The sequence below is a fragment of the Altererythrobacter litoralis genome (assembly GCF_036324225.1).
Lineage (GTDB): Bacteria > Pseudomonadota > Alphaproteobacteria > Sphingomonadales > Sphingomonadaceae > Erythrobacter > Erythrobacter litoralis_A.
Genome location: NZ_JAZDQV010000001.1, coordinates 168,699 through 284,041, shown reverse-complemented (window position 1 = coordinate 284,041; position 115,343 = coordinate 168,699). Strand labels below are relative to the sequence as shown.

The following is a 115,343-nucleotide window of genomic DNA, read 5'->3' as shown; positions in this document are numbered from 1 at the left end:
GGCGAAGGTCGAATTGAAGTTCATCGCCGCCAAATTCGACACATCATAGTCCATGCCGGTCTGGCGCGCTTCGATCAGGTTCGATCCGCAGGCCTTGAGCAGCGCCTTCGCCGCGAACATGGTCTCGCAATCGAGCATGTCGCCGGCAACAGCCGCGATCGAAGACTTCTTGCCTTTCAATTGCTTGGCGATCGCAGTGAAGGCTTCGTCCCAGCTTGCAGGTTTCAACCCGCCGCGCTTGCGCATGAACACCTTGTCGAGCCGGCGCTTGGTCAGGCCATCGACCTGGTAACGCGCCTTGTCGCTGATCCACTCTTCATTGACGTCGTCATTGATGCGCGGAAGCGCACGCATCACTTGGCGGCCTCGGCTGTCGAGCCGGATATTGGCGCCGACCGCATCGGAAACGTCGATGCTGAGCGTCTTCTTGAGTTCCCACGGACGGGCCTCAAAGGCGTAAGGGCGGCTGGTCAGCGCCCCCACCGGGCACAGGTCGATCACATTGGCCGAAAGCTCATGCTTCGCCGCCTGCTCGAGGTAGGTGGTGATCTGCATGTCCTCGCCGCGATAGAGCGCGCCGATCTCATCCACGCCCGCCACTTCCTCACTGAAGCGAACGCAGCGGGTGCAATGGATGCAGCGGGTCATGATCGTCTTGATCAGCGGGCCCATGTACTTCTCTGTGACCGCGCGCTTGTTCTCGTGATAGCGCGAACCGCCACGGCCATAGGCCACGGCCTGGTCCTGCAAATCGCATTCGCCGCCCTGGTCGCAGATCGGGCAATCGAGCGGGTGGTTGATCAGGAGAAACTCCATCACCCCTTCGCGCGCCTTCTTGACCATTTCGGTGTCGGTGCGGATTTCCTGGCCCTCGGCGGTCGGCAGCGCGCAGCTTGCTTGCGGCTTGGGCGGCCCCGGCTTCACTTCGACAAGGCACATGCGGCAATTGCCCGCGATGCTAAGCCGCTCGTGATAGCAGAAGCGCGGGATTTCCTTCCCCGCGAGTTCGCAGGCCTGGAGGACGGTGGCGCCCTCCGGAACCTCGATTTCCTGTCCGTCTACAATGACCTTGGGCATTACTCGGCTGCCTCGGCAAACTTCGCGTTGTGTTCGTTGATCCGGCGCTCAAGCTCGGGGCGGAAGTGGCGGATCAGGCCCTGGATCGGCCAAGCTGCCGCATCGCCGAGGGCACAGATCGTGTGGCCTTCGACCTGCTTGGTCACCTGCTGCAGCATGTCGATTTCCTCGATTGCCGCGTCGCCGGTGCGCAGTCGCTCCATCACGCGCCACATCCAGCCCGTGCCTTCACGGCAAGGAGTGCACTGGCCGCAGCTTTCGTGCTTGTAGAAATAGCTGAGGCGCGAAATCGCGCGGACGATGTCGGTCGACTTGTCCATCACGATCACTGCAGCAGTGCCAAGGCCCGAGCCGACATCGCGCAGCCCGTCGAAATCCATCGGGGCATCCATGATCTGCTCTGCTGGCACGAGCGGAACCGAGGAACCGCCCGGGATTACCGCGAGGAGGTTGTCCCAACCGCCGGTGATGCCGCCGCAATGCTTTTCGATCAGCTCGCGGAAGGGGATGCTCATGGCTTCCTCGACCACGCAGGGCTTTTCGACATGCCCGCTGATCTGGAACAGCTTGGTGCCCTTGTTGTTGTCGCGGCCGAAGCTGCTGAACCAGGTCGCGCCGCGCCGCAGGATCGTGGGGACGACCGCGATGCTTTCGACATTGTTCACCGTGGTCGGGCAGCCATAGAGCCCCGCACCCGCCGGGAACGGCGGCTTGAGGCGGGGCTGGCCCTTCTTGCCTTCGAGGCTTTCGATCATCGCGGTCTCTTCACCGCAGATGTAGGCGCCTGCACCGCGATGCATGAACACGTCGAAATCGTAGCCCGATCCGCTGGCGTTCTTGCCTATCAACCCGGCTTCATAAGCCTGGTCGATGGCTGCCTGCAGTGTCTCGGCCTCGCGGATATATTCGCCGCGGATGTAGATATAGGCTGCTCGCGCCCGCATCGCATAACCGGCAACCAGCGCGCCTTCGATCAGCTTGTGCGGATCGTGGCGGATGATCTCGCGGTCCTTGCACGAGCCCGGTTCGGATTCGTCGGCATTGATGACGAGGAAGCTGGGCCGCCCGTCGCGCGATTCCTTGGGCATGAACGACCATTTCAGGCCGGTGGGGAAGCCTGCCCCGCCCCGCCCGCGCAGGCCCGATGCCTTGATCTCGTCAATGATCGCATCCTGCCCGCGTTCGAGCAGCTTCTTCGTATGGTCCCAATCGCCGCGCACCTGCGCCGCCTTCAGCCCCCAGTCCTGGAAGCCGTAGAGATTGGTGAAGATGCGGTCCTTATCCTGGAGTGACATCACCAGTCCCCCCGATAATCATGGTTTTCGCTGACCATCTCTTTCAGAGTGGTCGGGCCGCCGCTGGGCTCGCTGGTATGGCGACCCGGCTCCTGCGTGCCCGCCTTGGGGGTCTCGCCCTTGGCCAGCGCGTCGAGCACCGCGTCGAGGCGCTCAGGCGTCAGGTCTTCGTAATTGTCGTCATTAATCTGGACCATCGGCGCGGTCGCGCAATTGCCCATACATTCGACTTCGGTGAGCGTCCAGAGGCCGTCTTCCGAAACATGACCCTTGCTCATCCCGCGCTTCTTGCAGGTTTCGAACAGAGCGTCCGAACCGCGCAACATGCACGGCGTCGTGCCGCATACCTGCACGTGGTACTTACCCACCGGCTGCATGTTATACATGAAATAGAAGGTCGCGACTTCGAGCACCCGGATCACCGGCATGTCGAGATAGTCGGCGACATATTCGATCACCGGCAGCGGCAACCAGCCCTGCGTATCGGTCTCGGCGCCAACTTGGCGCTGGGCAAGGTCTAGCAACGCCATCACCGCAGAGCGCTGGCGCCCCTCAGGGTATTTGGCGATATGCCATTCCGCCTTCTTGCGGTTCTCGTCCGTCCATTCGAACGAGCCCCAGCGCGCGCGGAGTTCGGGCGTATCGGGTGCGGGAGTACGGTCAGCCATTACCGGTCGCACTCCCCGAACACCACGTCGATCGCGCCAAGGATGGCGGTCGCGTCGGGCAGCATGTGTCCCTTGCTCATCATATCCATTGCCTGAAGGTGGCTGAATGCAGTCGGGCGGATCTTGCAGCGATACGGCTTGTTGGTGCCGTCGCTCACCAGATAGACGCCGAATTCGCCCTTGGGGCTTTCCGTCGCCACGTAAACTTCACCCGCCGGAACGTGGAAGCCCTCGGTATAGAGCTTGAAGTGGTGGATCAGCGCTTCCATCGACTGCTTCATTTCACCGCGCTTGGGCGGTGAAACCTTGCCATCTGTGCTGGCAACCGGCCCTTCGGGCATTTCCGCCAGGCACTGCTTGATGATTTTGGCGCTTTCGTAAACTTCCTTCACGCGCACCATGAAGCGGTCATAGCAGTCCGAATTGGTGCCGACGGGAATGTCGAATTCCATCCGGTCATACACATCGTAGGGCTGGCTCTTGCGCAGGTCCCACGGGATACCGGCAGCGCGGATCATCGGCCCGCTGAAGCCCCAGGCCAGCGCGTCTTCGCGGCTGACCACGGCAATATCGACATTGCGTTGCTTGAAGATGCGGTTGTCGAGCACAAGGCTCATCGCATCGCCGAACAGTTCGGGCAGGCGCGTATCGACCCACTCGCTGATGTCGACCAGCAGCTTCTCTGGTACGTCCTGGTGCACGCCGCCCGGGCGGAACCATGCCGAGTGCATGCGGGCGCCCGAAGCGCACTCGAAGAAATTGAGGCAGTCTTCGCGCAGCTCGAACACCCACAGGTTGGGCGTCATCGCGCCCACGTCCATCACATGCGCGCCGATGTTGAGCATGTGGTTGCAGATGCGGGTCAGCTCGGCGAACAGCACGCGCAAATATTGCGCACGTTCGGGCACTTCGAGATTGAGCAGCTTCTCGATCGCCAGGACATAGCTGTGCTCCATGCACAGCGGGCTGCAGTAGTCGAGCCGGTCGAAATAGGGCAGCGCCTGCAAATAGGTCTTGTGTTCGATCAGCTTCTCGGTGCCGCGATGGAGCAGGCCGACGTGCGGGTCGATCCGCTCGATCACTTCGCCGTCGAGCTCCATGATCATGCGCAGCACGCCGTGCGCAGCGGGATGCTGTGGACCGAAATTGATCGTGTAATTGGTGATGACTTCGTCACCGGTGGTGGGCGACTGCTCGAGCTGCATGCTCATGCCTTGTCTCCTTCCGCCTTCTCGTCACCGGGAAGCACATATTCGGCGCCTTCCCACGGGCTGAGGAAATCGAACTGACGCAGGTCCTGTGCAAGCTCGACCGGCTCGTAAACGACCCGCTTCTCTTCTTCCGAATAGCGCAGCTCGGTATAGCCGGTCAGCGGGAAGTCCTTGCGGAACGGGTGCCCCTCGAAGCCGTAATCGGTGAGAATGCGCCGCAAGTCTTCGTTGCCGGCAAAGGTCACGCCGTAAAGGTCGAACACTTCGCGTTCGAGCCAACCGGCATTGGGCCACAGCGTGGTGACGGTTTGAACGGGCGTAGCTTCGTCAGTCGACACCTTCACCATCACGCGGTGGTTCTTCGTGACGCTGAGCAGCATATAGACCACTTCGAAGCGTTCGGCCCGCTCGGGATAGTCGACCCCGGCGATCTCCATCAGCTGCTGGTACTGGTGCTCATCGCGCAGCAGCTTGAGTGCATCGGCGATTGCATCGCGCTTTACCGTGATGAGGATTTCGCCGTGCTCTTCATGCGAAGACACGACCATCTTGCCAAGCGCCTTGGTCAGCGCATCGCAAACACCTTCGTTGCTGGCGAATTTCGGGGCGGAATGAACAACAGCCATATCAGCGCTCGATCGTCCCTTCGCGGCGGATCTTCCGCTGCAACTGCATCACACCGTAAAGCAGCGCTTCAGCGGTCGGCGGGCAACCCGGCACATAGATGTCGACCGGAACGATCCGGTCGCAGCCACGAACCACGCTGTAGCTATAGTGGTAATAACCGCCGCCATTCGCGCAGCTGCCCATGCTGATCACATATTTCGGATCAGACATCTGGTCGTAAACGCGGCGCAGCGCGGGGGCCATCTTGTTGCACAGCGTGCCGGCGACGATCATCACGTCGCTCTGGCGCGGGCTGGCGCGCGGAACCACGCCGAAACGCTCCATGTCATAGCGCGGCATGTTGACGTGGATCATCTCGACCGCGCAGCACGCGAGCCCGAAGGTCATCCACCACAGGCTGCCGGTGCGCGCCCACTGGAACAGTTCTTCGGTCGAGGTAACGAGGAAGCCCTTGTCATTCACTTCGCTTTGCAGCGAGCGGAAAAAGTCAGCATCGGGCTGGCGAAGCTCGCCCGGCCGTGCAGCGGCCGGAAGGCCGGCGGGGGGAGTAACGATCGTGCTCATTCCCAATCCAATGCCCCCTTCTTCCATTCATAGGCCAGGCCAATCGCGAGAATGCCTAGGAACACCATCATCCCGGTCCAGCCCACCCAACCGGTTTCGCCAAGGCTCACCGCCCAGGGGAACAGGAAGGCCGCCTCAAGGTCGAAAATGATGAAGCTGATCGCAACAAGGTAGAAGCGCACGTCGAACTGGCTGCGCGCATCCTCGAACGCGGGGAAGCCGCATTCATACTCGGTGAGCTTTTCGGCGGTTGGGTTGTGTGCGCCCGTCAGGCGCGAAACGCCCATCGGCAGGAACACGAACAGCGCCGAAAGGCCCAGCGCGATGAACAGGAAGATCAGTATTGGAAGATACTGGCTAAGGTCGAGCACAAATGAATCCCGCGATATTCAACCGCGCTCGCCTCTAGGGCGCTCCCCCGCAAGGTGCAAGGGCGCGAATCGTGTATTTCATAGCATGAGTGTTGCACTACGCGGGATATGGCGGGCGAGCAGCCTGCTCCCCGCCCTGTCCGCAACGGGAATCACTTCATCATTGTGGCAATGGCTTTCTCGGTCGCCTTGCCGAATGGCGGCTTGAAACCGCCCAGCTTGGCAATGTCGATCTTCGGCTGGTGATAAACCGCGCGCGCATGGCTGAACTCGCGGAAGCCCTCGATTGCGTGATACGAGCCCATGCCGGATGGACCGACCCCACCGAACGGCAGGTCCTCCATCGAAACGTGGAAGATCACGTCATTGGTCGTGACACCACCGGAGATGGTCTTGGTGAGCACATGCTCCTGCTCGCCCTTGTCCTCACCGAAATAATAGAACCCCAGCGGCCGATCGTGCTCGTTCACGTAGTCGATCGCTTCGTCGATCTGCTTGTAGGTTTTGACCGGCAGCACCGGCCCGAAGATCTCTTCCTGCATCACCTTCATGTCGTCGGTGACATTGCGCACGATGTTAAGCGGCATCTTGCGGATGTTCGCGTTGGAGAAATCCTCGTCACCCGGGTTCACTTCGATCACTTCGGCACCCTTCTCGCGCGCATCTGCGACGAGACCCTGCAGCCGCTCGAAATGGCGGTCACTTACGATCGAGGCATAGTCGTCATTCTCAAGCAGCGTCGGATACATGTTCTTCACGCCCTGGGCGACGCCGGCAATCGCTTCGTCTTCCTTGTCCTGCGGCACGTACATATAGTCGGGGGCGAGGCAGATCTGCCCCGCATTCATCATCTTGCCCAGCGCGATGCGCTCGCCTGCCTTGGCGAAATCGGCGTTGCGTCCCATGAAAACAGGGCTCTTGCCACCCAGCTCAAGTGTCACGGGAACGAGGTTGGCGGCGGCGGCTTCCATCACGCGGCGGCCAGTCGCGGTCGAGCCCGTAAACACGAGGTGATCGAACGGAAGCGATGAGAAAGTGGCGGCAACTTCCGGCCCGCCGGTGATCACGACCAGCTCGTCAGGGGTGAAATACTCCTCGACCAGTTCCTTCATCAGCAAGGACGTGCGCTCGGTGAATTCGGAGGGCTTGATCATCGCGCGGTTGCCCGCGGCAAACACCTGCATCAGCGGGGCGAAGGCCAGGTTGACCGGGAAATTCCACGGCGAAAGTATGCCGATCACGCCCTTGGGTTCATAGCGCACCTCTGCCTTTGCGCCGAGCAAGCCAAGCGGAAACTGCACCTTGCGCTTCTCGGCCTTTGCCCATTGGTCCATGTGCTTGAGCGAGTGCTTGCCCGCACCGACCGTGGCAGCAATATCGGTCAGCATCGACTGGTGCATGCTGCGGTTGCCGAAGTCTGCGCTCATCGCCTTGCACAGGTTCTCGCCGTGATCCTTGACCAGCGCCATCGCGCGCTTGATCCGGTCCCTGCGCATGCTCATCGGCTCGGGGCGCGACTCGTTGAAAGCGGCGCGCTGCAATCTCAGGATTCGCTCAAGCTCTTCGCGGCGATCGTCGGCCATCGTACTCTCCTAGCTATTTGGTCGCATTTGGGTTGCGATTTGCTATCGTTTGTTGCCCAAGCAGCGACGCATGACAAGCTAATACGTATGCCAGGCACTTGGACGTTTGCCTTTGCCGCATTGCAGCATTAGACCGCGTGCCGATTCCAGTTCATCTGTCTCGAGGAGCCAGACATGCCCCAGTTCTCTGCCGCCGATCCTGTCGTCATCCTTTCCTACGCGCGCACGCCGATGGGCGCGATGCAGGGCTCACTGTCGGATGTTTCCGCGACCGATCTTGGTGCGACGGCAGTGAAGGCTGCGGTCGAACGGTCAGGCGTTCCGGGCGACAAGTTCGACCGGGCCTATATGGGCTGCGTACTTCCCGCCGGCCTTGGCCAGGCACCCGCGCGGCAGGCTACGCTGAAGGCTGGCCTGCCCAAGTCGGTGCAGGCGACCACCGTCAACAAGGTCTGCGGCAGCGGCATGCAAACTGTGATCATGGGTGCGGAAGCGCTCGCCAGCGGCACGGTCGATTATGTGATCGCAGGAGGGATGGAGAGCATGACCAACGCTCCCTACCTGCTCAAGAAGCACCGCTCGGGTGCGCGCATCGGCCATGACACCGCCTATGACCACATGTTCCTCGACGGCCTTGAGGACGCCTACGATGCAGGCCGCGCCATGGGCACTTTCGCGCAGGATACTGCCGACGCCTACCAGCTGACGCGCGAGGACATGGACAATTACTCGATCGAGTCGCTGCGGCGCGCGAACGAAGCGATCTCCAGCGGCGCATTTGCAGGTGAGGTTGTCCCGGTATCGGTCGCAACGCGCGCAGGCGAAGTGACGGTCGAGCATGACGAACAGCCCGGCAAGGGCAAGCCTGACAAGATTCCGACCCTGCGCCCGGCCTTCGCCAAGGATGGCACCATCACTGCTGCCACTTCCAGCTCGATTTCCGACGGTGCGGCGGCAGTCGTCCTAACTCGCGAGAGCCTGGCGCAAGCGAATGGCCAGCAGCCGGTCGCAAAGATCGTCGCCATGGCCGCGCATGCGCAGGAACCCAAGGATTTCACCGTAGCTCCGGTTGGCGCCATCCAGAAGGCTCTCGATCGCGCGGGCTGGACCGTCGACGACGTCGACCTGTGGGAAGTGAACGAGGCGTTTGCGTGCGTGGCCATGTTCGCAATGCGCGACATCGGCATCCCGCATGAAAAGATCAACGTCAACGGAGGCGCGACCGCACTGGGCCATCCGATCGGCGCCAGCGGCACCCGGATCGTCGTGACACTGCTCAATGCCCTCAAGCAACAGGGCAAGAAGCGGGGCGTTGCAAGCCTGTGCATCGGCGGCGGCGAAGCCACGGCGATCGCTGTCGAACTGGTCGACTAACGGATCGCTTCGTTCCTGCAAATTTGTGTGGTATCCCTCGCGGCCTTGGGGTCGCGTGTTGAGGGAGAAACACGTCATGAAGAAGCTTATTATTGCCGCCAGTGTGTTGGCACTGGCCGCTTGCTCGCAACCCGCCACTGAAGAAGAAGCCGCTCCTGCGGTTGAAGAAGTCACGGTCCAGACGAGCGGACCGGGAACCTACGAAGTAACCTATGCTGACGGCAGCGTCGGCACTATGGTCTCTTCTGAGGATGGCACCTTCTCGTTTACGCTTGGTGAGGAGACCGGTACCGGCACCTTCACGGAAACCGACGGCAAGATCTGCTTCGATCCGGATGCTGAGGATCAGGAATCGAACTGCTGGACTGCCGGCGAAGTGGGCGAAGATGGCTCTTGGACGTCGACCTCGGATACGGGTGAAGTCGTCACCGTCCGGCGCGTCGAGGCAGCAGCCGAAGCACCGGCCGCTTAATCGGCCAAGCGTCTGCAAAGGGAGATGTGTATGAAGAAGCTGATCGTTGCTGCGAGCTTTCTGGCTATCGCTGGATGTACACAGCCAAACGAGCAGACTGACGAAGCCGCCGCACCAGCGGAAGCTGAAATGGCAGCACCCACCGTCTCGAACGGATCGCCTCCGGGTACCTATGAGGCGACAGCAACCGACGGGTCCGTCATGACTACCGTGATCAATGCCGACGGCACCTATAGCGATACCGCTGCCGATGGCACCTTGGTTGCCGAAGGCACGTGGGCGGTTGTCGACGGGAAAACCTGCTTCACCCCGACCACAGAAGGCCGGGAGCCGATGTGCTTCACTGTCAGCGCTGCCGCCGATGACGGTTCCTTTATCGCCACCCCTGATGCAGGTGACCCGGTAACGGTTCGCCCGGCAGCAGCCGCGGCGGATTAAGTCCGCGCAATAAGACTACGGAAGGGGCGGCCAGTGGTCGCCCCTTTTTCTTGGTCACAGTCAGGGCTCGCCGACACCCCACAGCCGGTCTTCGCGGATCCAGCCTTTGTGGCCGGCCGCGTCGAATTCGCACCAGCCCGCATCGCATTTGCCCAGTTTGCCGACTACGCCTGGCTCAACGTTCCATTTGAGCTGCGAGCCTTCACCGGGCGCAATTCGAATTTGCGCCAGCCCCTCGCCCACGACCAAAGCGGCACGCTCTGGATCGAGCAGCCGCGCCACCACCCAGCCTTGCGTACCGTCAGGATCACTGATCAGCCGCCAGCCCTCTTGAAGCCGCAGCACCTTAACTGGCAGCCCCTGCCGCTTGTAGACCCATTCGATGGGATAATCCTGGCTCGGGCCGACGCGCATGTTGACCTCGCTGGCGCGGAGCGACGCCCAATAGGGCACCTCTCGATCTTGCGCCTTTCCCGATTGGGGGAACACAAGCAGCAATGAGGAAACGAGGGTAAGAATGATCAAGCGCATGTGTTTGCGCATAGCTCGCCACGTGCCATCGCTTCAAGCGCTTGTGGAACATAGCTTGACCGCCCTGCCCCTGAAGCCGTAGCGCGCGCATATGCCTATCGATCAAACGACACAGCGCAAACCGATCGACCATACTCCGCGGGTGATCGTTACCCGCCATCTGATGCCTGCCGTCGAACAGCGTATGAGCGAATTGTTCGACACGAAGCTCAATCCGCGCGACGTCCCTTTCACGCGCGAACAGTTGATCGCAGCGATGCGTGAGGCTGACGTGTTGGTTCCCACGGTCACCGACAGGATCGATGCAGATATGATCGCACAGGCGGGCGACCAGCTGAAGCTGATCGCGAATTTCGGCGCGGGGATCGAACACATCGACCTCGAAGCCGCCGCGAAGCGCAAGATCATCGTGACCAACACGCCCGGCGTCTTCACAGATGACACTGCCGACATCGCCATGTCCAGCATCATCGGCGTCCCTCGGCGTATCCGCGAAGGCGTGGGGCTGGTGCGCAGCGGACAATGGACCGGCTGGGCGCCGTCGGGGCTGCTTGGCCGAAAGCTTGGCGGCAAAGTGCTCGGCATCGTCGGCATGGGACGCATCGGGCAGGCAGTAGCGCACCGTGCGCGCGCTTTCGGGCTCGAAATCGGCTACACCAACCGCAAACGGCTTCCTGGAGCGATCGAGCGCATGCTCGGCGCGCGCTTTGTGCCGGACGTGGATACGCTGGCAGCCGAGGCCGACATACTGACTCTGCATTGTCCGCTTACCGACGAGACGCGCGGCATGATCGATGCGCGGCGGATTTCGCTGATGAAGCCGGGCTCTTCGATCATCAATACGGCGCGCGGCGAATTGATCGACCAGGAAGCGCTGATCGCCGCGCTTCAAAGCGGGCACCTCGCCGGCGCTGGGCTCGACGTCTATCCCGACGAGCCCAATGTCGACCAGCGGCTGCTCGACATTCCCAACGTCATGACGCTGCCGCACATCGGCAGTGCCACCGCCGAAGGACGCGAGGCTTCGGGGGAGAAAGTGATCGCGAATATCCGCTTCTGGATGGATGGCCATCGACCGCCCGATCAGGTGTTGATCGGCCTTTGAACGCCGGACATCGCTTCGTGCTTGCAGCCGCGCATTAGAGTTGTAAGGCGCCGATCCGATGGACGAATTTGCCGCACAGATCGAAGAGCTCGAGCACCAGTGGATGCGCCGCTGGATGGCGCGCGACCGCAAGGGCATGAAGGCGCTGGCCACTAACGAATTCGTGTTCCTGCTAGGTGGGCAGACCTCTGCCATGCTCGATCGGCCAAGCTGGCTGGAAGCGACAACCTCCCGCTTCCTGTGCACCGGCTATCGCTTCAGGGACATCTATGTGCGTCGCCACAAGAAGCTGGCCGTTTTTGCTGCGCGCATGTCGATCGAAGCGCGGCTTGGCCCCAAGAAGATCGAAGGTGACGTCTGGATCACCGACCTGTGGCAACAGGGCGGCATCCGGCGCAAATGGAGGCTGGTGGAGCGGACCATGTCACGCCCCGACACCACCCCCGAATTGCCGGAAATCATCCACGAAATGCAGCTCTGGCGCTGACGCCACGCGTCAGTCGCCGGTCAGGATGCGGTCCACCAGCTCCTTCACCGTGGGGGTGGAGTTGTTCGAATAGAACGGGTCCTGCTTGAAGCGATAGGCAGCGTGCCCCGCAAAGGCGAGATTGTTGTCCGGATCGCCGCCATGAGCGATATCCTGCAGCGTCTTCTGGATGCAGAAGCTACGCGGATCGGCGAGACGTCCGGTGGTGTGATCGTCATGATCCTTCCAGCTCGAGAACTGGCAGTGCGAAAGGCAGCCCATGCAGCCCTGCTGGTCGGCGCGGATTCGCTCCGCGCTTTCAGGCGTCACAAAGACCACGGTGTTGTCCGGCGTCTTGAGCGGTTCGGTGAATCCTTCGTGCATCCACGCCTGCGCCTTGCGCTGGTCGCCGGGGTGAACCCAGAAATACTTGGCCTTGCCGTGATCGCTCAGCGGAACCGTTCCCTCTTCCTCGTCGCGCTTGAAGATCGGGATCTGCCGCTCTGAACGGTGCATCAAATCATAGAGGAAAGGCGTCTTGACCGCACTCGAATAGAAGCCCGTAGGGCTGAACTGGTGCAGCAGGACGTCGCCGGGCTCGACCGTGCGCAGCATGTCTTTCCAGACCTGCGGGATCGGGCTTTCCTTGGTCAGCAACGGACGCGTGCCGAACTGGAAGATGATCTTGCCGAGCTCGGGATTGTCGATCCAGTCGTTCCATTCGCGCAGGAACCACACCCCACCAGCCATGACGATGCCGGTATCTTCCGACACACCCTCTGCGCGCATGGTTTCGCGCAGCGCCTTCACGCGCGGATAGGGATCTTCAGGTTTGCGCGGATCTTCGGCGTTGGACAGGCCGTTATGACCGCCTGCCAGCCACGGGTCTTCATAGACCACCGCTGCCATCAGCTCTGGCACCTTGGAGTAGCTGCGCTTCCACAGTGCGCGGAACGCGCGCGCCGAACTTACGATTGGCAGGTAATAGACATTGTAGCGCGCCGCGATCTCGGCGAGCTTGTAGGGCATGCCCGCGCCGCAAGTGACCCCGGTGATCAGGCCTTTGCAATTCTCCAGCACGCCTTCGAGGACCTGCTGCGCGCCGCCCATTTCCCACAGCACGTTGATGTTTATCGCGCCCTGGCCATTAGCGATTTCATAGGCGCGCTTCACCTGTTCGGTGGCGCCATCGATGCCGTAACGGACAAGTTGTTCGAAACGCTCCTTGCGCGTCGCCTGCGGGTAAATTTGAGGGATGACATTACCGTCCGCGTCGTAGCTGTCGGCATTCACCGCACTGACCGTGCCGATGCCGCCCGCAGCAGCCCATGCGCCAGAACTGGCATGATTTGTTGCCGAAACGCCCTTGCCGCCTTCAACCAGCGGCCAAACTTCGCGCCCGCCGTAGATGATCGGGCTTAGTCCCTTGAACAATGAAATGCTCCCCTTGCACCGCGTCTTTCTGCGCGCGGCGAGTTACCGAATGTGCTGCTAACCAATTCCGTTACGCTTGTTGAGGTGTTTCCGCCAGTGCGGTGTAGAACTTTCCTCGCACTGCTATTTGTTGAGCGCGCAGGGGCGGATTTCCCGTGGCTCCGGAAGGCGATCGGCTCGCTCGAAGCGAGCGAAATAGCCTCGAATGTCAGGCTTCTCGATGAATTCGACGAGCTGGAAGCCGACAGCCTTGAACTCGCAGATCAACAGAAGCGGCGGGATACCGTGCTGGTCCGTGGGCCTGTCGGTATCGACAACCACCACCTGCCCGTCTTCGGTCAGGGCGGGCCATAGCCTCCAGAGGAAAGCGTAGGGCTCGCTCACCTCATGGTACATGTGGACCAGGAAGATGCGGTCGAAACTGTCGGCGGGGAGCTGCGGATCGTCCTCGCGTCCGAACTTGATCGAGACATTGTCGAGCCGCTCGCGTTCGACGCGTCGGCCCAGTCGATCGAGCGCTTCACGGTCGATATCCTGCGCCAGCACGCGACCGTCTTCGCCCACGCGCGCTGCCAGGCGGACGGTATAATAGCCTTCACCCGCGCCAATATCGGCCACTGTCATCCCGCTGGTGACTTCTGCGAGATCCATCACCTTCTGCGCTTCGCCGCGTTCATCGCGAACATCTTCGCCTGACAGATAGCTCGAGGCTGTGTCCGAAACCGGCCGATCCGCCCGAGGGAACTCACGCGCGCTGTCCGGCCTGCTGGCATTGCTGCCCATCGGTCCGCAGGCGCTGAGGGCAATCAGCCCGGCGAGCACAAGGAAGGCTCCGCGCATCGTCACTCGACGTCGTCTATCTCGACCTTTTCGCCCGTGACGCGCTGCGCCAGTGCGGCGGAAATGAAGGGATCGATGGCGCCATCGAGCACGTCGCCCGGTGAAGTCGAAGTTACCCCCGTACGCAGGTCCTTCACCATCTGGTACGGCTGAAGCACGTAGGAACGGATCTGGTGTCCCCAGCCGATGTCGCTCTTGGAGGAATGCTCAGCGCTGGCAGCTTCCTCGCGCTTGCGCATCTCTTCCTCGTAAAGCCGCGCCTTCAGCATGTTCATCGCAATTTCGCGGTTCTTGTGCTGGCTGCGGTCGACCTGGCTTGCCACGACGATGCCGCTCGGCTGGTGCGTGATGCGCACGGCCGAGTCAGTCGTGTTGACGTGCTGGCCGCCCGCGCCGCTGGCGCGGTAGGTGTCGATCTTGAGGTCTGCCGGGTTGATCTCGATATCGATATTGTCATCGATTACGGGATAGACCCAAACCGAGCTGAACGAAGTGTGACGGCGCGCCGAACTGTCATACGGGCTGATACGCACAAGGCGGTGCACACCGCTCTCGGTCTTGGCATAGCCATAGGCGTTGTCGCCCTTGATAAGGAGCGTGGCCGACTTGATCCCGGCCTGCTCGCCTGCCTGGTATTCGACGGTTTCCACCTTGAAGCCGCGGCGTTCAGCCCAGCGGGCGTACATCCGTAGCAGCATTTCAGCCCAATCCTGGCTTTCAGTGCCGCCTGCGCCCGCATGGATTTCGAGATAGGTGTCGTTGCCGTCGGCTTCGCCCGAAAGCAGCGCCTGGACCTTGTCGGCATCTGCGCGCTCTGCCAGCCTTGCAAGGCTCTGCAAGCCTTCCGCGATAACACTGTCCTCGCCTTCGGCTTCACCCATTTCGACGAATTCGATGGCGTCACCCATCTCGGCAGTGATCTGCTTTACCGTGTTGATCGCGGTTTCAAGCTGCTTCTGCTCGCGCGTGATCGCCTGGGCCTGCTTGGGATCGTCCCACAGCTTCGGATCCTGGACCCGCGCATCCAGCTCGTCGAGCCGACGCAGCGCGCGCTCCCAGTCGAGCGACTGCCGCACGAGCGCCAGCGCTGCATTGATCCGATCGATATGGGCCTGCCCTTCGGCACGCATAGTTTATCCTTCGCAAAAATGAGCGCCCGCGCTTAGCGGACCATGGCCGATTGTAAAGCCGCGAGCGTGCCGCCCGCTCAGTGGCTGAGCTTGTGCACCGCCTCAAGCGTCAGCCGCACATGGTCGCGATAATCCATGTTGGAATGAACCATCACGATCCTGCCGTCTTGCGCGATGACATAGCTTGTGCGGCTAGTGATGCCGGTATCCTTGCCTCCGCGCACCAGAGCCACGTCATAGGCGTCGATCACTTGGCGCGATGCAACGCCGACGGGAAATGCGTCACGGCATTCCTCGCGGCTGAAGCGATTGAGTGTTTCGATGTCATCATTCGACATGCCAACCACGCTTGCGCCCAATGCCTTGAATTCGGGCATGGCCTCCGCGAAAGCATTGGCTTCAAGCGTGCAGCCTTGGGTGAATGCCTTGGGGTAGAAGTACAGGACCACCGGCCCCTTTGCGAGCGCTGCGCGCAAGTTGAAGCCGAATTCCTTGCCTGCCAGAGCGGCCTCTGTCGCAAAGATCGGTGCTTTGGTACCGACAGGAAGATTTGCCGCTGCCGGAACACCAAGCCCGAGTGCAAGAACTGCTGCCATTGCCAATTTACGCATCGCGATACACTCCATTCCAAACGTCAGGACAAAAAGCGCACGATGCGCCAATTCGGTTCCCCGCTTTAGTAAATCCCGCCCTGTTCCTCGACGAAGTCATTGGAGCGGCCTTCGCCCGAACCTGCCTGTTCGCCCTGCCCGCGACGGATCAGCGCCAGCAACTCATCGCGCAGCGACGCGACCCTGTCCTGTCGGGTTTCGCGCGGCGGCTCGGTATCGGGCTTGAAAGCTTCCCAGATCACTGGCGAAAGCGGGTCGGTAGTAGGCCATTGGTCAAACACGCGCTTGCCGCTCCGCCGGTCGATCCGGACCATGCGGATACCCGCCGGAGCAACTGCCGGCTGTTTGCTCCAATGATCCATCGTCGCCTGGACGAATTCCTTGAAGATCGGCGCAGCGGTATTGCCGCCCTGCACCCACCCGCCAAGATCGCGCGGCTGGTCGAACCCGACATAGACACCCGCCACGATGTCGGGCGTGCCGCCCACGAACCAGGCGTTGGTCGGGCCGTTGGTGGTGCCGGTCTTGCCGAAAAGCGGCAGGTCGATATCGCGCAGGCGCGTGGCGGTTCCCCGCTGCACCACGCCTTCGAGCATGTGGATCACCTGAAACGCGGTGCGCGGATCGAGCACCTGCTCGCCTTTAACGCCGAAACGCGGCATCGGCTGCCCGTCCCACTCCGGCATGTTGCAGCCTTCGCAGCGGCGCTTGTCGGCGCGCCAGATCACCTTGCCCCGTCGATCCTGAACGAAATCGATCACGGTCGGCTGGTTCAACCGACCATGGTTTGCAAGTGCGGCATAGGCGTTGACCATCCGCTCCACCGTGGTGTCGCCTGCTCCCAAAGCGAATGAGGGATAGGCACCATAAGAGCCGATCCCGACCCGCTTGAAGGTACTGACCACCTCGGGCATGCCAGCATCCATCGCGATATGGACCGTCATCAGGTTTCGCGACTGTTCGAGGCCCCAGCGCATGGTGTGGACGCCGCCAGACTCACCGCCGAAGTTGCGGAAGCATTTCTCGCCGAGATTTGCGCCCTGGTAGAAGCAGAAGGTTTGGTCTGGAACTTCGGTGGCCGGGGTCATGCCGTTGTCGAGCCCGGTGGCATAGACGAACGGCTTGATGGTCGAGCCCGGCTGGCGCTCCGCCTGCGTGGCGCGGTTGAAATCGCTCAGGCGGAAGTCGAACCCGCCCTGCATAGCGAGAATCCGGCCCGTCTGGACTGATTCCGCAAGGAACCCGCCCGAGACCTCGGGGATCACCGCTACACGATAGCCATTGCCGACCGGCTGCGCCGCGATCACATCGCCTGCCTTGAGCGCATCGGGGAAATTGATCAGCGGCGCTTCCTTGCCGTCCGCAAAACCGACGCGAGCGCTCTGACCGGCGCGGCTTGTGACGACGCCAATCCGCCAATTACTATATCGAATGCCGAGAAACGAGCTTTGCAGCTGCCCGGCCCAGTCGCCCTTGCTCACATCGATCGTGGCTATCGGGCCAGTCCAGCCACGATTGCCGTGATACCGCAGCAGCCCGGCGCGCAGTGCATCGCGCGCGGCCACTTGAAGTTCGGGATCGAGCGAAGTGCGCACCCAAAGGCCACCCGCATAGACGCTGTTCGGACCTTCCTCTGCAGTTTCGCCGAATTGATCGAGCAACTGGCGGCGCACTTCCTCAAGAAAATATCCGGCATCGACCGAACGTTCGCTGCGCTGCGCAACCAGACCCAGCGGCTTCGCCTGCGCCACGCGCATTTCTTCCGCGGTGATGAAGCCGTTCTCTTCCATCTGGCTCAACACGAAATTGCGCCGCTCGATTGCAAGCTCGGCATTGCGCGCACGGCCATAGCGTTCGGGCGCCTTGGGCAGGATCGCAAGGAACGCCATTTCATGCAGGTCGAGCTGGTCGACATCCTTGTCGAAATAGGCCTGCGCCGCGGCCTGCACGCCGAAGCTGCGGCGGCCGAGCGGAATCTCGTTGAGATAGAGCTCAAGTATTTCCTGCTTGCTCAGCACCCCTTCAATGCGGCGGGCAAGGATCATTTCCTTGAGCTTGCGGGTAACCGAATACTCGTCACCCAACAGCAAGTTCTTCGCGACTTGCTGTGTGATGGTTGAACCGCCGACAGCGCGTTCGCCCGATCCGAACTTCATGGCATAGTCGAAAACGGCGTTAAGCGTGCCGGTGATGTCTACCCCGCCATGGCTGAAGAAGGTCTTGTCCTCAGCTGACAGGTAGGATTCGATCAGCTTCTCCGGGAAATCGGCATATTGCAGCTGCACGCGCCGCTCACGGGCATAGGAATGGACGATCTCGCCATCGATCCCGCGTACAACTGTGGGCAGCGGCGTCTCGTACCCCACCAGGCTTTCCGCATCGGGCAGGTCGCGCGCTAGCAGCGCCCAGATCGCAATGAGAAGCACCACGCCGCCAGCAAACGCTCCGACGGCCCAGCGAAACCTGCGGTGTTCGCGCCAGTTCGCACGAAACCATTCCAATGCAGCCACGCTGTCACCGCGCAGGCGCTGGCGCACATAGGCAAGGTCTATTTTGGCAGATTCGGTCATGGTCGGATCATTCATTCGGCGGCGGCAATAGCATGCGGATTCACGGGAAGGCTAGGCGCTTCTCCATGAACCGCATTGCAACGCGTCAACCACCCCCTTGCCTGACGAAATAGATGCGTATCGCCCGTGCCATGGCATCGGCAAATCCGCTTTTCCATTCTGCCGACGTGAGCCGCGCAGCATCCTGCTCATTGGTGACGAAGCCTGCTTCGAACAGCACGGAGGGCATATCGGGCGAACGCAGCACCACGAGGTCTGCCGCGCGCAAGGGTTGCGGATGGAACGTCAGTTGCCCCTCCCCCTCGCGCGTCACAAGCGAAGCAAATTCAAGCGAATCGGTTTGCGAACGCCGCTGCGACAGCTCGACTAGGATCGCGCTGACCTGTTCGCTCTGGCCATCGATCGACAGGCCGTTAAGACGGTCGGCATCGTTTTCGCGGCGCGCGAAACGGGCAGCCGCAGCGCTCGATGCCCGGGCCGAGAGCGTATAGAGGCTCGCGCCGCTCACGCCGCTCTTCTCGCCTGCCGAATCGGCATGGATCGAAACGAACAGGTCGGCCCCCATTCGGCGCGCGATATCGGGCCGCTCGGCAAGCGCGAGCAAGCGATCGTCTTCGCGGGTCAGCGCAACGCGGACCCCGCCCTGGCGCACCAGCGCGTCACGCAAGGCAAGCGCGAGCCCAAGCGTCACGTCCTTTTCACGGATGCCAGCACCGACAGCGCCCGGATCGTGTCCGCCATGCCCCGCATCGATGACAACCAACGGACGATCGGGATCGGCGGGGCCATAGATGCCAGGCAGCGCCGCCGCTTCGGCCAATTCGGGCATGAACAGCCGCAGCACATAATCGCGCCCCCATTGCGGGACAGGCAGCTTGATCCCGGCGGAGACCAGGCCGCCAACCAGTAGCAGCGGGAGCATGACAATCAGGACAAGATGGGTGCGCAGGCTCATTGCCTCACAAGGTTACGGCGTTGCCGTGGCAAAGCGCAATATGGTTGCGAGTTGAAACCCACGGTGCTAGCAGCGCAAACAGTGGCAGGAACCGGCTGCATAGCTCCAAAATGGAGCTTGGCCGAGCTTCCAATCCGCTGCCGGGCGAAAACCTTTCGCATGGCTTCACAACAGGTTGACGCAGTGAAGAGACAGCCCTCCCCGCAATTCCGTTCGCCGCGCGGCACGCGCGCGATCGATTTTGTGGGCCGGGCAGCAGCAGCTTGCTGCAATCTTGCACTTGCAGACGCATATTCCGAATTCCTGCCCCACCGGCTTACGGGCCCGGGCAGAACCCATCACGTCGCCCGGCATCACGCCGCCAGCGGCGCATTCACACAACAACACAATTATGGGCGCGCGCGGGGCGGCATAGACGCTTCGCGAACACGCGCCTGGAGAATTCATAATGGCAACGCGCATGCTCATCGACGCGCGCCACCCGGAAGAAACGCGGGTGGCGGTGGTCAAAGGCAACCGGATCGAAGAATTTGATTTCGAGTCTGCTGAACACAAGCAAATCAAAGGCAATATCTACCTTGCCAAGGTAACAAGGGTAGAACCCTCGCTGCAGGCGGCATTCGTCGATTTCGGCGGCAACAGGCACGGCTTCCTCGCCTTCAGCGAAATCCATCCGGACTATTACCAGATCCCGCAGGCTGACCGCGAAGCGCTGCTCGCCGAAGAGGCTGAGGCTGCCGAGGAAGAAGCGCGCCTGCGCGCCGAAGAGGAAGAGGCGGGGAACCTGCCAGGCGACGAATACGATGCCGAGGATGAGGAATCTGCCGAGGCTCTCGTAGAGGAATTCGCCGAAGACGGCGTCGAGGAAATCGACACTTCGGAAAAGGACGAGGTCTCCACGATCGAAGGCGGGCATGTCGAGAACGGCGACGATTCCGATGAGGATGAAGCCGACGACGAGTCGGAATCGGACGAAGAGGAAGGCGATCGTCGCGGCCGCGGCCGTCGCGGACGCCGCCGCCAGGGTGGCAGCAAGAGCCGCGCCAAGGAAGTCGACGAAGTGCGCGCGCGCCGCCAGGCACTGCGCCGTCGCTACAAGATCCAGGACGTCATCCAGCGCCGCCAGGTACTGCTGGTACAGGTCGTAAAGGAAGAACGCGGCAACAAGGGCGCCGCGCTCACCACCTATCTCAGCCTTGCCGGCCGCTACACCGTGCTCATGCCGAACTCTTCGCATGGCGGCGGGATCAGCCGCAAGATCAGCTCCTCGGGTGACCGCAAGCGCCTGAAGCAAGTCGTTTCGGACCTCAAGCTGCCCAAGTCGATGGGCCTAATCGTGCGCACCGCGGGCCTTTCCCGAACCAAGCCCGAGATCAAACGCGACTTCGACTATCTCGCGCGCCTGTGGGACGAGATCCGCGAAAAGACGCTCGCTTCCACCGCACCTGCATTGATCCATTCGGACTCCGACCTGATCAAGCGCGCCATCCGCGACATCTACAACAAGGAAATCGAGGAAGTCGTGGTCGAAGGCGAGGAAGGCTACAAGTCGGCCCGCGCCTTCATGAAGTTGCTGATGCCCAGCCATGTGCGCCGGGTGAAAGCCTATTCTGACCCGGTTCCTCTCTTCCAGCGTTTTGGCGCTGAAGACCAGCTGCGGGCGATGTATGACCCGGTCGTCCAGCTCAAATCTGGCGGGTACCTCGTGATCAACCCGACCGAAGCGCTGGTTTCGATCGACATCAACTCTGGCCGCTCGACCAAGGAACACGGGATCGAAGCGACCGCACTCAGCACCAACCTCGAAGCGGCCAAGGAAATCGCCCGCCAGCTGCGCCTGCGTGACATGGCCGGGCTTGTGGTGATCGACTTCATCGACATGGAGTACAACTCCAACATCCGTAAGGTCGAGAAGGCGATGAAGGAAGCGCTCAAGAACGACCGGGCGCGGATCCAGGTCGGGCGCATTTCGGGCTTCGGTCTGATGGAAATGAGCCGCCAGCGCCTGCGCACCGGAGTGCTTGAAGCGACCACTCGCGCCTGCCCGCATTGCGACGGCACTGGCCTTGTCCGCACGGCCTCAAGCGCCGGCCTTTCGGCGCTCCGCCTGATCGAGGATGAGGCCGCCAAGGGCAAGGGAACGATTATCCGCCTCGGTGCCAGCACTGAAGCCGCGATCTACCTGCTCAATGCCAAGCGCTCCGATCTCCAGGAGATCGAGGACCGCTACGGCGTTTCGGTCGAAGTGGTGCCCGAAGGCGAGGAAGAAGGCGCGAAGATGAGCATCGCAAGCCTCGGGCCCCGCCCGACGCAGGCGCCGCGCTTCGAACCGATCGTGATCGAGGAAGATGACGAAGACGATATCCCGGAGGATATCGACGACGAAATCGACGAGGACAGCGACAGTGCTTCCGAGCGTGACGACGATGGTGACGATGCCCGCAAGAAGAAGCGTCGCCGCCGACGGGGTGGCCGCGGGCGCAACAAGAACCGTCGCGAAGACAGCGATGAAGCGCGCGACGACGAAGGCGACACAGAGGAAGGCGAGGCAGGCGAAGAACATCCCTCCTCCGACGAAGAAGGCGGCGAACGCCCCAAGAAGCGTCGTCGTCGCGGCGGTCGCGGACGCAACAGGAAGCGCCGCGAAGGCAATGGCGAAGAGTCGCTGAGCGAAGGCGAAACCGAGAGCTCGGAAGAGCCCGAAGCGCAGGTGTCCGAAGCGAAACCGGAGAGCGATGCGCCCGAAGGCGCAGCCGAAGTGGAAGCGGAGGAAAAGCCCAAGCGCAAGCGCGCGCCGCGCAAGAAGAAGGCCGAGCTCGAGGCCGAAGCGCCGGTCGAAGCGGAAGCACCTGCGGAAGCCGAGGAGGCTCCGAAGCCCAAAGCAAAGCGTGCTCCGCGCAAGAAGAAGGAAGAGGCTCCCACTCCGGAAGCCCCGGCTGACGAAGCTCCCGCTCCGGAAGAAGCCGCTGAAACAGCTCCTGCGCCGAAGAAGAAACGCGCTCCCCGCAAGACCAAGGCGAGCGAAGCCGCTGCAGAGACGGCCACGGCTGAAGCCACCGATGCGCCCGATGCCGGTGACGGCGGCGAGCCAAAGCGCGGCTGGTGGCAGAGCACCTTCGGCGAGTAAGTTGACCGGTGGGCGGCGCGGCTGAGGCTGCGCCGCCGCCTACCCATCAATTCGACGCAAACAGTCGGGGGTTAGACCCCGGCCTTGCGGGCAATGCCCCATTCGTTCCAGCCCGCCACGCGCGGGGCCTTGGGCAAATATCCCTGCCCCAGCGGTTCGACTTCGAAACCTGCACCGCGCAGTGCTGCCCCAATCGGGCGGGTGAGGTGGCAATTGCCTGCAATACGCTTCCACACCGGCTCGATCCGGTCCTGCCAGCGCGCAACATCGGGATCGGGCGCCCGACCATGCTCCAGGAACAGCAACCTGCCGCCGGGCCGCAAGATGCGCCGCATCTCGGACATCACCTGCGCCGGATTATCTACCGAGCACAGGGTGAAGGTGCACACTACGGTATCGAAACTGCGCTCTGGGAAGGGGATGTGCTCACCCACGCCTTCGCGGATGTCATTGTGCCATCCCCGCGCCCGCGCCCGTTCGCGCGCAGCCTCGAGCAAGCCGCCGTGGGGATCGATCCCTGAAAAGCTGGAAACGAGGCTGGTCTGGTAGAATTCCTGATTGAGTCCGCCACCGCAGCCCAGTTCGAACACGTCGCCGCTTGCCAGCGGCACAAGTTGCGAACGCCGCTTCATCACCTGCCCCTGCCCGCAGGCAAAGGTAACCAGGCGCGGCATTACGTGTGCATCATACCAACTCTGCAATCCCATCGGCGCCTCTCCACCCCCCGATATGCATCAGGCTATGTCGAGCGCGGACTGCTTGCAAGCGGTCTCTAACGCGCCTTTGCGAGAGCATCCGCGATGGTGCGCATGTCCGCATGCAGGCTGGCAGCGGCAGCCTCCGCCGATTGATCGCACAGTCGCACCACCTGCGGCATCGACATGCCGATACGCAGGGTGCCGCCCCACCCGCCATCGCGGCGCACACACTTGACCGGCTGGCCGAGCCGTAGGCCCGCCAGGGCGAGGTCGCGGTGGAGCCTTTGGGCATCGTCGAAACCTGACGTCGCATCGAGTGTGCTCACATCAAGTGTCGCCAACGTGCGCATCTCGATCGGATGTTCGCGCGGTTCCTCTTCCGCGCCAAAGGCATAGGGGCGCACGAGCCGCAGCCCGAGCCGTGCGACGACTTCGTCGACCAGCGCCGCCTCGAAGCGGTCGAGCAATGCCGCCACCGAGGCAATCGGCAGCCGCTGGAAACGCTCCAGTTCGAACACGCTGGCTTCATAGCGCAGCCCCAATCCCGGGTTCTCGCCTTCGGGCAGCTGATCGCGCCCTGCCCAGCCTTCAGGGAACTCGGCCCGCCGGAAGACACTGGCAAGGCCGGACGGAAGCGGCGCTGCACTCCGCATCATGGTGCGGGTAACCAGCGCGAAGCCGTTGAACGGCGGCCCGCCCATGAATTTCGATCCGGTCAGGAGCACCATGGCCCCCCGCGACAGATATTCATGCAGGGCCGGTATGGTGATGCGCGCCTGGCATGCGTCGACCACGAAATCGACCTTATCGCCAAATCGCTCGGCCAGCATTGCCAGCTCAGCAGGCTCTGGCAGGATCAGGCCTGTCTTGGAGCCATGCACGACATGGACCAGCGGGTGTAGTCCGGCTGAATGCGCCTGTTCTATCTCTTGCGCGATATCATCGGCGATCTGGCGGCTCGAATGTGCTCTGCCCTCGCTGTCGCGTACCGGCACGTCGGCCAGCTCGATAATGCCGAAGCCTTCGACTGGGGCACCCAGTTCGGTCGGCACGCCAAACGGGGTTTCTCCGGCGAAATAGCGGCCATGGGCGGAATGGATGCAGCCGCTGCCCACTTCGTCCGCGCCCAGCAGGATGTTGTGGATGCCGCCCGGCGCCTTGCCCAGCACTGCGGCGAGCGCGACATATTCGAGGTCTGTCCCCGATGCCGCGAACACGACCTCCACATCGCTCGAAAGATCGTAGGCCGCGCGGATTCGCGCCCGCAGCGATTCGAGCTGAGCTTCGTAGGTCGCAAGGCCTGCAGCCAATACGCCGCGCAGGTGGGTGAAGGCCTCTGGCGAGACATCATTGGCGGTCGAAGAGGCGTAGGCGAGCGTCCGCCGCGGATAGGGAGCGGAAAAATACTTGTTCAACCCGCTCTCTTGATCGAGCGAAATGCGCGCGTCACCACCCGATGAAAGCAGCGCGATCAGCTCGTTGGTTAGGTCATCCTGCTCGATAGTGGGAAGGATGTCAGGCGTGTTTGTGAAAATGCGGCCCATTGTGTCCCGATTCAGCTTGGCTGCGAAGCGAGACCGCCTTATGGGCCGCGGCGCAGAAAAGAAAGGTTTAGTCGCGTGTCCTTCCCCATTGCGCCGCTTACCATCGACGAAAAGACCAAGCGCGATACGCGCATCCTGTTCATCGCGAAGAACGCGTTATGGGATGGCACGGGCAGCGCCGAAGACGGCAACCATGCCACCTATCACGTGGAGATGCGCGAGGTCCTGAAGGGCCTCGGCCTGAACCTGCGCGTCGAAGACAGGTTCGAAGTGCTGTTCGACAAGCCGGACGTCGATTTCGTCTTCCCGCTGCTCAACCGCGCCGGCTTCTTCAATTCGGAAATGCTGTGCCCGCTGCTGTGTGAGCGCGCCGGCATTCCCTATCTCGGCGCCAGCCCGATCCTGCGCGGCCTGTCGGATGACAAGCACCTCGCCAAGCGTGCCGTGCGCGACGCGGGCGTGCCGACTGCACCCTGGGCGATCTATCGTCGCGGGGCACCGATCGACCCTGCGAAATGCCCAGAAGGCACCCGCTTCGTGGTCAAGCCGAACAATTCCTCAGCCAGCTGGGGCGTGATGGACGCGACCGACTGGCCCACCGTCGAGAAGGCGATCCATGGCGTGCACGAGCTTGGCCATGACGCGCTGGTCGAACCCTTCATCGACGGCAGCGACGTCGAAGTGCCGGTGGTCACGGTCAATGGCGAACCGGTGATCCTGCCGATGATGATCTTCCGCCAGGCCGATCCCTCGCACCTGCGCACCTATCAGGAAAAGCGCGACCTGGTCGATCGCAGCCAGAAATACTCGCTCGATCCCTTCGAGAACCCGGAAATGATCGCGAAGATCACCGATTACACGCAAAAGGCGATGCAGGAATATCGGCCGTTCGATTACGGCCGGTGGGAATTCCGCGTGAACGAGGAAACCGGCGACATCACTTTCCTCGAGCTGAACCTCAATTGCAATTTGTGGTCGCAGAAGGTGTTCGGGCGCGCGGCCAACCTCGCAGGGTGGACGCAGGAACAGCTGATCGAAACGATCCTAGCAGAAAGCCTTCGCCGCCACGGGCTGATGGCCTGACGAGCGCTGGATCGGCGGGTTGCCCTCTGGGCCGAAGCCGTTAGATAGGTGGCAAAGCGAAACAGGATACGGGATTCAATGGCGACCTTTACCCTTCCCAAGAACTCGAAGATCACCGGCAAGGGCACGACCCACAAGGCCGATGGCGGCAAGCGGGTTAAGACCTTCAAGATCTATCGCTACGATCCCGATAGCGGCGAAAACCCGCGCTATGACAAGTTCGAGATCGATCTCGACCAGTGCGGCCCGATGGTTCTCGACGCGCTGTTCAAGATCAAGAACGAAATCGACCCAACGCTGACCTTCCGCCGCTCGTGCCGCGAGGGGATTTGCGGTTCCTGCTCGATGAACCTCAACGGCAGGAACGGGCTCGCCTGCACCACCGCGATCGAAGACCTTTCGGGCGAAATCCGCATCACTCCGCTGCCGCATATGGAAGTGATCAAGGACCTCGTTCCCGATTTCACGCATTTCTATGCGCAATACGCCTCGATCCGTCCCTGGCTGCAAACCGTGAGCCCGACGCCGAGCGGCAAGGAACGGCTGCAATCGCCCGAACAGCGCGAAAAGCTGGACGGGCTTTACGAGTGCATCCTGTGCGCCTGCTGTTCGACTTCGTGCCCCAGCTATTGGTGGAATTCGGACAAGTTCCTTGGCCCGGCGATCCTGCTCCAGGCCTATCGCTGGTTGGCCGATAGTCGCGATGAAATGACCGGTGAGCGGCTCGACCAGCTCGAGGATCCGTTCCGGCTCTATCGCTGCCACACCATCATGAATTGCGCGAACGTCTGCCCCAAGGGCCTCAGCCCGGCCAAGGCGATCGCGGAAACCAAGAAGATGATGGCAGAACGCCAGATCTGATCCCGTGGCACTGAAAGACGACGTTTTCGAGCACGGGCCCGATCCCGAGAATCCGGGCTGGAATCACTGGAACCTGAAGGATCCGACGCTGTTCAACGGCGCGGTGATGGGCAAGCTCATTGCCAGAGCCGAAGGCGGCAAGTGCCGCCTGCGCATGTTCCCCGAGCGCAAGCATGAGAATTTGCAGGGCATCATCCATGGCGCAATCACGCTGTCACTGATCGACATCTCGCTCTTCACCACCATGCATGTGATCGGCACCGGCAATGCCGGCCCATCGGTTACGCTCGAACTCTCCACCCAATTCATCGGTGGCGGCGATCCCAAAAGGCCGCTCGATGCGGTGACAGAGATCATGCGCGAAACCGGCAATCTCGTTTTCGTTCGCGGCGAGGTGGTGCAGGACGAAGACCGTGTCGCCGCCTTCAGCGGTATCATCCGCAAGTTCCTGCCCCGGGCGCTCTGACCGTGAGCGGATTGCTCGCGCGCTATGACGAGCTGATTGCCGCAGGCGAACTGCACCCCGATTCGGACCAGCGCGCCGCTGCGGAGCGCCTTGCCCGATTGCAGTCGGACCTTGAAGCCGTGCCAAAACGCGGTTCGGTGCTTTGGCGCGCTCTCAATCGCAAGCCCGAAGCTACCAAGGGCATCTACATGTGGGGCGGCGTCGGGCGCGGCAAGTCGATGCTGATGGACCTGTTCGTGGAAACGCTCGCCATCAGTCGCAAGCGCCGAGTGCATTTTCACGCCTTCATGCAAGAAGTCCACACGCTGCTGCGGGAGGCACGAAAGGGCAAGACCGGCGACCCTATCCCGCCGGTGGCGAATGCCCTGGCGCAGGATGTGCGCTGCCTCGCCTTCGACGAGATGGTGGTGAACAATTCGGCCGACGCGATGATCATGAGTCGGTTATTCCGCGCGCTGATCGTGGATGAAGGCGTAACTGTAGTCACTACCAGCAACCGGGCCCCGCGCGACCTCTACAAGGACGGGCTCAACCGCGAGCACTTCCTGCCCTTCATCGACCTGATCCATGAGCGGCTCGATGTGCTGCCCCTCAACGGTCCAGTCGACTACCGGCTCGACCGGCTTGCCGGGATAGCCAGCTGGCACGCGCCGCTGGGCTCAGCCGCCACCGAGCAGGTCCGCGAAGTGTTCTTCCGCCTTACCGACTACAAGCCTGAGGATGCCGCGCACGTCCCCTCTGGCGAGCTCGAAATTGGCGGAGGGCGCGTGCTGCATGTGCCCAAGAGCCTGAAGGGCGTCGCCGTATTCAGCTTCAAGCGGCTTTGCGGCGAACCGCGCGGTGTGCCGGACTACCTAGCCATCGCGCGCGCCTATCACACGGTAATCATCGTCGGCATTCCGCAGATGGGCCCCGAATTGCGCAATGAGGCGGCGCGCTTCGTGACGCTGATCGATGCGCTTTACGAGAGCCGGGTGAAGCTGTTTGCAACGGCTGCTGCCGCGCCGGAAGATCTCTATGTTGCGGGCGACGGATCTTTCGAGTTCGAACGCACGGTCAGCCGTCTCATGGAGATGCAGAGCGCCGACTATATGGCGCTGGGGCACGGCGAAGACTAGCAGACCGCGCCCGCTCAGGCGGCCGCAATACGCTCGGCGAGGCGTGCCTGTGCAGCAACGAGCCGGTTCATGACCTTGAGGTCCTGCTCGCGCAGCTCGAGCGCCGTGTCGGCCCACATTTCGGTAATGCGATTGAGCTCGGCCAATTCGAGGTTCAACGCCCGCTTCATGGCGCGCCTCGAGCCGACCAGACCGGCATGGCGCCGATCGCTCTTCTTGATGAACTGACGGCAGGCATTGAGACCGTCACCGGGTTCGGCAAGTTCATGGACGATGCCGAGTTCGTACATCTGCTCGGCGGTATAGGTTTCGTTCGAAAGGATCAGCCGTTCAGCCGCGGCGCTGCCGATCTTGCGCGACAGCAGCGCATGTGCGCCCATGCCGGGGAACAGGCCAAACATGATTTCCGGAAGGCCAAAGGTCGCGGTCCGTTCAGCCACGATGAAATCGAACGAAAGCAGTGCTTCGAATCCGCCACCCAGCGCGGCACCCTGCACCAGCCCGATGGTCAGCATCGGCAGGCCAAGGCTGCGAATGTTGCGATCGAGGATTGCACAGCAGCGGTGCCCGTAATGGACAAGGCCTTCTCGGTCGCGTTTGCGGATCAGCTGCTCAAACAGCGCAAGGTCTCCGCCAAAACAGAAGACATCAGGGGCGCGGCTGCCAAGCACTAGGTAGCGCAGCGGCACCGCGCCATCGCCGAAACCTACCGGGATGAGCTCCTGCCAGCGCTCGAAATCATGCAGCATCGGTGGAGTAAAACTGGGCCGCCCATCGGGATTCATGAAGGTCCAGAGGGTTGCGTTGCTGTCATCATAGAGCACATCCAGCTCGCCGAGCTGGAAAAGCTCTTGCGGCAGGGCCGCATGTCTTGCGCTTTCCGCAAACAGCTCCTCATCATTGGACAAGGGAATAGCTTGCGTAATACCACCGTCCATAAATGCGCGCCCTTTTTGACCCCCGTGTGACGACAATACTGAGCAACAATTTAAATGTGCCCAGTAAAGCCCTCGGCCAGTTAGGAATCTATGCTAGGCGGGAGTCCCTTGGCAAACGCAAAATTTACCATGTGCGACGAGCGGAGTCCTCGGCCGGACTCTGAAGCCCAGGTGCGGCTTTCCCGAGGTGGCATCTATAGAATAGAAATCGTCAGTTTTCTGCGGCTTGCAGGAAAGACTGCGGCCAATAAGCCACAGTCGCCAGCAATTTTCAGAAAGAGTCCCCGAAGGACTCCTGATCGAATCTATCAGGCGGCTTCACGCTCCTGATCGTCACCTTGGCCAGGCTCTTCCTCAAGCCATTCGATCAGCATGTCGAGTACGCGCCGCACCGAATATTCCTGATCCTCGAGACGTTGCTCTAGATCGGCAATCTTCTCGTCTCGTTCAGCCAGCTGCCGCTCGATCGCAGCCAACGCGCCGTTGATCTTGGCCGCTTTGCCAGCAAGGGTCGGTTGATCTAGGTTTTCTTCGTTCATGGCCTCAGTGCTCCGTAATGAAGCAAGGTTAGGCCGCTTAGGTGAAGAATCGGTTAGGCGGCTGGCGCGAAACTCAATGAGCGATCAGATCAACAGTTCGGCCGCTGGGCCATGCCCAAGGAACTGCGCGGGCGATGCGCTTGCGCCATAGGCACCGGCGCAGAATACCGCGACCAGATCCCCGACTTCGGCGCGCGGCAGATGCGCCTGGTCTGCAAGACGATCGAGCGGAGTGCACAGGCATCCGACCACATTGGCTTCTTCCTCCGGATCGGCGTCGAAGCGGGTTGCAATCGCCAGCGGATAATTGCGCCGAACCACCGTTCCGAAATTGCCGGAGGCCGCAAGCTGGTGATGCAGCCCGCCGTCAGTGATCAGATAGGTGACGCCGTGGCTTTCCTTACGGTCGATAGCTTCTGCCAGATAGACGCCCGCTTCACCCACGAGATAGCGGCCCAGTTCAATGCAAAGCTCGGTCGCGGCGAGCGTTTCGGGCAACCCCTCGAACCTTTCCTCCAGCGCCGCACCGATTGCCGCTATGTCGAGCGGCAAGTCTCCGTGGAAATAGGGAATGCCGAAACCGCCACCCATGTTGAGCTTGGGCAAAGGCGTGCTGATTTCATGTGCCAAACGGTCTGCGCAGTCGAGCACATTGGCCTGCGCTTCGATGATCGCTTCCGCGCTGAGCGCCTGGCTGCCCGTAAAGATGTGGAGCCCGCGCCATTCGGCACCTGCCGCGATAATCTCGCGCGCCATGGCAGGCACGCGCTCGGCATCGAGTCCGAATGGTTTTGCTCCACCGCCCATCTTCATACCCGAGCCCTTGAGCTCGAAATCGGGATTGACCCTGATCGCGATACGCGGCGCGATTCCAAGCCGCTCGCCGATTGCCAGCGTGCGCCGCGCCTCGCCTTCGCTTTCGCAATTGAGCGTAACCCCGGCATGGATCGCGGCCTCAAGCTCCTTGTCGCGCTTGCCTGGCCCGGCGAAGCTCACCCGAAACGGATCGATCCCTGCCGCCATGACCGTCACCAGTTCGCCGGCTGACGCGATGTCGAAGCCATCAACCAGCCTCGCCATATACGTGACCACCGGCAGGAAGGGATTGGCCTTCACCGCATAATTGATGCCGAGACGCGCCGGCATCGCCGCGCGCAATTCCGCGACCCTGCGCTCGAGATGCGCCTTCGAATATATGAAACAGGGTGTTCCGCCCGCCAGTTCCACCAGCTCGCGCGCGGTCATGCCGCCAATTTCGAGCTGCCCGTCTCGGGAGGCATAGCCGGACGGAATCGGGCCGAGCGGTTTCACGCCTGCAACTCCAGCATCAGAGCCGTACGGTCGATCTTGCCGTTCGGATTGAGCGGCATGGCATCGCGCCAGTGGATCACCTGCGGTTGCATGAAGTTGGGCAGCTCCTTCGCCAGCACCTTGGGCAATGCGCCTTGCGGATCTTCCGCACCCGGCTCGGCACGAACCACCAGGTGCACCGCCTGCCCTAACCGCTCATCGGCAATTCCCAAAGCAACCGCTTCCGCTACCAGCCCGGTCGCCAGCGCCACCTCTTCGATTTCCTGCGGGCTGATCCGGTTGCCCAGGCTCTTGATCATCGAGTCTCGCCGACCGACGAAATAGAGCAGGCCGTCCTCCGCGCGCTTCACCCTGTCGCCCGACCATACCGCCACGCCCCCATAGCGGGACATTGCCGGTGCCGGCTTGAACCGCTCGGCGGTGCGCTCGGGATCTCGCCAATATCCTTGCGCCACCAGCGGCCCGCAATGCACCAGTTCGCCTTCCTCACCCGGCGCAGCCAGATCGCCTGTATCGTTGATCACGAGAATCTCGGCGAAAGGGATCGCCCGCCCCATCGAAGTTGGGTGGCTGTCGACCAGCGCAGGGTCGAGATAGGTCGAGCGGAACGCCTCGGTCAGGCCGTACATCGGGAAGAGCCGCGCCTGCGGGAATATCCGACGCAGGTTGCGCACGTGATCAACCGTCAGCGCACCGCCGCTGTTCGTCATCCGCCTCATGCTTGCGACCGCTTCGTCGCTCCATTCGAGCTCGGTCAGCTGGACCCACAGCGGGGGCACAGCGGCTAGCGTGGTGACACCATGCGCGGCGCAGGCCTTCACCACGTCGCGCGCGAAGAGATAGTCGAAAGGAACGACCGATCCGCCGGCGTACCAGGTGCTGAACAGCTGGTTCTGCCCATAGTCGAACGACAGCGGCAAGACCGAGAGCGTCACATCGTCAGGAGCCATTCCAAGGTAGTCCACCACACTGACCGCGCCGAGCCACATGTTGGCATGGCTGAGCATCACGCCCTTGGGCTTGCCGGTCGAACCGCTGGTGTAGAGGATCGCCGCCAGCGTATCGGGATCGGCTTTTGACGGCGGAAGGTAGGCCCCCAATGCTGCTGCCGCGTCGAGTGCGTCCTGCTCGGCAATCAGCCTGCAGCCTTGCGGCACATCGCCTTCGCCAAGCCCTTTGATCCGCGCCGGAGTGCCGATCAGCAGGCGAGCGCCACTGTCGGCCTGTATATGCGCAACCTGCGCGTGCTTGAGCAGCGGGTTGACCGGCACATGCACCAATCCGGCCCTCGCCGCCGCAAGCGGCATAAGGCAAGTGAGCTCACCCTTCGCGCCCCAGCTGGCCACCCTCGCCCCCGGCTCCGTCACTTCATTCGCCAGCCATGCGGCAAGCCGCCCTACCCGCTCGCGCAACTCGGCATGGCTGAGGGTGCGGTCGCGCAGGACCAGCGCGGGATCGCCATCGGCTCCGCGTTCCGCGATGTGGTCGATCGGATAGGCCGTAGGATCGGGCTCTGGCAGCATCGCGGGCACCAAACCCAAGCTGCGTGGCCGGGTCAATCGCTTATTCGTGCGCACCTTCGATAACTTGCACCCCGCGCGAGGCGTCGCTAAGGCGAGCGGCCTTTTCGCTATGGGGATTGCCGCGGATGAGTGGGCATAGTGCGCCTGACGAATGCAACCGGGATACCAGCCTTGCGGATATCGACCGCCGGCTGCGGGAAATCCTGATCGACGTGCTTGGCCTCGATGCAGAAGACGTGGCGGGTTTCGACGGCGACACCGGCCTGTTCGGCCATTTGCCCGAGCTAGATTCGATGGCTGTCGCCGGGCTTTTCACCGAGATCGAGGATCGCTTCGACATCCTGATCGAAGATGACGATGTCGATGCCGAGATGCTCGAAACCTACGGTGCGTTGCTCGCCTTTGCCGAAACGAAAGTGATCGAAGGCTAACGGGTGAAATAGCTAGCCAGTTCGACATGGGTGGACCAGCGAAACTGCCCGACCGGACGCAATTTCTCCAGCTTGAACCCCGCTTCCACAAGCCGCGCTACGTCACGCGACCAGCTCACCGGATTGCAGCTGATATAGACCACGCGGTTGACCTTGCTCTCCGCGATGCACGCCACTTGTTCCCTTGCCCCGGCACGCGGGGGATCGAGCAGAACCGCTTCAAAGCGTCCCAATTCATCGGGCTGGAGCGGATTGCGAAACAGGTCGCGGTGCATGGCGCCCACGGGCAGGCCCGCCCGCGCCGCCGCCGCCTTGCAGGCGAGGTGCGCGTCGCGCGCAGCCTCCGCCGCCAGCACTTTTGCCGGACCGGCCAAGGCGAAGGCAAAAGTGCCAAGCCCCGCAAAAAGATCGGCCACGCTGGCAGCATCGCCGATCCACTCGCGCGCATCCGCAACCAGGCGGTCCTCACCATCCTGCGTTGCCTGCAGGAAGCTGCCCGGCGGAAGGCCGACAGGCTTCCCTGATAGCGTGATGGTGACAGGCTCGGGCTCCCACATCGTTTCCGGACCATAGCCCTGGTCGAGCGTGAGCCGGGCAAACCCGTTCGCCTGCGCCAGTTCGAGTGCCGCTTCGGTCGCGGCAAGCCCCTCGAGCGTGAAATTGCGGAGGCTGCAATCGATCCCTTGATCGGCCAGCGTCAACTCGACATCCACCGCGCCCTTGCCGCCATGCTGCGCCTCGAAGCCGCGCAGCGCGGACAGCACCGCGGCCAGTTCGGGTGCAAGGATGTGACATTCGGCCAGGTCGACAATCTTGTGCGAGCCTCCCTCGCGGAAACCAAGCACCGCGCCCTTCGCGGTTCGCAGCGCATGCAGCGTTGCGCGCCGACGGCTTTTCGGCGGCGAAAGATGCGTGGGCAACAATTCGCCCACCGCGATGCCTTGCGAGGAAGCCGCAAAGGCCACGCGTTCGGTCACGAAGCGCCGCAGCGCTTCTTCGTCCGCATGCTGCAACTGGCACCCGCCGCAGCTGCCGTAATGGCGGCACGGCGGTGTGGTGTGGTGCGGGCCATGTTCGAGCGTGCCATCCTCGTGCAGCAGGTCGCCCGGCGCGGCAAAGGGCACATGGCGCCCGTCTGCAGTGACGCCGTCGCCTCGCGCGGCGATTCGAATGATTTCTGCTGCTTCGCTCACAATGCTGCGGCGATAGCGCCAGATACTGCCCGCGCAAGTTCCTCTGCGGTAAAGGCCGCGCCACATTGCCGTGCAGCCTCTCCGTGGAGCCACACCGCTTCGCAAGCCGCCTCGAACGGAGCAATGCCCGTTGCCATCCGGCTTGCCGCGATCCCCGCCAGCACATCGCCGGATCCCGCGATCGAAAGCCAGCTCGGAGCAGGCGGTGCGCTCGCGAGCCGCCCGTCGGGCGCCGCAACCAGCGTATCCGGCCCCTTGGCCAGCACGACCATGCCACTGGCCTTGGCCAATGCCTGCGCGCGCGCCTGCCTGCCCGAAGCGACCACTGCGAAACTGCGGCATAGCGCTTCGAGCTCGCCATCATGCGGCGTCGCGAGCAATGGCACGCCTTCACGCAGCATGTCCGGCCTGAGCAGGACCAGCGCATCGGCATCGATCACTGCAGGCTTGCCAGCGGCAAGTGCGGTTTGCAGGCGGTCGCTTGCCTCACGATCGCGTCCCAGCCCGGGGCCAACAAGGATTGCGGAAATGCGCTTGTCATCCAGCACCTCGCCAAGCGGGCGGGTTTCGACCACCAACCCTGCGGAAGCCGAGCCCGGCGGGTGATGGGCCAACAGTTTCACATAGCCTGCCCCGCCCCGCATCGCCGCTTCGCTGGCGAGCAACGTGGCCCCCGGCATGGCGCCGCCTGCCACGGCACACAGGCCGCGCGTGTATTTGTGCGCGTCGACAGCGGGAGCAAATAGTTCGGGCCGCCCGATAACTTGCGCGGCGCCTTCGACCGCGCCCACACCGATCGGCACCAGCTTGAGATCGCCCATCGATCCGCGCGCAGGCAGCAGGAAATGCGCGAACTTCCATGCGCCGAGCGCGATCGTCAGGCGATAGCTCGGCAGGCGTTCGTTGAGCAGGGCGCCGCTATCGCTCTCGACCCCGGAAGGCAGGTCGACCGCGATCCGCAACGGATGCCGCGCTGCAAGATCGCGCAGCAGCAGCGAATGTTCGGCACTGAGCGGGCGAGCGAGGCCCGATCCGAACAGGCAATCCACCAGCAGCTGGCCGCGCGCATCCTTGCCCGATCCCAGCACATCGCCCTTGTAGGCGCGGCGCGCATTCTGCGCGGCATCTGTCTTGGGCGCGACTGGCGCGACCACCTTCACCGGCAGGCCGCGTGCGCGCAGCGCCTCCGCGATGACATAGCCGTCCCCGCCATTGTTGCCCGGTCCGCACAGAACGGTCACCGCACGCCCGGCAGCAACGCGCCACACCCAATCGGCTGCGCCTCGACCCGCAATCTGCATCAGCGCGTCGACACTGGTCCCACCATCGATGAGCGCCCGTTCGGCGGCCTGCATCTGGGCGACGGTGAGGACCTGGCGCGCTGTATCCACTAACTTCGTCCGAGTTGGGTAATGTCGCGGATCGCGCCGCGCGCGGCGCTGGTCGTCATCGCGGCATAGGCCTTGAGCGCGGTTGAAACCTGGCGCGGGCGGTCGCTGACAGGATGCCAACCCTTGGCATCCTGCGCAGCTCGGCGACGCTCAAGTTCCGCATCGTCGACCTGCAAGGAAATCGTGCGGCCCGGAATATCGATCGTGATGATATCGCCATCCACGACCAGCCCGATTTCGCCGCCATCGGCGGCTTCCGGGCTGGCGTGCCCGATCGAAAGACCCGAAGTGCCACCAGAGAAGCGCCCGTCGGTCAACAGCGCGCAGGCCGCCCCCAACCCCTTCGATTTGAGGTAACTGGTGGGATAGAGCATTTCCTGCATGCCCGGCCCGCCCTTGGGCCCTTCATAGCGGATCACGACCACGTCGCCTGCCTGCACCTTGTCGCCAAGGATCGCTTCGACCGCCGCATCCTGGCTTTCATAGACCTTTGCAGGGCCCGAGAATTTCAGGATGCTCTCGTCCACGCCGGCGGTCTTCACGATGCAGCCGTCGCGCGCGATATTGCCGTAGAGCACGGCCAGCCCGCCATCCTTGCTGAAGGCATGCTCGGCGCTGCGGATCACGCCTTTTTCGCGGTCAAGGTCAAGCGATTCCCAGCGGCGCGACTGGCTGAAGGCGGTTTGCGTGGGTACGCCGCCCGGCGCTGCCGAATAGAACTCGTGCACCTTGTTGTTCTTGGTACGGCCGATGTCCCAATCGTCCAGCGCATCGCCCATGGTCGGGCTGTGCACGGTGGGTAGCGCAGTGTGGAGCAGGCCAGCCTTCTCAAGCTCCCCAAGGATCGACATGATCCCGCCGGCGCGGTGAACGTCTTCCATATGGACGTCGCTTTTCGCCGGGGCGACCTTGCTGAGGCACGGCACCCGGCGGCTCAACCGGTCGATATCCTCCATAGTGAAATCGACGCCCGCCTCATGCGCAGCTGCCAGCAGGTGCAGCACGGTGTTGGTCGAACCGCCCATCGCGATGTCGAGGCTCATCGCATTTTCGAAAGCTTCGAAACTGGCGATGGAGCGCGGCAGGACACTGGCGTCGCCTTCCTCGTAATAACGGCGGGCGAGCGTCACAACCAGGCGCCCGGCGCGGCGGAACAGCCCCTCGCGGTCGGCATGGGTGGCGAGGACCGAGCCATTGCCCGGCAACGACAGCCCAAGCGCTTCGGTGAGGCAGTTCATCGAATTGGCGGTGAACATCCCGCTGCACGAACCGCATGTGGGGCACGCACTGCGCTCGATCGCGGTCACTTCCTCGTCGGTGTAGCTATCGTCCGCCGCCGCCACCATGGCATCGACCAGGTCGAGCGCGCGTCCCTTGCCCTTCAGCACGACCTTGCCAGCTTCCATCGGGCCGCCGCTGACGAACACGACCGGGATGTTGATCCGCAGCGCAGCCATCAGCATGCCAGGGGTAATCTTGTCGCAATTGGAAATGCACACCATCGCATCGGCGCAATGGGCATTGACCATGTATTCGACGCTGTCGGCGATCAGGTCGCGGCTCGGCAGCGAATAGAGCATGCCGTCATGGCCCATGGCGATCCCATCATCCACCGCGATGGTGTTGAACTCCTTGGCGACGCCACCGGCGGCTTCGATCTCGCCCGCGACGAGCTGGCCCAGATCCTTCAAATGTACGTGGCCGGGCACGAACTGAGTGAAGCTGTTTACCACGGCGATGATCGGCTTGCCGAAATCCTCGTCCTTCATGCCCGTCGCGCGCCATAGTCCTCGTGCGCCGGCCATGTTGCGGCCATGGGTAGTCGTGCGGGAACGATAGGCAGGCATGTTTCACTCCGTCTGGCGCCAAGGGGCTCGGCAGCGCCTTGGCATCAAGAGTATCGCAGCGAAAGGCCGCTGCGAAACAGAATTTCTTGAAAAGGCACCAAATGCGCTTCGATCTGTCGCGCTGGCCTCAGCCCCTGCCCCTAGTCGAGCGCCAGCGCAACCCGCTTTGCCACATCTGTGAGGATGGTTGCCCAGCGCGCCTGCCCCTGTGCATCGGCGATCATATCCTGCCTCACTTCGATCCCGAAATAGGACCGGCCATGCGCCTCAGCATGGCGGTTCATGGTCGCGTTGAGCAGCTTGCCCGAATAGGGTTGCTGGTCCCCTACGACCAGCCCTGCGGCTTCAAGCAAAGGGATCGCGAGCCGTGCGCCGCGATCGTCCGAATTGTAAAGCACGCCGCATTCCCACGGACGCTTTTCCTCGGGGTGGCTCGCAAGGACCGGCGTGAAACTGTGCAGCGACAGGATCAGCGCTGGCGGGCTCGCATCAAGCAGTTCCGCCAAAGCGTCGTGATAGGGGCGGAAGAACCGCGCCAGCCTCTCTTCATGCCCGGCGTGGTCGATCGCATTGCCAGGGATCGCGTGCCCGTCGCTCGCGATCGGTATGGTCGCTGGCTGGTGCTCCTCGCGATTGAAATCGCACACAAGGCGGCTGACATTTCCGAGGAAGGCCGAAAACCCCGCTTCGCGCACCATGATCTCGGCAACCTGCGCCACTCCGATATCAACAGCGATATGCTCGCTCAGCAAGGCGGGATCGATGCCAAGCTCGATGTCCGAAGGAACGCGATTGCTGGCATGATCGGAAACGATCAGGATACCCCCCGCGCGGAGCATTCCCAACACTCGCCATGCTTCGTGCTTGGTCATCGCAATTTGCCCGACATTTGCCACCAGACAGGGTGCTCGCTCGCGATCTTTGCGGCAGCGGCATCGCGCGCTTCGATGCTATCATACAGCGCGAAGCAGGTCGCACCCGATCCTGACATGCGCGCAAGCCAGGGCTGCGTTGAGCGCAAAGCGCCGAGCACATCGGCGATGACCGGACAAAGCGAAATTGCGGGCGCCTCAAGGTCATTACGACCTTCGCGAGCGATCACGCTGGCGGAACCTTGCGGGATTGGCCCGCGATCCTCCCCGTCCCATGCCTTGAACACGGGGCCAGTGGCGAGCGGCACACGCGGATTGACGAGTAGCACGGGCGATCCGGTCAAATCGCTGTCGATGGGTTCGAGTTCGGTGCCAGTGCCGCGCCCGATGCATGTTTGGCTGAGGACACAGGCCGGCACATCTGCGCCGAGCTTCGCCGCGCGATCCCGCCAGTCCTCTGGCCAAACATGACTGCGCTCGACCAGTCGGAACACTGCCCCCGCATCTGCCGAACCGCCGCCCAGCCCCGCCGCAACTGGCAAGCGTTTCTCTAGTTCGATTGCAAGCCCTTCGGCACGGGGCAGCGCCGTCAGCGCCTTGGCCACGATATTGCCTAATGGATCGTCAAGCGCGGGCGCAAACTCACCGCAGACCGAAAGCCGGTCTTCGGCCGATGGCCGCGCAACCAGCCGGTCGCCATCGTCCACAAAGGCGAACAGCGTTTCGAGTTCGTGAAAGCCGTCCTCGCGCCGCTTGCGGACATGCAGCGCTAGGTTGATCTTGGCAAAGGCGGTTTCGGTGATCGCCAAGGGCGCCCCGATCACATATTCGGATAGTTCGGGCCGCCGCCGCCCTCAGGCGTGGTCCAGTTGATGTTCTGGTTCGGGTCCTTGATGTCGCAGGTCTTGCAGTGGACGCAGTTCTGCGAGTTGATCACGAAGCGCGGCTCCTTTCCTTCCTCGGTCACCCATTCATAGACCCCGGCGGGGCAATAGCGGGTCGAGGGCCCGGCGAAGATCTCGTATTCGCTGCGCTCCTGCAACTCGGGATCCTTGAGCTGCAAGTGGCACGGCTGGTCCTCGGCGTGGTTGGTGTAGCTGTAGGCCACATTGGTCAGCCGGTCGAAGCTGATCACGCCATCGGGCTTAGGATAGTCGATCGGCTGGTAGAGATCGGCGCGACCGGTATGCGTGTAATCCGGCGTGTGCTTCATCGCGATCGGCAAGCCGATCTTGAGCGTACGCATCCACATGTCCGCGCCCGCTATCACCGTTCCGATATCGCCGCCGAACTTGGCGACAGCCGGCTGGGCGTTCTGCACCAGCTTGAGCTCGTCCGCGATCCAGCTTGAACGCACCGCCGCGTCGTAATCCGCCAGCTCGGTATGCTCATTGCCGCCCGCGATCGCCGCGGCGATGCTTTCGGCGGCGATCATGCCGCTCTTCATCGCAGTGTGGCTGCCCTTGATGCGGGGCACGTTGACGAAGCCTGCCGCGCAGCCGACCAGCGCGCCGCCGGGGAACGCCAGCTTGGGCACGCTCTGCCACCCGCCTTCGTTGATCGCGCGCGCGCCATAGGCCACCCGCTTGCCACCTTCGAGATATTCGCGGATCGCCGGATGCTGCTTCCAGCGCTGGAATTCCTGATAGGGCGAGACATAGGGGTTGGCGTAATCGAGCGCGGTCACGAAGCCGAGCGCGACTTGGCCATTGGCCTGGTGGTAGAGAAAACCCCCGCCCCAACTGCCACTCTCTGTCAGCGGCCATCCCTGCGTATGGATCACGCGGCCCGGCACGTGCTTGTCCGGATCGATGTCCCACAGCTCCTTGATGCCAAGGCCATAGACCTGCGGCTGGCAATCCTTCTCAAGGTCGAACTTCGCCTTGAGCTGCTTGGTGAGGTTGCCACGCGCGCCCTCGGCGAAGAGCGTGTACTTGGCGTGGATTTCCATGCCCGGCTGGAAGTCGGGCTTGTGGCTACCGTCTGCGGCAACGCCCATGTCCTGCGTGATCACGCCGGTCACTGCACCAGCATCGTCGAACATCACTTCGGCGGCGGGGAAGCCCGGGAACACCATCACACCCAGCGCCTCGGCCTGTTCGGCCAGCCAGCGGCAAAGATTGCCGAGCGAGCCGGTATAGCAGCCGTGATTGCTCATCAGCGGCGGCATGAAGATATGCGGGAGCGAAGTCTTCCCCTTCTTCGAGAGCACCCAGTGCCAATTGTCGGTAACCGGTGTTTGTGCAATCGGGCAGCCCATCTCGCGCCATTCGGGGAACAGCTCCCCAAGCGCCTTGGGATCGACCACCGCGCCAGAGAGGATATGCGCGCCGATTTCGGAGCCTTTCTCCAGCACGACCACTTCGAGCGCGTCGTTGATCTGTTTGAGCCGGATGGCCGCCGCAAGGCCGGCCGGGCCGCCCCCCACAATCACCACGTCGCAGGGCATCGATTCGCGTTCAACAGCTTCGGCGCTCATGAAGTCCTTGTCCTTCGAAAATTCCGTGACCAAAATCAGTCAAAGCCTTGATTGCTGCGGTTTGCAAGGTCAAGACCTGCATTGGATAGTATGACCGTGGCAGAACGCATCCATCCCCGCGAAATCATCGCTGCCTTCGACTGGTGGCGCGATGCCGGCGTGGATTGCGACTTCGGAGATGACGTTACGGACTGGCTGGCGGAACCGCCGGTGCAAGTCGCAGCCGAGGCGCCCGCGCGCAAGGCCGCAGCACCGGCCATTTCCGAACCGGTTCCGTCCCCGAAAATCGACTTGATCGGCGCCAATCCACCCGGCGATCTGGCAGCCTTCCGCGAGTTCTGGCTCGCTGAGCCCGCTCTCGATGCCGTCGGCCCGCGTGGCCGGGTGCCGCCGCGCGGGGAAACGGGTGCCAGGTTGATGGTGCTGGTGATGGACCCCGAGGCGGGCGACAGCGATATGCTGCTGTCGCAGGCGCAGGGACGGCTGCTCTCGCGCATGCTCGCAGCGATGGAAGTGTCCGAGAGCGAGGTCTATTTCGCCTCGGTCCTGCCCCGCCACATGCCGATGGCCGATGGCGCAACGCTCGCAGCGCAGGGATTCCGCGAAGTATTACAGCGCCATATCGCGCTGGCCGCGCCGCGGGGAATCCTTGCCTTCGGAAGCAACATCCTGCCGCTTTTGGGGCACAATGCGGCGCAAGACCCTGCCGCTTTGGAATTTTTCAACCATGAAGGCTCCAGCGTTCCGTTGCTGGCTTCCGAGGGGCTCGACAGCCTGATGGCAATGCCCCGGCTGAAAGCACGCTTCTGGCGCAGGTGGCTCGAATGGACAGGCAAGCAGGCATGAACGGTGCCCATCGGTTGAAATCTCTGGGTTTTGCGCTGCTTGGCGGCGTGGCTGCGCTGTCCGCCGTGCCCGTCGCTGCGCACAACAGCGCCGCCGAATATTTCCGCGCCCGCGCCGAGAGCAAGAACGTGCCGCAGGTGCTGAGCGACCGGGATCGCGACTACTACCGCGAAGTCTTCGACGCCATCACGCGCGAGGATTGGGCAAAGGTAGATGACCTGCTCGACGACCGCGAGCCGGGCCTGCTCCACCAGGTCGCTTTGGCCGAATATTACACCCATGCGCGCAGTCCGCGCGTTTCCGCCGAACAGGTCACTGCATGGTTCGCCATGGGCACCGAACTTCCCCAGGCCGAACAGCTGGGCAAGCTCGGCCTCAAGCGCGGGCTCGAAGTCCTGCCCGAACTGCCGCAAGAACAGCCGCTATCGCGCCAGCCTTATGCCTCGAAGCGGATCCTGCCCCGCTCGGTCAATGACGGGACCATGCCTGAGGAAATCCGCAAGGAGATCCTCCAGCACATCGTCGATGACGATCCCGAGGGCGCTCGCATCCTGCTCGACGGGATCGATGCGCTGCTGAGCCCTGAAGCGCGCGCCGAATGGCGGCAGCGGGTCGCGTGGAGCCATTACATCGAGAATCGCGACAGCGTCGCACTGGCCATAGCGCAGACTGCGGCAGAAGGCGCAGGCCCCTGGGTTGCGGAAGGCGAATGGGTGGCGGGCCTTGCTGCATGGCGGCTGGGCGATTGCGCATCGTCCGCACGCGGCTTCGCCCGCGCCGCCGAGCTATCGACAAATGTCGAGCTGACCACCGCGGCACATTTCTGGTCCGGGCGCGCATACACCCGTTGTCGCCAGCCCGCCGAAGCGACCCAGCACCTGCAAGCCGCCTCGCGTTATGACGAAACGCTTTATGGCATGCTGGCGCTCGAACAGCTTGGGCAGACGATCCCGGAGGAGCATGCCGGGGCGGATTTCTCGCCGGAAGACTGGCAGCGCCTGCGCAATGACAACAACGTGCGCGTGGCGGTGGCGCTGATCGAAATCGGCCGTGGCGATCTCGCCGACGAAGTCCTGCGCCATCAGGCGCGGATCGGCGCAAGCTCCGAATATGCAGCGCTCTCGCGGCTTGCACGCGAACTAGGCCTGCCGCAAACCCAGCTCTGGATGGCGCACAATGCGCCGCGCGGTGCGCAACCGTTGCCCGCGCTGCGCTATCCAACGGCACGCTGGCGGCCGACCAGCGGCTGGCAGGTCGACCCTGCGCTCGCCTTTGCCCACGCGCTGCAGGAATCGAATTTCCAGACCAATGCGGTGAGCCCTGCAAACGCCCGCGGGCTGATGCAGATCACGCCCGTCACCGTGCGCCAGCATGCACCGCGGCTCGAAATGAATGCGAGCTACGTCAATCTCGACGATCCCGAGGTCAATCTCGCCTTCGGCCAGCGCAATCTCGAGATGCTGCGCGATTCGGCCGCCACGCAGGGCCTGTTGCCGAAGATCATGGCCGCCTACAATGCCGGGCTCAATCCGGTCGGCCGCTGGAACAGTGAAGTGCGCGACCAGGGCGATCCGCTGCTCTACATGGAAAGCATCCCCTATTGGGAAACGCGCGGTTATGTCGCGATCGTGATGCGCAATTACTGGATGTACGAACGGCAATCGGGCGCGCCTTCCTCAAGCCGCCAGGCACTGGCGCAAGGCATGTGGCCTGCCTTCCCCGAAAGTCGCGGGCCGAGCGCAGTGCGGCTGACGCGCACCAATTGAAGGGCGAGCGATGGCGATCGACCTCGAACGCAGCTTCAAGCCGATCAACATCGCCGTCCTTACCGTTTCGGACACCCGCACTGCTGAGAACGACACGTCGGGCGACATCCTCGCCGAACGGATCGAGGCCTCTGGGCACCGCCTAGCTGCGCGTGCAATCGAGCGCGACTATGCCGCTCTGCTTGTGAACCGCTTGATCGGCTGGATCGAAGACCCGGAAATCGATGCGATCGTTTCGACCGGAGGAACCGGCCTCACCGGTCGCGATGTCACGCCCGAGGCGCTCGACCGCGTGAAAGCTGCCACCGGCGGCAGGGAAATTCCCGGCTTCGGCGAGTTGTTCCGCTGGCTCAGCTTCAAATCGATCGGCACCAGCACCATCCAGAGCCGGGCCTGCGCCATCGTGGCGGGGGGAACCTATATCTTCGCCTTGCCTGGCTCCAACGGCGCAGTGAAGGACGGGTGGGACGGCATCCTCGCGGAACAGCTCGACAGCCGTAACCGGCCCTGCAATTTCGTGGAATTGATGCCGCGCCTCCAAGAGAAATAGCGACTGTTCCGACTCGTTTGTTCCGTGTATGTTCTCATTCATGGAGAGCGCAGGCAAACCAGCGATCAAATCGTCGATCCACGGCCGCGGCGCCCAATCGGGCGCAGCTTCGACCCGTTTCGGACTTTCCGAACGCGAAGCCGATGGCGATTGGCGCGACTATATGGCGCTGCTTGACGGTCCTCCGGTGAAACTTCGCACGCATGTTACCGAGGAGCACCCACGCAGCATAATCAGCTTCAACACATCGCCGGACCTGCCGTTCGACCGCTCGATCAACGCCTATCGCGGTTGCGAGCACGGCTGCGTCTATTGCTACGCCCGCCCTACCCATGCCTATCACGACCTTTCGCCGGGGCTCGATTTCGAAACCCAGCTTTACGCCAAGCCCAACGCGGCAGAAATCCTGCGCGCGACCCTGGCTAAGCCGCGATACCGCCCGGCGCCGATCGCCATGGGCACCAATACCGATCGCTACCAGCCGATAGAGCGACACTACCGCATTACGCGCGACGTGCTGAAACTGTGCCTTGAGGCGCGCCACCCGGTCACAATCACCACCAAGTCCGACCGTGTCCTGGACGATCTCGACCTGCTTGAAGAAATGGCGCGGCACGGGCTGGTGGCGGTCGCAATCTCCGTAACCAGCCTAGACCCGAAGCTGTCCAGCAAGCTCGAACCGCGCGCAGCTTCGCCCGCCAAGCGACTCGCAGCATTGGGAAAACTGGTTCAAGCGGGCGTCCCGACGCATTGCTCGGTTTCGCCAATCATCCCGGCCATAACCGACGAGTTCATGGAAGAGATCGTTGAGCGCGCAGGAGCCTTCGGAGTGCGCTCGGCGGGGTGGATCCCCCTGCGCCTGCCGCACGAGGTTTCGCCGCTGTTCCGCGAATGGCTGGATGTGCACTTCCCCGAACGTGCCAGCAAGGTGATGAGCATAGTGCGCTCTATCCGCGGCGGGCGCGACAACGATCCCGATTTCTTCAGTCGGATGAAGCCGCAGGGCGTATGGGCAGAGCTTTTCCGTGCGCGGTTCCGCCTCGCCCGCAAGCGAGCAGGGATGGAGAGAGGGCGGATCGAGCTCGATTGCTCAGGCTTCAGGCGCCCCGAGACGGGCGGGCAATTGCGCTTGCTTTAATCGCGCAGGCTGCGTTGCATGTAGACTGTGTCCAGCCTGCGACCGAACTTGAAGCCGACATCGCGCATCCGCCCGGCTTCGACAAACCCCAGACCGGAATGAAGCGCCACGCTGGCTGGCTCGCCGCCGCCAATCACTGCGATCATCTGTTCGAAGCCGCACGCCTGCGCCTGCTTCAGCAATTCCGCCAGCAGGAGCTTGCCAATCCCGCGGCCTCGCTCGCGGTCGGCGACGTAAATGCTGTCTTCGCAGGTCCGCGCATAGGCCGGGCGGTCGCGAAACTGGGTAGCATAGGCATATCCCAGCACGCGCCCGTCCTCGCGGCAGGTAATGAAGGGCCAGCCACGCGTGGTGATAAGGGCAATCTTGTCCTGCCAGAATGGAAGGTCTGGCGGGACGGTATCGAACGAGGCCGTGCCATTGAGCACATGGAAGGCATAGATCGAGCGGATGGCCTCCGCATCGGATGGCGAGGCTGGCCCGATCTCCAAGGTCAACCAAACCCTCCGCCAACTTCGCCCGGCTTGAAGCGGATCAGGCGGCTGTCGACCAGCGCGGCGGTGCGGTTGACCACGGCCAACTGGTAGTCAGGGTCCTTGATCATTTCAAAAAAGGCCGCGCTGTTCGGATATTGCGCCACGAAGCCGTCATGCCATTGGCGATCTTCCGGTCCCGTCACCATGCACTGGAATGCCCCGCGCCACATGATCTGCCCGCCCACACGGCGGAAAATCGGCCCGGATGTGTGGCCATATTCCTCATAGGCGCGCCGCCCGCTCCAGCCCTTGCCCGCATTCTCATGCCCCGCCGGATATTCGGCAAGAGCGCGATAGAGAAGCAGGTTGAGCATGTGGATCGGCTCGTCGCGCGGCAGCCCCTTGAACGCTTCGAAATTGGCCCGACTCGGATCGATGTAGACGCTCATCTTCGTTCCCCTCTCGCTAGCGGACTTGTATCTCACGCCATTCGCCCGGACCAAGCCCTTCGACGGTCCAGTCGCCGACCTGCCAGCGCACCAGCCGCAGGGTCGGGTGGCCCACCGCGGCGGTCATTCGCCGCACCTGGCGATTGCGCCCTTCGGTGATGGTCAGCGATATCCAGCTGTCGGGCACATTCTTGCGGAAGCGGATCGGGGGATCGCGTTCCCACAGCCTGGGCGCCACGATAGCTTCCACCTTGGCCGGGCGGGTCATCCCGTCATTGAGCATGACGCCTGTTCGCAAACGGGCAAGCGCCGACTCTTCGGGTATGCCCTCTACCTGCGCGAGATAGGTCTTGGGCATCTTGTGGCGTGGCTCGGCAATCCGCGCCTGTAGCTTCCCGTCATCGGTCAGCAGCAACAAGCCTTCGCTGTCCTTGTCGAGCCGCCCGGCCGGATAGACGCCGGGCAGGTCGATCAGGTGCGCAAGGGTGTCGCGCGCGCCACCGCCCTTCCCCCCGGTGAACTGCGACAAGACCCCAAAGGGCTTGTTTAGGAGGACCAGCCGGTTCACGCCTCCAGTCTGTAGTCCTTGAACCGGTCGCGCAGGTCCTTCTTGCTGATCTTGCCGGTGGCGGTGTGCGGGATATCGTCGACGAATTCGACCGCATCGGGCAGCCACCATTTCGCGATCAGCGGACGGAGATGCTCGATGATGTCATCGGCGGAGCAATCGGCCCCCTCCTTCTTCACCACGAACAGAACCGGGCGTTCGTCCCACTTGGGGTGGTAGATGCCGACGCAGGCCGCTTCCGCCACGGCGGGGTGGCCAACCGCGGCGTTCTCGAGCTCGACCGAGCTGATCCATTCGCCGCCGGACTTGATCACGTCCTTGGTACGGTCGGTCAGCTGCAACGTGCCATCCGGGTGGATGATGCCCACGTCACCCGTGTCGAACCAGCCTTCATTGTTGATCGCGTCCTGTTCGGCCTTGAAATAGCGCCGGATAATCCAGGGGCCGCGAATCTGCAGCGCGCCGCTGGATTTCCCGTCGCGCGGAAGCTCGGTGATCATGTCGTCCAAGCTGACGGTGCGCAGCTGCACGCCGAAAATCGGGCGCCCCTGCATCGCGGTGCGGTCAACCTTCTCCTCGAAGCTGAGCTGGTCCCAATCCCAGGTCGGCCCGCCGACGGTGCCGATCGGGCTGGTCTCGGTCATGCCCCAGGCATGCTGGACACGGGTGCCGTTCTTCATCAGCCGCTCGATCATAAAGCGCGGACAGGCCGAACCGCCGATTGTCGCAGCCTTGAGCGGCGGAAGGTCGATCCCTTCCTTGTCGCAATATTGGAAATGCGCGAGCCAAACCGTGGGCACCCCGGCGGAATCGGTCACCCCTTCGTCCATCATCAGTTTGTGCAGCACCGCCGGATCGTTGACCGCGCTGAACACGAACTTGATACCCGCCATCGCGCCAGAATAGGGCAGGCCCCAACTGGCGGCGTGGAACATGGGAACGACAGGCAGGATCACCGAAGAACTGCTGAAGTTGAAAGCGGCGGTCTGCAGGCCGGCCATCGCATGCAGCAAGGTCGAGCGATGCTCATACTGCACGCCCTTGGGATTGCCTGTTGTGCCCGAGGTGTAGCAGAGCATGCACGGATCGCGTTCGTCGCCCGTGACCCATTCGAAATCGCCGTCCTGCGCGTCGATCCAGTCTTCGAAGGCGATGGAATGCTCGCCCGAATCGTAGCAGACGTAATGCTCGACGGTGGTCCAGCGGTCCTTCATCCGGTCGACGATCGGCTGGAATGCCGCGTCATAGCACAGCACCTTATCCTCGGCGTGGTTGACGATATATTCGAGCTGGTCGTCGAACAGGCGGGGGTTCACGGTATGCAGCACCCCGCCCATCCCGGCGACGCCATACCAACTGACCAAATGGCGTGAGTGGTTCATCGCGAGGCTGGCAACGCGATCGCCCTTCTTGACTCCCATTGCCTGCAGCGCCTGCGCCATCTTCAGCGCATCGGTGCGGATCCCTGCCCAATTGGTGCGGGTCTGGCTGCCATCGGCCCAGCGGGTCACAATCTCGCGTTCACTCGCTTCGCGTGCGGCGTGATCGATTACCGCGGTTACCCGCATGGTCCAGTCCTGCATTGCCCCAAGCATCGACTTCCTCTCCTTGTATTCAGTATTCAATGACGTTTGGCCTCTCATGCCGAGGCGTGGCGCGATTGGCAATTGCCAGCAAGTGCTATGACCTCGCTGAGGTCATTGCGCAGCGATCAGGCTACCAGTCGCAAATTGGGCTTTACACGTACCGGCTGGAGCTGGACGTTCTCGATCCCTTCGATCGCAGCCAGCCGTTCGGCCAGTTCGCCATCGAGCATGAAATCGCGACCCAATCGCACTTGGGCAAACTCGCCCGGCCCCACCAGCACGCGCGCGACCACTTCGCCCTGCCCTTCGTCGCCGGGCGCAAGCTCCAACTGCAAATCGGCGAGCGCCTCGCGGCTGAGCAGGTCGAGCGACATCCACATTCGGATCGAACCCTTTACCTCGGCCAGGGGACGTGCGCCGCGCACGGTTATGCGCGGGGGCTCGCTGGGATTGGGTGAATCGAGTTCCACCTGCAGCAAGATGCAGGTGCCTTCCGCGGCCCAGCGTTCGAATTGCGGCACCAGGCTTTCCTCGAAACAAGCCGCCGAAAACTGGCCCGAAGCATCGGAGAAGTCGCCGCGGATGAATTCCGCGCCGCGCTTGGTGCGCCCTTTGCTGAAGCCTTCGACCATGGCGGCCATCACGGCAGGTGCGCGACCGCCCGAAGGCGCACCTGCAGCCATGATACTCTGGTAGGAGCGCGCGCCATTGGCCGAAGCGACATGCCAGTGCTGCTGCACCGGATGGGCGGAGAAATAGAAGCCGAAATTCTCGCGCTCCTTCGCCATCTGCTCGATGCGCGACCAGCGCGGAGTTTCAGGCAGGCGCAGGCTGTCATCCGCTGCGGCTTCCCCGCCGAACAGCGCCGCTTGCCCGCTGGCACGTTCGCGCTCGGCCGCATCGGCCACCGCCAGCAGCATGTCGGCATTGGCGAACAGCTTCGCCCGATTGTCATCGAGGCAATCGAGTGCGCCAGCCGCCGCGAGCCCTTCCAATTGGCGCGAATTCATCGCACCCTTGGGTATCCGCTCGAACAAATCCTTGAGGCTGGTGAACGGGCCGGAGGCCTCACGCTCTGCGATGATCGCTTCCATCGCCTTGTCGCCGACATTGCGGATGCCCGCCAGCGCATAGCGCACGGCATAACCGTGGTCGGTCTGCTCGACGGTGAAGCGCGCTTCGGAATGGTTGATGCAGGGCGGCAATATCTCAATCCCGCCATCTGCGCCGGGATAGCGGCGCGCATCGTCAACGAACACAGCCAGCTTTTCAGACTGGTGCATGTCGAAGCACATCGAAGCGGCGTAGAATTCTTCGGGATAATGCGCCTTGAGCCACGCCGTCTGATAGGCGAGCAGCGCATAGGCTGCGGCGTGCGACTTGTTGAAGCCATAACCGGCGAACTTGTCGATCAAGTCGAACAGCTCGTTTGCCTGGCTGCGCTCAATACCCGAAACTTCCTTGCACCCGTCGATGAAACGCTGGCGCTGCGCGTCCATCTCCTCCTGCTTCTTCTTGCCCATCGCGCGGCGCAGCAAATCGGCATCGCCCAGCGAATAGCCCGCGAGGATCTGCGCGGCCTGCATCACCTGTTCCTGGTAGACGAAGATGCCGTAGGTTTCGGCGAGGATGCCTTCGAGCTTGGGATGCGGATATTCGATTGGAGCTTCGCCGTTCTTGCGCTTTCCGAACAGCGGGATGTTGTCCATCGGGCCAGGGCGATAGAGCGAAACGAGCGCGATGATGTCACCGAAATTGGTGGGCTTCACAGCCGCCAGCGTCCGCCGCATTCCTTCGGATTCGAGCTGGAACACGCCAACGGTGTTGCCCGACTGGAGCAGGTCATAGACCGCCGGATCGTCCCACTCGAGCGCGCCGAGGTCAATTTCGATCCCGCGGCCGGCCAGTAGGTCCACCGCCTTGCGCAGCACCGAGAGCGTCTTGAGGCCGAGGAAGTCGAATTTCACCAGCCCAGAGCTTTCGACATATTTCATGTCGAACTGCGTCACCGGCATGTCCGATCGCGGGTCGCGATAGAGCGGCACAAGCTGCGCCAATGGCCGGTCGCCGATCACCACGCCCGCGGCATGGGTCGAGCTGTTGCGCGGCAGGCCCTCGAGCTGCAGCGCGAGGTCGACCAACTGCTTCACTTCATTGTCGTTCTCGTACTCCCGCCGAAAATCCGCCGCTCCATTGAGTGCGCGCGGCAAGGTCCAGGGATCGGTCGGGTGGTTGGGCACCATCTTGCAGAGCCGGTCGACATGGCCATAACTCATCTGCAGGATGCGCCCGCAATCGCGCAGCACCGCGCGCGCCTTCATTTTACCGAAGGTTATGATCTGCGCGACGTGATCGTGCCCATATTTCTGCTGGACATAGCGGATCACTTCGCCGCGCCGCGTTTCGCAGAAGTCGATATCGAAGTCCGGCATCGAGACGCGTTCGGGATTGAGGAAGCGTTCGAACAGCAGGCCCAGCCGGATCGGATCGAGATCGGTGATGGTCAGCGCCCAGGCAACCAGCGAGCCTGCGCCCGAACCGCGCCCCGGGCCTACCGGAATGCCATTGTCCTTGGCCCATTTGATGAAATCGGCAACGATCAGGAAGTAGCCCGGGAAGCCCATCTTCACGATCACGTCGACTTCGTAATCGAGGCGCTTCTTGTATTCGAGCACCTCTTCGAAAATCCCGTTCGCCCTGAGCTTGTCGAAGGGCTGCTCTGCTCCTTCCAGCGCCTCGGCCGAAGTAAAGTGCAGGGCTTCGACAAGCTCAGCCCGAACGGTTTCAGGGTAGTATGGCTCCAGCCGCTTAAGAAGCCCGTCCCTTGCATCCTCGGCCAGCATCCGCGCTTCGCCTTCGAGATCGCCCGCAAGGCTGGGCAGGATCGGCTTGCGATCGGGCGCTATCACGGCGCAGCGCTGCGCAATTACGAGGCTGTTTGCAGTCGCTTCAGGAAGGTCGCCGAACAGCTCGTGCATCATCGGGGCCGATTTGACCCAGGCGTTGCGATTGGTGTGCAGCCGGTCCTCGGCATCGACATGGGTCGAATTGGCGATGCACAGCATCGCGTCATGCGCCTTGTGGAAATGTGGCTCGGCATATTGCGCGGGGTTTGTCGCCACCAGCGGCAGGCTGCGCGCATAGGCCAGGTCGATCAGCGCCTCTTCGGCGGCCTGGCAGGCCGGATCGCCGTGCCGCGCGAGTTCGATATAGAACCGGCCGGGGAACAGCGCCCCGATCCGGTCGCACAGCGCCTCGGCATGGCTCTGCTGCCCTTCGGCGAGCAAACGGGTGAGCGCCCCTTCGCCTGCGCCGCTAAGCGCAATCAGGCCTTCGGTGTGCCCTTCAAGGTCCTCAAGCCGGACATGCGGCTCGAACTCCAGCGGCCGGTCGAGATGCGCCTTGGAAACAAGGTGGCAGAGATTGTCATACCCTGCTTCGTCCTGCGCATAGAGCGGCAAATAGTCGACCTGCTTGCCCTCTTCATCGCGCGCCACGCCCAGCAATGCGCCGATGATCGGCTGCACGCCTTCCGCCATGCAAGCGCTGGCAAAGGCGACCGCGCCGTAAAGCCCGTTGCGGTCGCAGATCGCAATTGCGGGGAAGCCGCGCTCCTTTGCCAGCTTGGCGATCGCCTTGGGATCGATCGCCCCTTCGAGCATCGAATAGGATGATTGCGCGCGCAGCGGGACGAAGGGGGCATAGGCCATGCCGCTACTTTAGGATTTGGCGCGCGATTCGGAAGCGTCCACGCGCGCTAATTCTCCACAAGTGGACAAGCTACGTTACAGCAGCTTCTCGATGTCCTTCGCGATCCGTTCGGGCTTGTCGGTCGGGGCATAGCGACGCACGACATTGCCTTCGCGGTCGATCAGGAATTTGGTGAAGTTCCATTTGACCGAAGTGGAACCCATCAGCCCTTTTGCCTCGCCCTTCATCCAATCGTAAAGCGGCGATGCGTCCGGCCCGTTGACGTCGATTTTCTGCATCAGCGGGAAGGTGACGCCGAAATTGATCTTGCAGAATTCCTGGATTTCGTCGGCATTGCCGGGTTCCTGCGCGCCGAACTGGTTGCAGGGAAAGCCCAGCACTTCGAAGCCGCGATCCTTGTATTGCTGGAAGATCTTTTCGAGCCCGTCATACTGCGGTGTGAAGCCGCATTTGCTGGCGGTGTTCACCACCAGCAGCACCTTGCCGAGCTTGTCCTTGAGGTCGAGTTGCTCGCCGCGATTGGTCGTGACGGTGAAATCGGCGATCGTAGTCATTCGAGCGGCTCCTTGCGGCGGCGATAGGTCAGATCATAGCGCGTCGACCAGGTCAGTCCATGGTCGAACGAAGCCTCACCATGCTGCCGCACCGTATCGCCGTCAATCGGCGTGAAGGTCTGGCGAACCATCGCATCCTCGCCGTTCGGCCCGAAGCCCTGCCAATAGCCGGTCATCGCCATGCCACCTCCTGTCGGACCGCCGACGAATTCCACCGGCCCGGGCGCCGCGCCAATCCAGAACTGCCGCCAGAGGCCGGTCTGCGGGTCATATCCGTTGAGGCTGCCACCGCCCGGCCCGTTGAGCGGCATCCAGTTCTCGCGCACGGCGCAGCCGAGATAGAGCTTTTCGATCCGGCTGTGCCCGACGAGGTTTTCCCGGCCGCTGGGATAAACGTCCCACTCACCCAGCCAGAAATCGAATGCCGCGAATTCCGCGCTATTGCAGCCAGGTGGCGGTGGCGGAGAGGGTTTCTGCTGCGGCGTGCGCTGGCCTGCATCAGGAATATCGATGCGATGATACTGAACATTCTTGCCCCCTTGTCCCGAACTCGGGAACGCATGGGCCAGAAGGTCACCGGTGGGCGCAAGCCGGCATAGACGAGCGCCATTGCGCGCTCGACGGGGGCATTCAGCTGCGGGGGAAACCCTCGCGCGCGGCCAATGCGGCGATGTAGGCATAGTCCAGGCGACGCCCGCCGGCCTTCTGGATCGCATATTCCATGCGCTTGTCTTCCGGAAGCAACATCACATAGCGGACGAGTTCGCCCAATGTGCCCTGGCGCAGGATCTTTGCGGCATCCAGCAATCCGCCGCCGTCATCCGCGCGATGAAGCGAGCTGTAAGCGTCCCAATCGACAGTTCCACCCATACAAGGCTCCTGTTCCCAATTGCTTCTGCCACTCGACCCTAGCCAGAAAGCGTCCCTGCTTGAAGGACTAATCGGGATGTGCCCTATTCGAGCACACCTTCATGCAGGCGCACCACGCGATCCATTCGGGCGGCAAGCCGTTCGTTATGCGTCGCGACCAGTGCGGCGCTGCCTTCTCCGCGCACCAGCGCAAGGAACTGCGCCAAGACCCGATCCGAAGTGTGCTCGTCCAGATTGCCGGTCGGCTCGTCGGCCAGAACCAGCATCGGGCGGTTGGCAAGCGCACGGGCAACCGCCACGCGCTGCTGCTCCCCGCCTGAGAGCTGGCTCGGTCGGTGTTCCATGCGGTGCCCAAGGCCAAGCGCCGTTAGCAATTGTTCTGCACGTGCATCTGCCGCTTCGCGCTCCACGCGCGCGATCATCTGCGGCATCACGACATTTTCGCGCGCGTTGAAATCGGGCAGCAGGTGGTGGAACTGGTAGACGAAGCCGAGATGGTCGCGGCGCAGGCGCGTGCGTTCGTCGGTCGGGAGCGAACTCGCTTCCTCGCCCGCGATCATGATCGAGCCTTCGAAGCCGCCCTCGAGCAGCCCCACCGCCTGAAGCATGGTCGACTTGCCGGTGCCCGAGGGCCCAAGCAGCGCCACGATCTCTCCCGGCATGATGTCGAGATCGACCCCGCGCAGCACTTCGATCACTGTGTCGCCCTGACGGAAGCTGCGCTTGAGTCCACGCAGGCGCACCACCCGCCGGGCTGTAGCCTGCTGCTCATTCATAGCGCAGCACCTCCACCGGATCGGTGCTGGCGGCCTTCAGCGCGGGATAGAGCGTAGCGAGGAAGCTCAGCGTCAGCGCCAGCAGCACGATGCCGACCACTTCGAGCGGATCGGTGCGCGAGGGCAGCGTCGAGAGGAAGCGGATCGAGGGATCCCACAGGTTTTGGCCAGTGACGATTTCGATCGCGCGCACGATCTGCTGGCGGAAAATGAGCACGAGGAAACCGAAGCCGAGCCCTGCAACCGTGCCAATCGCGCCCACGGTGAAACCTGTAGTGACGAAGATCTTCATCAAGCTGCGCCGCGTCGCGCCCATGGTACGCATGATCGCAATGTCGCGGCTCTTGGCGCGAACCAGCATCACAAGGCTCGAAAGGATATTGAAAGCAGCAACCAAAACCATGAAACTCAATGCGAAAAACATCGCAACGCGTTCCACTTGCAAGGCTTCGAACAGCGTTGCATTCATGGTCTTCCAGTCCGCCACGACGGCACGCCCGGCGACCTTTTCCTGAACAGGGGCAAGGATTTCGCCAACCTTGTCAGGATCGGTCACCTTCACTTCGATCATGCCTACCGAATCGCCCATCAGCAGCAGCGTCTGCGCATCGGCCATCGGCATCATCACGAATTTCTCGTCGTAATCGTAGATCCCGACTTCGAATATCGCCGCGACGCGATACCCTACCTGGCGCATCGACGTGCCGAACGGCGTCGCGCGCCCTTGCGGATTGATTATAGTGATGGTGTCACCCACCCGCGCGCCGATGTTCTGCGCCAAGCGCGAGCCGATCGCCACATTGCCCGCGTCAGGCCGTAGTTCGGAGATATTGCCCAACAGAACGCGATCGGCCAACCCGGCGAGGTCATCCTGCGTCTGTCCGCGTACGAAAATGCCTTCGACGCGCCCGTTGAAGGTCACCAGCAGCGGCTGCTCGATCAGCGGCGAGGCCTCCACCACGCCCGGCGTCTGGCGCACTTCGGCGAGCATTTCCTCCCAATTGTCGAGCCGCCCGCCATAGGCCTGGACAATCGCGTGTCCGTTGAGCCCCACGATCTTGTCGAGCAATTCGGCACGGAAACCGTTCATTACGCTCATCACCACCACCAGCATGGCGACGCTGAGCATGACCACACCCACGCTGATCCCGGCGACAAGCGCAATGAACGCCTCCCCCTTGCCCGGCAGGAGGTAGCGTTTGGCAATCATCCGTTCGAAGGGAGACAGGATCACGATGCGTAAGTCTTTGTGGCAGCGGCGATGAACCGGGGATGTAGGGCGATGGCGAGCGGCGCGCAATGGACCGTGCGGTCACTTTCCCTATGAAAAGCGCACCCGCAGGGCAGCAGCGCCCTTGTAATCGAGCGGTAACATCGCCATTGACCCGCCACGGACACGGCACGCGACAGCAGGCAGGCGCACAGATGACCAGCTCCATGAACTGGACTAACCCATTCCTCGATGCGGATGGCGACAAGCTGCGCGAGGAATGCGGCGTCTTCGGCGCGATTAACGCCACCGATGCAGCCGCACTTACGGCGCTGGGCCTCCATGCGCTCCAGCACCGCGGGCAGGAAGCCGCCGGCATCACCAGCTATGACGGCGTGGAGTTCTATTCGCGCCGCGGGCTCGGCCATGTCGCCGAGAATTTCACCTCGCCCGAAGCGATCGCCGAACTGCCGGGCACGATGGCGGCTGGCCATGTGCGCTATTCCACCACGGGCGGCTCGGGCCTGCGCAATGTGCAGCCGCTCTACGCCGACCTTGCAAGCGGCGGGTTTGCGGTAGCGCATAACGGCAATATCTCGAACGCACAGGCGCTGCGCAGCGATTTGGTGCGCCGCGGGGCGATCTTCCAGTCGACTTCCGACACCGAGGTGATCATCCACCTCGTGGCGACGAGCCGCTATCCCACCATGATTGACCGGCTGGTCGACGCGCTGCGGCTGGTGGAAGGAGCCTATTCGCTCATCGTGATGACGCCCGAAGGCATGATCGCCTGCCGTGACCCACTGGGCATTCGTCCGCTGGTGATGGGCCGCATGGGCGACGCGGTGGTGTTCGCCAGCGAAACCGTGGCTTTCGACGTCGTTGGTGCAGAATTCACGCGCGAAGTCGAGCCGGGCGAACTGATCCGGGTCGATTTTTCGGGCGAAGTGCATTCGCTCCACCCCTTCGGTCGGCACGGCGCGCGCCCCTGCATCTTCGAGCATGTCTATTTCAGCCGACCCGATTCGATGTTCGCGGGCCACACGGTCTATGAAGCGCGCAAGGCAATCGGCCAGCAGCTCGCGATCGAAAATCCGGTCGATGCCGATCTGGTGGTGCCGGTGCCCGACAGCGGCGTGCCTGCCGCAATCGGCTATGCCCAGCAATCCGGCGTACCATTCGAACTCGGCATTATTCGTTCGCACTATGTCGGGCGGACTTTCATCCAGCCTTCGGACGGTGCGCGCCATTCCGGCGTAAAGCGCAAGCACAATGCCAATCGTGGCCTTGTCCAGGGCAAGCGCATCGTGCTGATCGACGATTCGATCGTGCGCGGCACCACTTCGATGAAGATCGTCGAGATGATGCGCGAAGCTGGCGCGAGCGAAGTGCATTTCCGTGTCGCCAGCCCGCCCACGGCGCACAGCTGCTTCTACGGCGTCGACACGCCTGAACGCAGCAAGCTGCTCGCTGCGCGCATGAGCGTCGAAGAGATGCGCGATTTCATCAAGGCCGACAGCCTCGCTTTCGTCTCGATCGACGGGCTTTATCGCGCGGTCGGTTCGGCACGCCGAGACAACGGCAGCCCGCAATTCTGCGACGCCTGCTTCACGGGCGATTACCCCACTTCGCTGACCGACCTTGCCGCGAGCAAGGGCGAGGCTGCGCAACTTTCATTCCCCGATCACAAGGCAGCCTGAATCATGGCGACAAGCACACCTTTTTCAGGGCGGCTGGCGCTCGTCACCGGCGCAAGCAAGGGAATCGGCGCTGCGACCGCCAAGGCGCTGGGCGCGGCAGGCGCACATGTCGTTCTGGTCGGTCGTGACGTCAAAGCGCTCGAAGACGTCGAAGACGCCATTCATGCCGCTGGCGGCAGCTCCACGATCGCTCCGCTCGACCTGACCGAGCCCGATTCGATCGCGCGACTGGCCAACGCGATCGCCGGGCGCTGGGACAAGCTCGATTACCTTGTGTTCTCGGCAGCATACCTGCCCACGCTCACGCCTGTGACGCAGATCGAGCCGCCGCAGTTCAACCGCGCGCTCAACCTCAACGTGGTCGCGACTCAGGCTTTGCTGTCGGTGTTCGATCCGATGCTCAAGCGCGCCGATGCCGCACGCGTGATCGGGCTCACCAGCAGCGTCGGGGCCGGTCCGCGAGCCTATTGGAGCGCCTATGGCTCGACCAAGGCCGCCTTCGACAACATTTTGAGCTGTTACGCTCAGGAAGTTGAAAAGATTAGCAATATCCGCGTCGTAATCGTCGATCCGGGTGCTACACGGACCGAGATGCGGGCCAAGGCCTATCCGGGCGAGGACCCCGCAACAGTGAAGCCGCCCGAGGAAGTTGCAGACCGCTTGGTGTCATTGCTGCAAAGCGACTTCCCGACCGGCCATCGCGAACGCGTAGACGGCTGAAATAGCTGAATTCCTTAAAGTTAAGCACGCGCTAACCATCCCGCGGAACCAGTTGGTAACCGCGATCAGTCAACGTGCGTGAAGCCTGACGCCAAGAGTGCGCCCCAAGGGTCGATCGAGAGGCGCGCCACGGCGTCAGGCGAGATACGCTGATTGAGGAATTTTCGCGATGCAGACCACGCATGATCGATACCAGCTAGCCGCGCAGGAGGATCGCTGCGCGCCTCGCACCAAGCTCACCATTCCGGCGACACTGCGCGCTTCGGGTGGCCGCGCCTTCCAGAGCGTGGTGCATGACCTTTCGATCTCCGGCTTTTCGGCCGCATCGATCAACCGCATGCATGACGGGCAGCTTTGCTGGCTCACCCTGCCCGGGCTGGAGTCGCTACAGGCGCAGGTGGTGTGGTGGGACAATTGCATTGTCGGCTGCGCTTTCACCGAGCTGCTCAGCCCGATCGTCCACGACAACATCCTGCAACGCTACAGCAACACCGGGATCTACCGCAGCTCCTGTTGAGCCCCTGTCAGTAGTCCCCGAGAATCGCCGCCGCCGACCACCTCCCTCCTAGTCGGCTGCGGCGATTTTTTGTGCCACGCCGAGCCACAGCGCGCGGTTGTCGCGGCTGGTTGCGGTGGGCCAGTTGCTCACCACGGCGATCACCAGCCGCTCAGCGGGCATGATGGTGATCGACTGGCCGAAAATTCCCTGCGCGCCGTAATTCGCGCCGGGATAGGTCCACCACTGGTAGCCATAGCCGAAGCCGGTGTCGCCAAAGTCGACCTTGGAATCGCCCGCTTGGCCAAACCAGCCATCCGGCACGGTGCCATTGCCGCCTTCCAGAGCGAACTGCCCCATGCGGGCATAGTCGGCGAGCCGCAGCGACAGGCAGCAGCCGCCGATATTCCCGCCGCGCGGGTCGACCATCCAGAACAGGTCCGCTTCGAACCCGGCCGGATCGACGATCTTCTCCTTGGCGTATTCGGCCAGCGACAGGCCGACCGCATTTTCGACCAGCACGCCGATGAGATTCGTCTCGCCGGTCTTGTAGACCCACTTTTCACCCGCCGGAGCCTCGCGCGGAAGCGCGCGCATCTGCGCCACGATCGCTTCAGGGCCGTATTCGACCACGAAGCGGTTCATCTGCGCCACATCGCTATTGGGATCGGTGTAATCCTCGTTCCACTTCACGCCGGAAGTCATGGTGGCGAGTTGCTCGACCGTGACCCCGTCGTAAGCCGATCCTTCCAGCTTCGGGATATAGCGAGTCACGGGATCACTAAGGCTCTGAACAAACCCATCCTTCACCGCAGCGCCAAGCAGGGTCGAAGTGAAGCTCTTGGCGACAGAGAAGCTCGTCCAGCGCTGCTCCGGCCCGAAACCGAGACCATAGGCCTCGAAGCGTTTCTTGCCGTCCTGCAGCACCATCACGCCCGCCGCATTGGTTGCCTCCATTGCAGCCCGGATTTCATTCGCCAAGGCCGGATCGAGCGGAGTGCCTTCGCCCAGCAATCGCGGCTGTGCTGCGGCCGCGACTTCATGCCCTGCGAACCATGCCTCCATGTTGCGGAAGCGGTCCGAACGTTGGGCGTCGTTCCAGAACAGCACTTCCAGGTCGGCAGGATCATGTTCGGGTGGGGTCACCATGGTGACGGGGTGCGCAGGATGCGCCGCCGGTGCGGCTGTCTCCGCATAGGCCGAGGTAAAACCCGTAAGCGCCAGCGCGATCGCTGCGCCGCCCAGTATCATTCGCATCCTATTCTCCCTTGACCAGCGTGACCTGGTGGACATCGATCAATCCGCCACGGAACCCGCCTTCGCAATACATCAGGTAATAACGCCACAGGCCGATGAAGCGATCATCGAAACCGGCAGGCAAACGCCCCTCGCTCACCGCTGCATCGAAGCGTTCGCGCCACAGGCGCAGCGTTTCGGCATAATCGAGCCCGAAATCGGCCTGCTCGCGCCATTCCAGCCCGCGCTCTTCGGCCAGGCGGCGGAATTCGCTGTTGCGGATCAGCAGGCCGCCCGGAAAGACATAGGCCTGGATGAAGTCCGCGCTGGCAGCATAGGCCTCGAACAGATCATCCTGCAGCGAGATATATTGGATGGCTGCACGCCCGCCCGGCTTCAGGTTGCGCGCAATGCAATCCATGAAGGTCGGCCAGTATTCGCGGCCCAGCGCCTCGACCATCTCGACGCTGACAATCGCGTCATTCTGACCAGAAGTGTCGCGATAGTCCTGCTTGAGGAATTCGATTCCTTCCTGCTGGTGTTCGCGCGCCCAATCCAGCTGCGCATCAGACAGGCTGATGCCCGTGACCTGCCGCCCCTGTCGCTGCAGGTAATCGGCGAGCGAGCCCCAGCCGCAACCGATCTCGAGCACGTCATGCGCATCGCCGATCCGCTGCGAAAGCGCTTCCCACTTGGCGCGCTGCGCCGCGGCAAGGTCACTCGCCCCCGCGAAGCGCGCAGAGGAATAGGTCATGCTCGGATCGAGCCATTGCGCGTAGAAATCATTGCCGAGGTCGTAATGCGCGTGGATGTTGCGCTGCGCGCCCTCTCGGCTGTTGCGATTGAGCCGATGCGCCAGCCGCGCGGCGAGCCGGAAAGCCCCCCTCGCCCGGCCGACATTGCCCAGCTCCGCTGAATTGTCGGTGAAAAGCGCGAACAGCTGCACCGGGTCGGGACTTTCCCATTCGCCCGCCTCCCACGCCTGGTACCAGCCGATCGAGCCGCTCGTCGCCAGCCTCACCAGCGCGCGCCAGTCGTTGAGCGTGACTTCGACTGCGAAGCCCGGCGCGCGGCCACCGAGCAGCCGGGTCGAGCCGTCGGGCAAATGGCCGAGGAGCGACCCACGCGCGATTCCTGCGTCGATTCGGTCGAGGATCTTGCCGAAACCGGGGGCCAGGAAGCGCGCAATCACGCCTGGGCGACGAGCAAAGCGCGCCCCGCCGCTTAGCAGCCGTTCTCCGCGCTTGATCCCCTCCACTTTCATGCAGGGCTATATGGCCTCGTCGCACAAAGGGGACAAGGTCAGCGCTCGCCCTTCATCGCCTTGTACGCAGCCAGCGCGCGCTCGCGCCCTTCCCTGTGGCCGACGATTTTCTCGGGGTATTGCCCGCGCATATGATCGGGCGGATCGTGGACGAAGGGCTCGTCCAGCCCGGCCAGCTCGGGAACGTATGTGCGGATATAGCCTGCCGCATCGAACTTCTCGCTCTGGCTTAGGGGCGCCATGATCCGCACGAACATGTTCGAATCGACACCTGTGCCCGCGACCCACTGCCAATTGGTGGCGTTGCTCGCATAATCGGCATCGACCAGCGTGTCCCAGAACCACCTCTCACCCACGCGCCAGTCGATCAGCAAATGCTTGATCAGGAAGCTGGCGGCGATCATCCGCACGCGGTTGTGCATCCAGCCGGTCTGCCACAGCTGCCGCATTCCGGCATCGACGATAGGGTAACCGGTGCGCCCCTGTTGCCACGCCTTCAGGTCGCGCACGGCGGTCTCGTCCGTTGCGGGGTCGCGCCATTCGATTTTATCGAACTCGTCGCGATAGTTATCGAGCGCGTACCGGGGAAACTGGCAGATCGCGTTCTGCGCATAGTCGCGCCAGATCAGCTCTTTCTCGAAGGTGCGCCAGCCATTTGAGCGCTTGTGCTTGAGCGCATGCCAGATCTGGACCGGGCTGATCTCGCCGAAATGGAGGTAGGGCGAAAGCTGGCTGGTCTTGTCGACCGACGGGAGGTTGCGATCCTCCTGGTAGTCGTCGACATGGTCTTCCCACCATTCGAGCCGTTCATGCGCAGCCGCTTCGCCGACGCGCCAGAATTCGCGCATTCCGCCCGCCCAATCGGGCTTTGTCGGAAGCAATTGCCAGTCCGCCAGATCGTCGCTGGCGGGCCAGCTTTCCGGCGAAGTCAGCGCCTCGGGCTCGGGCAACGCGTCGCGCGGCGGAAGGAGCTCCAGCGTCGCTTTCGAGAAGGGCGTGTAGATCTTGTACGGCCCGCCCGATCCGGTCGTCACCGTGCCGGGCGGCAGCAGGTAATTGGCATCGTAGAGCCTGAGGTCGAGACGTTCCTTCATCTCACCTTGCGCCTTGCGCCACCATGGCTCGTAATGACGGTTTGCATGGACCGCCTCCGCGCCGGATTCACCTGCGATCTTGCAAAGTTCCTCCACCGCATCTCCGCGGCGCAGGATCAATCGGCTTCCGCGCGCTTCGAGGCTGCGCGCCAGGCTTGCGAGCGAATGGTGCAGCCACCAGCGCGAGGCGCCGCCATAGGCATGTGATCCCGGGCGCACGTCATCGAGCACATAGACCGCGATCACCGGGCCTTGCCGTGCGGCATGATAGAGCGCGGGATTGTCGCCCAAGCGCAGATCGCGCCGCAGCCAGACGATTTGGGGAGAACTCAATCCTACCTCCGCTCGCCCTGTGCCTGTCGAAGGGCTGCTTTTCTTGAAGTGAAGGACGGGGCTTCGACAAGCTCAGCCCGAACGGTGTTGGGCAGTAAGCGATTTACCTCGCGGGAAGTTCCTCACATTTCACTTGCGGAAGCGCGACCGCGAAACGATCCCGCGCGCGCGGATCGTAAAAGCGGGCGTCGCGCAGGATGACCGAGCCGTCGGGCGCACGTTCGGCAAATGGCGCGCGCGACCAGAGCATAAATGCGGCCGCCTCTCCAGACTGTGCCCACGCATCGTCCGGCATACCGCACAAGACAATACCGGGTGCCCTGTAACCGTAACCAATGTCCTCACCGGACCATGCAGTGGAATACCAGCGACCGTCCGCTGACTCGATGATCCTCTCACGGACCCAGAATGCCAAGGGAGGCGGGCTGGCGACTGCCAGAACCGGATAAGGTTCTGACGAGGTGCCCCTCACGGTTTCATTGTAATATGTGATGGCCCAATTCATCCCGATATACGCAAGCGCCACTGCAATCGCGATCCGCGCCGGTCGCATCCAGTCCCCGCCCTGCCGCTCCCGCCGCAGCGAGAACCATGTCGCAAAGCCCAACAGCGCCCACAGCCACACATCGATGATGAACAGCGTGTCGCCATAGAACCATTGGCTCGAAAACGGTTCGAGGAAGCGCACGCCATAGACGTTGAGCCAGTCGAGCGCCGGGTGGCTGAGCGTGGCGATGAAGCCCAGCAGGAACAGCCATTTGAAGTTGACCGGCAAGCGGTCCTTCGGGCGCGCACCCCGCCGCTCCTGCCAGCGATCATAACCCCACAACAGCCCTGCCAACATCAGTGGCAGCAGCACCCATGCGATCGGGCCATGCGTGATCCCGCGCCGGAAACCGAGGTGTTCCACCCCCTCCAGCCAGAAGAAGCAGGCCGCGTCGACATCGGGGATATTCGCCCCGATGATCAGCGCGGGCATGGCCAGCCCGGTTTTCTTCTTCAGCCCGGCCTGTCCCAGCAGCGCGCCGACAAGGCTATGTGTCAGATTATCCAATTTTTCCTCACGCAAAGGCGCAAAGGCGCAAAGAAGGTTCTCAAGATCATATCTACCTGTGGTTATTCACCACGCGCTTGATGCCTTGTTTGAAGGTCTCCTGACCGAAGTTCATCAAAAGGCCCAACGGCTGATCCATCAGACGCAAATAGGTTAGCAACTGCTTTGGATATAGAGCGCTATCGCGCTCGGTCGATTTCAATTCGATGATCAGTTGATCTTCGATCAAAAGATCAATCTTGAATGCGTTGTCGACGACAACGCCATTATGTCGGATCGGAACCGGGACCTGTCGCCGGACAGAAAGGCCGCGCTCCTCCAGAGCGGCAGCGAGTAAAATTTCGTAAACCGACTCGAGCAGCCCCGGACCCAATTCCTTATGCAGCTTGAACCCGCAATCAACGGCCTGTTTGGCAAGTTCTTCAATATCCACGCAAACCCCTTAGCGCCTTCGCGCCTTTGCGTGAAATCAAAACTCGAACTTACTCTGCCGGATGACCTTCCTTGTCGTCGACAGACCAGGTCTGCCCGCTGCCAAGCAGCTTGGCGAGGTTCGCTTCCTTGCCCGCAGTCGCCTTGGCTCGCTCTTCGGCCACGCCGCTTTCGAAGGTCGGGCGCGGATCATCATAGAGCACGCCCAGCGCCATCGGGAACGGGCCAAACGGCAGTTCGACCAGCATGTGCGCGATCGAACGGTTGGTGACGTCGTGGACGATCACTCCGGCGGCTTCCCAGTCGCCATCGGTTACATCGACCACCTTGAGGCACAGGTTCTCGTTATCGAGCGCGATCCCCTGCGTGCCACCGGCGAACAGCATCGGCTGGCCATCTTCGAGCCAGAGCTGGCGATCTTCCGCACCCTTGGGCGCGGCGAAATCGTTGAACACGTCCTTGTTGTAGACGATGCAGTTCTGGAAAATCTCGATGAAGGCGGCGCCCTGGTGTGCATGGGCGGCCTTGAGCACATCGGGCAGGTTCTTCGACACGTCGAAGCCGCGGCCGACGAAGCGCGCACCAGCGCCCAGTGCAAAGGCGCAGGGGTTGGCTGGACGGTCGACCGAGCCGATCGGGGTCGAGGGGCTGCGCGTGCCGATCCGGCTGGTGGGCGAATATTGCCCCTTGGTCAGGCCGTAGATCTCGTTGTTGAACAGCATGATTTGCATGTTCACATTGCGGCGAAGCACATGCAGCATGTGGTTGCCGCCAATGGAAAGGCCGTCGCCATCGCCGGTGACCAGCCAGATGTCGAGATCGGGATTGGCGAGCTTCACGCCCGTCGCGACCGCAGGCGCGCGGCCGTGGATCGTGTGGAAGCCGTAAGTCTCCATGTAATAGGGGAAGCGGCTGGAACAGCCGATCCCGCTGATGAAGACCGTGTTCGACGGGTCAGCGCCCAGCTGCGGAAGCGTGCGCTGCACCGCCTTCAGGATCGCATAGTCCCCGCAACCCGGGCACCAGCGCACTTCCTGGTCGGTTTCCCAGTCCTTGAGCGTGGTTTCGATCTTGGTAGGTGCGTTCATGCCAAGGCCTCCTCAATCGCGGCTTCGAGCTCGTGGACGTAGAATGGTTGCCCGCTGGTCTTGGTGAGCGGTTGCGCATCGACCAGGTACTGGTCGCGCAGCACGGTCTTGAACTGGCCGGTGTTCATTTCGGGCACCAGCACCTTGTCATAACTCTTGAGCAGCTCGCCAAGGTTGCCCGGCAGCGGCCAGATATGGCGCACATGAATGTGGCTGACGTCGAGACCCTTGTCGCGCGCGACGCGCACTGCCCGGTGGATCGGGCCAAAGGTGCTGCCCCAGCCGACGACCGCGAGCTTGCCGCCCGGCGCGCCTAGGCACACGTCCTGGTCGGGCACGCTGACCCCCAGCACCTTGTCCTTGCGGGCATCGGTCATCGCCTGGTGGTTGGCGGGCGAATAGTCGAGATGGCCGGTGTTCAGCTGCTTCTCGATGCCGCCGATGCGGTGCATCAGCCCCGGCGTGCCGGGCTTGATCCACGGCCGCGCGCCCTTGCTGTCGCGCTTGTAGGGCAGCAAATGGTCGCCATCGTTCTTTTCGGTCAGGAACTTGGCCGGGAACGGCGTATAGCTGGCCGGATCGGGCACTTTCCACGGCTCTGCCGCATTGGCGATATAGCCGTCGGTCAGCAGCATCACCGGAGTCATGTATTCCACCGCGATGCGGCAGGCCTCGATGGCGCATTCGAACGCATCTTCCGGGCTGCGCGCGGCGATCACCGGCAGCGGCGCATCGCCGTTGCGGCCATAGACCGCCTGGTAGAGGTCGCTCTGCTCGGTTTTGGTCGGCAGGCCGGTCGAAGGGCCGCCGCGCTGCGAATTGACGATCACCAGCGGCAATTCGGTCATGATCGCAAGGCCCATCGCTTCGGTCTTGAGCGCGATACCGGGGCCGGACGAACTGGTCACGCCCAGGCTGCCAGCATAGCTCGCGCCGATCGCGGCGCAGATCGCGGCGATCTCGTCCTCGGCCTGGAAGGTCGTGACGTCGTACTGCTTGAGCCGCGCCAGATGGTGCAGGATCGCGCTGGCAGGAGTGATCGGATAGCCGCCGAAGAACATCGGCAGGCCCGCCAGCTGCGCGCCCGCGACAAGCCCGAGCGAAACCGCTTCGGCGCCGGTGATTGTGCGATAAAGCCCCGGCTCGGCAGGCATTGGCGGCAGGCTTACCTGCTTGAGCGGCCCCGACAGCTCGGCCGTTTCACCATAGGCATGGCCGGCGTCGAGCGCTGCGATATTGGCATCCGCGAGCTCGGGCTTCTTGGCGAACTTTTCCCGCAGCCAGTCATGGATCGGCTTGCGCGGGCGGTCGAACATCCACAGCGCAAGGCCCAGCGTCCACATGTTCTTGCAGCGCAGCGCATCCTTGTTGCCGAGCCCGAAAGGCTTGACCGCTTCGATCGTCAGCGCGCTGATGTCAAAAGCCAGCAAATCATATTTGGCGAGGCTTCCGTCTTCGAGCGGGTTCGCATCGTAATGCGCCTTGTCGAGGTTGCGCTTGCTGAACTCTCCCGTGTCGGCGATGATCAGCCCGCCCGGCTTGAGCGCCGAAAGGTTGGTCTTCAACGCAGCCGGGTTCATCGCCACCAGCACGTCGGGCGCGTCACCCGCAGTGTTGATTTCGCGGCTGCCGAAATTGATCTGGAACGCCGAGACGCCGAACAGCGTGCCCTGCGGCGCGCGGATCTCCGCCGGGAAGTCCGGGAATGTGGCAAGATCGTTCCCCGCCAGCGCGGTGGAGAGCGTGAACTGCCCGCCGGTCAGCTGCATGCCATCGCCGCTGTCGCCCGCAAAGCGGACCACCACGGCATCGGGTTGCTGCGAAAGTGCCGGCTCTTGCGGCGTATCAGCGGCCTGGGTCGCCATGTAAATTCCTCGTCGCGCGCCCTGTATGGCAAGACGCCTTTCCATTGCTGGAGGCCACCTATTGCGCGGCTCCTGCTCCCGCAATGAAGTTTTTCTCCTCTAGTCACAAATGTCGAGTGGAAATGGATGGGGGCCGGCACTAACCTGTCGAAAAGAACGAGAGGAGAATACCCCAGATGGCCACCGAAACAACTTATGTCCGCCCCGATGTGAAGGCATTCATCGATGCCATGGCGGCAGTCGGCGGCCCGGCGCTGGCCGACATGACGCTCGAAGAAGCGCGCGCCAGCTACATCGCGCTGCACGGCATGGCGGACCGCCCGGCGCGCGAACTGGCGGTGATCCGCAATTTGTCCTGCCCTGGCCCTGCGGGCGAAATCCCGCTGCGGCTTTACGACACGCGCGAGGCGCGCGAGCCGGGCCCGGTGATCGTATTCTACCATGGCGGGGGCTTCGTGATCGGCGACCTCGATACGCACCACAATCTCTGCACGGAAATCGCCTGGCAGATGGACCTGCCCCTCGTGGCGGTCGACTATCGCCTCGCGCCCGAACATGTCTTCCCCGCTGCGGTCGACGATTGCGAAGCGGCGGCGCGGTGGGTCGCTTCCTCACCAGAAGCGCTGGGGCGCAAGGCCACCGGCATCATCAACATCGGCGACAGCGCGGGCGGCAACGCCACCATCGTGGTGACGCAGGCGCTCGCAGCCGATCCCGCTGCCGCGCCGGTGGTGCTTCAGGTGCCGCTATTCCCGCTCGCAAGCGACTCGTTCGGCTCTTTCAGCCTCGACGAGTTTGCCGAAGGGTACATACTCACCAAGGCCGCGATCGAATTCTTCGACGCGGCCTATGCCCCCGATCGCAATGACCCGCGCGCGATGCCGATCCTTGGCCGGCACGAGGGCACCCCACCCACCGTCCTCGTCACCGCCTCGCTCGACCCGATCCGCGACTCGGGCCGCGACTATGGTGCGGCGTTGTCCAAGGCCGGGGTCGACCACGTCTTCCTCGAGATGAAAGGTGTCACCCACAGCTTCACCAATCTGCGGCAGGCCGTGCCCGGAACGCAGGCCGATCTTGAGCGCGTGATCGCAGCGATGAAGCTGATGATGGGGCGCGCCACCGAAGCGACCGCGGCATGAGCGAACTGGGTTACCGGCCCTGCGCCGGCTTCATGCTCGCCAACCGGCAAGGGCTGGTGTTCGTGGGCCAGCGCATCGATTCGCAACATCTTGGCGCGTGGCAGATGCCGCAGGGCGGGATCGACCCGGGCGAAGACGTCGCTGAAGCCGCGCTGCGCGAGCTCGAAGAGGAAACCGGGATCGGAGCGCATCTGGTCGACATCATCGCCCGTACCCACGAACCGCTGCGCTACGACTTGCCAGAGGACCTGATTGGCAAGCTATGGGGCGGCAAATATCGCGGGCAGGAACAGCACTGGTTCCTGGGGCATTACAAGGGCAGTGACGAGGATGTGAACCTCGAAGCGCACGATCCGCCCGAGTTCCACAGCTGGCAATGGGTCGATGCAGAGCAGCTTCCCGACCTGATCGTGCCGTTCAAGCGCGACGTCTATCGCGCAGTCGTGCGCGAGTTTCGTTCGCTTATCTGAAAATCGGGATCAGTTCGGCTTGGCGGCGGTTTCGGCTTCGCTTGAAGCCACGCGCCGCTGCGCGCCCTGCCGGATGGTCGATTGCAATTGCACCGCCTCAGGGCAGCCGACACCGCAGATCGTCTCGATCTGCGCGAGGTTGAGCTTGGCCTTTTCCAGCGCGCCCTTTTCCACCATCGCCTGCCCCTCGCCCGAAATCGCGGCGAGATTGCCTGGATCGCGCGCCAGCGCCTCACGGTAGTAACGGATCGCCTTGCCCTGCATCCCTTCGGCGCGGGCTGCCTTGGCAAGCTCGAGGAACACCGGCGTATGGCCCGGATCGAGCGCCAGCGCGGCTTCGAACGCGTCAACCGCGCCCTGCACATCGCCCTGCGTCAACGCGGCGCGGCCCTGTTCGATCATCGCGGCTGCGCGCGGATCGGGCAACCGGTCACCCGCATGGCCCATGCTCGCGGTAATCGCGAGGGCCAGGGACAGGGCGGCAGCGGCGGGCGCAAAACGCATGATCAGTTCCTTCGGGACATCCATCCGGTTGAGTGAAGGCTCAGCCATAATCGATATGGCTAACATGCTGAACCCAGCATGGCGACAAAAAACCCGTCCGTGCCGTCGTGAGACGGGCTGAGGCGGATCCCTTGCCTGTGCGGGCGGCCGAGCGGGAGCGAAATCTCCAGCGCTTTCCATTGCTTGTGGCGGGTGAGGAACGCTTCGATGCGATCCGCACCCTCATCGTCGAGCAGCGAACAGGTGATGAAGAGAATCCGTCCGCCGGGGTGCACAAGCGTGGTTGCAAGGTCGAGCAGGTGATCCTGCGTGGCCGCGAAACGCGCAAGGCGGTCGGGGGTGAGTCGCCATTTCGCCTCAGGCTTGCGGCGCCATGTGCCCGTGCCAGAACAGGGCGCATCGACCAGCACCGCGTCGGCCATGCCCGCGATATCGGCCAGCGCTTCGCTCTCCCGGCCCGGATCGAGCAGGCGGGTCTCGATCATCCCTGCCCCGGCCCGTTCGGCGCGCGGAGCAAGGCGCGACAGGCGCGAGCGATCGATGTCGCAGGCGAGGAGCCGTCCAGCGTTTTCCATCGCAGCGGCCAGCCCCAAAGTCTTACCCCCTGCCCCCGCGCACAAATCGATCACGGTTTCGCCGGGCCTTGCGCCCAGCGCCAAGCAGGCAAGCTGGCTGCCATGGTCCTGCACTTCGACCAGCCCGTCGCGCCAGGCGGGCGATTGATCAACCTGTGTGCCGCTTTCAAAACGCAGTGCTTGCGGCGCGGCGAGCTCTTCGCCCGCTTCGGGCAGTTCGATACTCGCGCGATCGGCCTTGAGCGTGTTGACCCGGATATCGAGCGGGGCGCGGCCCATCAGCGCCTGCGCCTCGCTTTCCGACACGCCCGAAGCGGCGAAGCGCTCCATCAGCCATTCCGGGGCGACGCCTGCCGCCCCTGGCTCTTCGCCCGCGCCGATTGCGGCGGGGCCATATTGCGAGCCGTCGAAGCAGGCAGCCAGCGAAGGATCGTCCTGCACGAGCCGCAGCATCGCGGCGCGTCCACTTTGCGGCACCGGCCCGCAGGCCCGAATGGCGGCATAGACCAGCTCGCGCACCGCGCGGCGGTCCTTCGAGCCTGCATAGCGGTTCTCGCGCGCCCAATCGGCGATCAAGCGGTCCGCCGGCGCACCTTCGCGCTTCGCCGCACCGATCACCGCATCGAGCAGTTCGATCGCGGCCTGGACCCGTGCAGCCGGTGTCATGGCCCAACCGTCACGGAATCAGCGAGAGGGATAGTTCGGCGCCTCGCGCGTGATCGCCACGTCATGCACATGGCTTTCCGAAAGGCCGGCATTGGTGATGCGGACGAACTTCGCGCGCTTCTGGAGATCGACGATCGTGGCCGATCCGGTGTAGCCCATCGCCGCCTTGATGCCACCGACGAGCTGGTGGATCACGACCGAAGCCGGGCCCTTGAACGGCACCTGGCCTTCGATCCCTTCGGGCACCAGCTTGAGCGCCGAAACGTCCTGCTGGAAATAGCGGTCGGCACTGCCGCGCGCCATCGCGCCCACGCTGCCCATGCCGCGATAGGCCTTGTAGCTGCGCCCCTGGTACAGGAAAGTTTCGCCCGGGCTTTCCGCAGTACCGGCCAGCATCGAACCGATCATTACGGTCGAGGCACCGGCGGCAAGCGCCTTGGCGGCATCGCCCGAGGTCCGCAGCCCGCCATCGGCAATCACCGGCACACCCGACTTGGCGGCTTCTGCAGCGCTTTCCATGATCGCGGTGAGCTGCGGCACGCCAACGCCCGCAACCACACGCGTGGTGCAGATCGAGCCGGGGCCGATGCCCACTTTCACCGCGTCTGCACCGGCATCGATCAGCGCGCGTGTCGCTTCGGCCGTGGCGACATTGCCAGCGATCACCTGCACCGAATTCGACAGCTTTTTTGCGCGTTCGACTGCGCGCGCCACATCCATGTTGTGGCCATGCGCGGTATCGATCACCACCACGTCGACTTCGGCATCTACCAGCGCTTCGGTGCGGGCAAAGCCCTTGTCGCCCACGGTGGTCGCCGCCGCGACGCGCAACCGCCCGGCGGCGTCCTTGGTGGCGTTGGGATAGGTCACCGCCTTTTCGATGTCCTTCACCGTGATCAGCCCGATGCAGCGATAGGCATCGTCCACCACCAGCAGCTTCTCGATCCGGCGCTGGTGCAGCAGGCGGCGCGCGTCTTCCTGGCTCGTTCCCAGCGGTACAGTGGCGAGATTGTCGGTGGTCATCAGTTCGCGCACCGGCTGGAGCGGGTTTTCCGCAAAGCGCACGTCGCGATTGGTTAGGATGCCGACCAGCTTGCCGTCATTGTCGGTCACGGGAATGCCGCTGATGCGGTTCTGCGTCATCAGCAGCTGCGCTTCGCCCAGCGTCGCTTCGGGGTGGATAGTGATCGGGTTCACGACCATGCCGCTTTCGAAGCGCTTTACCTGGCGCACCGCAGCGCATTGCTCGGCAATGTCGAGGTTGCGGTGAAGCACGCCGATCCCGCCTAGCTGCGCCATGGCAATCGCCATGTCGGCTTCGGTAACCGTGTCCATCGCCGCCGACAGCACCGGGATGTTGAGCGCGATCTCGCGCGTCAGCCGCGTCGTGGTGTTGGCCATGCTCGGCAAGACATCGCTTTCGGCCGGACGCAGCAATACGTCGTCGAATGTTAGGCCGAGGGGGATATCCATAAGCGCCACTTTCATACTGGTCCCGCCCCGCAGGGTCCGGGAGATTCGTGGCGGCTCATGTAACCGCACTTGGCGGCAGCCGCTAGAGGGGGAAGTGCGCTTTTTCGCGCCGCAGCATTTGCTTCAGGGATATTGCTTCGGATCGGCCAGCCGCCGGATCAGCATCTCGTGCAAGAACAGGTCGTCGACAGCTCCACCCAGTTCGAGCTTGCCCGGCTCGTCCGACGCCTGATGGTATGTGCTCGACATGAACGCGCGGAACCTTTCCTCGTCGCCGAATGCGTTGGACACCACCACAGCGGGAACGTCACGCTGCAGCAGCGCCCAGCCGTCCTGCCGCTGGAGGAAAGGCTCGGCCCGTTCGCGCGGCACCAGTTCGCGCCCGGCATCGGCGACAGCCTGCCGGATCACTTCGTCGAGCGCGGTGCGCCCCTCGCCGATGAAACCGACCGCACTGCCGCGCGGCCCGATCGCCACCGTGTCGAAATTGAACGCTGCAACGATGCTTTCGAGCGGGATCGGCGGTTCCTCGGCAAAGGCGCGCGCGCCCAGCAGCCCCCATTCCTCGGCCGTCGTGCCCAGCACGTAGATGTCGCGCCCCAGCGGCGGCCCTTTGGCAAGCCGCTTGCCCAATTCGATCATCAGCGCAAGCCCGCTGGCGTTGTCGACCGCGCCATTGCACAGCCGGTCAGCCGCATCCTCGGGGCCGCAGGTGCCGAAATGGTCCCAATGCGCCAGCAGCAGGATAGCGCCCGCATCGGGGCTCGTGCCGGGCAGGCGCGCGATGAAATTGTGCGAAGGCACTTCGCGCCGCTGTGCCGTGGCCTCCACCGTGATACGCGCGTTGAGCTTCACTGCGGAAAAGCCGCTCTCCGCATTCGCCGCCGCGCGCAGTTCCTCCCAAGCCTTGGCACCCAGCGCCCGCGCCATGCCGACCTCGGTGACGAATAGCGACAACTGATCGTCGACATCTACCGCGAGTTCCAGCCGCTCGCGTGATCGCTGCGCGCGCATCCGTTCGATTCTCGAGCCGTCGCTCAGCACGGCCATGACTGCCACAGCCCCGCGTTCGAGCAATGTCCTGCGCGTTTCCGCCGCTGCCTGCGGCTCGCCAGCCAGGAACACGGCCACACGGCCACGCACAATATCCTGGCCCACGTTACCGCCGCCAAAACCGACAAAGGCAAGTTCGCCCTGCTCGATCAACCCCCGGCGCCGGTTTGTGAAGGCCGCGGCCTCGCCTGCCTCGAGTTCGACCTTTCGCCTGCCGATCTGGAATTCGATCCGGCTTTCACCGCCAGTCACGCTGGCGAGCACAACCGGCGCGTTCCATGGGTGCGCGGGATCATTGGTTCCCGAGACGAAGCCTGCCGACTCGAACTCTCGGCGCAAATAGTCGAGCGTCTTGGTCTCACCGATCGTGCCAGGGCGGCGACCGCCGAATTCCTCGCTCGCCAGCACGTCGATATGCTGCGTGAAGCGGGCTTCGAGCGCGGCAAACTCGGATTCCTTGATGCGACTGTCGCTGGGCGCGGTGACGCAGGCCGACAGCACCAGCAACAGGGCCAGCGCCATGAAGCGCATCGCCCGTGCGCCTGCCCCTGCCACCCCCGTTTCGCTCACTCGGCGGTCCACCCTCCGTCGATGCTCCAGTTCGCGCCGGTGACGTTGCCGGCTTCCTCACGACAGAGGAAAGCGGCCAGCGCGCCCACCTCATGGGGCTGGACGAATTTCTTGGTCGGCTGCTTCGCCAGAAGAACGTCGTTGATCACCTGCTCCCGCGTCAGCCCGCGCGCCTTCATCGTGTCGGGGATCTGCCCTTCGATCAGCGGAGTCCAGACATAACCAGGGCTGATGCAATTGGCCGTAACGCCGGTTTGCGCCAGTTCGAGCGCGATCGTCTTGGTGAAGCCGTCGATGCCGTGCTTGCTGGCGTTGTATGCGCTCTTGAAGGGCGAAGCCGTCTTCGAATGGGCGCTGGCAGTGTTGATGATCCGCCCCCAGCCGCGCGCCTTCATTCCCGGCACCGCGAGCCGCGTGGTATGGAACGCGGCGGTAAGGTTCAGGCCGATGATCGCGTTCCACTTGTCGATCGGGAAATCCTCGACCGGCGAGACATGCTGCATCCCGGCATTGTTGACCAGGATGTCGACCGCGCCGGCTTTGGCCATCATCGCTTCGATCTCTGCCACATCGAGCAAATTGGCAGCCGAATGTGTTGCCCCCAGTTCGTCGCAGAGCGCGGCAATTTCGCCCGCATCGCCAAAGCCGTTGAGGATCACTTCGGCGCCTTCAGCCCTGAGTGCACGCGCTATGGCAAGCCCGATACCCGAGGTCGAGCCGGTCACCAGTGCGCGCTTTCCCTGAAGGAACATGGGGTTCTCCTGCTTGGTTCGACGAATCGAGGCCCAGCTTTGCCGTGAGCCGCGTGACTGTCCAGCGTTATCACAGCGGCCCGCACCGGCGAAGCGGGCTATCGGCAGAACTTGCGCAAAGAAAAAGGCGGCGAAAGGTCACCCCTTCGCCGCCATTCCGGGCCTATCGCAAAGAGCGCTTAGCTCTTGTTGCGCTTTTCCCATTCCTTGATCTGCGCATCGAGTTCCTTGAGAACTTCCTTGCGCACGTCTTCCGGCATTTCCTTGTTGCCGGCGATTTCGTCGCGAGCCGAACGCAGGCCGCTGATGGCGCTGGCCATGATCTCGCTCTTGCAGACCATCACCACCTTCTTGCCGTCTTCGCCGGTCCATTCGCTGGCGGGGCCCTTGCCGTCGCACTTCATCTCGACGCGGACCAGATGCTTGCCATCCTGCATCTGCTTGATGATGACGTGCTGCTCGCGCATTGCTTCGTCGATGTCCTTATTGGCCTCGGCGAGGTCGCGACGCATCTCGGCCATCATTTCCTTCATTTCGGCGTCGGAAACTTCCTCACCATTGCGGACGATGCGGATCTTGCGGACTTCCTTCGGATCATGGCCGTCGGCATGTCCTTCATGCTCCTGCACCATCTCGCGCTTGATCACGAAGGTCTTCACCGCGTGCTCCGGAGCTTCCGGTGCCACAGGAGGTTCAGGCGGAGTCGGCGGCGTGGGAGCCGTCGGCGGAGTAGGCGGTGTCGGTGCGGCGGGGGCTTCCGGCGCGTCCTGCATGCTCTCGGCATAGGTGACCGTGGCAGTCAGTGGCAGCGCGACCAGCGCCGCTGCGAGCAGGCCGCGACCCGCCAGGCGGCGGCGCTGCGAGTGATTGTTCATTTTCAGGCTCCTCAAACGATGGATTATGGATTTCTCGCCCAGCACCGGACAGGCCATGGGCGCAGCCAGCGCGACATTGGGACCGGCTGCGAAGCTGGCGATCACGCGGGCATAGGTTGCAAGGATTTCGGGTTCGGCGGCGGAAACCACGCGCGCATCGCAAGCCGCCTCCTGGTCGCGCCGCAGCGCCATCCAGCCAAGATGGCCCAGCGGGTTGAACCAGTGGAGTGCGAACAGCGGCTGCACCGCCATGTTGATCAGCAAATCATGCCCGCGATGGTGCGCCAGTTCGTGCTCGAGCGCGAGATCGCGCGCTTCGCGGTCCCAGCTGGCGAGGAAACCCACCGGCAGCGCCACCACCTTGTCGATCACGCCAAAGGCAAGGGGCGCGCTGGTAGAAGGGGTTTCAACCAGCCGCACCTTGCCCGCACGGCCGACCTCGCGCGCTTCGGCCAGCATGTCCTGCCGCATCTCACGATAGGCGCGGAAGCGCAGGAACAGGAAAGTCACCACCCCGGCCAGCCACGCTGCCAAAACCACTTCAACCAATGTGAAGGGGAACATTGGCGCAGCTTCCGCGGCCATTGCGGGTTCGACCACGATGAACATCGTTTCCGGAGCCGCCGCGACGGGCGCGACCGGCTCAACCGGAGCCATCCACGCCGGCAAGGTCAGCGGCGGCAGCGCCAGCCGCAGCAGCGGCACCGCCCACAGCGCATAGGCGGCCTGCGCACCGAACCATCGTGCCACAGGGCGGCGAATGACCAGCACCAGCGCGATTAGCGCAGCGGTCCAGATGAGCGTATCGAGCAGCCAGTCCGTCATTGCCGCAGCTCCTTCAGCAAGACTTCGATTTCAGCGAGGTCGTCCTCGGTCAGCGCTTCCTGTTCGGCCAAGTGCGCGAACAAGGGTGCGGCGCGACCGCCGAACAGGCGCTCGACCAAGCGGCGGCTTTCACCGCCGACATATTCGGCGCGCGCGATCAGCGGGGAATAGAGATAGCGGCGGCCATCGGGCGCGGCGGCGATCGCATGCTTCTGCACCAACCGGCCCAGCAGCGTCTTGACCGTGGCGAGGCTCCACCCGCGCTCGGCACATACCTCGTCGCACACTTCGGCAGCAGTGAGCGGGCTTTTCGCCCACAGGACTTCCATCACCGCATGCTCGGCATCGCTGATGCGTTCGGGCCTGTTGTCGTCACTCTCGGCCAAGGAATCCTCCCACGGGCGTTCACGCCGTTGATTACATCTGTAGTCACGTCGACTACGGCTGTAAACATGAAGCCCTTGTGAACAGGCGTTCATATGGCTTGCTTCTCGTCGAACGACATTTCACGATGGACGAATGACATATAAATTCGCTCCGTTTGCCGCCCTCGCCGTTGCCCTGGCTCTGATCTGCATTCCATCGCTGGCGAGCGAGCCGATCATGCCGCAGACGGTCACGGTCGCGTTCGACCCCGGCGATCCGGCAAACGAGACAATCGGCGAGCTCACCTATCGCGGCGGGATCGAGCTTGAACCGGGCGAGGATGAGATCGGAGGCATTTCCGGGCTCGAATGGTGGGAAGGCAAGCTTTACGCCGTGATGGACGACGGCCGCTGGCTGGTGATGACCCCACGCGAAATCGGCGACCGGCTGGCCGATATCCTGGAACTCGAGACCGGCCCCTTGCTCGACACCGAGGGCAAGCGGCCAAGGCGCAAGGACAGCGCCGATGCCGAGGCCATCGCGCGCTCACCCTCGGGCGAATGGCTTGTCGCATTCGAGCGCGACCATCGCATCTGGCGCTACACCGCGCTCGACCAGCCGGCGCAACCGGTCGACACTCCCGTCATCGGCCTTGTCGCGGGCGCCAAGTCCAATGGCGGGCTGGAAACGCTCGCCACCACTGCGGATGGCCTTCTGTTCGCTTGCGGCGAGTGGGCGGGCGCGCAGAAGCCGAATTGCCTGCGCGACACCGGGTCAGGGCTCGCGAGCCTCGATATCGCCGCGCCCGCGCCGCTCGATGCGCGTGGCGGCGCGCCGACCGACGCCGACTGCGCCGGCAATGGCGTGTGCTATGTGCTGTTCCGCAGCTATTCGCGCGAGGAAGGCAATGGCGTGGCGATCGTCGCGATCGGGCCGGATGGCAATCGCGAAACGCTGGCCAGCTGGACCCCGCCGCTGGCCATCGACAATTTCGAAGGCCTTGCGGTGCGCGAGGAAGGCAAGCGCACCTATCTCTACATCGTTTCGGACAACAATTTCTCGAGCGCCCAGCGCACGCTGGTAATGAAATTCGAAGTGAGTCCGCGCGCCGCTGCCACTCCGGGCGTTCCCGAAAAGGTCTTCGATACCACCAATGTGGTCCTGCAAACCACGATGGGCGACATCACCATCGCACTGGAAACCGAACGCGCGCCGATCACCGCGGCGAATTTCCTGCGCTATGTCGACGAAGGCCGCTTCGCAGGCGCCGCCTGCTATCGCGCCATGCGGGTGACGGGCGGCGAACAGCCCTCAGGCTTCGTGCAATGCGGTGCGCAGAACCAGCCCGACCGCATCCTGCCCCCGATCGCGCATGAGCCCACCAGCGAGACCGGGCTGACCCACACCGATGGCGCGCTGTCGATGGCGCGCTTCGCGCCGGGAACGGCGACGGGCGACTTCTCGATCATGATCCGCAACCAGCACGGGCTCGATGCGCAGCCCAGTGCGGAAGATCCGGAGCAACGCCCCGGCTTCGCCGTGTTCGGCTATGTGATCGGCGGAATGGACGTGGTCCATGCGATCCACGCCACGCAGGTCGACCCGGCCAAGGGCGAAGGGTTTCTCAAGGGGCAGATGCTGGCGGAACCGGTGAAGATTATCGGCGCGCGCCGCGCCGAAGCGGCAACCGCGCCCGAATAGCGCCTAGTCGCGCGTGGCCGGTTCCGCTGCAAGCCTGCTCATCAACACCGCGGCGCGCTGCGCCTGGAGCGTGAGCGTGAGCAAGTTGATCGTTTCGCCCGGTGCATGCGAGCGCGTTCCGCCCGGGCCGAGCCCGGCAATCCCGTCAACCAGGTGCGCGACGAAATTGATATCGCCCGCACCGCGACCCGCGGGCGGATAGATGCCCATCTCGCCCAGCCCCATGTCGATGCTCACCGCATTGAGCTTGTCGAAAAGCGCGCGATTGCCCTCCGTCGGCGGCATCGGGGGATAGCGAAAGGCGAACTCGATCGTCGCATCGGTGCCCGGCAGATTGTCATCGACGATCGCCTGCATCGCGGCGGCAATCCGGTCGGTCTGTTCGATCGAAATGGTGCGCAAATCGCCGCGCGCCACCGCTTCCGAAGGGATGATATTGGTCTTGCCCACGGCACTCACCGAAAGCCCGTCATCCGATATCTCGGCAGGTGTACCGCCCGCTGCCACGCCGACGTTGAAGGTCAAATTTTCCTCAGGCAATTCCTGCCGGAACCGGTCAAGGATGCGCGCCAGCTCGTAGATCGCGCCATAGCTCACCCCTTCGCTGAAGATGCCCGAGCTGTGGCCCGAAGCGGCGGTCACGCGTAGCGCCCAGTTATTGGCGGAACGGCGGGCGATCACCCCCATGTCGCGCCCATCCATCCTCGACAGACCTTCAAAATCGAGCGCGACATCGGCCCATTCGGCCGCCTTGACGAGGTCGGCACGGGCGAGGTCGACGGGATTGCCCGCCTCTTCCTCGTCGCCTGTCAGCGCCACGACGATATTCGCATCGGCCAGCGTGCCTGCGGCCTTCATCGCGCGCAACGCCGCAAGGATCACCACGATTCCGCCCTTGTCGTCGCCCACGCCGGGGCCGATCGCGATGTCGCCTTCGCGCACGAAGCCTTCGAAACCGGAAACGGGTTCGAACACCGTGTCCATATGCGCGATCAGCAGCATCTTGGTGGTGCCGGGCTTCCCTTCATGCCGGGCGAACAAATGCCCGGCCCTGCCCGCAGCCGACTGGTCGATCCATTCGACCTTGAAGCCGAGCGCCTCGAATTCGGGCGCGAGCATGTGTGCGACCTTGCGCACGCCATCGTGATTATGCGTGCCGCTGTTCTGCACCACGATCCGCTCAAGCAGCGCGACGTCCTGTTCGAAACCCGCTTCGACCGAGGTGGCCATCGCCTGTTCGGTTTCGGTCAGTTGGGCTGCGGCGGGAGTGGCGACGAATGCCACAGCGACAAGAGCGAGCAGCGGCAAACGCGAAAGCCGCATCAATACACCCGCTTCTTCGGCTTGATGTATTCGATGTCGTCGGTGAGCGTGTATTCGTGCACCGGACGGTAATCGATTTTCACATTGCCGCCATTGCCGCCCCAGCCGTCGAACCACGCCACAGTGTGCTTCATCCAGTTGGCGTCGTCGCGGTCAGGGAAGTCCTCATGCGCATGCGCGCCGCGGCTTTCCTTGCGGTTTTCGGCCGAGGCCATGGTGACGCAGGCCTGCGCCATGAGATTGTCGAGCTCGAGCGTTTCGATCAGGTCGCTGTTCCAGATCAGCGATCGGTCGAACACCTTGATGTCCTGCATCCGCTTGTTGGTCTCGGTCAGCAGCTTGACGCCTTCGGACATCAGCGCGCTGTCGCGGAACACCGCAGCGTGCTTCTGCATGGTCTTCTGCATTTCCTCGCGCACCTTCGCAGTGGGCGAGCCGCCGTCCGCCTTGCGGAAGTGATCGAGCCGGCCGAGCGCAAAATCGGCGCTGTCGGCGGGCAATTCTTCCTGCTTCGCCATCGGCGTGAGATTGGCCTTGAGATGCAGGCCGGTCGCGCGGCCGAACACCACGAGGTCGATCAGCGAGTTCGAGCCAAGGCGGTTCGCGCCATGGACCGAGACACAGGCCGCCTCGCCCACGGCATAGAGCCCGGGCACGACATGGTCGGGATCGCCATCGGGGCCGACGGTCACAACCTGCCCGTGATAATTACAGGGGATGCCGCCCATGTTGTAATGCACGGTCGGCGTCACCGGCAGCGGTTCGCGCGTCAGGTCGACGCCCGCGAAGATCTTGCCGCTTTCGGTGATGCCCGGCAGGCGCTCGGCCAGCACCTTGGGATCGATATGGTCGAGGTGCAGGTAGATGTGGTCCTTTTCCGGCCCCACGCCGCGCCCTTCGCGCATTTCGAGCGCCATCGAGCGCGAAACCACGTCGCGGCTGGCAAGGTCCTTCGCGGAAGGCGCGTAACGCTCCATGAAGCGTTCGCCTTCGCTGTTGGTGAGATAGCCGCCTTCGCCGCGCGCGCCCTCGGTGATGAGCACGCCCGCGCCATAAATGCCGGTCGGGTGGAACTGGACGAATTCCATGTCCTGCAGCGGCAGGCCCGCGCGCAGCACCATCCCGCCGCCGTCGCCGGTGCAGGTATGCGCCGAAGTGGCGGTGTAATAGCAGCGGCCATAGCCGCCGGTCGCCAGCACTAAGGCCTGCGCGCGGAAGCGATGGATCGTCCCGTCATCGAGGCACATGGCGATCACGCCGACGCAGCGACGGTTGGCGCCTTCGCCCGTCATGATCAGGTCGAGCGCGAAATATTCGATGAAGAAGTCCGCATCATACTTCAGGCTCTGCTGGTAGAGCGCATGGAGCATGGCATGCCCGGTGCGGTCGGCGGCGGCGCAGGTGCGCTGCACCGGCGGGCCTTCGCCCATGTTCTGCATGTGGCCGCCAAAGGGGCGCTGGTAGATCGTGCCGTTCTCGTTGCGGCTGAAAGGCACGCCGGCATGTTCGAGCTCGTACACTGCCGCCGGGGCTTCGCGCGCGAGATATTCGATCGCGTCCTGGTCGCCAAGCCAGTCCGAACCCTTGACGGTGTCGTACATGTGCCAGGTCCAGTGATCGGGCGTGTTGTTGCCCAGTGAAGCGGCGATGCCGCCCTGCGCCGCCACGGTGTGGCTGCGGGTCGGAAAAACCTTGGTGATATTGGCGGTCTTGAGGCCCGCTTCGGCGGCGCCCATGGTCGCGCGCAAGCCGCTGCCGCCCGCGCCCACAACCACTACGTCATAGGTGTGGTCGATGATCTTATAGGCTGAAAAGTCGGCCATTACGCGGCTCCTCCAAGGGTGCCCGAGGACAGGGCGAGACGCACGACCGAGAAGACGGCGAAAGCGCCGCCGCCGATCGTGGCGAGGTTGAGCAGTGCGATCACGCCGAATTTGGTGCCCGCGTTATGGACATAGTCTTCCACCAGCACCTGAAGCCCCAGCCGCGCGTGCCAGAAGCTGCTGACGATCAGCAGCACCATGGCGGTGGCGGGGACCGGCCCGGCCAGCCATTCGCTGACGGTGGCATAGCCGAGGTCGGGCAGCCACACGATGCTGCCCACCAGCCACATCATCAGCACCAGATTGCCGATCGCGGTGAAGCGCTGCAGCAGCCAGTGATGTGCGCCTTCATGTGCCGAGCCGAGCCCGCGCACCTTCCCGATGGAGGTTCCGTTACCCATTGTTAGACCTTGCTTAGTTGGGTTGAACACACCTTGACGGAGCCAGATTGGCTCCAAGGCAAGGCGCAATGAGCGAGCGATGAATTTACATCGTGAGCGAAGAGCAACGCGGCATTGGAGCCAATGTGGCCCGCCGCTTTGCGGTCGCCTCTGAGAACCCGTCGGTCAGCGTCAATGCGCTTGTTCGGGACGTTCAGCCCGATCTGCGCGCCTTTCCTTGCCGACAGGTCCTCGAAGGCGATCAAGTTGTATTCCACCCAACTAAGCAAGGTCTCAATCCTCAGCGCTGAAGAATGAGGGCCCAGAAGCCCGCAGTCAGGACAATGGCGATCAGCGGCGACGCGATCGACCAGAAACGGTTGGAATTGAGCTCATACCCCGCGCCGATATCGAGCACGAAGTGCCTGAGGCCGCTCATCAAATGGGTGAAGAACGCCCAGCTCAGGCCCACCATCACGAGATAGCCCATCGGCGTGACCATGAACTCGCTGAAGGTGGCGTAATATTCGGGGCCGCTCGCCAGGGCGCCCAGCCACCACACCAGCACGAACAGGCCGACCAGCGCCATCCCGTCGCCGGTGATGCGGTGGAGGATCGAGACCAGCATTGCCGGGCCCCATTTCCAGATCTGCAGGTGCGGTGAAAGCGGTCGGTTGGCCATACTAACTTGTCCGTTTGCTCTTGTGAGCCCTCCCCTTAGCGCCCTTGTCGCGAGGTGCAAGGTCGGTTTGGAGCGCAGTGGGTCGACTCTGCCTGCAAAGTTTCGGATAGAGCCCGGCATGACGCACATACTCCTTACCGGATCAAGCCGGGGAATCGGCGCCGCAGCGCGGCAGGCACTCGAATCGCGCGGTGCGACCGTGATCGGCCAGGCGACCGGGACAGGCGATGGCAGCCTGATCGCGGCCGACTTTGCCGATCCTTCCGCCCCGCAAGCGCTGTGGGACGCGGCGCTCGAACGCGCGGGTGGCACGATTGACGTGCTGGTGAACAATGCCGGGCTGTTCAAGGCAAACCCGCTCGATAGCTCCGACATCGAATGGCTCGACGGCTGGGAAGAAACGTTGCGAATCAATTTGACCTCCGCGGCGCAGCTCAGCCGGATGGCGGTGCGCCACTGGCAGGCGCGCGGTGTCCCGGGAAGGATCGTGCATGTCGCCAGCCGCGCCGGATACCGCGGCGATTCGCCCCAGCACTGGCACTATGCAGCGGCGAAGGGCGGGATGCTGGCGATGCACAAGACCATCGCCCGCGGCTATGCGGCGCAGCGGATCGTCAGCTTCGCGATCACGCCCGGCTTTACCGATACGGCGATGGCGGGCGACTATCTCGCTAGCCGCGGCGGGCCCGACCTGCTGCGCGACATCCCGCTGGGCCGGGTCGCAACTCCTGACGAAATCGCCCGGATCATCGAATTCTGTGCGCTCGACGCGCCTGAAAGCATGACCGGCGCAGTGATCGACGCCAATGGGGCAAGCTATGTTCGCTAAGCTCCTGCCAGCATTCGCTTTGCTGCTCGCGGGATGTGCGGCGACTGCCAGCCCGGTGCCCGCGCCAGCGGCCAGCGAGGCGATGAAGAACTTCGCAACCAGCTGCGAGGATTGGGACGAGTGGGACAAGCCCGCCCAGCCCTTCAAAGTCTACGGCAATACCTATTACGTCGGCACCTGCGGCATCACGGCACTCCTTATCACCGGCCCGGAAGGCCACGTGCTGATCGATACCGGCACCGAACCGGGCGCGCGCGACGTGGTGGAGAATATTGCGGAGCTCGGCTTCAAAATTGAAGATATCGCCGTGCTGACCCACAGCCACGAGCATTTCGACCATGTTGGTGGGTTCGCCTACGCAAAGCAGCTGGGGACGATGAAGGTCGCCGTGGCCCGCGCCGCAGCGGAGGCGTTCCGCACCGGCAATTCCGATCCGGCCGATCCGCAGCATGGCACGCTCCCGCCGATGGCGCCGGTCGAGGTTTCGCGCGAAATCGACGATGGAGACGTCATCCGAGTAGGTTCGGTTGGGCTCACGGCCCTCGCCATGCCGGGCCATACTCCGGGCGCGCTCAGCTGGACCTGGCAGGAGTGCGATGACGGCAAGGTTTGCCGCACAATCGTCTATGCTGACAGCCTTTCGCCCGTGAGCGCAGATGACTACCATTTCTCCGATCACCCGACCTATCTCGCCGATTACCGGGCATCGCTCGCCAAATTGGCGAAGCTGGACTGCGACATCCTTCTCACCCCCCATCCCTCGGCCAGCGACATGATCTCCCGTGCGGCGAACGGATCGTTCGAGGGTGGCATGAGCTGCAAGGACTACGCCGCTGCCGTGACAAAGCGGCTCGATGATCGACTGGCCAAGGAAGCCACCGCGAAGTGAGCAGCTGGAAACTCTCCGCCTTTTGCCCCAAGCCAGTGGTGCAGGACGCACTGCTGGCGCATGACGAGATCGAGGATTGGGACTTCGAAGTGGTCCTGTCGGGCCGCGAAGTGGCGGAAGATCGCCCCAACGACTGGGTGCTCGAGGCGTGGTACTCGCACAAGCCGAGCAAGGCGGAGGTCAGCACGATCGCCGCGCTTTTTGCGGGCGAGGCTCCCGAAATCACCGTCGAGAAACTGCCCGAGCAGGACTGGCTTGTGCTGAGCCAGCAGGGCGTCGAGCCGATCCGCGCCGGGCGATTTTACGTCCATACGCCGGAGTATGAGCCCGATCCGAACGCGATCAGCTTCGCGATCCCGGCCAGCCAGGCCTTTGGCACCGGCCAGCACGAAACCACGGCTGGTTGCCTCGCCATGCTCGACGCGATGAAGCGCAGCGGAGTGGTGACGCGCAACATAGCGGATATCGGCACCGGCACCGGCCTACTCGCTTTTGCCGCGCTCGCGCTGTGGCCGCGCGCGCTGGCGACCGCATCGGATATCGATCCCGTCTGCACCGGCGTGGTCGAAGACAATGCCGCGCTTAACGCGATGACGCTGGGCGCAGCAGCCGGCCAGCTGACGATGGTAGTGGCCGACGGGATGGAAGACCCGCTGCTGCAGGCGCGCGGGCCATATGACCTGCTGATCGCCAATATCCTCGCCGGGCCGCTGGTCGAACTCGCACCCGATTTCGGCAAGGCGGTGACGCCGGGCGGGAATTTGCTGCTTGCCGGGCTGCTTGAGACGCAAGAAGCGCGAGTGCGCCGCGCCTATCGCCGCGCAGGGTTCCGCCTTGCCCGCCGCCTCGTCAATGGCGACTGGTCGATCCTGTGGCTGCGCAAGCGCCGTGGCTGACGCGCGCGCGGCGGTGGGTCGTCTGGCCTTCGGCAGCGCTGATCGCGCTCGTCATTACATTTTTCCTGAGCGCCTGGATCGGCTCGTCGATCCCGCGCAACACCCGCTGGGTCGAGCCCGAACAGGGCGTCGCGATCATGGTCGAGACCAATGGCGTCCATACCGCCATCGTGATGCCGCTGGTGACCGCGCAGAAGGACTGGCGCGCCGACTTTCCCACTGCCGATCTCGCTGCGCCCGACTCGCCCTACACCCATGTCTCGGTGAGCTGGGGCGAAAAGGAAGTTTTCCTCAACACGCCCACCTGGGGAGACCTGAAACTCTCCACGGCGGTGCGCGCGGCATGGGACGGCGAGGCGCTGCTCCGCGTCAGCCATTACGTGCGCCCTGCCCCTTCGCCCGATCACCGCGTGCTGATCGTGCGCCGGGAGGAATATGCGCGGCTGGTTCGCGCGATCGAACGCCAGCTGATGCCCACGGGCGATCGCGCGAGCTATCCGGGCTACGCCGCTTACGACGCCTTCTACGACGCGCCGGGCGCCTACAACCTCGGCAATACCTGCAACCAGTGGACCAGCGACGTCCTGGCAGAAGCGGGCATCAAGACGGGATGGTGGACGCCGCTCGCCGGAGGGGTCATGAAGTGGGTGCCAAAGCCCCGATAGGGAGCGGGAGGGGAGAGCGTGGGCGTCAGGAAATGGCTTGGCCGGGGCGGCCTGATAGTGGCCGGGGCAGCGGTGCTTTACGGTGGGCTGCTCGCCTGGGGGCCGGGCATCGAGCGATACGGGCAAGACCCGGCAATCGCTCCGCCACAACCGGTCGGCGATTGCCGCCCGCCCGACGAACTCTACGGCCCATGGGCCAAGGCCGCGATCGCATTCGAGCATTTCGATTCGGGCCGCACGCATAATTTCGGCTGCGCAACTTTCGGCGGAACGCACGATGGCGCGAATATCGTGTCGGCGCGCCAGCTCCCCGGAAGATATCCCACCCCTTATAATTGGGTGATCGACGAGGCCGGAAACGGCTATGTCTATGGCGGGGCCTATGGCGATTTCCCCGGCGTGCCCGGCAGCTTTGTCGCCAAGATCGCGCCAGACGGCAGCGAAGTGTGGCGGCGCCAATTGTTCGATGCGCCCGCACATCCCGAACGCTGGAACTACCCCGGTGTCGTGGGCCTGCACCGCAACGGCAGCTTATATGCCGTGTTCGGCGCCAGCCTGGCACGCATCGACCCGGACAGCGGCGAAGCGATTGCGACGATCGAGCTGCCTTCATCCGATCCTGCCAACACCGCCTATAACGGGTTCAACGGCTTTGCCGACGGCGCGCTGGTGATGAAGACCGTGAACCGCGCCAAGGGCTGCGACTTGCAGGGCTTTTCGGCCTTCCTGCGCTGCGAAGCTGCGCTGGAGGTTGGGCCGTCCGAGATCGCAGTGGTCGATCCCGACAGCATGCAGGTGATCGCCTCCGTGACTGCGCCCGAACACATCGGCGGGCGCCTGACCGCGACCCGCTGGCAAGGGGTGGACCGGCTCTACCTAGCGGGCGAGCAATCGATGTTCCGTTACAATTGGGACGGGAAGGCGCTCGCGCTCGACGAAGGCTGGGGCCCGGTTTCCTTCATGCGCGAAGGGCAAACACCCGCCCCTGCAGCGGCGGTGATCGGCGGCTGGATTGTCGCGCAGACCAACGCACTTCCCGCCAAGACGCCGATGAGCCTTGTCGCGATCAGCCAGCGCGACGGGCGCATGGTGCGGATCGATCCGTTTGCCGACTTGCCGTTCTGGGCCGCGCCGCCGCCGCGCCGTTCGTTCCTGCCTGCAATGCTCACAGTCGATCCCGACAATGGCCGCGTCTATGTGATGGACGCGGCGATGGGGCTCGTGGCCGCCTATGACTTCGACCAAGGCGACGGAAGTTTCGAGCTTCTATGGCGGGTACGGCAACGCACGATGAACTTCTCGACGCTGATCGGACCGCCGGGACAGCGCGTATTCGTGGCGACCGACATTGGCCGCTTCTGCCCGCTGTTGTCCTGCCTGCGCAGCTATCAGCAGGAAGGCGTAGTTTTCCGAGACGCGGCAACCGGGCGCGAACTGGCGCGTTCAGGCCCGTTGCCCAAGATGACGAGCGGCGCGCTCGTCACGCCCGCCAATGGTGGCGAGCTGCGCTACCTAGGCCTTGCAGGCGAAGTTTTCGCGCTGTCGGTCGCACCTGCCCCTTCGCGTTAGCGGACCCGCGATGGCGCCACGAGCACGGCGTTGGCGATGAGCAGGTCCAGCCCGTCGAGGAAGGCGCGGGTCGATGGATCATGCACGAAGCCGACGGTCAGCCCGCTGCCGGTCGGTTGCGCCATCATGAACGGCTTGAACGCGAGCTGGCGGCGGTTCTCGTCCCACACATAGCCGCTGGCGATCAGCGACCCGGCGGGGGCGAAGCGCAGCACGTTGATCCCGTCAGCGCGATCGAGCGGAGTGTATATCTGCGATCCGCTGGCCAGCACCACGGCGCCCGCGTCATAGCCCGCAGACAGGAAATTCTCGCGATCGGCTTCGGTCCTGAGCAGCGCACCCGGCAGCGTGTCGGGGAGCGCCTGTTCATCCTGGATCGCGGTGCGATATTCGGCTTCGCTGGTGATTTCCTTCGCTTCCGCAAGCGGCGACTTGTCGCCTTCGTCCTTCTTCGACGGATCGCGGCCCAGCGCCGCCTCGCGCTTCGCCGTAATCAGCGGCGCGTCGCCCGAAGTGAAGGCTTCAAGGCTGTCGCCGACCGCCACCAGCACACCGCCGCGCGCGACGAAATCGTGCAAATTCTTCATCCCGCGCTCCCCCAGCACGCCCGTGGGGGAGCCTTCGGGCACGACCAGCACGTCGTAATTCGACAGGTCTGCGCCCGCGAGGCGGGCAGTGCGGATCGGCGCGACCGGCAGCCCCAGCCGCTGTTCGAGCACATAGCGCATCGAACCTGCGCTGAGCGGCGAAATGCCATCGTCCCACGCCATCGCCACGCGCGGCATGGCAAGCCGCACGAAGGATTCGCTGCCGAGGTTCGGCCCGTCCTCGACCCAGCTGGAATCGAGCGCAACGGTGTTGGCACCGACTTCCTGCGCCAGAGCGGCAAGATAAGCCATGGCTTCATCGCCATTGGCTGCGCGGGTGAACACGACCGTGCCGCGCGGGAATCTGCGCCCGCCCTTGGTGAATTCCTTGTCGGTCACGCGAGCTTCCAGCCCGGCGCGCAGCGCCAGCGTGACAAGCCGCGCCTGCCCGCTGTCGGTCCATGGCACGGCGACGGCGAATGTGCCCGCGCCTTCGGCCACCGGTGCGATGGCCGCGTCAGCCGCCAGCGGAGTTCCACTCGCAGCGGCATTGCACAGCGCCACATCCACGCCCGACATGAGACCGACCGACCACGCGGTCACGTCGTACAACTCATGCGGCAGATCGCTCGCGCGGCGCTTTTCCTGCCGCGTCACGAAATCGCGTGGCAGCGGCGTATCGGTGTCGAGCAGGCTGCGGATCAGCCGCGCGGCGGGCTGCGCCTGCGGGACTGCCAGATAGCCGTTCAAATAGGACTTGCCACAAACCGTCACGGGGCCTTCGCGCCGCAGCACCGCGATGCCCTGCGCGGCAAGCCTGCGGCCCAGCGCTTCGGCGTTCCAGCGGCGCTGGCTCAGGTCGATCACATAGCTGCCGCGCCCGGCCGCGCCATTGGCATTAGCGGCGCGATAGGCGGCGAACTCGTCGAGAAATGACTTGGCGTTCTGCGCCACTGCTTCTGCGGTCGAAAGGCTGGCGACGAAGTGATTGCGCACCCCGTCGGCATAGGTGAGCATACTGCCGTCGCGCCGCTCGAACACCAGCCCGCGCGCCGATCCCTGCTCATAGGTGCTGCCGATCGCGCCCTGATGCGCGTTCCACGTATCGCCATAGCCGGGATAGAACAGGTCATAGACTTCGCGGGTGAAATAGGGCTCACCCATACGGTCGAACCACAAGGCATTGTTGCGCCCGATCACTTCATAGGCGCGCTGCTGCGCGGCAGTGATGTTGGGGTTCACCGGCTGGGCTGCGGGGCTGAAGAAATAGGTGTCGTCCCCACCCATCTCGTGTACATCGACCACCACCACAGGATTCCATGCCTGGATCGCCGCGACCTTGCCGCGCGTTTCGGGCTGGCTCAGCGTGAACCAGTCGCGGTTGAGATCGAACAGGTAATGGTTGAAGCGCCCGCCCGGCCATGGCTGGTCGTGCTCGGCTGACTGGCGGTCGGCCACAGGCTCGATCCCCAGCGCCGCGCGGAACGAATTGACGAACCGTGCGCGCCCGTCCGGGTTCTGCATCGGGTCGAGCACCACGATGCTTTCGCGCAGGATCTTCTGCGCGCGCGCATCGTCCTTCGACGCGAGCAGGTGATATGCCGTCATCAGCGAAGCGTCGGTCGAGGAAATCTCGTCACCATGGACGCCATAGGCGAGCCAGGTGACCGGCAGTGCCGCGCCATTGCCGGTGCGCCCGGCGGCGATAGTGGCGAGATCAGCCTGCACCGCATCGAGCCGCGCCATGTTCTCGGGCGCGGTCAGGATCACGTAGAACAGCGGGCGCCCTTCCCAGCTGGTGGCATATTGCACCATGCGCATCCGGTCGGGCGCAGCCTTTTCCAGCGCGCGCAGGTAAGCCACCGCTTCCTCGGGCGAAGTGACCTGCACACCGGGCTCATGCCCCACCGTGTCGGTCAGCGTCGGGATCGCGGGATCTAAATCATTGCCAAGGAAGGATTGCGCTTGCGCCGGCTGGACGATGAGCCATGCCGTTGCCAGGATCGCCGCGATCCGGCCAAAGAAACTGCGCTGCATTGTGGAAACCCCGTTGCGACTCTGGAAGGGCGCACCTCTCCGCGATGTGCCCGCGAAGGTCAATGCCGCGCGGTCATCACCAGGCATTCTTCGAGCAGGTCGAGGGCGGCGCGGGTAAAGGCCTGCATATTGGCGATGCGGTCGTCGCTGTCGGTCGCGGTAAGCCGGACGTGCTCGAAACCGTCCGGCCCGACTACTGCCGCGCAACTGCGCCCCGATGCGACGCCGAGCGGATGCTTGCTGCTGCCAGCCGAGCCGCTTTCGGCGATGCCCCATTGCCCGCCAAAATTGTCGCGGATCGCATGTGCCTGGATCAGCGCATACTCCTCGGTCGCGGAAACCATGCCGGCAAAGGCTTCGCGCGGCAGGCCGAACAACACATCGCGTGCGCGGAAGGAATAGACGATCCCGCCGCCACGATAGAATTCGAGCGCGCCAGGCACAGTCAACAGCGCCGCAGCAATCAGCCCGCCGGTCGCGCCGTCTGCCACTGCGATCTTCTCGCCACGCTCGCGCAGCAGGGTCGCGATGCGCAGCGCCTGCGGGTGGAGTTCTGCGAGCGTAAGCGGCTGCGTCATCTATTGGATCACCCGTACCTCGATGTTTCCGAGCAAGTTTGAATCATGCGCCACCGTATCGCCCGGTTGCAGGAAATGCCGTGTCTTCAGCTCGTTTCGAATGAATTCGCGTTTCACGGTGTCGACGATACCCGTACCGGAAAGCGGCCCGCCCGCGAGCACATAGGCCAGTACGCCATCGATATAGTCGGCGCGCGAAGGCGGCGTGAAGATCACGCCTTCTGACGTCCCCGACATCAGCGTCATGTCTTTCCCAATCCGCTGATCGGGCGAGAGCCGCGTGAAGCCGCCATGGTAATAAAAACGCTCGCGATCCATATCCAGCAGCGCACGCTCGGCCAGCTGGCGAAAATCGAGCGTCATCTCGGCCCCGCGGGCATCCTGCCGCGGATCGCCATTGACGCTGGTGGTCATCCGCACCCCATCGACGAAGCGCTTCCAGTCCTGAGGAACGACGATGAACGGGCCGGAAGGATAGAAATCCGGGCCGCTCTTGGCATCGGAAAAGCCGAAGCCAGAATCCAAATTGTCAGGGTCTGCCAGTTCGACCAGTGCGTTGCGGTTGGTAAAGTCGCCACACAGGAACACGCCCTTCACTGCCGCATCGAAATCGGCAAGCGTCGCAATATCACGGTCGAACCGCATGCACAGTTCCACCTCGTAATCGAGCAGGATACCGGGCTCTGCCTTCACCGTTGTGTGCGCCGGGGTGGCGCCACCGAATTTGGGGAAGTTGAAAACCGAATTGCTGCTCGCTTCGGCAGCATGTTCGGGGAAATTGGTACCCGTGCCGATATGCTGATTGCCGCCTGGCGCGGATGGAAGGACGTTCGCGATCGCGACGGTAGTCTTCGGCAATTCCCGTACCCGCGCTTCATCGATGAGTTTAGGATCGACGCTTGCAAGATCCCGCAATGGATCGCCCGTGCGCGCAGCGCCGAGCGCAGCAAGGTCAACGCCCGTAACCTTCTCATCGCCGAAACCTGTCACCAACATGGTCACGACATCGCCGTTGGCGTCCCTGTGACTCGCCAGCGTTATCGCTTCGTCCAGCGGCGCGATCGCCGGATTGAGCGGGGTGTCCTCGAAACTGGCCGGATTGCCGCGCGGATCCGGCGATGTCGCCCATGCGATGGCCAGCAGGAGCGCGAGCACTGCCAACAGCCCACCGGAAATCTTCACTGGCTTTCGCATCCACCTCCCCCGCGATTGCTAACCCGTAGCCGCAACGATAGCAGCCCAGCCCGCTTCGTCGATCACTTCGATGCCAAGCTCGGCCGCTTTCTTGAGCTTGCTCCCTGCCCCCGGCCCGGCGACCACCAGGTCGGTCTTGGCTGAAACCGAGCCCGCCGCCTTCGCGCCAAGCCGTTCGGCCTGCGCCTTCGCCTCGTCGCGGCTCATCGTTTCCAGCTTGCCGGTGAACACCACGGTCTTGCCCGCAACCGGGCTGTCGATCGTCTCGACGACATAGGGCGGCGGCGAGAGTTCGCGCAGCAGGTCTTCCCACACCTCCACATTGTGCGGTTCGTGGAAGAAGTCGCCCAAGGCTTCGACGACGGTGGGGCCGACGCCGTCGATCGAGATGATCTCGGCCAGCGCCTCGGCATCGTCCCGCGCCGCTTTTTCGGCAGTCACGCGCAAGGCAGGCAACTCGTGGAAGTTCTTCATCAGGTCGCGCGCGGTGACTTCGCCTATGTGTCGGATTCCCAGCCCGAAAAGTAGCCGCGCGGCATCGGGCGAACGCTTGCTTTCCACAGAAGCCAACAGGTTATCCACAGACTTGTCCTGCCAGCCTTCGAGCGCGAGAATTTCGCCGCGGCGATCCTTCAGGCGGAAGATATCGGCCGGGCTTTCGAGCCATCCCAGCGCGAAGAACTGGTCGATCGTCTTTTCGCCGAGCCCCTCGATATCGAGCGCCTTGCGGCTGACGAAATGCTTGAGCCGTTCGGTGCGCTGTGCGGGACAGATCAGCCCGCCCTGGCAGCGCACATCGACTTCGTCGTCTTCCGCCACAGCTTCGCTGCCGCATTCGGGGCAATGGTCGGGGAAGACGAAGGGCGCGCGATCCGCATCGGGAGTGAGATTGCTGACGAGCTGCGGAATCACGTCGCCCGCGCGCTGCACCACCACACGGTCGCCCGGGCGCACGCCCAGCCGCGCGATCTCGTCGCGATTGTGCAGCGTGACATTGGTCACCGTCACCCCGCCCACCATCACCGGGGCAAGGCGACCGACCGGGGTCAGCTTGCCGGTGCGCCCGACCTGTATGTCGATCGCTTCCAGCGTGGTTTCAGCCTGTTCGGCGGGGAATTTGTGCGCCAGCGCCCAGCGCGGCGCTTTCGCGACGAAGCCCAGCCGCTGCTGCAGGTCGAGCCGGTCGACCTTGTAGACGACGCCGTCGATCTCATAGGGCAGTTCCGCCCTCACCTTGCCGATCGCGGCATAGGCGGCGAGCATTTCGTGCACGCTCTCGCAGCGCCGGAAATGCGGCGAAACGCGGAAGCCCCAGCGCGCGAGTTGCTGCATCACTTCATGCTGCGTCTTTCCCGGCACTTCGCTCGCCACGCCCCATGCATAGGCCCAGAAGCGCAGCGGGCGCTGCGCGGTGACTGACGGATCCTTCTGCCGAAGCGATCCCGCCGCGGCGTTCCGCGGATTGGCGAACAGCTTGCCGCCTGCCTCTTGCTGCGCAGCATTGAGTGCAGCAAAAGCCTGTTTTTCCATGTAGACTTCGCCACGCACTTCGAACACGTCAGGCGCAACGCCATCGGCCAATTGCTGCGGAATATCGGCGATGCTGGCGACATTGGCGGTAACGTCTTCGCCCACCTGCCCGTCGCCGCGGGTCGAAGCGCGCACCAGCCTGCCCTGCTCATACCGCAGCGAGCAGGACAGCCCGTCGATCTTGTCCTCCGCCGTGATCGCAATCGGCTCATCTTCGGCCAACGACAGGAACCGCCGCATCCGCGCCACCCACTCGCGCACTTCCTCGGCATCGAAAGCATTGTCGAGGCTCATCATGCGAACCTCATGCGTAACCTTGCCGAGCGGAGACGACGACACTGCATAGCCGACATTCTTGGACGGGCTGTCGGCGCGCACCAGCTGCGGGAACGCCGCCTCCAGCGCGGCATTGCGCCGCACCAGCGCGTCATATTCGTGGTCGGTGACTTCCGGCGCGTCCTCGGCGTAATAGAGCCGGTCGTGATGCCCGATGATCCGCGCCAGCCGCATCAGCTCGTTGGCGGCTTCGGCCTCGCTCATTTCCGCAGGCGGCTTGTCCGAAATTTGCTCGATTCCCATACCCTACGCTATGCATGAGCGCAGGCGCCGGGAAAAGTGCCGCGTAGCAAGGTCGCATATCCGTTGGGGGGAAACCGATGATCGACCGCTATCTCAAGATGCTGACCTGCACGATTATTGGCGCCATGGCGCTGACTTATGTCGCGCATAATTTCGCCAATCTCGGCGCCGCACATGACTTCTTCATCTACGTCACCAGCCACCAGGGGCAGGAAGCCTATCCGGTTACCTTGCTGCCGGTGCCGCCCGGGCCGCTGGTCGTGGCGGCGATGGCACTGGTGTTCGGGCTCGAACTCGCCGCGGGCGGCTTGCTGCTGCTCGGCGCATGGCGGCTGTGGCAGGCGCGCGCGGCCGATGCCGCGGAATTCAACGCTGCCAAGCGCTTGGCCAAGATCGGCCTCGGCTGCGCCATCGCCAATTGGTGGGGGCTGTTCCAGGTGATCGCCGTGGCGGGTTACCAGCTGTGGCAGATGCCCGGCGGGATCGGCCCCGACCACGGATCATGGGTGTTCGGCGCGATGTCGATGATGGTGCTGATCCACCTCAGCATGCGCGAGGACTAGGCCAGCGAGGCGAAAAAGCCCAGCAGCAACCCGTTGCACTCTTCGGGCCGCTCTTGCTGGGTCCAGTGCCCGCAGCCTTCGAGCACATGCGCGCCGCGCAGGCCGGGCAGCAGCTTCGCCATCGTTTCGAGCGGGTCTTTCCCCGCCAGCCGCGTCGCAAGGTCACGCGTTCCGCCGATGAACAGGCTGGGCTGCGCAATCATATGGCTGTCCAGCCGCGACAACATCTCCCAGTCGCGCCGCCGGTTGCGATAGCGATTAAGCGGTCCGCGGAAGCCAGAGCGTGCGAACTCCCCGGCAAAATAGGCGACATCCTCATGGCTCAGCCAAGGCAGAGGCATCGGTGGTTCGGGCAGGCCCTTGAGCAGGCCGTCTCCCGGTTTCTTGTCGGTCGGCCAGGTGCCTTCGGGCGCATCCCCTGAGAGTGCGTAATAGAAACGGCGGATCGTCGCCGCCGGATCGGCCTCCAGCTCGGCCTCGGCCTCACCTTCGCGCTGGAAATCGACCACGTAGAAATATCTGCCGCGCTGGGTGAAGAACCGGTCCTGCAGCACGTCGGCGGATTCCGCCCCCGGCGCCGCATGCGGCACCGACATTCCGGCGACGGCGCGGAAGCGGCCAGGATGTAGCAATGCCGACGTCCACGCGATCGGCGCCCCCCAATCGTGCCCGACGATGACCGCAGGCTCATCGGGAGAGAGGATTTCCGCCAGTCGCGCGCAGTCACCCGCCAGGGTTTCGAGCGAATAGGCTTCGATCGCTTCAGGCGCGGATGATCCGCCATAGCCGCGCACATCGGGCGCAACCACCCGCCAGCCCGCACCGGCCAGCGCCGGAATCTGGTGCCGCCAGCTGTACCAGCTCTCAGGAAAGCCATGCACCAGTATGACGAGCGGGCCGGAGCCCATTTCGGCATAGCGTAGCGTCACGCCCGGTTGCGTCTCGACATGGCCGAACCGGACTTCGGAAAGGAAGCTCATCTTGCCTGGTGCCCGCCCAAACGGATCAGGGCTTGGTTTCGCAAACCACGTGGCTGAAGAAGGTGCGGTCGCCGCTCATCTGGACGCGATAGGAAAGCACCCGGCCAAAGCGATCGCCCAGCGCCTGCTGGCAGAGAGAATTGCTGCGCTCCTGGCTGATGTTGTAATTGCCGTTCGCCCACGGCGCCAGTTCGGTCGGCGTGAAATGCAGCACCACGACCTGCTTGCCCGCACTCTGCCTGAGCGCGTCGATTTCCAGTTGCAGCGCGTTGAGCCGCACCATCACCGGGTCGAGCGTGGGTGCCTGTATCGTCGGTGTAGTGCGCGGCTGCGTGGTTTGCGTGCGCGTCTGCGCCATGGCCGGATTGGCGACGATGAAGGCCATCGCGGGGGCGGCAAAAAAGAGCGAGCTTGTGGCGAGCGCCAGGGTCACAATCGAATACTTCATCGCGAGACGATGCAAAAAACTCATGTCAATGACAAGTTTGACGGGCCAAGTGTCTGCAATTGGGTCGTTAGTGGATATTCCGCGTAACGCCATGCAGTTGGCATCCGGCGCAATCAGGCCTGCGCCAAAACCGTAACGGTCATCGCCCGGCGCGGCCTGAACCCAAGCGATTCATACAGCCCGATCGCCCCCGAATTCTTCGCATAGGAATGGAGATAGGGCACTTCGCCCTGCGCCTGCATCCTATCCATCACATGCCGGATCAGCCGTGTCGCCAATCCCTGCCCGCGGAATTCGGGCCAGGTGCACACGCCGCTTACTTCGCTCAGGCCCGGCGCGGGCAGCATGCGCTGGCCCGCCATCGCCGCAAGCCTGCCATCGCGCCAGATACCGACCGAATTCGTGTAGCGATGCGTCAGTTCCCCCCACGGGCCGGGCTCGGTGGCATGGGCGATTTCCGCCATGGCTGCGGCATCGCCCTCGGCCAGTTCGACGATTTCGGGATCGGATGGCCCCGGAACAGGCAACGGCCCGTCGGCGATCATCTGCAGCAGCGGCGCGGTGCGGACCAGCCGCGTGCCCGGAGGCGCGGGCCATGCCTCCGGCTCGACCAGCCAGATCTCGTCATCCGGCCCGGCAATCAGGCTTGCCAGCGCAGCCTGCGCTTCGCCAGATGCGTCGCGCGCAGCGGCAAAGGGGCCGTAGCGCGGATCGAGCCGTATCGCGGCCCCGCCATCCACCGCCAGATGCGCAAGCCGCCCGTGCAGCATGTTCCAGACTTGCCGGTCGAGCGCCGCGTCGATGGCAGCGCTCACACCCCCTCCAGCAGCCGGTCCGCCTGCGCGCGCGCTTCCGGCGTGACTTCGGCGCCAGACAGCATGCGGGCGATTTCCTCCTGACGACCGGCCTGGTCGAGCAGCGTCACCCCGGTCTTCGTCACCGTGCCTTCCGAAGACTTGGCGATGAGGTAATGCGTGCGCCCGCGCGCCGCGACCTGCGGCGAGTGGGTGACCGCGAGCAACTGCCCGGAATCGGCCAGCCGAGCGAGCCGTTCGCCGATGGCCGACGCCACCGCGCCGCCCACGCCGCGGTCAATCTCGTCGAAGATCACGGTCGCCGCCCCGCCCTGTTCGGCCAGCGCGACCTTGAGCGCGAGGATGAAGCGCGAAAGTTCGCCGCCCGAAGCGATCTTGTTCAACGGTGCGAAGTCCGCCCCCGGATTGGTCGCGATCAGGAATTCGACGCTGTCGATCCCGTGGGCGCCCCAGCGCTCTTCCGGCAAGCGACCGATCGCGGTGAGGAAGCGCGCCGCATCGAGCTTGAGCGGAGCCAGTTCCGCCGCCACCGCTTTGTCGAGCGCCTTGGCCGCCGCAAGCCGCGCCTCATGCACCGCTTCGGCGCGTTGGCGATAGGCCTCGCCCGCTTCGCGCGCGCCGATCTCGAGCGCGTCAAGTTCGGCCTCGCCGCCTTCGATCGCATCGAGCGCGCGGCGCATGTCGCGCATCTTGCCGGGCAAATCGTCAACCTCGCAGCGATGTTTGCGGGCGATGGCGCGCAGTTCGAACAGCCGGGTTTCGGCAGCCTCAAGTTCGGCCGGATCGTGAATCATCGCTTCGGCCGCCATGGCCAGCCGGTCTTCCGCTTCGCCCGCTTCCACCAATGCGCGGTCGAGCGCGGCGAGCGCTTCGGAAAGCAGCGGGTGCTCGGGCGCGATCCGGTCAAGCCGCCGGGCCGCGACGCGCAGCGCCGCCAGCGGCGAATCCGAGCCTTCCCAGATGTGGCGCAGTTCCTCGAGGTCGCCCGCCAGTTTCTCGCCCTTCTGCATCGACGCGCGGGTTTCGGCGAGCCTTGCCTCTTCGCCCGCTTGCGGTTCGAGCGTGGTGAGTTCGGCCAAATGCGCCAGCAGCAGGTCCTGGTCTTCCTTCGCCTGCTCGACCTCGGCGCGCGCATCGGCCAGCCGCTCTTCAGCAGCGCGCCATTCGCGCCATGCTGCGGCGAGCGCATCGACATCGGCGCCGGCATAGCGATCGAGCAGCATGCGATGGCCGCGCGGGTTCACCAGCCCGCGATCGTCATGCTGGCCATGGAGTTCGACCAGCGCGGGTGCGATTTCGCGCAGCAGCGCCACACCCACCGGCTGGTCGTTGACGAAAGCCTTGCTGCCGCCGTCCGCCTTGAGCTGGCGACGGATGATCAGCGGCTCGCCCGGTTCGATCTCGAGGTCGGCTTCGTCCAGCGCTTCTGCGATTGCGGAAGGCAACGCGGCGAATTCGAAGCTGGCGGCGACGCTCGCCTTGTCCTGCCCCGCGCGGACCAGCGCGCTGTCAGCCCGGTCGCCCAGAACCAGCCCCAGCGCATCAAGCAGGATCGACTTGCCCGCGCCAGTCTCGCCGGTGAGCACGCCTAGCCCGCGCCCGAAATCGAGGTCGAGCGCTTCGATGAGGACGATGTTGCGGATCGAAAGCCGGGTCAGCATTGCGCCGACCTAACTAGCGCGCCCGAGCGCCCGCGTCACCAATCGCGCGCGGGTTGCGAACAGCCAAATCAGGTGGGGTGGACGCTGGACGCGTGCCGCTGCACCAGCTCATAGGCTTTTTCGTACCACTCGCTGCCCGGATAGTTGGCACCCAGCACCGCGGTGTACTTCACCGCTTCGTCCTGCATGCCCAATGCAAGGTTGGTTTCCGCGAGGCGATAGAGCGCTTCAGGCGTGTGGCTGGTGCTCTGGAAACTTTCGACCACGTTCTGGAAGCGCAGCTGCGCCGCCAGCCACATGCCCTGCCTCTCGTAGAGGCGGCCGATTTCCATTTCCTTGCCCGCGAGGTGGTCGTTCACCAGGTCGAGCTTGAGGCGGGCGTCAGCGGCATATTCGCTGGTGGGGAAACGCCGGTCCACTTCGTGCAGCGCGGTCTGCGCCTGCTTGGTGATGCTCTGGTCGCGCTGCACGTCGCTGATCTGCTCGTAATAGCTGAGCGCGATCAGGTAATAGGCATAGGGCGCGTCCTTATTGCCCGGGTGGATCGACAGGAAGCGCTGCGCGCTCTGGATCGCCTGGTTGTAATCCTGCGCGACGTAATAGCTGAAGGCGCTCATCAGCTGCGCACGGCGGGCCCAGGGCGAATAGGGATGCTGGCGCTCAACCTCGTCGAACAGCGCCGCAGCGAGCCGCGTATTGCCGCGATCGAGCCGGCGCTTGGCCTCGGCATAGAGCGATTCCACGTCGCGCGCGACATAGGCCACGTCTTCATTGCCTGACTTGGCGCCCCCGGCGCAACCGGCGGTGAGCAGGGTAACCGCGGCCATTGCGGCGGCAAGAACGGGCTTTGGGGTGGTCAAACGCGAATTCCCGGCAAATACGAAAAACGTCATGGGAGGCAGCCTATAACCAGCCCCCGGCTGAACGCCAAGTGAAGTTCCCGCAAATTCCTCAGCCTTGTGCAGCCACCTCGCCCGCACCCCCTACCGGCGGGTTAACCAGTGCCGTTCGGTACCATGTTAACCGCTCCGGGGCATGCTCCACCCCTCAAGTGCAATGGGGTTTTGAAATGTTGCGAGCAATCCTGAGCGACGAGCAAGGCGCAACCGCCATCGAATACGGGCTGATCGTGGCCCTGATCGCGATCGGCCTGATCACCGCGCTGCAATCCGTAGGTACGGAGGTCGGCGGCACGTTCAACACCGTGAGCGACACGGTGGCAGACGCCAACGCGGCCTAATCCCACCATTTTCCTACTCGGCGTTTTCCTGCTCTATCCTGCGGGATGAGCACGCAAGCACCACTCCCCCTCCAATTCACCCCCGTCCCCCGCGCCAAGCCGCGCAGCAACGGCTGGAAACCCGACATCCAGCGCGCCTTCATCGAGGCGCTGGCCGATACCGGCAGCGTCAAGGCTGCCTGCCGCCGCGTCGGCCGCACCGAGCACGGCGCCTGCATGCTGCGCCGCCACCCCGAGGCGGAGAGCTTCCGCGCCGCATGGGAGGCTGCGCTCGCGCTCGGCATCCGCCGGATCGAGGACGTGGCGATCGACCGCGCGCTAAACGGAGTGGAAATGCCGGTCTATTCCTATGGCGAGCTGGTCGGCACCCGCACCGTATATAATGACCGGCTGCTGATGTTCCTGCTGCGCAACCGCGCGCCCGAACGGTTCGCGGAAGGCCGCGCCAGCGCCATGAACGCGGTCGACCGGATGGAACTCGCCCGGATGAAGAAGCAATGGCGCAAGCAGTGGGAGGATGAGGCGAAGGCCAACGAAATAGCCGATGTGGCCGAGGCGCGGCGGATCATCGACGCGAAGCTGGAGGAGCTGCGCCAGCGCCATATGGCGCGCGAGAAGCTGGTGTGGGAGCGGCTGTCCGACGAGACCAGGGCCGCGCATGCGGAATACTGGGGCTGCGGAGGCGGGACTTGGGTGAAGCGGGTTCCGTTCGCCCTGAGCTTGTCGAAGGGCCGGGTGCCCGTACCCCTGCCTCCGAGCCGGGGGAGGATATCGCACACGCCTCCGCGGGAGCGGACAACAAAGACACGCTCAATATCAGGCGGCTGAAGGATGACGGGTGGGTGTAAGCGAGGGTCCGGTAATCTTTGGGGCGTTCCCGTATGGGCCGCGTCTTAGCTAAGCCTCACCTAAAGCAGAATGTCCGCTAGCGACCCAATTGTGGACATTAAAGGTGACGCTATTTTTGTTCGAAACTATTCTTTCGGATACCGGAACTTCTGAATCTCGGCATGATCAGTAGTCTAAGGTAGTGTAAGCTGTTGAGAGTAAGGAGAGGATTCGGTGTTCAGCCTTCTTGTGATGGCAATGGCCACGCCTCAAAGCCCTGATGCAATGCTTTCCCGAACCGAAGCCGAGGCCATGTCGTCCGATCAGCTGGAGGATTTGCTTCTGGCAAAATTTCCACATGATGACATCGTCGGCGTCAAACTTCCGGGCACCGGCCCTGGACCACACGGAGAGATCGGCGATCCGTCGCTTGGTCACATATCCTTTCAAGAGCAGGGCAGCGCGGGCGGCGGCCGCCTGTGCAAAGCACGGAGAATAGTCGCGACATTCGACTGGCCTGATGGTGAAAGGGGCAAACCGCTCACCGAACGCAGTGCCGATGATCCCAAGCGTCTTTTCAGGGTATACGGTCTCCCGCAAGCTGCAGTCTTGAGTGAAACTGCAACCGACGCTGCATGCGCATCATTACCGAGCGAGCGTTATGCCAGTCTTGGTCAGGCACCCGAGCATGAGCAACGCTTACGACAATTCATCGAACTGACCGGCGCCGGAGACGATGGGCGCAAGCGCGCATTGCCGATTGCCTGCGCGGATTGGACAGGAGCGGAAGAACAACACTGCGATGCTGCCGAGGCGATCGCGAAGATCGCGTGGGACAGGCTGTCCTCCGTCCGGCCCGTCGATTGGCCGCATGGCGTTTCTGCAACGCGCATCACTTTCTCACAGCCCGAGGGCCCGCTCATCCACGCCTACCTGTCCGGGGCGGAAACGATATCCGCAGCAAAGATTACCTATGCATGGCCTGCGCCATTCTGACGCCTTTAGCTATGGCGGCTTCCCACCCATTCGCGGACAAACTGATGGAATCGAATTGATGCCCAAAGCGGTTGAGTCAAACCTTCAGCATTGTGGCATAAAGCCCAAACCTCACGCGCGGGGCTTCATTCCTATTCCTCACCCATCCTAAGCGCCGCAATAAAGGCCTCCTGCGGGATGCTCACGTTGCCGTATTCGCGCATCCTCGCCTTCCCCTTCTTCTGCTTCTCAAGCAGCTTCTTCTTGCGGGTAATGTCGCCGCCATAGCACTTCGCGGTCACGTCTTTGCGCAGCGCGGCGATCGTCTCTCGCGCGATCACCTTGCCGCCGATCGCGGCCTGGATCGGAATCTTGAACAGGTGCCGCGGGATCAGGTCTTTCAGCCGCTCGCACATGCCGCGGCCGCGCTCTTCCGCCACGCTGCGGTGCACGATCAGGCTGAGCGCGTCGACCGGCTCGTTATTGACGAGAATGTTCATCTTCACGAGGTCGCCCTCGCGCATGCCGATCTGCTCGTAATCGAAGCTGGCATAGCCGCGGCTGATGCTCTTCAGCCGGTCGTAAAAGTCGAACACCACTTCGTTGAGCGGCAGTTCATAGGTCACCTGCGCACGCCCACCCACGTAAGTCAAATCGGTCTGGATGCCGCGCCGATCCTGGCACAGCTTTAGGATCGAGCCGAGATATTCGTCGGGCGTGTAGATCACCGCCTTGATCCACGGCTCGTCAATGCTGTCGATCCGGTTCTGGTCGGGCCAGTCCGCCGGATTGTGGAGCATGATCTCCTTCGCATCCTCGTTCTTCGTGTGGCCGAGTTGGATGCGGTATTCTACGCTGGGCGCGGTGGTGATCAGGTCAAGATCGTATTCGCGGCTGAGCCGTTCCTGGATGATCTCGAGGTGCAGCAGGCCGAGGAAGCCGCAGCGGAAGCCAAAGCCCAGCGCGGCGGAGCTTTCCATCTCGTAGCTGAAGCTGGCGTCGTTAAGCCGCAGCTTGGCGATGCTTTCGCGCAGTTTCTCGAAATCGGCGGCGTCGACCGGGAACAACCCGCAGAACACCACCGGCTGCACTTCCTTGTAGCCGGGCAGCGGCGCGGTGGCCCCGCCCTTCACAGTGGTGATGGTGTCACCCACGCGGGCCTGCTCCACCTCCTTGATCTGCGCGGTGATGAAGCCGATCTCGCCCGGGCCGATCTCGGGCAGGTCGACGCGCTTGGGGGTGAAGGCGCCGACGCGGTCGATCAAATGCTGGGTGCCGCCCTGCATGAATTTGACGTTGAGGCCCTTGCGGATCACGCCGTCGATCACGCGGACGAGGATGACCACGCCGAGGTAGGGGTCGTACCAGCTGTCGACGAGGCTTGCCTTGAGCGGCGCGTCGCGGTCGCCCTTGGGGGGCGGGATGCGCGCGACGACGGCTTCCAGCACGTCTTCGATGCCGATACCGGACTTCGCGCTGGTGAGCACGGCGTCCGACGCGTCGAGGCCGATGATGTCCTCGATCTCGGCCTTGACCTTCTCGGGCTCGGCCGCGGGCAGGTCGATCTTGTTGATGACGGGCACGATTTCGTGGTCGTGCTCGATCGACTGGTAGACGTTGGCGAGGGTTTGCGCCTCCACGCCCTGCGCGGCGTCGACGACGAGGAGCGCGCCTTCGCAGGCGGCGAGGCTGCGGCTGACCTCATAGGCGAAGTCGACGTGGCCGGGCGTGTCCATGAGGTTGAGCTCATAGGTCTCGCCATCCTTGGCGGTGTAGTTCAGCCGCACGGTCTGGGCCTTGATGGTGATGCCGCGTTCGCGCTCAATGTCCATGTTATCAAGGACTTGCTCGCTCATCTCGCGCTCGGTCAGCCCGCCGCAGGCCTGGATCAGCCGGTCAGCCAGGGTCGACTTGCCATGGTCGATATGGGCGATGATGGAAAAATTGCGGATCTTCGAAAGGTCGGTCATTCGCTTCGCATTTTAGAGAAATCGGCGCACAATTTGCCGCCTTGCGCGGCCCTTAGCCGCACATGACGCGCCTGTCAGCCAACAATGCGAGATTGGGGTAAATCCACCCGAATTTTGAATTACGACGCCTCGTACATCCCCACCGGCGCGTAACTGAACTTGGGCACACTTCCCTCGCCGCCAAGCATTACGCACTGCATCGAATTGTAGTTGCCGGGCGCCAGCGCCGTCAGTGGAGCGCCTGCAGATGCCAGTTCATAGGGCGAGACGCGGTGGCGCGTGCAAAGCCCGCCTGCTCCATCGTCGACCAGCGGATATTCGAACTCGAGGCCCTGTGTATCGCCCGCCGCCCGGATCACGGTCGCAACCGCGAGTTGCCCGCCGCCGAGATCGACAACGAACTGCGTGCCCAAAGGAACATCGTCCAGCCCCTGGATCAAAGCCCCCGTCTTCGACAGATTGCGCAGAGTCACTTCGTAAGAGTGATCATCATGGATCACATGAATCTTGCGCAGCACTGTGCGGCGTTTGGCGCGAGACGTGCGATTGCCGCTCGGTTCGATCGCCCAGTTCCCGGTCGACAGCTGATCTTGCACTTCTTCGCGCGACACCGCTTCGGAGTAGACCGGCCCTTGCACGCAGCCCACACCCGCTTCCTTGAGCGCCTTGTGCTGTGCAACGGTTTCAATCCCGCCAGCAATCGTGGCCATTTCGAGTGCTTGCGCCAGTGCCACCACTGCTTTTACCAGATCAAGCTCGCGGCTCTGGCTATCGAGGCTCGACGGACAGAAATTCGACCCGATCTTGATCGAGTCGAACGGAGCTCGGCGCAAGTAGCCAAGCGATGAATATCCGGTCCCAAATTCATCCAGCGTAAGCCGCACGCCTAGCTTGAAGAGCGAGCCCAAGAGCTTGTCGACCGCGTTGTTGTCGCCGAGGAAGACGGTTTCCTTGACTTCGAGTTCGAGCCGCGACGGATCGAGGTCAGACTGCTCGAGAGCCTTGCTGACGCTGGCGACGAAGCCTTGGGAAGTGAACTGCCGCGTCGGCACGTTTACCGTCACACGCAAGCTGTCCGGCCACTGGCTTGCCTCGAGGCAGGCTTGCCGGATGGCCCATTCGCCGACCTCGACAACCAGCGCAGAGTTTTCGACGATCGACTGGAACTCGTCATTGTAGATTTCACCGCGCTGAGGATGATTCCAGCAAACCTGGGCCTCGAGCGCGACAACCTTCTGGCTCTTCGTCGAGGCCACTGGCTGATAGGTCAGGAACAGCTGGTCGTTGCGTACGGCGTCCTGAAGATCGCCCTCAAGCCGTCGACGGAATATCGCCTCGTTCGCGAGATCGCCGGAATAGAAACGGAACTGCCCCCGGCCACCGTTCTTCGCGGCATAGAGCGCCAGGTCGGCCGAGCGAACCACTTCTTCGCGCGTCACACCGTCATGCGGCGCGATCGCGATCCCCACCGAAGCGCCAATCACGCAGCGCCCCTCGTCGAGCGAATATGGCTGTGTCAGCATAGCGATGATCTTCGACGCGATCTCGCCAAGCTCGCCACGGTCATCCACGTCCGGCAGCATGATCTGGAACTCGTCCCCGCCCAGACGGCCGATTTCACAATCGCGCTCCACAGCACGCGTGAGGCGACCGGAAACCTGCTTGAGCAGTTCGTCACCCGCTGCATGGCCCAAAGTGTCATTGACCTGCTTGAAGCGGTCCAGATCGAGCATGAGGATAGCGCAATTGCGCTTTGCCGCACGAAAGGCTGTGAGCGTGGTTTCGATGGAGTGCGCCATGCGATGACGGTTCGACAGGCCGGTGAGCGAATCGAATTTCGCCAGCCGCATCGTTTCTTCTTCGCGATGGTACTCTTCGGTAATGTCGGTCCCGGTACCGCGGAAACCAAGGAATACACCCTCTTCCGAAAAGGCCGGGCGCCCCGAAAGGCGAATGACAACGTCGCGCTGGCCTCGCGCTGGCGTGACAGCAAATCCGGAGAACGACTTGCGTGCACCCAGGCGCAGCGAAAGCGACTGGGAGCGCCCCTCGCCTTCCTTCGAGGCAAAGGCAGTCGACAATGGCTGGCCGACGAGTTCTTCAATCGGCATTCCGGTCCGTTCACCGATTGCGCTGCTGAGATAGGTGAGATTGCCTTCGGCGTCGGTTGACCAGAACCAGCCCAGTCCCGACTGCTCCAACTCGTCGAGCATTGCCAGCTTGTCGGCGTCAGTCATTGTGCTGGCGCCGTTTGACAATTGGCGGCGAGCGATGCCGGCGAGAAGCCCGCCGCCCGCTTTCCGACCCGACAAGATACCCTTGAGGGGCACTTTGGCACTCTCCTAAAAACGCTTCGATCCAACGCGAAGCCACCTTCCACGGTGTAAAACGGGTTGGTTATTTTTGTCCTAATAACCCGGCCTAACCTGAAGCCTGTCTCGATCAGGCGGCCGCGGTATCGCGATAGGTTATGTCGGCCTCGACAAAGGCCTTCGATTTTGCCCCGGTCGAAGCACCCCCATCCATGGCGGCGTATGCATCCTGCGGGAGTGCCGCCAGCGGCTTGCCGGCTGCCTCGATCTTGTAGCGGGAAACCCGATGCCGCGTGCACAGGCCATCGTCCCCGTTGCTGATCAGCGGAGTCTCGAACTCGAGCCCCTGGCTATATCCCTCAGACCGCCTCACCGTTGCGACTGCCAATTGCCCGCTACCGAGGTCGAGAACCACCTGGGTGCCCAAGGGGACATGCAGCAATCCATCAATCAGAGCGCCGGTCTTGGACAGGTTACGCAGCACCACATGGTACCGGTGATCGTCATGAATCAGGCCAATTCGGCGGAACTCTGCACGCCGTTCGGAGCGATATTTCTCCGGCCCGAGCGGCTCGTATGTGAGATCCCCCGCCTCCAATCGCTCAAGCAGGTCGGATTGCGAGACGGATAGCGAGAAGATGCGGCCCTGCAGGTGCGTGGCGCGGCGCAGCTTGACCAGTTCGAGTTCGTCCTTGGTCTCGATGCCTTGTGCAACGGTTTCCATATCCAGCGCTTCGGCAAGGCTGACGATCGCGGCGATGATTGCCGAATTGTTGTTTCCCTTTTCAGGGGAGCCGCGCACGAAGCTTTGGTCGATCTTGATCTTGTCGAACGGCGAATTCCGCAAATAACTCAATGAGCTGTATCCGGTGCCGAAATCGTCAAGCGCGAGCCGTATGCCGAGCGCTTTCAGGCGCTTGAACAGCTTCTGCACCTGCCCATAGTCGCCCATGAACACGCTCTCGGTGATCTCAAGCTCGACACGGTGCGGAGCGATTCCGGTCTGGCTCAAGACAGTTTTCACGGTGTCCGGAAAGTCTGCCCTTGCAAACTGCACTGCGGAAACATTGATCGCTACGCGCAATTCGGCCGGCCATTCGACCGCTTGGCGGCAGGATTCCGCCAGGACCCATTCGCCGAGTTCCTTGATCAGGCCGCAATCCTCGGCCACCGGAATGAAGACGCTGGGCGCAATCGAACCACGTTCCGGATGCGGCCATCGCACGAGCGCTTCGAGACACACGACCTTGTGCGTCTTGGCGTCGACGATTGGCTGATATTCCATGCGCAATTCGTTATTCAAGATCGCGTCGCGCAAATCCTCCTCGATCTGGCGGCGCAGCTTGGCGCCGTCCTGCAAATCGCTGGAATAGAAGCGGTATTGCGCCCTGCCGCCGCCCTTGGCCGCGTAAAGGGCAAGGTCTGCCGCCTTGACCAGTTCTTCGCTGTCAATCCCGTCATAGGGCGCGACGGCGATGCCGACCGACGTCCCGATGATCGCGCGCGATCCGTTGAGCGAGTAAGGCTGCGATACCATCTGGATAATGCGCTGGGCCAGTTCGCCCAGTTCGCCGCGATCATCCACATCGGGCAGGATGATCTGGAATTCATCCCCGCCGAGCCGCCCGATTTCGGCATTGTCACCCACAAGGCGCTGCAACCGACCCGCGACTTGCTTCAGCAGGTCATCGCCTGCCGGGTGCCCCAGAGTGTCATTGACATGTTTGAAGCGGTCGAGATCAAGCATCATCAGCGCACAGGAACGCTTCGAATTGCGATATGCGATCAGCGTCTTTTCAAGCCGCCTTTGCATGCGGTGACGGTTGGCAAGCCCTGTCAGAGGGTCATATTGCGCCATCCGCGCGGCATCGCGCTGGCTCTCGCGAACCTTGGTGATGTCCTTGCCGCTGCCACGGTAGCCGATGAATTCGCCCTTCGCATCGAACTGCGGCTTTCCGGCGATCTCCCACCAGAATTCCTTTTCAGGATGCGCAACCTGTACCGGAAGTGCGCTGATCGAGTTCCGGGCGCCAAGCAGGAATGCAAGCGGTCGCTCCACCCGATGTGAGCCGGCATCGGTATCCGCCGTGAACAGGTCTCCCAATTGCGTCCCAAGCAATTTGTCTCGATCGAAGCCCAGCTCCTGTATTGCGCTGGCCGAAAGATAGATCAGGCGGCCATGCGCATCGCTGGCCCAGAACCAGCCAAGCCCCGCTTGCTCGAAACTGTCGAGCAGTTCGGCCCGGCGCGCGAGGTCCTTCTCCGAAATCGGGACAAGCGGCTCAGAGCCGGAACTCGACTTGGTCGCCTTGCCAGGCTGCGTCATTCTCGCGAGCAATCCCTTCATCGCAGCGTTCCCGTAAGTTCGTTTTTATTGCGCGCCCCATCTCGGTGAATCGCGCTCTACGAGAAAAAGGTTGCCGAACCGATAACCACGCCGCGGTGCCACATGGTCACTGCAGCACCGGCTCACCGGTTACATGTGGAGCTGCAAACAGTCGTCTTGCCAAGCACGCGGCAGAACGTCATCTTTGCAAACAAAGCGACGCAGTCGAAACCGGGAAGAGGGACATCGATGTCAAAGAGCAGCAAGCTCGAAAACGAAGCCGCGCAATCCACGTCCGCTTTGGGCCCGTTGATCGGGGTCGCACGCGAAGACTTCGTGGGTGCGGTTGCACTGTTGCTCCGCGAAAGCGCGTCCGACCCGAAGCGTTTGATGAAACATGCGCAGGCAATGGGTGAGGATATGGTCAAGATCATGACCGGCAAGTCCGACCTCGCACCCGACCCCAAAGACAAGCGCTTTATGGACCCCGCCTGGCAGTACAACCCCTTCTTCCGCGCCGGTGCGCAATATTACCTCGCGGTCCAGAAAGGCATGCACAATTGGCTGCAGGACCTCGAGTTGGACGATCTCGAGCGTGACCGCGCCAATTTCATATCGAACATCATCATCGACAGCCTTGCCCCCACCAACACGCTGGTTGGCAACCCCACCGCGCAGAAACGCCTGATCGACAGCGGCGGGCTATCGCTGATCAAGGGCTTGCAGAATGCCTACAAAGACCTGACCCAGAACAAGGGCATGGTCAGCCAGGTCGACAAGCGCCCGTTCAAGCTGGGTGAGAATGTCGCGACATCCAAGGGTTCGGTGGTGCTCCGCACCGAGATGATGGAACTGATCCATTACGCGCCGACGACCGATGAGGTTTACGAGGTCCCACAGCTCACAATCCCGCCGCAGATCAACAAGATGTACATCAACGACCTCTCTCCGGAGAAGTCGGTAGTGAAGTACCAGCTCGACAACGGCATTCAGACCTTTGTGATCTCCTGGCGTAACCCGTCGAAGGAACAGGGCATCTGGGGCATGGACGATTACATCCGTTCCTGCCTTGAGGCGATGGAAGCCGTCAGCAAGATCACCGGTTCGAAGAAGGTCAATGTCTCGGCCGGCTGTTCGGGCGGGCAGACCGCCAGCGTGATGGCCTCTAAACTGGCGGCGGAAAAGAGCGACCTGCTGGGCACGCTCACGCTGATGGTGTGCGTGCTGCACCCCAAGCAGCTCGATATCGAGGCCGGTTCGCTGGTTTCGGAGAACGGAATGAAGCTCGCCCGCAGGCGCGCGGAGAAGAAGGGTGTGATCAAGGCGGACGACCTATCGCGCGCCTTCGCATGGCTCAGGCCCAACGATCTGGTCTGGAACTATGTGATCAACAATTACCTGCTCGGCGCAGACCCGCCGGCTTTCGACGTGCTGTTCTGGAACGCCGATGCGACCAATCTTTCAGCCAGCCTGATGGGCGACTTCCTGACCTTGTTCGAAACCCTCGCCTTCACAAAGCAGGGCGAAGTCGAAATGGCTGGCCACAAGATCGATTTGAGCAAAGTCACTTCCGACCTGTTCATCTTGGGCGGCGTGACCGACCATATCACGCCGTGGAAAGCGACCTATCGTTCGACGCAATTGTTCGGATCGAAGGACATAACCTATGTCCTGTCGCAGTCTGGCCACATGCAGGCGATCCTCAACCCTCCGGGCAATCCGAAGGCCAAGTATTTCGTGCAAAAGAAGAAGGGCAAGCTGCCTGAAACGGCCGACCAGTGGCTCGAAGGCACCGAGGAAGTCAAAGGCAGTTGGTGGCCATATTGGATGGAATGGGTGCAAAAGCGCTCTGGCAAGCAAAAGCCCGCACCAAAGGAACTGGGGAATGCCGACTACAAGCCTCTGGACCCGGCACCCGGTCTCTACGTAGTGGAAGAAAGATAGGTAACCTCGGTTAACGAGGCCGCAGGACAGGACGACGCGTTTGACCGATACTCGCGAAGAGGTGCTGGACGAAGCCCTCGACGAAGCGATGCGCGATGCGCGCATCACTATGGAAACCGTCGGCGGGCGCACCCTGCGCGTTGCAACTTGGCGGCTAGACAAGCCGAGCAAGCACTTGCCAATCCTGTTCTTCAACGGGATCGGGGCGAATATCGAAGCAGTGGCGCCGCTCGCTGAAGCCCTGCCCGACCGCGGCTTCATCATGTTCGACATGCCCGGCATCGGCGGTTCGCCCGAACCGGTTGTGCCCTACAACGCATGGACCATGTGCTGGACTGCGACCCAGCTGCTCGACCGGCTCGGCGTAGACCAGGTCGACGTAATGGGTGTCAGTTGGGGCGGAGCCATGGCGCAGCACTTCGCCATCCAGCATCCGGGTCGCACTCGCCGCTTGATCCTGGCCGCGACCAGCGCGGGCATGGTGATGATCCCCGGCAACATCTCCTCGCTCAGCAAGATGGCCGATCCGCGCCGCTACATCGATGCCGCCTTCATGGAAGAGCATTTCCAGACGCTCTATGGCGGCGCGTTGGGCAAGGCGCTCAACAAGATGGAGCACATCCATCGGCTGAAGCCGCCCTCGCCGCGCGGCTATTTCTACCAATTGCTCGCCATGCTGGGCTGGACCAGTGCGCCGGTATTGCCATTCATGCGCAAGAAGACGCTGATCATGATGGGCGACGACGATCATATCGTGCCGCTCACCAATGGCTGGCTGCTCGACAAGCTGATCCCGGACAGCGAGTTGCTGGTGCTGCGCGGAGGCGGGCATCTGTTCCTGCTGAGCCATAGCGACGAATGCGTCGCGGCGATGCAGCGCTTCCTGGACGAGCCGGACAGCCAAGACGAGGCAAAAGCGGCCTGACCGGCAGGCGGGCCGCATAAGGGAGACGATCAATCCATGCGGCACATCGCGGTCATCGGTTCGGGTCCTGCAGGCTATTACACTGCCGAAGCTGCGCAGAAGCGCTGGGGCGAAGATGTGCGGGTCGATGTGTTCGACATGCTGCCGGTGCCCTATGGCCTGATCCGCTTCGGCGTCGCGCCCGACCACCAGTCGATCAAGGGCGTAACTCGCCGCTATGAGCAGGTCGCGCTGAGCGAGAATGTGCGTTTCGTCGGCAATGTCGCGGTCGGTCGCGACGTTAGCATCGACGAGTTGCGCCAACTTTACGATGCGATCGTCCTTGCAACCGGCGCGCCGCACGATCGCAAGCTCGACATTCCGGGCGAGGATCTCGCCAATGTCTACGGCAGCGCCGAATTCGTCGGCTGGTACAATGGGCACCCCCATTTCGCCGAGCTCGATCCCGACCTGTCTGGCCGCCATGCCGTCGTCATCGGCATGGGCAATGTCGCGCTCGATGTGGCGCGCATCCTGGCCAAGACTGAAACCGAATTCGAAGGCTCAGACATCGTCGGCCATGCGCTCGACACGCTCAAGACGGCAAAGTTCCAGACCATCACCATCGTGGGGCGGCGCGGGCCGCACCAGATCATGATGACGCCCAAGGAACTGGGCGAGCTTGCCATGCTCGAACGGGCTTCGCCGCGGGTCGACCGTGACGACCTGCCCGACGAAGCGGAGGACCTGCTGCTCGAACCGGGGCTGCGCAAGTCAGTGAGCCATCTGCGCAGCTTTGCCGCGATCCCGGAAGACTTGCACGCCGAAAAGCCCATCGAAATCCAGTTCGACATGTTCGCCAGCCCGAAGGCGCTGCATGGCGATGACAAGGTCCAGTCGATCGAGATCGAGCGCACCGAAGTCTCGCATGGCCGCGCTGTCGGCACCGGCGAAACCTATCGCATCCCGGCTGACCTCGTGGTGAGCTGCATCGGCTATCGCTCTTCGCCCATCCCCGACGTGCCATTCGATGAGCGCGCGGGCCGCTTTGCCAATGATGAAGGTCGCATCCTGCCGGGCCTCTATTGCGTCGGCTGGGCGCGGCGCGGCCCCTCGGGTACGATCGGCACCAACCGGCCCGACGGCTACAGCGTGGTCGAACGCATCGAGGAAGACATGGAGAGCGGCGCGCTGGGCCGGAAAGGCAAGGCAGGCCGCGAGGGGTTCGATGCGCTGGCGCAGGAACGCGGGCTCGACATCGTCACTTTCCGCGACTGGAAGAAGATCGAGGAAGCGGAAGAGGCAGCTGCCCGCTCCGGCTCCCCGCGCGAGAAGTTCGTCGATATCGAAGCGATGATCCGCGCGAAAGGCTGAGAGGGAGCCGAGATGGCAAGTTCCGCAGCGGCTCCGCGCCGGCCGATTATGGGTACGGGTGGCCCGATGGGGCGCACCGGATTTGCATGGGCCGTCTTCGAATGGGCCCGCAACCCCTATTACATCCTGATCGTCATCTACATTTTCGCGCCTTATTTCGCGCGCGACATCATCGGGGCCGACCTGCTCGCAAGCGGCTCGCTCGATGGAATGGCGCCGGAAGCCGCTCGCGCAACCGCCAACGCACAGGGCCAGGCAACGATAGCCTCGGTAACGAAATGGGCCGGGATGATCGCCGCACTCACGGCGCCATTCCTTGGGGCCGCGCTAGACCGTGGGGGCCGACTCAAGCCGATCCTCGCCATCACATTGGGCTCGATCACCCTATGCTCGGCCCTGCTGTGGTTTGCGATGCCGGGCGGACAGGGGCTGCCGGTCCCGGCAATCATGGCGCTGCTGGTGATCGCCTATGTCAGCTACACCTATTCCGAAGTGACCCATAACGCGATGCTGTCGGTGGCGGGCGCACCGAGGAGCCTCTCGATGATATCGGGGCTCGGGCTTGGCCTCGGGAACCTCGCCGCGACGCTGATCTTCGTGGGTCTGGTCATGTTCTTCGTGCTCCCCAGCATGATCGGATGGCCCTTTGCAGAGCCGCAATTCGGCATCGACATAGCGTCGTTCGAGCATATGCGGATCGCCGGGCCGATATGTGCGGTCTGGCTCGCCTGCTTTTCGATACCATTCTTCCTCAATGCGCAGGATCCGGGCCAGAAAGGTGCAAGCTGGCGCGCAGCCTTCGTCGAAGGTGCCCGCAGCGTGATCCGCACCTTTCGCGAGGCCTCGCATTATCGCGAGCTGATGAAGTTCCTTGTCGCCCGCATGTTCTATGCCGACGCGATGGCTGCCCTGCTCGCGCTTGGCGCGGTCTATGTCGCGCTGTTCCTAGGCTGGGGCTTCCTGGAAATGCTGTGCTACGCGATCTTCGCATCGGCCTGCGCATTCGGCGGAGGCCTGCTGGGTGGCTGGCTCGACATACGGATCGGAGTGAAGCGTGCGTTGATCGTCGAGATCGTGGCTATGGTGATGGCGCAAGTGAGCCAGCTTTCGATCACGCGGGACTCGCTGTTCTTCGGCCTGGTTGAAAACCGGCAGATCTGGGACGGTCTGGTCTTCAAGACGTTGTCCGACCTGACATTCCTGGGCCTGATCAGCGTGGTTGCGATCGCCGCCACCGCCAGCATTTCGTCGAGCCGCACCATGCTGGTGACACTCGCACCCGAGGGCCGCAGCGGCGAGTTCTTCGGGCTGTATGCCATCGCAGGCACGATCACAGTGTGGATGGGCCCGCTGCTGGTCGAGTATTTTACGCTGTGGTTCAACGACCAGCGGATCGGGATGGCATCGATCGCGATCCTGTTCGCAATCGGCCTTACAGCGCTGTTCTTCGTCCGAATGCCCGCGCGGAGCTAGGCGAGCCACTCCTTCAGCGCCGCGTTCACTTCATCGGGAATGTCCTGCTGAACCCAATGCGAGGCATTCGGAAACCGGCGGACGGTGAGATCGGGGACATATTGGTCCATCCCGTCAAGCACATGGATATCGATTGCCAGGTCCTGCTCGCCCCAGATCACCAGCGTGGGCACATGGACGATGCCGTCACCCAGCCTCAGCCCGTCGCGCGTCTGGAACAGCGCGCGATAGTAATTGACCATGGCGGTCAACGCGCCGGGTTGCGCCGCCGCAGCGCGATAGGGTTCCGCCTCTTCGCGCGTGAAGCGGTCTTTGTTGACCGCCGATTCGCGGAAAATCCGGCTGATCGGTTGAGCGTCATCTCGCCCGAGCATCCTTTCGGGCAAGCGCGGAAGCTGGAAGAAGAACATGTACCAGCTCTTCTTCAACTGGCGCCAATGCTTGAGCTCGCGCCGCCCGCAGAGCGGGTGCGGGACATTCATGATCACGAGCCGCGTCAGCGGGCGGACCTGCTGGATGGCGAATTGCCATGCCACCAGCGCCCCCCAGTCGTGCGCCAGCAAGGTCACTTCCTTCGCACCGCTGGCATCGATCAGGGCAGCAACATCGGCGGTAAGATTGTCGAGCCGGTAGTCCTTCTTGCGCTTTGGCCGGCTGGTGCCGCCATATCCGCGCATATTGGGCGCCCACACGCGATAGCCCAGCTGCGCGAGCAGCGGCATTTGGTGTCGCCAGCTGTAGTGCAGTTCGGGAAAGCCGTGGAGGCACAGTGCCAGCCGGTCACCCTGCCCCGCCTCGGCGACTTCGAAAGTCAGCCCGTTCGCCTCGATCCATTTGATCGTGATCCCGCTATCCGGCGCGGGTTGCCAGCTTGCATGCCTGTCCATCTTGCCAGCTTAGCAAGCTGCACGCAGCTGTGCTATGTAAGTTGCAATTGGAAATGGGAGAGAACGAGATGTCGGCATTCGATCTGATCATTCGCGGCGGCACAATCGTGGATGGTAGCGGCGCGGAGCGCGCCGTCGGTGACATTGCAGTGAAGGACGGCCTGATCGCGCAAGTTGGCGAAGTGCGCGGCAATGCGGCCGAGGAAATCGATGCCACGGGCATGATCGTGACCCCCGGCTTCGTCGACGTCCACACCCATTACGACGGCCAGGCCACGTGGGACCAGGAAATGGCCCCGTCGAGCTGGCACGGCGTGACCACCGTCATCATGGGCAATTGCGGCGTCGGCTTCGCGCCCGCCGCTCCGGACAAGCACGAATGGCTGATCGGGCTGATGGAAGGCGTCGAGGATATTCCCGGCACCGCGCTCGCCGAAGGGCTGAAGTGGAACTGGGAGACGTTCCCGGAGTATCTCGATGCGCTCGACGAATTGCCACGCACGGTCGATGTCGGCACCCATGTCCCGCATGGCGCGGTGCGCGCCTATGTGCTGGGTGACCGCGAACGTCCCGGCGCAATCCCGACCGAGGATGACATCGCCAAGATGGCCGCGATCGTCGAGGATGGTGTGCGCGCCGGCGCGCTTGGCTTCTCGACCAGCCGCACCGTGCTTCACCGCGATATCGACGGTGAAGTCGTGCCCGGCACCACTGCCACTGCCGAAGAACTGGTCGAAATGGGCCGCGCCATGGGCCGCGTAGGCTATGGCGTGTTCGAAATGGCGAGCGACATGCGCCGCGAATGGGACGAGTTCGGCTGGATGGGCAAGATGAGCCGCGAAACCGGCCTGCCGGTGACTTTCGCCGCGCTCCAGTCAATCGCCAAGGAAATGCCGCTCGACGAGCAGATCGAATGCATGCGGGCCGAGAACGACAATGGCGCGAACATCGTCGCGCAGATCGCGCTGCGCGGAAACGGCATCGTGATGGCATGGCAGGGCACGGTCCATCCGTTCCGCCTGCGCCCCAGCTACCAGGCCATCGCCGACCTGCCTTGGGAAGAGCAGAAAGCGAAATTGCTCGACCCCGCCTTCAAGGCGCAGCTGCTGTCGGAAGAGAGCGATTTCTCCGAGGTCAACCAGGACATCATCGGGCTGATCATGGTCGTTTGCGGCGGCTGGCCGATGCAGTTCGAAATGGATCCGGACTTCAATTACGAACCGACTGCGGAAGAAAGCATCGCCGCGCGTGCGGCAGCAGCGGGCGTTTCGGGCGACGAATACGCCTATGACCTGCTTTGCCGCGACGATGGCAAGGGCTTCATCTACCTGCCGATCCTCAACTATGCGGACGGCAATCTGGACTTCCTCGAAGCGCTCCAGCAGTCGGACGACACGGTCAATTCGCTGAGCGACGGCGGGGCGCATTGCGGCACGATCTGCGACGCAGCTTCGCCCACCTTCATGCTCCAGCACTGGGTGCGCGACCGCAAGCGCGGGACGATCACCCTTGAGAATGCAATCAAGCGACAGTGCAGCGATACCGCGCGGCTCTATGGCCTCGACGATCGCGGCGTGATCGCACC

103 protein-coding genes and 1 pseudogene (2 of these 104 cut by a window edge) are annotated in these 115,343 nt (G+C 63.2%); 36 read left to right on the top strand and 68 right to left on the bottom strand.

What is annotated here, in order from left to right:
• The 8 genes and pseudogenes from nuoG to VRS74_RS01345 form a co-directional block, all read right to left on the bottom strand.
• A protein-coding gene (gene nuoG, locus VRS74_RS01380; RefSeq protein ID WP_354143443.1) for an NADH-quinone oxidoreductase subunit NuoG crosses the window boundary here: on the bottom strand, window positions 1-1,077 show its 5' portion. It extends 939 nt beyond the left edge of the window; the window shows 1,077 of its 2,016 coding nt (coding positions 1-1,077); the start codon lies at window positions 1,075-1,077; its stop codon lies off the left edge, out of view.
• Window positions 1,077-2,372 carry an NADH-quinone oxidoreductase subunit NuoF gene (nuoF, locus tag VRS74_RS01375; protein ID WP_354143442.1) on the bottom strand — a complete coding sequence of 432 codons (1,296 nt, stop codon included), beginning with the start codon at window positions 2,370-2,372 and terminating at the stop codon, window positions 1,077-1,079. Before nuoF ends, nuoG begins: the two co-directional genes overlap by 1 nt.
• On the bottom strand, window positions 2,372-3,040 hold the full coding sequence (nuoE, locus tag VRS74_RS01370; protein WP_354143441.1) for an NADH-quinone oxidoreductase subunit NuoE: 669 nt from the start codon (window positions 3,038-3,040) through the stop codon (window positions 2,372-2,374). Before nuoE ends, nuoF begins: the two co-directional genes overlap by 1 nt.
• On the bottom strand, window positions 3,040-4,251 hold the full coding sequence (locus tag VRS74_RS01365) for an NADH-quinone oxidoreductase subunit D (RefSeq protein WP_354143440.1): 1,212 nt from the start codon (window positions 4,249-4,251) through the stop codon (window positions 3,040-3,042). The genes nuoE and VRS74_RS01365 overlap by 1 nt, the downstream gene beginning before the upstream one ends.
• 14 nt (window positions 4,252-4,265) lie before the next feature.
• Window positions 4,266-4,877 (bottom strand): annotated as a pseudogene (locus tag VRS74_RS01360) (NADH-quinone oxidoreductase subunit C); the annotation flags it as partial.
• Between the two features lies 1 nt (window position 4,878).
• Entirely contained in the window at window positions 4,879-5,454 is a 576-nt protein-coding gene (locus VRS74_RS01355) for a NuoB/complex I 20 kDa subunit family protein (RefSeq protein ID WP_435521361.1), read from the bottom strand.
• The gene (locus tag VRS74_RS01350; RefSeq protein WP_354143438.1) at window positions 5,439-5,813 is read right to left on the bottom strand and encodes an NADH-quinone oxidoreductase subunit A; all 375 of its coding nucleotides are present in this window, start codon (window positions 5,811-5,813) and stop codon (window positions 5,439-5,441) included. The genes VRS74_RS01355 and VRS74_RS01350 overlap by 16 nt, the downstream gene beginning before the upstream one ends.
• 152 nt (window positions 5,814-5,965) lie before the next feature.
• On the bottom strand, window positions 5,966-7,396 hold the full coding sequence (locus tag VRS74_RS01345; protein WP_354143437.1) for a coniferyl aldehyde dehydrogenase: 1,431 nt from the start codon (window positions 7,394-7,396) through the stop codon (window positions 5,966-5,968).
• A gap of 174 nt (window positions 7,397-7,570) precedes the next feature.
• Between VRS74_RS01345 and VRS74_RS01340 the strand changes: the two genes are divergently transcribed.
• From VRS74_RS01340 to VRS74_RS01330, 3 genes are all read left to right on the top strand, one after another.
• The gene (locus VRS74_RS01340) at window positions 7,571-8,770 is read left to right on the top strand and encodes a thiolase family protein (RefSeq protein WP_354143436.1); all 1,200 of its coding nucleotides are present in this window, start codon (window positions 7,571-7,573) and stop codon (window positions 8,768-8,770) included.
• A 76-nt stretch (window positions 8,771-8,846) separates the two neighbouring features.
• Window positions 8,847-9,242 (top strand): hypothetical protein, encoded by a 396-nt coding sequence (locus VRS74_RS01335; protein ID WP_354143435.1) that lies wholly within the window; start codon window positions 8,847-8,849, stop codon window positions 9,240-9,242.
• Window positions 9,243-9,272: 30 nt separating this feature from the next.
• Entirely contained in the window at window positions 9,273-9,680 is a 408-nt protein-coding gene (locus tag VRS74_RS01330) for a hypothetical protein (RefSeq protein ID WP_354143434.1), read from the top strand.
• A 60-nt stretch (window positions 9,681-9,740) separates the two neighbouring features.
• Here the strand turns inward: VRS74_RS01330 and VRS74_RS01325 are convergent, their stop codons facing one another.
• Window positions 9,741-10,211, bottom strand: coding sequence for an SH3 domain-containing protein (locus tag VRS74_RS01325; protein WP_354143433.1), 471 nt, complete (start codon window positions 10,209-10,211; stop codon window positions 9,741-9,743).
• A 91-nt stretch (window positions 10,212-10,302) separates the two neighbouring features.
• On the opposite strand from VRS74_RS01325, the gene VRS74_RS01320 reads away from it, so the two are divergent.
• Together VRS74_RS01320 and VRS74_RS01315 are read left to right on the top strand one after the other, a co-directional pair.
• Window positions 10,303-11,316, top strand: coding sequence for a 2-hydroxyacid dehydrogenase (locus VRS74_RS01320; protein WP_354143432.1), 1,014 nt, complete (start codon window positions 10,303-10,305; stop codon window positions 11,314-11,316).
• Window positions 11,317-11,374: 58 nt separating this feature from the next.
• Window positions 11,375-11,803, top strand: a complete 429-nt coding sequence (locus VRS74_RS01315; protein WP_354143431.1) for a nuclear transport factor 2 family protein — start codon at window positions 11,375-11,377, stop codon at window positions 11,801-11,803.
• A gap of 9 nt (window positions 11,804-11,812) precedes the next feature.
• Here VRS74_RS01315 and VRS74_RS01310 read toward each other — a convergent pair whose 3' ends face one another.
• The 6 genes from VRS74_RS01310 to VRS74_RS01285 form a co-directional block, all read right to left on the bottom strand.
• Window positions 11,813-13,216 carry an NAD(P)H-dependent flavin oxidoreductase gene (locus tag VRS74_RS01310; RefSeq protein WP_354143430.1) on the bottom strand — a complete coding sequence of 468 codons (1,404 nt, stop codon included), beginning with the start codon at window positions 13,214-13,216 and terminating at the stop codon, window positions 11,813-11,815.
• A gap of 123 nt (window positions 13,217-13,339) precedes the next feature.
• Window positions 13,340-14,056, bottom strand: a complete 717-nt coding sequence (locus VRS74_RS01305) for a methyltransferase domain-containing protein (protein ID WP_354143429.1) — start codon at window positions 14,054-14,056, stop codon at window positions 13,340-13,342.
• Between the two features lie 2 nt (window positions 14,057-14,058).
• Window positions 14,059-15,186 (bottom strand): peptide chain release factor 2, encoded by a 1,128-nt coding sequence (prfB, locus tag VRS74_RS01300; RefSeq protein ID WP_354143428.1) that lies wholly within the window; start codon window positions 15,184-15,186, stop codon window positions 14,059-14,061.
• Window positions 15,187-15,263: 77 nt separating this feature from the next.
• Complete coding sequence (locus tag VRS74_RS01295) at window positions 15,264-15,782, bottom strand: peroxiredoxin (RefSeq protein ID WP_354143427.1); 519 nt, start codon at window positions 15,780-15,782, stop codon at window positions 15,264-15,266.
• An 80-nt stretch (window positions 15,783-15,862) separates the two neighbouring features.
• The gene (locus VRS74_RS01290) at window positions 15,863-18,367 is read right to left on the bottom strand and encodes a penicillin-binding protein 1A (RefSeq protein WP_354143426.1); all 2,505 of its coding nucleotides are present in this window, start codon (window positions 18,365-18,367) and stop codon (window positions 15,863-15,865) included.
• A gap of 85 nt (window positions 18,368-18,452) precedes the next feature.
• Entirely contained in the window at window positions 18,453-19,322 is an 870-nt protein-coding gene (locus tag VRS74_RS01285; protein ID WP_354143425.1) for an N-acetylmuramoyl-L-alanine amidase family protein, read from the bottom strand.
• Window positions 19,323-19,770: 448 nt separating this feature from the next.
• On the opposite strand from VRS74_RS01285, the gene VRS74_RS01280 reads away from it, so the two are divergent.
• Complete coding sequence (locus tag VRS74_RS01280) at window positions 19,771-22,449, top strand: Rne/Rng family ribonuclease (RefSeq protein ID WP_354143424.1); 2,679 nt, start codon at window positions 19,771-19,773, stop codon at window positions 22,447-22,449.
• Between the two features lie 71 nt (window positions 22,450-22,520).
• Here VRS74_RS01280 and VRS74_RS01275 read toward each other — a convergent pair whose 3' ends face one another.
• Complete coding sequence (locus VRS74_RS01275) at window positions 22,521-23,123, bottom strand: class I SAM-dependent methyltransferase (RefSeq protein WP_354143423.1); 603 nt, start codon at window positions 23,121-23,123, stop codon at window positions 22,521-22,523.
• A gap of 98 nt (window positions 23,124-23,221) precedes the next feature.
• Window positions 23,222-24,691, bottom strand: a complete 1,470-nt coding sequence (locus VRS74_RS01270; protein WP_354143422.1) for a hypothetical protein — start codon at window positions 24,689-24,691, stop codon at window positions 23,222-23,224.
• A gap of 75 nt (window positions 24,692-24,766) precedes the next feature.
• Here VRS74_RS01270 and VRS74_RS01265 point away from each other — a divergent pair, with 75 nt between their 5' ends.
• The 4 genes from VRS74_RS01265 to zapE all read left to right on the top strand — a co-directional run bounded on the left by VRS74_RS01265 (window position 24,767) and on the right by zapE (window position 28,219).
• Entirely contained in the window at window positions 24,767-25,774 is a 1,008-nt protein-coding gene (locus VRS74_RS01265; protein WP_354143421.1) for a D-alanine--D-alanine ligase family protein, read from the top strand.
• 78 nt (window positions 25,775-25,852) lie between these two features.
• Window positions 25,853-26,635: a succinate dehydrogenase iron-sulfur subunit gene (locus tag VRS74_RS01260; RefSeq protein ID WP_354143420.1), complete on the top strand. Its 783-nt coding sequence runs from the start codon at window positions 25,853-25,855 to the stop codon at window positions 26,633-26,635.
• A 4-nt stretch (window positions 26,636-26,639) separates the two neighbouring features.
• Entirely contained in the window at window positions 26,640-27,101 is a 462-nt protein-coding gene (locus VRS74_RS01255) for a PaaI family thioesterase (RefSeq protein WP_354143419.1), read from the top strand.
• Window positions 27,102-27,103: 2 nt separating this feature from the next.
• Complete coding sequence (gene zapE, locus VRS74_RS01250) at window positions 27,104-28,219, top strand: cell division protein ZapE (RefSeq protein ID WP_354143418.1); 1,116 nt, start codon at window positions 27,104-27,106, stop codon at window positions 28,217-28,219.
• A 14-nt stretch (window positions 28,220-28,233) separates the two neighbouring features.
• Here zapE and VRS74_RS01245 read toward each other — a convergent pair whose 3' ends face one another.
• The 4 genes from VRS74_RS01245 to VRS74_RS01230 all read right to left on the bottom strand — a co-directional run bounded on the left by VRS74_RS01245 (window position 28,234) and on the right by VRS74_RS01230 (window position 32,530).
• Window positions 28,234-29,157 carry a crotonase/enoyl-CoA hydratase family protein gene (locus VRS74_RS01245; protein WP_354143417.1) on the bottom strand — a complete coding sequence of 308 codons (924 nt, stop codon included), beginning with the start codon at window positions 29,155-29,157 and terminating at the stop codon, window positions 28,234-28,236.
• 308 nt (window positions 29,158-29,465) lie between these two features.
• Window positions 29,466-29,696 (bottom strand): hypothetical protein, encoded by a 231-nt coding sequence (locus tag VRS74_RS01240; RefSeq protein WP_354143416.1) that lies wholly within the window; start codon window positions 29,694-29,696, stop codon window positions 29,466-29,468.
• 84 nt (window positions 29,697-29,780) lie between these two features.
• Window positions 29,781-31,007 (bottom strand): pyridoxal-dependent decarboxylase, exosortase A system-associated, encoded by a 1,227-nt coding sequence (locus VRS74_RS01235; protein ID WP_354143415.1) that lies wholly within the window; start codon window positions 31,005-31,007, stop codon window positions 29,781-29,783.
• Window positions 31,004-32,530: an acyl-CoA ligase (AMP-forming), exosortase A system-associated gene (locus tag VRS74_RS01230; RefSeq protein WP_354143414.1), complete on the bottom strand. Its 1,527-nt coding sequence runs from the start codon at window positions 32,528-32,530 to the stop codon at window positions 31,004-31,006. Before VRS74_RS01230 ends, VRS74_RS01235 begins: the two co-directional genes overlap by 4 nt.
• Window positions 32,531-32,655: 125 nt before the next feature.
• On the opposite strand from VRS74_RS01230, the gene VRS74_RS01225 reads away from it, so the two are divergent.
• Window positions 32,656-32,961, top strand: coding sequence for an acyl carrier protein (locus tag VRS74_RS01225; protein WP_354143413.1), 306 nt, complete (start codon window positions 32,656-32,658; stop codon window positions 32,959-32,961).
• On the opposite strand, the gene VRS74_RS01220 is transcribed toward VRS74_RS01225, so the two are convergent.
• The 6 genes from VRS74_RS01220 to VRS74_RS01195 all read right to left on the bottom strand — a co-directional run bounded on the left by VRS74_RS01220 (window position 32,958) and on the right by VRS74_RS01195 (window position 40,713).
• Window positions 32,958-34,154, bottom strand: coding sequence for a class I SAM-dependent RNA methyltransferase (locus VRS74_RS01220; protein ID WP_354143412.1), 1,197 nt, complete (start codon window positions 34,152-34,154; stop codon window positions 32,958-32,960). The two genes, VRS74_RS01225 and VRS74_RS01220, sit on opposite strands and share 4 nt — an antisense overlap.
• A complete protein-coding gene (locus tag VRS74_RS01215) occupies window positions 34,151-35,545 on the bottom strand; it encodes an NAD(P)H-hydrate epimerase (RefSeq protein WP_354143411.1) in 1,395 nt (464 codons plus the stop codon). The genes VRS74_RS01220 and VRS74_RS01215 overlap by 4 nt, the downstream gene beginning before the upstream one ends.
• Window positions 35,545-37,392 carry a dihydroxy-acid dehydratase gene (ilvD, locus tag VRS74_RS01210; RefSeq protein ID WP_354143410.1) on the bottom strand — a complete coding sequence of 616 codons (1,848 nt, stop codon included), beginning with the start codon at window positions 37,390-37,392 and terminating at the stop codon, window positions 35,545-35,547. Before ilvD ends, VRS74_RS01215 begins: the two co-directional genes overlap by 1 nt.
• A gap of 140 nt (window positions 37,393-37,532) precedes the next feature.
• Window positions 37,533-38,231, bottom strand: a complete 699-nt coding sequence (locus tag VRS74_RS01205; protein ID WP_354143409.1) for an N-formylglutamate amidohydrolase — start codon at window positions 38,229-38,231, stop codon at window positions 37,533-37,535.
• Window positions 38,232-38,260: 29 nt separating this feature from the next.
• A complete protein-coding gene (locus VRS74_RS01200) occupies window positions 38,261-39,073 on the bottom strand; it encodes a 4-(cytidine 5'-diphospho)-2-C-methyl-D-erythritol kinase (protein WP_354143408.1) in 813 nt (270 codons plus the stop codon).
• Window positions 39,074-39,084: 11 nt separating this feature from the next.
• Window positions 39,085-40,713: an electron transfer flavoprotein-ubiquinone oxidoreductase gene (locus tag VRS74_RS01195; protein WP_354143552.1), complete on the bottom strand. Its 1,629-nt coding sequence runs from the start codon at window positions 40,711-40,713 to the stop codon at window positions 39,085-39,087.
• A 126-nt stretch (window positions 40,714-40,839) separates the two neighbouring features.
• Between VRS74_RS01195 and VRS74_RS01190 the strand changes: the two genes are divergently transcribed.
• Genes VRS74_RS01190 through VRS74_RS01175 form a run of 4 tightly spaced genes read left to right on the top strand, consistent with a single transcriptional unit; the run spans window position 40,840 to window position 45,043 of the window.
• On the top strand, window positions 40,840-41,589 hold the full coding sequence (locus VRS74_RS01190) for a uracil-DNA glycosylase family protein (protein WP_354143407.1): 750 nt from the start codon (window positions 40,840-40,842) through the stop codon (window positions 41,587-41,589).
• On the top strand, window positions 41,586-43,355 hold the full coding sequence (locus VRS74_RS01185; RefSeq protein WP_354143406.1) for a lytic transglycosylase domain-containing protein: 1,770 nt from the start codon (window positions 41,586-41,588) through the stop codon (window positions 43,353-43,355). The genes VRS74_RS01190 and VRS74_RS01185 overlap by 4 nt, the downstream gene beginning before the upstream one ends.
• Window positions 43,356-43,365: 10 nt before the next feature.
• The gene (locus VRS74_RS01180) at window positions 43,366-43,905 is read left to right on the top strand and encodes a molybdenum cofactor synthesis domain-containing protein (RefSeq protein WP_354143405.1); all 540 of its coding nucleotides are present in this window, start codon (window positions 43,366-43,368) and stop codon (window positions 43,903-43,905) included.
• 28 nt (window positions 43,906-43,933) lie between these two features.
• Window positions 43,934-45,043 carry a PA0069 family radical SAM protein gene (locus tag VRS74_RS01175; protein WP_354143404.1) on the top strand — a complete coding sequence of 370 codons (1,110 nt, stop codon included), beginning with the start codon at window positions 43,934-43,936 and terminating at the stop codon, window positions 45,041-45,043.
• Here VRS74_RS01175 and VRS74_RS01170 read toward each other — a convergent pair.
• The 10 genes from VRS74_RS01170 to VRS74_RS01125 all read right to left on the bottom strand — a co-directional run bounded on the left by VRS74_RS01170 (window position 45,040) and on the right by VRS74_RS01125 (window position 55,267).
• Window positions 45,040-45,540: a GNAT family N-acetyltransferase gene (locus tag VRS74_RS01170; RefSeq protein ID WP_354143403.1), complete on the bottom strand. Its 501-nt coding sequence runs from the start codon at window positions 45,538-45,540 to the stop codon at window positions 45,040-45,042. The two genes, VRS74_RS01175 and VRS74_RS01170, sit on opposite strands and share 4 nt — an antisense overlap.
• Window positions 45,537-45,968, bottom strand: a complete 432-nt coding sequence (locus VRS74_RS01165) for a DUF1330 domain-containing protein (RefSeq protein ID WP_354143402.1) — start codon at window positions 45,966-45,968, stop codon at window positions 45,537-45,539. The genes VRS74_RS01170 and VRS74_RS01165 overlap by 4 nt, the downstream gene beginning before the upstream one ends.
• Window positions 45,969-45,984: 16 nt before the next feature.
• The gene (locus VRS74_RS01160; protein WP_354143401.1) at window positions 45,985-46,536 is read right to left on the bottom strand and encodes a pseudouridine synthase; all 552 of its coding nucleotides are present in this window, start codon (window positions 46,534-46,536) and stop codon (window positions 45,985-45,987) included.
• Complete coding sequence (locus VRS74_RS01155) at window positions 46,533-48,131, bottom strand: long-chain fatty acid--CoA ligase (RefSeq protein WP_354143400.1); 1,599 nt, start codon at window positions 48,129-48,131, stop codon at window positions 46,533-46,535. The genes VRS74_RS01160 and VRS74_RS01155 overlap by 4 nt, the downstream gene beginning before the upstream one ends.
• 116 nt (window positions 48,132-48,247) lie before the next feature.
• Window positions 48,248-51,832 (bottom strand): DNA polymerase III subunit alpha, encoded by a 3,585-nt coding sequence (dnaE, locus tag VRS74_RS01150; RefSeq protein ID WP_354143399.1) that lies wholly within the window; start codon window positions 51,830-51,832, stop codon window positions 48,248-48,250.
• Window positions 51,833-51,907: 75 nt separating this feature from the next.
• Complete coding sequence (locus VRS74_RS01145; protein WP_354143398.1) at window positions 51,908-52,387, bottom strand: glutathione peroxidase; 480 nt, start codon at window positions 52,385-52,387, stop codon at window positions 51,908-51,910.
• Complete coding sequence (locus VRS74_RS01140; RefSeq protein ID WP_354143397.1) at window positions 52,384-52,713, bottom strand: hypothetical protein; 330 nt, start codon at window positions 52,711-52,713, stop codon at window positions 52,384-52,386. The genes VRS74_RS01145 and VRS74_RS01140 overlap by 4 nt, the downstream gene beginning before the upstream one ends.
• Before the next feature lie 304 nt (window positions 52,714-53,017).
• The gene (locus tag VRS74_RS01135) at window positions 53,018-53,257 is read right to left on the bottom strand and encodes a hypothetical protein (protein WP_354143396.1); all 240 of its coding nucleotides are present in this window, start codon (window positions 53,255-53,257) and stop codon (window positions 53,018-53,020) included.
• A gap of 83 nt (window positions 53,258-53,340) precedes the next feature.
• Entirely contained in the window at window positions 53,341-54,033 is a 693-nt protein-coding gene (locus VRS74_RS01130) for an ABC transporter ATP-binding protein (protein WP_354143395.1), read from the bottom strand.
• Window positions 54,026-55,267: a lipoprotein-releasing ABC transporter permease subunit gene (locus VRS74_RS01125; RefSeq protein ID WP_354143394.1), complete on the bottom strand. Its 1,242-nt coding sequence runs from the start codon at window positions 55,265-55,267 to the stop codon at window positions 54,026-54,028. Before VRS74_RS01125 ends, VRS74_RS01130 begins: the two co-directional genes overlap by 8 nt.
• Window positions 55,268-55,470: 203 nt before the next feature.
• Here VRS74_RS01125 and purF point away from each other — a divergent pair, with 203 nt between their 5' ends.
• The 3 genes from purF (at window position 55,471) to VRS74_RS01110 (ending at window position 58,180) form a co-directional block, all read left to right on the top strand.
• Entirely contained in the window at window positions 55,471-56,943 is a 1,473-nt protein-coding gene (gene purF, locus VRS74_RS01120) for an amidophosphoribosyltransferase (RefSeq protein ID WP_354143551.1), read from the top strand.
• Window positions 56,944-56,946: 3 nt separating this feature from the next.
• Window positions 56,947-57,663 carry an SDR family NAD(P)-dependent oxidoreductase gene (locus tag VRS74_RS01115; RefSeq protein ID WP_354143393.1) on the top strand — a complete coding sequence of 239 codons (717 nt, stop codon included), beginning with the start codon at window positions 56,947-56,949 and terminating at the stop codon, window positions 57,661-57,663.
• A 169-nt stretch (window positions 57,664-57,832) separates the two neighbouring features.
• Window positions 57,833-58,180, top strand: a complete 348-nt coding sequence (locus VRS74_RS01110; protein WP_354143392.1) for a PilZ domain-containing protein — start codon at window positions 57,833-57,835, stop codon at window positions 58,178-58,180.
• Window positions 58,181-58,228: 48 nt separating this feature from the next.
• Here VRS74_RS01110 and VRS74_RS01105 read toward each other — a convergent pair whose 3' ends face one another.
• From VRS74_RS01105 to VRS74_RS01075, 7 genes are all read right to left on the bottom strand, one after another.
• Window positions 58,229-59,416, bottom strand: coding sequence for a serine hydrolase domain-containing protein (locus tag VRS74_RS01105; RefSeq protein WP_354143391.1), 1,188 nt, complete (start codon window positions 59,414-59,416; stop codon window positions 58,229-58,231).
• Between the two features lies 1 nt (window position 59,417).
• Entirely contained in the window at window positions 59,418-60,659 is a 1,242-nt protein-coding gene (locus VRS74_RS01100; protein ID WP_354143390.1) for a class I SAM-dependent methyltransferase, read from the bottom strand.
• A gap of 38 nt (window positions 60,660-60,697) precedes the next feature.
• The gene (locus VRS74_RS01095; RefSeq protein ID WP_354143389.1) at window positions 60,698-62,086 is read right to left on the bottom strand and encodes a cryptochrome/photolyase family protein; all 1,389 of its coding nucleotides are present in this window, start codon (window positions 62,084-62,086) and stop codon (window positions 60,698-60,700) included.
• A 103-nt stretch (window positions 62,087-62,189) separates the two neighbouring features.
• Window positions 62,190-63,140 carry a metal-dependent hydrolase gene (locus tag VRS74_RS01090; RefSeq protein WP_354143388.1) on the bottom strand — a complete coding sequence of 317 codons (951 nt, stop codon included), beginning with the start codon at window positions 63,138-63,140 and terminating at the stop codon, window positions 62,190-62,192.
• Between the two features lie 52 nt (window positions 63,141-63,192).
• Window positions 63,193-63,573, bottom strand: a complete 381-nt coding sequence (locus tag VRS74_RS01085) for a GxxExxY protein (RefSeq protein ID WP_354143387.1) — start codon at window positions 63,571-63,573, stop codon at window positions 63,193-63,195.
• 49 nt (window positions 63,574-63,622) lie between these two features.
• The gene (locus VRS74_RS01080) at window positions 63,623-64,660 is read right to left on the bottom strand and encodes a 2-oxoacid:ferredoxin oxidoreductase subunit beta (protein WP_354143386.1); all 1,038 of its coding nucleotides are present in this window, start codon (window positions 64,658-64,660) and stop codon (window positions 63,623-63,625) included.
• Window positions 64,657-66,525 (bottom strand): 2-oxoacid:acceptor oxidoreductase subunit alpha, encoded by a 1,869-nt coding sequence (locus VRS74_RS01075; RefSeq protein WP_354143385.1) that lies wholly within the window; start codon window positions 66,523-66,525, stop codon window positions 64,657-64,659. Before VRS74_RS01075 ends, VRS74_RS01080 begins: the two co-directional genes overlap by 4 nt.
• Before the next feature lie 176 nt (window positions 66,526-66,701).
• On the opposite strand from VRS74_RS01075, the gene VRS74_RS01070 reads away from it, so the two are divergent.
• Window positions 66,702-67,667, top strand: a complete 966-nt coding sequence (locus tag VRS74_RS01070; RefSeq protein ID WP_354143384.1) for an alpha/beta hydrolase — start codon at window positions 66,702-66,704, stop codon at window positions 67,665-67,667.
• Window positions 67,664-68,137 (top strand): RNA pyrophosphohydrolase, encoded by a 474-nt coding sequence (locus tag VRS74_RS01065; RefSeq protein ID WP_354143383.1) that lies wholly within the window; start codon window positions 67,664-67,666, stop codon window positions 68,135-68,137. Before VRS74_RS01070 ends, VRS74_RS01065 begins: the two co-directional genes overlap by 4 nt.
• A gap of 9 nt (window positions 68,138-68,146) precedes the next feature.
• On the opposite strand, the gene VRS74_RS01060 is transcribed toward VRS74_RS01065, so the two are convergent.
• From VRS74_RS01060 to VRS74_RS01030, 7 genes are all read right to left on the bottom strand, one after another.
• Entirely contained in the window at window positions 68,147-68,689 is a 543-nt protein-coding gene (locus tag VRS74_RS01060; protein ID WP_354143382.1) for a tetratricopeptide repeat protein, read from the bottom strand.
• An 11-nt stretch (window positions 68,690-68,700) separates the two neighbouring features.
• Window positions 68,701-69,882, bottom strand: coding sequence for an RsmB/NOP family class I SAM-dependent RNA methyltransferase (locus VRS74_RS01055; RefSeq protein WP_354143381.1), 1,182 nt, complete (start codon window positions 69,880-69,882; stop codon window positions 68,701-68,703).
• An 18-nt stretch (window positions 69,883-69,900) separates the two neighbouring features.
• Complete coding sequence (gene guaB / locus VRS74_RS01050) at window positions 69,901-71,355, bottom strand: IMP dehydrogenase (RefSeq protein ID WP_354143380.1); 1,455 nt, start codon at window positions 71,353-71,355, stop codon at window positions 69,901-69,903.
• Between the two features lie 123 nt (window positions 71,356-71,478).
• A complete protein-coding gene (locus tag VRS74_RS01045; RefSeq protein ID WP_354143379.1) occupies window positions 71,479-72,978 on the bottom strand; it encodes a M28 family peptidase in 1,500 nt (499 codons plus the stop codon).
• Complete coding sequence (locus VRS74_RS01040; protein ID WP_354143378.1) at window positions 72,975-73,730, bottom strand: 3-hydroxybutyrate dehydrogenase; 756 nt, start codon at window positions 73,728-73,730, stop codon at window positions 72,975-72,977. The genes VRS74_RS01045 and VRS74_RS01040 overlap by 4 nt, the downstream gene beginning before the upstream one ends.
• A 179-nt stretch (window positions 73,731-73,909) precedes the next feature.
• Window positions 73,910-75,430, bottom strand: coding sequence for a M56 family metallopeptidase (locus tag VRS74_RS01035; RefSeq protein WP_354143377.1), 1,521 nt, complete (start codon window positions 75,428-75,430; stop codon window positions 73,910-73,912).
• Window positions 75,427-75,816, bottom strand: coding sequence for a BlaI/MecI/CopY family transcriptional regulator (locus VRS74_RS01030; RefSeq protein ID WP_354143376.1), 390 nt, complete (start codon window positions 75,814-75,816; stop codon window positions 75,427-75,429). The genes VRS74_RS01035 and VRS74_RS01030 overlap by 4 nt, the downstream gene beginning before the upstream one ends.
• Before the next feature lie 133 nt (window positions 75,817-75,949).
• On the opposite strand from VRS74_RS01030, the gene VRS74_RS01025 reads away from it, so the two are divergent.
• Window positions 75,950-77,497, top strand: coding sequence for an esterase-like activity of phytase family protein (locus VRS74_RS01025; RefSeq protein ID WP_354143375.1), 1,548 nt, complete (start codon window positions 75,950-75,952; stop codon window positions 77,495-77,497).
• 3 nt (window positions 77,498-77,500) lie between these two features.
• On the opposite strand, the gene VRS74_RS01020 is transcribed toward VRS74_RS01025, so the two are convergent.
• Genes VRS74_RS01020 through sdhD form a run of 3 tightly spaced genes read right to left on the bottom strand, consistent with a single transcriptional unit; the run spans window position 77,501 to window position 81,044 of the window.
• A complete protein-coding gene (locus VRS74_RS01020) occupies window positions 77,501-78,820 on the bottom strand; it encodes a M20/M25/M40 family metallo-hydrolase (RefSeq protein ID WP_354143374.1) in 1,320 nt (439 codons plus the stop codon).
• On the bottom strand, window positions 78,820-80,643 hold the full coding sequence (sdhA, locus tag VRS74_RS01015) for a succinate dehydrogenase flavoprotein subunit (RefSeq protein ID WP_354143373.1): 1,824 nt from the start codon (window positions 80,641-80,643) through the stop codon (window positions 78,820-78,822). Before sdhA ends, VRS74_RS01020 begins: the two co-directional genes overlap by 1 nt.
• Entirely contained in the window at window positions 80,643-81,044 is a 402-nt protein-coding gene (gene sdhD, locus VRS74_RS01010) for a succinate dehydrogenase, hydrophobic membrane anchor protein (RefSeq protein ID WP_354143372.1), read from the bottom strand. Before sdhD ends, sdhA begins: the two co-directional genes overlap by 1 nt.
• Before the next feature lie 92 nt (window positions 81,045-81,136).
• Here sdhD and VRS74_RS01005 point away from each other — a divergent pair, with 92 nt between their 5' ends.
• Window positions 81,137-81,334 (top strand): hypothetical protein, encoded by a 198-nt coding sequence (locus VRS74_RS01005; protein ID WP_354143371.1) that lies wholly within the window; start codon window positions 81,137-81,139, stop codon window positions 81,332-81,334.
• Here the strand turns inward: VRS74_RS01005 and sdhC are convergent.
• Entirely contained in the window at window positions 81,325-81,705 is a 381-nt protein-coding gene (gene sdhC / locus VRS74_RS01000; protein WP_354143370.1) for a succinate dehydrogenase, cytochrome b556 subunit, read from the bottom strand. The genes VRS74_RS01005 and sdhC overlap by 10 nt on opposite strands.
• Window positions 81,706-81,823: 118 nt before the next feature.
• Between sdhC and VRS74_RS00995 the strand changes: the two genes are divergently transcribed.
• Genes VRS74_RS00995 through VRS74_RS00975 form a run of 5 tightly spaced genes read left to right on the top strand, consistent with a single transcriptional unit; the run spans window position 81,824 to window position 86,553 of the window.
• Window positions 81,824-82,534, top strand: a complete 711-nt coding sequence (locus VRS74_RS00995) for an SDR family NAD(P)-dependent oxidoreductase (protein ID WP_354143369.1) — start codon at window positions 81,824-81,826, stop codon at window positions 82,532-82,534.
• On the top strand, window positions 82,524-83,423 hold the full coding sequence (gene bla, locus VRS74_RS00990) for a subclass B3 metallo-beta-lactamase (RefSeq protein WP_354143368.1): 900 nt from the start codon (window positions 82,524-82,526) through the stop codon (window positions 83,421-83,423). The genes VRS74_RS00995 and bla overlap by 11 nt, the downstream gene beginning before the upstream one ends.
• A complete protein-coding gene (locus tag VRS74_RS00985; RefSeq protein WP_354143367.1) occupies window positions 83,420-84,319 on the top strand; it encodes a 50S ribosomal protein L11 methyltransferase in 900 nt (299 codons plus the stop codon). The genes bla and VRS74_RS00985 overlap by 4 nt, the downstream gene beginning before the upstream one ends.
• A complete protein-coding gene (locus tag VRS74_RS00980; protein WP_354143366.1) occupies window positions 84,295-84,984 on the top strand; it encodes a DUF2459 domain-containing protein in 690 nt (229 codons plus the stop codon). Before VRS74_RS00985 ends, VRS74_RS00980 begins: the two co-directional genes overlap by 25 nt.
• Before the next feature lie 18 nt (window positions 84,985-85,002).
• Window positions 85,003-86,553, top strand: a complete 1,551-nt coding sequence (locus tag VRS74_RS00975) for a hypothetical protein (RefSeq protein WP_354143365.1) — start codon at window positions 85,003-85,005, stop codon at window positions 86,551-86,553.
• On the opposite strand, the gene VRS74_RS00970 is transcribed toward VRS74_RS00975, so the two are convergent.
• Genes VRS74_RS00970 through ligA form a run of 4 tightly spaced genes read right to left on the bottom strand, consistent with a single transcriptional unit; the run spans window position 86,550 to window position 93,058 of the window.
• Complete coding sequence (locus tag VRS74_RS00970) at window positions 86,550-89,177, bottom strand: M14 family metallopeptidase (protein WP_354143364.1); 2,628 nt, start codon at window positions 89,175-89,177, stop codon at window positions 86,550-86,552. The genes VRS74_RS00975 and VRS74_RS00970 overlap by 4 nt on opposite strands.
• A 59-nt stretch (window positions 89,178-89,236) precedes the next feature.
• A complete protein-coding gene (locus VRS74_RS00965; RefSeq protein WP_354143363.1) occupies window positions 89,237-89,755 on the bottom strand; it encodes a CinA family protein in 519 nt (172 codons plus the stop codon).
• Window positions 89,756-90,949: a fumarylacetoacetate hydrolase family protein gene (locus tag VRS74_RS00960; RefSeq protein WP_354143362.1), complete on the bottom strand. Its 1,194-nt coding sequence runs from the start codon at window positions 90,947-90,949 to the stop codon at window positions 89,756-89,758.
• 18 nt (window positions 90,950-90,967) lie between these two features.
• Window positions 90,968-93,058 carry an NAD-dependent DNA ligase LigA gene (ligA, locus tag VRS74_RS00955; protein WP_354143361.1) on the bottom strand — a complete coding sequence of 697 codons (2,091 nt, stop codon included), beginning with the start codon at window positions 93,056-93,058 and terminating at the stop codon, window positions 90,968-90,970.
• A 77-nt stretch (window positions 93,059-93,135) separates the two neighbouring features.
• Between ligA and VRS74_RS00950 the strand changes: the two genes are divergently transcribed.
• Window positions 93,136-93,621, top strand: a complete 486-nt coding sequence (locus tag VRS74_RS00950) for a DUF2165 family protein (protein ID WP_354143360.1) — start codon at window positions 93,136-93,138, stop codon at window positions 93,619-93,621.
• Here the strand turns inward: VRS74_RS00950 and VRS74_RS00945 are convergent.
• From VRS74_RS00945 to VRS74_RS00925, 5 genes are all read right to left on the bottom strand, one after another.
• On the bottom strand, window positions 93,618-94,529 hold the full coding sequence (locus VRS74_RS00945; RefSeq protein ID WP_435521360.1) for an alpha/beta fold hydrolase: 912 nt from the start codon (window positions 94,527-94,529) through the stop codon (window positions 93,618-93,620). The two genes, VRS74_RS00950 and VRS74_RS00945, sit on opposite strands and share 4 nt — an antisense overlap.
• Window positions 94,530-94,626: 97 nt before the next feature.
• A complete protein-coding gene (locus VRS74_RS00940; protein WP_354143358.1) occupies window positions 94,627-95,073 on the bottom strand; it encodes a hypothetical protein in 447 nt (148 codons plus the stop codon).
• An 89-nt stretch (window positions 95,074-95,162) separates the two neighbouring features.
• Window positions 95,163-95,864, bottom strand: coding sequence for a GNAT family N-acetyltransferase (locus tag VRS74_RS00935; RefSeq protein WP_354143357.1), 702 nt, complete (start codon window positions 95,862-95,864; stop codon window positions 95,163-95,165).
• Complete coding sequence (recN, locus tag VRS74_RS00930; RefSeq protein WP_354143356.1) at window positions 95,861-97,525, bottom strand: DNA repair protein RecN; 1,665 nt, start codon at window positions 97,523-97,525, stop codon at window positions 95,861-95,863. The genes VRS74_RS00935 and recN overlap by 4 nt, the downstream gene beginning before the upstream one ends.
• A gap of 68 nt (window positions 97,526-97,593) precedes the next feature.
• On the bottom strand, window positions 97,594-98,352 hold the full coding sequence (locus tag VRS74_RS00925) for an outer membrane protein assembly factor BamD (RefSeq protein WP_354143355.1): 759 nt from the start codon (window positions 98,350-98,352) through the stop codon (window positions 97,594-97,596).
• 242 nt (window positions 98,353-98,594) lie between these two features.
• Here VRS74_RS00925 and VRS74_RS00920 point away from each other — a divergent pair, with 242 nt between their 5' ends.
• From VRS74_RS00920 to VRS74_RS00910, 3 genes are all read left to right on the top strand, one after another.
• Window positions 98,595-98,765, top strand: a complete 171-nt coding sequence (locus tag VRS74_RS00920; RefSeq protein ID WP_354143354.1) for a Flp family type IVb pilin — start codon at window positions 98,595-98,597, stop codon at window positions 98,763-98,765.
• A gap of 45 nt (window positions 98,766-98,810) precedes the next feature.
• On the top strand, window positions 98,811-99,593 hold the full coding sequence (locus tag VRS74_RS00915; protein ID WP_354143353.1) for a hypothetical protein: 783 nt from the start codon (window positions 98,811-98,813) through the stop codon (window positions 99,591-99,593).
• Window positions 99,594-99,827: 234 nt separating this feature from the next.
• Window positions 99,828-100,589, top strand: coding sequence for a hypothetical protein (locus tag VRS74_RS00910; protein WP_354143352.1), 762 nt, complete (start codon window positions 99,828-99,830; stop codon window positions 100,587-100,589).
• 131 nt (window positions 100,590-100,720) lie between these two features.
• Here the strand turns inward: VRS74_RS00910 and lepA are convergent, their stop codons facing one another.
• The 3 genes from lepA to VRS74_RS00895 all read right to left on the bottom strand — a co-directional run bounded on the left by lepA (window position 100,721) and on the right by VRS74_RS00895 (window position 107,176).
• Window positions 100,721-102,538 (bottom strand): translation elongation factor 4, encoded by a 1,818-nt coding sequence (gene lepA, locus VRS74_RS00905; protein ID WP_354143351.1) that lies wholly within the window; start codon window positions 102,536-102,538, stop codon window positions 100,721-100,723.
• Window positions 102,539-102,657: 119 nt separating this feature from the next.
• Window positions 102,658-104,775 (bottom strand): sensor domain-containing protein, encoded by a 2,118-nt coding sequence (locus VRS74_RS00900; protein WP_354143350.1) that lies wholly within the window; start codon window positions 104,773-104,775, stop codon window positions 102,658-102,660.
• 205 nt (window positions 104,776-104,980) lie between these two features.
• A complete protein-coding gene (locus VRS74_RS00895; RefSeq protein ID WP_354143349.1) occupies window positions 104,981-107,176 on the bottom strand; it encodes a putative bifunctional diguanylate cyclase/phosphodiesterase in 2,196 nt (731 codons plus the stop codon).
• A gap of 249 nt (window positions 107,177-107,425) precedes the next feature.
• Between VRS74_RS00895 and VRS74_RS00890 the strand changes: the two genes are divergently transcribed.
• Genes VRS74_RS00890 through VRS74_RS00875 form a run of 4 tightly spaced genes read left to right on the top strand, consistent with a single transcriptional unit; the run spans window position 107,426 to window position 112,871 of the window.
• On the top strand, window positions 107,426-109,120 hold the full coding sequence (locus VRS74_RS00890; RefSeq protein ID WP_354143348.1) for a PHA/PHB synthase family protein: 1,695 nt from the start codon (window positions 107,426-107,428) through the stop codon (window positions 109,118-109,120).
• Between the two features lie 40 nt (window positions 109,121-109,160).
• Window positions 109,161-110,045 (top strand): alpha/beta fold hydrolase, encoded by an 885-nt coding sequence (locus VRS74_RS00885; protein WP_354143347.1) that lies wholly within the window; start codon window positions 109,161-109,163, stop codon window positions 110,043-110,045.
• Between the two features lie 36 nt (window positions 110,046-110,081).
• Complete coding sequence (locus VRS74_RS00880; RefSeq protein WP_354143346.1) at window positions 110,082-111,398, top strand: FAD-dependent oxidoreductase; 1,317 nt, start codon at window positions 110,082-110,084, stop codon at window positions 111,396-111,398.
• A gap of 48 nt (window positions 111,399-111,446) precedes the next feature.
• Window positions 111,447-112,871: an MFS transporter gene (locus tag VRS74_RS00875; RefSeq protein ID WP_354143345.1), complete on the top strand. Its 1,425-nt coding sequence runs from the start codon at window positions 111,447-111,449 to the stop codon at window positions 112,869-112,871.
• On the opposite strand, the gene VRS74_RS00870 is transcribed toward VRS74_RS00875, so the two are convergent.
• Window positions 112,868-113,758, bottom strand: coding sequence for an alpha/beta fold hydrolase (locus tag VRS74_RS00870; RefSeq protein ID WP_354143344.1), 891 nt, complete (start codon window positions 113,756-113,758; stop codon window positions 112,868-112,870). The genes VRS74_RS00875 and VRS74_RS00870 overlap by 4 nt on opposite strands.
• A gap of 68 nt (window positions 113,759-113,826) precedes the next feature.
• Here VRS74_RS00870 and VRS74_RS00865 point away from each other — a divergent pair, with 68 nt between their 5' ends.
• On the top strand, window positions 113,827-115,343 hold the 5' portion of the coding sequence (locus VRS74_RS00865) for an N-acyl-D-amino-acid deacylase family protein (RefSeq protein ID WP_354143343.1). It continues 235 nt past the right edge of the window; only the first 1,517 of its 1,752 coding nucleotides appear in the window; it begins with the start codon at window positions 113,827-113,829; its stop codon lies beyond the right edge, outside the window.

Coding starts and splice junctions, on each gene's coding strand:
- VRS74_RS01365 (WP_354143440.1), bottom strand. CDS start 4,251: ATGAGCATGCAGCTCGAGCAGTCGCCCACCACCGGTGACGAAGTCATC.
- sdhA (WP_354143373.1), bottom strand. CDS start 80,643: ATGGCCGACTTTTCAGCCTATAAGATCATCGACCACACCTATGACGTA.
- VRS74_RS01115 (WP_354143393.1), top strand. CDS start 56,947: ATGGCGACAAGCACACCTTTTTCAGGGCGGCTGGCGCTCGTCACCGGC.
- VRS74_RS01165 (WP_354143402.1), bottom strand. CDS start 45,968: ATGAGCGTCTACATCGATCCGAGTCGGGCCAATTTCGAAGCGTTCAAG.
- VRS74_RS01290 (WP_354143426.1), bottom strand. CDS start 18,367: ATGACCGAATCTGCCAAAATAGACCTTGCCTATGTGCGCCAGCGCCTG.
- VRS74_RS00875 (WP_354143345.1), top strand. CDS start 111,447: ATGGGTACGGGTGGCCCGATGGGGCGCACCGGATTTGCATGGGCCGTC.
- sdhD (WP_354143372.1), bottom strand. CDS start 81,044: ATGGGTAACGGAACCTCCATCGGGAAGGTGCGCGGGCTCGGCTCGGCA.
- VRS74_RS01080 (WP_354143386.1), bottom strand. CDS start 64,660: ATGAACGCACCTACCAAGATCGAAACCACGCTCAAGGACTGGGAAACC.
- recN (WP_354143356.1), bottom strand. CDS start 97,525: ATGCTGACCCGGCTTTCGATCCGCAACATCGTCCTCATCGAAGCGCTC.
- VRS74_RS01230 (WP_354143414.1), bottom strand. CDS start 32,530: ATGCTGCCAGAGCCCGATCCTACGGCCTATCCGATCGACCACATCGCG.
- VRS74_RS00890 (WP_354143348.1), top strand. CDS start 107,426: ATGTCAAAGAGCAGCAAGCTCGAAAACGAAGCCGCGCAATCCACGTCC.
- ligA (WP_354143361.1), bottom strand. CDS start 93,058: ATGGGAATCGAGCAAATTTCGGACAAGCCGCCTGCGGAAATGAGCGAG.
- VRS74_RS01325 (WP_354143433.1), bottom strand. CDS start 10,211: ATGCGCTTGATCATTCTTACCCTCGTTTCCTCATTGCTGCTTGTGTTC.
- VRS74_RS01025 (WP_354143375.1), top strand. CDS start 75,950: ATGACATATAAATTCGCTCCGTTTGCCGCCCTCGCCGTTGCCCTGGCT.
- VRS74_RS01135 (WP_354143396.1), bottom strand. CDS start 53,257: ATGGGTGGAACTGTCGATTGGGACGCTTACAGCTCGCTTCATCGCGCG.
- VRS74_RS00920 (WP_354143354.1), top strand. CDS start 98,595: ATGTTGCGAGCAATCCTGAGCGACGAGCAAGGCGCAACCGCCATCGAA.
- VRS74_RS01070 (WP_354143384.1), top strand. CDS start 66,702: ATGGCCACCGAAACAACTTATGTCCGCCCCGATGTGAAGGCATTCATC.
- VRS74_RS01270 (WP_354143422.1), bottom strand. CDS start 24,691: ATGGGCCGCATTTTCACAAACACGCCTGACATCCTTCCCACTATCGAG.
- VRS74_RS01205 (WP_354143409.1), bottom strand. CDS start 38,231: ATGCTCCGCGCGGGGGGTATCCTGATCGTTTCCGATCATGCCAGCAAT.
- bla (WP_354143368.1), top strand. CDS start 82,524: ATGTTCGCTAAGCTCCTGCCAGCATTCGCTTTGCTGCTCGCGGGATGT.
- VRS74_RS01305 (WP_354143429.1), bottom strand. CDS start 14,056: ATGCGCGGAGCCTTCCTTGTGCTCGCCGGGCTGATTGCCCTCAGCGCC.
- VRS74_RS01100 (WP_354143390.1), bottom strand. CDS start 60,659: ATGAAAGTGGAGGGGATCAAGCGCGGAGAACGGCTGCTAAGCGGCGGG.
- VRS74_RS00925 (WP_354143355.1), bottom strand. CDS start 98,352: ATGGCCGCGGTTACCCTGCTCACCGCCGGTTGCGCCGGGGGCGCCAAG.
- dnaE (WP_354143399.1), bottom strand. CDS start 51,832: ATGGCCTATGCCCCCTTCGTCCCGCTGCGCGCGCAATCATCCTATTCG.
- VRS74_RS01035 (WP_354143377.1), bottom strand. CDS start 75,430: ATGACGGACTGGCTGCTCGATACGCTCATCTGGACCGCTGCGCTAATC.
- VRS74_RS01245 (WP_354143417.1), bottom strand. CDS start 29,157: ATGGACGGTGGTATTACGCAAGCTATTCCCTTGTCCAATGATGAGGAG.
- VRS74_RS01020 (WP_354143374.1), bottom strand. CDS start 78,820: ATGCGGCTTTCGCGTTTGCCGCTGCTCGCTCTTGTCGCTGTGGCATTC.
- VRS74_RS01340 (WP_354143436.1), top strand. CDS start 7,571: ATGCCCCAGTTCTCTGCCGCCGATCCTGTCGTCATCCTTTCCTACGCG.
- VRS74_RS01195 (WP_354143552.1), bottom strand. CDS start 40,713: ATGCCCTGCGACGTGGTGATTGTGGGGGGCGGCCCGGCCGGCCTTGCG.
- VRS74_RS00895 (WP_354143349.1), bottom strand. CDS start 107,176: ATGACGCAGCCTGGCAAGGCGACCAAGTCGAGTTCCGGCTCTGAGCCG.
- VRS74_RS00970 (WP_354143364.1), bottom strand. CDS start 89,177: ATGCAGCGCAGTTTCTTTGGCCGGATCGCGGCGATCCTGGCAACGGCA.
- VRS74_RS01185 (WP_354143406.1), top strand. CDS start 41,586: ATGAACGGTGCCCATCGGTTGAAATCTCTGGGTTTTGCGCTGCTTGGC.
- nuoF (WP_354143442.1), bottom strand. CDS start 2,372: ATGTCACTCCAGGATAAGGACCGCATCTTCACCAATCTCTACGGCTTC.
- VRS74_RS01180 (WP_354143405.1), top strand. CDS start 43,366: ATGGCGATCGACCTCGAACGCAGCTTCAAGCCGATCAACATCGCCGTC.
- guaB (WP_354143380.1), bottom strand. CDS start 71,355: ATGGATATCCCCCTCGGCCTAACATTCGACGACGTATTGCTGCGTCCG.
- VRS74_RS00960 (WP_354143362.1), bottom strand. CDS start 90,949: ATGCGAAAGCCAGTGAAGATTTCCGGTGGGCTGTTGGCAGTGCTCGCG.
- VRS74_RS00900 (WP_354143350.1), bottom strand. CDS start 104,775: ATGACTGACGCCGACAAGCTGGCAATGCTCGACGAGTTGGAGCAGTCG.
- VRS74_RS01240 (WP_354143416.1), bottom strand. CDS start 29,696: ATGAACGAAGAAAACCTAGATCAACCGACCCTTGCTGGCAAAGCGGCC.
- lepA (WP_354143351.1), bottom strand. CDS start 102,538: ATGACCGACCTTTCGAAGATCCGCAATTTTTCCATCATCGCCCATATC.
- nuoE (WP_354143441.1), bottom strand. CDS start 3,040: ATGGCTGACCGTACTCCCGCACCCGATACGCCCGAACTCCGCGCGCGC.
- VRS74_RS01060 (WP_354143382.1), bottom strand. CDS start 68,689: ATGGCTGAGCCTTCACTCAACCGGATGGATGTCCCGAAGGAACTGATC.
- VRS74_RS01320 (WP_354143432.1), top strand. CDS start 10,303: ATGCCTATCGATCAAACGACACAGCGCAAACCGATCGACCATACTCCG.
- VRS74_RS01295 (WP_354143427.1), bottom strand. CDS start 15,782: ATGGCAGCAGTTCTTGCACTCGGGCTTGGTGTTCCGGCAGCGGCAAAT.
- prfB (WP_354143428.1), bottom strand. CDS start 15,186: ATGCGTGCCGAAGGGCAGGCCCATATCGATCGGATCAATGCAGCGCTG.
- ilvD (WP_354143410.1), bottom strand. CDS start 37,392: ATGCCTGCCTATCGTTCCCGCACGACTACCCATGGCCGCAACATGGCC.
- VRS74_RS01075 (WP_354143385.1), bottom strand. CDS start 66,525: ATGGCGACCCAGGCCGCTGATACGCCGCAAGAGCCGGCACTTTCGCAG.
- VRS74_RS01345 (WP_354143437.1), bottom strand. CDS start 7,396: ATGGCCGACGATCGCCGCGAAGAGCTTGAGCGAATCCTGAGATTGCAG.
- VRS74_RS01175 (WP_354143404.1), top strand. CDS start 43,934: ATGTTCTCATTCATGGAGAGCGCAGGCAAACCAGCGATCAAATCGTCG.
- VRS74_RS00915 (WP_354143353.1), top strand. CDS start 98,811: ATGAGCACGCAAGCACCACTCCCCCTCCAATTCACCCCCGTCCCCCGC.
- VRS74_RS00950 (WP_354143360.1), top strand. CDS start 93,136: ATGATCGACCGCTATCTCAAGATGCTGACCTGCACGATTATTGGCGCC.
- VRS74_RS01065 (WP_354143383.1), top strand. CDS start 67,664: ATGAGCGAACTGGGTTACCGGCCCTGCGCCGGCTTCATGCTCGCCAAC.
- VRS74_RS01145 (WP_354143398.1), bottom strand. CDS start 52,387: ATGACTACGATCGCCGATTTCACCGTCACGACCAATCGCGGCGAGCAA.
- VRS74_RS01330 (WP_354143434.1), top strand. CDS start 9,273: ATGAAGAAGCTGATCGTTGCTGCGAGCTTTCTGGCTATCGCTGGATGT.
- VRS74_RS01335 (WP_354143435.1), top strand. CDS start 8,847: ATGAAGAAGCTTATTATTGCCGCCAGTGTGTTGGCACTGGCCGCTTGC.
- VRS74_RS00965 (WP_354143363.1), bottom strand. CDS start 89,755: ATGACGCAGCCGCTTACGCTCGCAGAACTCCACCCGCAGGCGCTGCGC.
- VRS74_RS01040 (WP_354143378.1), bottom strand. CDS start 73,730: ATGTTCCTTCAGGGAAAGCGCGCACTGGTGACCGGCTCGACCTCGGGT.
- VRS74_RS01110 (WP_354143392.1), top strand. CDS start 57,833: ATGCAGACCACGCATGATCGATACCAGCTAGCCGCGCAGGAGGATCGC.
- VRS74_RS01130 (WP_354143395.1), bottom strand. CDS start 54,033: ATGAATGAGCAGCAGGCTACAGCCCGGCGGGTGGTGCGCCTGCGTGGA.
- VRS74_RS01280 (WP_354143424.1), top strand. CDS start 19,771: ATGGCAACGCGCATGCTCATCGACGCGCGCCACCCGGAAGAAACGCGG.
- VRS74_RS01260 (WP_354143420.1), top strand. CDS start 25,853: ATGGCGACCTTTACCCTTCCCAAGAACTCGAAGATCACCGGCAAGGGC.
- VRS74_RS01055 (WP_354143381.1), bottom strand. CDS start 69,882: ATGACACCGGCTGCACGGGTCCAGGCCGCGATCGAACTGCTCGATGCG.
- VRS74_RS00995 (WP_354143369.1), top strand. CDS start 81,824: ATGACGCACATACTCCTTACCGGATCAAGCCGGGGAATCGGCGCCGCA.
- VRS74_RS00870 (WP_354143344.1), bottom strand. CDS start 113,758: ATGGACAGGCATGCAAGCTGGCAACCCGCGCCGGATAGCGGGATCACG.
- VRS74_RS01155 (WP_354143400.1), bottom strand. CDS start 48,131: ATGCTTGGGGCAATGCAGGACTGGACCATGCGGGTAACCGCGGTAATC.
- VRS74_RS00880 (WP_354143346.1), top strand. CDS start 110,082: ATGCGGCACATCGCGGTCATCGGTTCGGGTCCTGCAGGCTATTACACT.
- VRS74_RS01285 (WP_354143425.1), bottom strand. CDS start 19,322: ATGAGCCTGCGCACCCATCTTGTCCTGATTGTCATGCTCCCGCTGCTA.
- VRS74_RS01225 (WP_354143413.1), top strand. CDS start 32,656: ATGAGTGGGCATAGTGCGCCTGACGAATGCAACCGGGATACCAGCCTT.
- VRS74_RS00945 (WP_435521360.1), bottom strand. CDS start 94,529: ATGGGCTCCGGCCCGCTCGTCATACTGGTGCATGGCTTTCCTGAGAGC.
- VRS74_RS01105 (WP_354143391.1), bottom strand. CDS start 59,416: ATGCGAATGATACTGGGCGGCGCAGCGATCGCGCTGGCGCTTACGGGT.
- VRS74_RS01275 (WP_354143423.1), bottom strand. CDS start 23,123: ATGCCGCGCCTGGTTACCTTTGCCTGCGGGCAGGGGCAGGTGATGAAG.
- VRS74_RS01315 (WP_354143431.1), top strand. CDS start 11,375: ATGGACGAATTTGCCGCACAGATCGAAGAGCTCGAGCACCAGTGGATG.
- purF (WP_354143551.1), top strand. CDS start 55,471: ATGAACTGGACTAACCCATTCCTCGATGCGGATGGCGACAAGCTGCGC.
- sdhC (WP_354143370.1), bottom strand. CDS start 81,705: ATGGCCAACCGACCGCTTTCACCGCACCTGCAGATCTGGAAATGGGGC.
- VRS74_RS00940 (WP_354143358.1), bottom strand. CDS start 95,073: ATGAGTTTTTTGCATCGTCTCGCGATGAAGTATTCGATTGTGACCCTG.